Source organism: Cupriavidus taiwanensis (assembly GCF_900250075.1).
Taxonomy (GTDB): domain Bacteria; phylum Pseudomonadota; class Gammaproteobacteria; order Burkholderiales; family Burkholderiaceae; genus Cupriavidus; species Cupriavidus taiwanensis_C.
Map to the genome: position 1 here is coordinate 1623471 of NZ_LT977070.1, position 113410 is coordinate 1736880.

The window sequence follows — 113410 nt, forward strand, 5'->3', positions numbered from 1 at the left end:
TGCAGGCGGTCGGTCACGTATTGCACCGCGCCGAAGTAGATCGCACCCTCCATGCGCAGCAGCTTGAGCTGCGGACATTCCGGCTGCGGACGGCGCAGCTCGTCCAGCGGCGTGAAGCGCCGGCCGGGATCGTCGGCATCCGGCACCAGGCTGCGCACCGCGGGCCGCGAGGTGCGGTACAGGTAAGCCACCAGCGACAGCACGGTGCCGAGCAGCACCGCCATTTCCAGCCGGATCACCAGCGTGGCGGCAAAGGTGCCGATGGCGATCGCGAACTCGGTGCGGCTGAGCGTGAAGATGCGGCGCAGCCGCGCGATGTCGAGCAGGCCCCACGCCACCAGCAGCAGCATCGCCGCGATCGCCGCCATCGGGATCTGCGCCAGCAGCGGCGCGCTGACCGCGACCAGCGCCACCAGCCACAGCGCCGAGAACACGCTCGCCAGCGGCGTGCGCGCGCCGGCCTCGAAGTTGGGCACCGAGCGGTTGAGCGAGCCGCACGAGATATAGCCGGAGAAGAAGCCACCCGCGATATTCGACAGGCCCTGGCCGATGAACTCGCGGTTGGCATCGATATGCTGGCCCGAGCGCAACGCCACCGCCTTGGCGATCGAGATCGACTGGCCCAGCGCGACGATGGTCAGCGCCGCGGCGATGCCCAGCAGGTCGGGCAGCTTGCGCCAGTCGACGTCAGGCACCTCGAAGTGCGGCAGTGCCGACGGAATCGGCCCCACGACGTTGACGTGGTGGCCGCCAGCCTGGTTCAGCCACAGCGCCACGCCATAGCCGGCCAGCAGGCCCAGCAGCATGAACGGCAGGCGCCGCCAGAGCCGCTTGCACAGCAGCGTCACCGCCAGCGTGACGGCGCCGACCATGGCCGCGTCCCAGTTGATGGTGCCGGCATGCTCGAACAGGTGGCGCAACACGCCGAAGGCGCTGGTGCCGGTCGGCACCGACAGGCCGAACAGGTCCTTCAGCGCGTACAGCCCTATCAGCGTCGCCGCGCCGCAGGTAAAGCCGAGCAGCACCGACGGCGAAATGAAGTTGGCGAGCGAGCCCAGCCGCAGCGTGCCCACCGCAAGCTGCATCACGCCGACCACGATGGTCACCGCCAGCGCCAGGCCGATATAGGCCGGGCTGCCCGCGAACGCGAGCGGGCTCAGCATCGCGAACAGCGCCAGCGAGTTGGCGTTGGTCGGCCCCGACATGACGTGCCAGCTGGAACCGAACAGCGCCGCCACGATGCACGGCACCACCGCGCTGTAGATGCCGTACTGCGGCGGCAGGCCGGCGAGCGTGGCGAACGCCACCCCCTGCGGCAACACCAGCACGGCGCCGAGCAGTCCCGCCACCAGGTCGGCGCGCAGCGTGGTCGGGTCGACGCGCTGGCTCCAGGGGAACAGGCGTGGCAGCAGGGGTGCGGTGATGGGCGCGGGCATCGGCGGAAAACGGCGCTGGCTAGCCGGCTTCGCCACCGCGTCCGGAGGGCGGCAAGGCGGCTGGGGCTGGCGCACTGGATTGAGGTGTGGCCGGCTGCGGGCCCAGGCTCGCCAGCATGGCGTCGAGCGCGCGATAGACCTCGGCCAGGCGCTCGGCGCCCAGCTGCTGTGCGAGCTGCTGGTAGCGGGCGTCGATCAGTGGTTCCATCTGCGCGATGACGTCGCGCGCGGCATTGGTCAGGTTGACCAGCTGGCGGCGCTGGTCGGTGGCCGAGCGCGTGCGTGCCACCAGCCCGGCGTCTTCCATGCCCGCCAGCATGCGGGTCAGGCTGGGGCTCAGGATCAGGCAGGCCTCGGCGAGCTGGTTGGGCTCCATCGGCCCGCGCTCGTTGAGCGTGCGCAGCACGCGCCATTGCTGCTCGGTCACGCCGAATTGCCGCAGGACCGGCCGGAAGCCGGCCAGCAACGCTTCGCGCGCTTGCAGCAGCAGGTGGGGGAGATTGCGATGGCGAAACATGGCCTGGCTGGGAGGGCTCATGCCCGCAGTGTAGCGGGCACGGCCGGGCGCGGCGAGCGGGGCTTGCCCGGGCTTGCCTGAACCGGCGCCATGCCCCAGCGCGGCCGGCAGGCGCGCACGCCGCGCAGGGTCAGCCGCAATGCAGCGTCGCCACCACCGGGGTGTGGTCGGATGGCTGCTCCCAGGTGCGCGGCACCCGGTCGATCACGCACGCGCTGCACTGCTCGGTCAGCGCCGGCGACAGCAGGATATGGTCGATGCGCAGGCCGGCATTGCGCCGGAACGCCAGCATGCGGTAGTCCCACCACGAGAAGGCCTTCTCCGGCTGCTCGAACTTGCGGAACGCATCGGCCAGGCCGAGTTCGAGCAGCGCGGCAAAGGCGGCGCGCTCGGGCGGCGAGACCAGGTTCTGGCCTTCCCACTTGGCCGGGTCGTGCACGTCGCGGTCTTCCGGCGCGATATTGAAGTCGCCCAGCAGCGCCAGCCGCGGGTGGCGCGTCATTTCCTCGCGCAGCCACGCGGTCATCGCTTCGAGCCATTGCAGCTTGTAGGCGAACTTGTCCGAATCGGGCGACTGCCCGTTGGGGAAATAGGCGCAGACCAGGCGCAGGTCGCCATACGTCGCGGCGATCACGCGCTGCTGCGCGTCCTCGAAGCCGGGGATGTTGCGCACCACGTCGACGGGGCCGGGCATGCTTGCGTCGCGCGCCAGGATGGCGACGCCGTTGTACGTTTTCTGGCCGGTGTAGACGCTGTGGAAGCCGGCGTTTTCCAGTTCGGCCAGCGGGTACTTGTCGTCGGGCAGCTTCAGTTCCTGCAGGCACAGCGCGTCGATCGGCGCGCCGGCCTGGTCCTGCTCGGCCAGCCACTGCAGCACCTGCGGCAGGCGCACCTTCAGCGAATTGACGTTCCAGCTGGCAATGCGCAGCGGGCCCTGGCCCGGCAGTCCCAGCGCGCTCATGCGGCCATCCCGCCGTGGCGCAGCAGCGCGTCGATCTGCGGCGCGCGGCCGCGGAACGCCACGAACGAGTCCATCGCCGGGCGGCTGCCGCCCACCGACAGGATCTCGCGCTGGTAGCGCGCGCCGGTTTCGCTGTCGAGGACCGTGCCCGACAGCTGCGCGGCCTCTTCGAACGCCGCGTAGACGTCGGCCGACAGCACCTCGGCCCACTTGTAGCTGTAATAGCCCGCCGCATAGCCGCCGGCGAAGATATGGCTGAAGGTGTTAGGCCAGCGCGACAGCGGATGCTGCGGCACCACGTGCACGCGGTCGTTGATCTGGCGCGACAGCTCCAGCACCGAGGTGGCGCCGGCCGGGTCGAAGTCGGTATGCAGGTGCATGTCGAACGACGAGAACACGATCTGGCGCAGCGTCATCATGCCGTTCTGGAAGTTCTTGGCCGCCAGCATGCGGTCGAACAGCGCGCGCGGCAGCGGCTCGCCGGTGTCGACATGCTGCGTCATGCCGGTCAGCACTTCGTACTCCCAGCAGAAGTTCTCCATGAACTGCGACGGCAGTTCCACCGCGTCCCACTCCACGCCGTTGATGCCCGACACGCCGAGTTCGCCCACCTGCGTCAGCATGTGGTGCAGGCCGTGGCCGAACTCGTGGAACAGGGTGATGACCTCATCGTGCGTGAACAGCGCGGGCTTGTCGCCGACCGGCGCCGAGAAGTTGCAGGTCAGGTAGGCCACGGGGGTCTGCACGCCGCCATGCTCGAGCACCTTGCGCCCGCGGGCGTCGTCCATCCACGCGCCGCCGCGCTTGCCTTCGCGCGCGTACAGGTCGATGTAGAACTGGGCCAGCAGCGTGCCATCGGGGGTGCTGACGCGGAAGAAGCGCGCGTCGGGGTGCCAGGTCTGCGCCTGCTCGGGCTGGATGCTCACCGAGAACAGCTTCTGCACCACGCCGAACAGGCCCTCCAGCACCTTGGCTTCCGGGAAATACTGCTTGACCTCGTGTTCGGAGAACGCATAGCGCTGCTGGCGCAGCTTCTCCGAGGCATAGGCCACGTCCCATGGCGCCAGTTCCGGCAGGCCCAGCTCGGCCGCGGCGAAGGCCTTCAGCTCGGCCCAGTCCTGCTCGGCGTAGGGGCGCGCCTTGACCGCCAGTTCGTCGAGGAACTTGAGCACCTCGGCCGGCGACTCGGCCATCTTCGGCACCAGCGAGACTTCGCCATAGCACTGGTAGCCGAGCATCTGCGCCTCTTCGCGGCGCAGGGCCAGCTGCTCGCGCATATTGGCGGTGTTGTCCCAGTCGGGCTGGCCCTGGCCGTGCTGCGGCCCAAGCTCGGATGCGCGCGTGACGTTGGCCTCGTACAGGGTCTGGCGCAGCGCGCGGTCGTCCGCGTACTGCAGCACGGGGAAGTAGGAGGGGAAGTGCAGCGTGAACTTCCAGCCGGCCTTGCCATCCTTTTCCGCGGCGTGGCGGGCGGCTTCACGGGCATCGTCGGGCAGGCCGGACAGGCGCGCCTCGTCCTCGATGACCAGCGCGTAGGCGTTGGTGGCGTCGAGCACGTGGTCGGAGAAGGCCTTGGACAGCTGGGCCTGCTGCTCCTGGATCTCGGCAAAGCGCGGCTTCTTGTCCTCGGGCAGTTCGGCGCCGCCGAGGCGGAAGCCGCGCAGCTCGTTCTCGATCAGCTGGTGGCGCGCCGCGCTCATGCCGGCGAACTCGGGGCTGGCCGCCAGCGCCTTGTATTTCTCATACAGCGCCAGGCTCTGGCCCAGCGACGACCAGAACTCGGTCATGCGCGGCAGGTTCTCGGCATGCGCCTGGCGCAGCTCGGGCGTATCGGCGACGGCGCTGAGGTGGCTGACCACGCCCCAGGCGCGGCCCAGCGGCTCGGTGGCGGCTTCCAGCGCCTGCACGGCGTTGGCCCAGTCGGCGGGCGTGGCGGGATCCTCGGCGCGGGCGACGGCCTGTTGCGCGCGTTCCAGCAGCACGTCGAGGGCGGGGCTGATGTGCTCCGGCCGGATCTCGGCAAAGCGGGGCAGGTCGGAAAAGTCCAGCAGCGGATTGGTAGCGTTGGCGGCGTGGTCCATGGCGTGGTCTCGGTTGGCTGCGCGGTTGGCTGGTCCTGGTCAGGCAATATTCCCGCAGATGGGGCCGGGGCGGTGGATTTTCCAGTGCCCCGGGTGGCGCATCGGGCGCCGGCGGCAAGCCCGGGAGGTCAGCCCGCGGCGCGCTCGGCGGCTTCCAGCGTGTTGATCAGCAGCATGGTGATGGTCATGGGCCCGACCCCGCCCGGTACCGGCGTGATGTAGCCGGCGACTTCGCGCACGCCGGCGAAGTCTACATCGCCGCACAGCTTGCCGTGGTCATCGCGGTTCATGCCGACATCGATCACCACCGCGCCGGGCTTGACCATGTCGGCCGTGATCAGGTTGCGCTTGCCGACCGCGGCCACCACCACGTCGGCGTCACGGGTGTGGGCGCCGATATCGCGGGTCTTGCTGTTGCAGATGGTGACGGTGGCGCCGGCCTGCAGCAGCAGCATCGCCATCGGCTTGCCGACGATATTGGAGGCGCCCACCACCACGGCGCGCGCGCCGCGCAGCGGATACTGGATCGATTCCAGCATCTTCATGCAGCCGTAGGGCGTGCACGGGCGGAACAGCGGGGCGCCGGTCATCAGCGCGCCAGCGTTGGCCACGTGGAAGCCGTCGACGTCCTTTTCCGGGGCGATTGCTTCGAGCACCTTGTGGCTGTCGATGTGCTTCGGCAGCGGCAGCTGCACCAGGATGCCGTGGATGCGGGGATCGCGGTTGAGGGCGTCGATGCGGGCCAGCAGGTCGGCCTCGGACAGGTCGGCCGGATAGCGGTCCAGCGACGAATGGAAGCCGTTGTCCTCGCAGGCCTTGACCTTGTTGCGCACATAGACCTGGCTGGCCGGGTCTTCGCCCACCAGCACCACGGCCAGGCCGGGCTGGTGGCCGCGTTCGGTCAGGCGGGCGGCGCGCTGGGCGGCTTCGGAGCGGATTTGCTTGGCAAGGGCGTTGCCGTCGATCAGTTGGGCAGGCATGGGAGGCAGGACGGGGTGATGGCGAGAAGGTGACGGCGCCGGCCAGCGCAGGCGCGCGGCAGGGCCAAAGGCGGAATTATAAGGGTTGCGCGGGCCCTGTCGCACGGAGCTTGACCGCCGGCAGCCATCGCGCTGGCCAGGTACTGGTAGCATCGGCCGCATGCCTACCGCGCTTGCCTCGACGCTATCCGATCCGCTGCTGGTGCTGCTGTCCGTGTGCGGGCTGCTGTGGGCGCTGACGCGCCGGCCCTGGCGGCTGCTGCGCCGCGATGCGCTGCAGAATGCCTGGCTGGGCGCGATGCTGCTGGTGGCGCTGCTGTGGACGGTGCGCGCGACGCTGGCAGGCGGCATGGTGATCCAGCTGCTCGGCGCCACGCTGATGGTGACGCTGTTCGGGCTGCCGCTGGCGCTGCTGTCGCTGTTCGCCGCGGACGTGGTCTCGCTGCTGGGGCTGGAGTACCTGGCCGGGCACGGCTGGAGCCAGTTCGACTGGGCCGCGCTATGGGTGCGCTATGTGTGGCTGGCGCTGCTGCCGGCGCTGCTCTCGGCGGGCCTGCAGGCGGCGATGCGGCGCCTGCTGCCGCGCCATCCGTTCGTATTCATCCTGGGGCACGGGTATTTCACCGCCGGCCTGGCCGCGCTTGGGGCCGGGACGGCGCAGGCGGCCTGGCGCTACCTGGCCATGCCGGGACAGCCACTGAGCCTTGCCGACACCTTGCTCGGGGCCGTGATCCTCGCCTTCGGCGAAGCCTTCCTCACCGGCATGCTGGTCGCAGTGCTTGTGGTCTATCGGCCACAGTGGGTGGTGACCTTCCGCGACGAGGATTACCTCGGGCGTTGAGCTGTGGGCGGCAGGGCGTGGGGAAGTGGCGTGGGGAAGTGGCGCAGGGGGGCGCAGGTGCGGCCCACGGCCGCACCGTGCAAGCGGGCGCCAGCCGCTCAGCTGTTGCGCGACAGCGCCAGGCGCAGCAGGTCGGCGACGGTGTTGACGTTGAGCTTTTCCATGATGTTGGCGCGGTGCGCCTCCACGGTCTTGATGGAAATGCCCAGGTCGTCGGCGATCTGCTTGTTCAGGCGGCCGGCCACGATGCGCTCCAGCACCTGCTGCTCGCGCGTGGTCAGCTTGCCCAGCAGGTCCTTGGCGGCGCGCTGTTCGCGCGCGGTGGAGTGGTCGGTGCGGGCCTTCTGCAGCATGCGCTCGACCAGCGCGCGCAGCTCGGACTCGTCGAAGGGCTTTTCGATAAAGTCGATGGCGCCGCGCTTCATCGTCGATACCGCCATCGGCACGTCGCCGTGGCCGGTGATGAAGACGATCGGAATGTCGATCTGCTCGGCCAGCATGCGCTCCTGCAGCTCGGGCCCGCTCATGCCGGGCATGCGCACGTCCAGGATCAGGCAGGACACCTGGCTGGCGTCGTAGGCGGCGAGGAACTGCTCGGCGCTGGTAAAGCTGCGCACCTGATAGCCATTGCCCTCCAGCAGCCAGGTCAGCGAGTCGCGCATGGCTTCATCGTCGTCGACGATGAACACGGTCTCGCCGCGGTGGGGCGTGGGGTTTGGCGTTGCGGTCATGTAGTCTCCTCGGGACAACAATTCATTGCTGCGAAGTGTAACCGGCAGCGGCCCCCTGTGGCGAGACAGGCCCCCCACGTCGGAGGGGGAGCGGCGCCGCCGGCGCGAGGCATCCGATGATGCGCAAGGGTGCGCGTGGCCCGCGCGCGCGGGCTCTGCTTATTCGGCCACGGCTTCGGCGGGCGCCGCCTGCAGCGGCAGCATGATCTTGAATGTACAACCGATGCCGTCGACATTGTTCTCGACCCACAGCCGGCCCTGGTGCGACTCGATGATCGAGCGGCAGATGTTCAGCCCCATGCCCATGCCGTCGGACTTGGTGCTGAAGAAGGGCTCGAACAGCCGCTCCTTGGTGGCCTCGTCGACGCCCGGGCCCTGGTCGATCACGTCGATATGGACGTTGTCGCCGATCTCGCCTGGCTCGACCCGCGCGTGCAGCCGCACCACGCCGCCGGCGCGCATCGCCGGCAGCCCGGCCATGGCCTCGACCGCGTTCTTGAGCAGGTTCACCAGCACCTGTTCGATCAGCACCGGATCGACATAGACCGTCAGCGGCGGCGCCGGCAGCCGGGTCAGGATGGTGACGCGGCGGCGCGTGGCTTCCAGGTCGGCCAGGCCCACGGCGTCGGCGACGATGTCGTGCAGCGCGGCCTCGCGCCGCTGCGGTTGGCTGCGCTTCACGAAGCCGCGGATGCGGCTGATGATGGTGCCGGCCCGCACCGCCTGCGCCGAGGTCTTCTCCAGCACCGGGATCAGGTCCTCGGGCGTGCTGCGGCCCGAATGCAGCCTCGCCACCGCGCCCATGCAGTAGTTGTTGATCGCGGCCAGCGGCTGGTTCAGCTCGTGCGCCAGCGACGACGCCATCTCGCCCATGGTGGTCAGGCGGCTGGTGAACTGCAACCGTTCTTCATGCTGGCGCGCCATTTCCTCGGCGGCCTTGCGCACGGTGATGTCGGTGGCGATCTGCATCTGCGCCAGGTGGCCGTCGACCCACTGGATATAGCGGCGGCGCACTTCGAACCATTTCTGCATGTCGGGCACGAACACCTCGCGCGCATCGGAAGCGTATGGCATCAGCTCCGAGGCCGGCAGGCCGGCATAGGCATCGACATAGTCGGTGTTGTCGCTGGAAACCTGGTCCTTGTCGAGCTCGTCGCCGGCCAGCTTGACGTGGCCCTCGGCCTCCCAGCCGAACAGCTGGCGGTAGTAGCGGTTGGCGAACAGCAGTTCGGCCTTGTCGGTGGCCAGCACCGACACCGCGGCGTCCAGGCTTTCCAGCACGGTGGTGAAGCGGTCGTGCGCGGCGGCCAGTTCCTCGCGCGCGCGCTTGGGCTCGGTGATGTCCGTCATCGAGCTCATCCAGCCGGTATGGCGGCCGCGGCTGTCGACCAGCGGCGACACGTACATGCGGGCGTAGAAGCTGCTGCCGTCGCGGCGCATCACGCGCATCTCGTAGCCGCCGGCGGGCGACTTGCCCTGCAGCGTCAGGTCGATCTGCTTCTGCATCTCCTGCTGGTCGTTGGGCGGCCAGTAGGGGAAGGGCGGCAGGCGCCCGACCAGGTCGTTCTCCTGCCAGCCGGTCATGCGGCAGAAGGCCGGATTGACGTAGGTGATGCGGCCGTTCAGGTCGAGCGCGCGCAGGCCGATCAGCATCGAGTTTTCCATCGCGCGCCGGAACGAGGTCTCGGCCAGCAGCGCACGCTGCGCCTCGGAGCGGCGGCTGGTGTGCCGCCACATGCTCCACAGGCTCCACAGCAGGAAGCAGGACAACCCCACCACCAGCCACAGCAGCATGTTGTTGGGCAGGTTCGATGCCGGTGGGTAGGCGTCGGCGCGCAGCGACAGCGAATGGCCCGGCGGGTCGAGCAGCACCTCATACGACAGCGCGTTGCCCGGCACCGGCCGCAGCGAGGTGCTGGCACGGGTCTGGTTGTTCTTGTCGATCAGCGAGAAGCGGTAGCGCTCGGTCAGCTCGGGCGGCAGCAGGTGGGTCAGGATGCCGTTGATCGAATACAGCGCGCCCAGCGTGCCGAGGAACTCGTTGTCGCGCACGATCGGGACTTCCATCAGCATGAAGCTGTCGCCGCGTTCGTTGACCAGCGGTCGCGAGTAGACCACGCGCTGGGTCTCGCGCGCGGCGTCGAAGGTGTCGAGCACTTCGGGCTCGAGCGGCTGGTCCTGGTTTTCGCGCAGGCGGCTGGCGAATTCGGACGTCGACGGCAGCGACCAGCGGCCCCGCTTGGTGGCGTCGAGCCAGTTGATGAAGACGATCTCGGGGTTCTCGCGCAGGATTTCCTGCGCCGCGGTGCGGTAGGCACCCTGCTCCAGCTGCGCGGCGGCGATGTCGCGCGCGAGCGAGGCCAACTGGTCCTGGTTGCTCAGCAGCGACAGGCGCACGCGCTGCTGCGCCCACGCCGCGTCGCGGTACAGCGCGTCGCGCTGCTGCTGGCGTTCGGTCTCGTGCAGCGACCACAGGATCACGCCCATCGCCACGGTGAAGAGCACAATGGCAACCAGCGGGATGAACATGAACCAGCTGGTGGCGACCAGGTTGCGCCAGCGCAGCCACCACAGGCCGCGCGGCGGCGCCACCGGGACGCCGTCGTCCGGTCCCAGCGCTTCGATCGGCCCCAGGCCGGCCGCCGGAGAAGGCGCATGCGGGACCTGCGCGGACTCGCCGCCGGCGGCCTTGGCTGTACCCAACGCATCGGAGGGAAGCATGGCGGCACGCAGGCTGCGGAAAAGACGGTCGAGGCGGTTGAAAAACGGCATGGGAGGGATTGACGGCTGACCGACCAGTGTACCGAGATTATTGCGGTGCGTCGCTTGGGGAAAGCGCCAATGAAATCCCGGCGCCGCGTGCCGGCGCTGGCAGGATGGAGGCACGGGGCATGCGGCTCGGGCTGTGATTCTTGGTGCGCTGCCGCATAATTCCACATTATAAAAAACGATATCGCAATTTGAAAATTTCCCTTGTGCTCGCCATTGGGCTTCCATAGAATCGGTCCGACCCAAGAATGCGGGCGGTAGCCATGCGCCTGCCGCGCGGAGAAACCGGAACAGGTTTCCCGGCGGCGGCCCCGATGCAAGGCGGCAATGGCGCCGATCTCCGCAAGTCGGTGCGAGTCATACGTTGAGTCGTGTCCGGCGCTGCCAGCGCGGACGCGGAAGCCAAGAATTCACCCAGGAGACAGTCATGTCCGCCGTACCAGAGCAGATCCTCGGCGCCTCGAGCGCCAACGACGCCGATCCCCAGGAAACCCATGAATGGCTCGACGCCCTGCAGGGCGTGCTGGCCGCGGAAGGCCCGGCGCGTGCCGCCTTCCTGATCGACAAGCAGATCGAATACGCACGCGTGAACGGCGTGACCCAGCCGTTCCACGCCGAGACGCAATACATCAACACCATCCCGGTCGAGCAGCAGGCCCGCATCCCCGGCGACCAGGACATCGAGCACCGGATCCGCTCGTACACCCGCTGGAACGCCATGGCGATGGTGCTGCGCGCCAACAAGCACACCAATGTCGGCGGCCATATCTCGTCGTTTGCCTCGGCGGCCACGCTGTACGACGTCGGCTACAACCACTTCTGGCGCGCGCCGTCAGAGCAGAGCGGCGGCGACCTGGTCTTCGTGCAGGGCCACTCGGCGCCGGGCGTGTACTCGCGCGCCTTCCTGCTCGGTCGCCTGACGCCCGACCAACTCGATAACTTCCGCCAGGAAGTCGACGGCAAGGGCATCTCGTCGTACCCGCACCCGTGGCTGATGCCGGACTTCTGGCAGTTCCCGACGGTGTCGATGGGCCTGGGCCCGATCATGGCCATCTACCAGGCCCGCTTCATGAAGTACCTGGACAGCCGCGGCCTGGCCAAGGCCGGCGACCGCAAGGTCTGGGCCTTCCTGGGCGACGGCGAGACCGACGAGCCGGAATCGCTGGGCGCGATCGGCATGGCCGGCCGCGAAAAGCTCGACAACCTGGTCTTCGTCATCAACTGCAATCTGCAGCGCCTGGACGGCCCGGTGCGCGGCAACGGCAAGATCATCCAGGAACTGGAGTCCGAGTTCCGCGGCGCCGGCTGGAACGTGATCAAGGTGGTGTGGGGCAGCAAGTGGGACGCGCTGCTGGCGCGCGACACCAAGGGCCTGCTGATGAAGCGCATGATGGAATGCGTGGACGGCGAGTACCAGACCATGAAGGCCAAGGACGGCGCCTACGTGCGCGAGCACTTCTTCAACACGCCCGAGCTCAAGGCCATGGTCGCCGACTGGTCCGACGAGGACATCTGGCGCCTGAACCGCGGTGGCCACGACCCGCACAAGATCTACGCCGCCTACAAGGCCGCCAGCGAGCACAAGGGCCAGCCCACGCTGATCCTGGCCAAGACCATCAAGGGCTATGGCATGGGCGACGCCGGCCAGGCCATGAACGTCGCGCACCAGCAGAAGAAGATGCCGGTCGACGCGATCCGCAAGTTCCGCGACCAGTTCAACATCCCGGTCGCCGACGACAAGCTGGAAGAAGTGCCGTACATCACCTTCGAGGAAGGCTCGAAGGAACTGGAATACATGCGCCAGGCGCGCATGAACCTGGGCGGCTACCTGCCGGCGCGCCGCCAGAAGGCCGAAGCGCTGCAGGTGCCCGAGCTGAAGGCGTTCGAAGCGCTGCTCAAGGCCACCGGCGAAGGCCGCGAAGTGTCCACCACCATGGCCTTCGTGCGGATCCTGAACACGCTGCTGAAGGACAAGCAGATCGGCAAGCACGTGGTGCCCATCGTCCCGGACGAGTCGCGCACCTTCGGCATGGAAGGCCTGTTCCGCCAGGTCGGCATCTGGAACCAGGAAGGCCAGAAATACGTGCCGGAAGACCATGACCAGCTGATGTTCTACAAGGAATCGCAGACTGGCCAGGTGCTGCAGGAAGGCATCAACGAAGCCGGCGCCATGTGCGACTGGATCGCTGCCGCGACGTCGTACTCGACCCACGGCGTGCAGATGATCCCGTTCTACATCTACTACTCGATGTTCGGCATCCAGCGTATCGGCGACCTGTGCTGGGCCGCCGCCGACATGCGCTCGCGCGGCTTCCTGCTGGGCGGCACCGCCGGCCGCACCACGCTGAACGGCGAAGGGCTGCAGCATGAAGACGGCCATTCGCACGTGTTCCACGCCGTCATCCCGAACTGCATCTCGTACGACCCGACCTTCCAGTACGAACTGGCGGTGATCATGCAGGACGGCCTGCGCCGCATGTATGCCGAACAGGAAGACGTCTACTACTACCTGACGGTGATGAACGAGAACTACGAGCACCCGGAAATGCCGGCTGGCGTAGAGCAGGACATCGTCAAGGGCATGTACCAGTTCCGCAAGGGCGTCGAGAACAGCAACGCGCCGCGCGTGCAGCTGCTGGGCTCGGGCACGATCTTCCGCGAGGTGATCGCCGCGGCCGAGCTGCTGAAGAAGGACTGGGGCGTCGAATCCGACCTGTGGGGCTGCCCGAGCTTCACCGAGCTGGCGCGCGACGGCCAGGCCGCCGAGCGCTACAACCTGCTGCATCCGGCCGAGACCCAGCGCGAAGCCTTTGTCACGCAGAAGCTGAAGTCGGCGCGCGGCCCGGTGATTGCCTCGACCGACTACGTGCGCACCTTCGCCGAGCAGATCCGTCCGTACGTGCCGCGCCGCTACGTGGTGCTGGGCACCGACGGCTTCGGCCGCTCGGACACGCGCGAGAAGCTGCGCCACTTCTTCGAAGTGGACCGCTACTGGGTCACGCTGGCCGCGCTCAAGGCGCTGGCCGACGAAGGCGCGATCGGCCGCGACAAGGTCGCCGAGGCCATCAAGAAGTACAACCTCGACCCGAACAAGCCCAACCCGATGTCGGTCTGATCCGGCAGCCTGCACCCACCCCCGCAGTACGGCAACGCCGTGCCGCGGGCGCCCCGGCACAGTCCCGATGGCGCCTTGCGGCATGGCGGCGTGACAGAAGCGGGCGGCGAAGGTAATCTCGCCGCTTGCGGATGTCGCGCGTGCCGGCCTGCTCAGGAGACACTGAATGAGTCAAGCAATTGAAATCAAGGTGCCGGATATCGGCGACTATGACGCCGTCCCCGTCATCGAAGTGCATGTGAAACCCGGCGACAGCATCAACGCGGAAGACGCGCTGGTGACGCTGGAATCGGACAAGGCCACCATGGACGTGCCCTCGCCGCAGGCCGGCGTGGTCAAGGACGTCCGCATCAAGGTGGGCGACAACGTGTCCGAAGGCTCGGTGCTGGTGATGCTCGAAGCGGCGAACGAGGCCTCCGCGGCACCGTCCGCCGCCGCGCCCGCTCCGGCGCCTGCCGCCGCGGCACCTGCGCCCGCTCCCGCGCCGGCAGCTGCTCCCGCGGCTGCGCCTGCTGCCGGCGGTGGCGGCACAGTCGAGGTCAAGGTGCCCGATATCGGCGACTACGATGCCGTGCCGGTCATCGAAGTCCACGTCAAGCCGGGCGACACCATCAACGCGGAAGACGCGCTGGTGACGCTGGAATCCGACAAGGCAACCATGGACGTGCCGTCGCCGCAGGGCGGCGTGGTCAAGGAAGTCAAGGTCAAGGTTGGCGACAATGTGTCCGAAGGCACGCTGCTGCTGATCCTGGAAGGCGCCGCCGGCGCGGCCGCCGCACCGGCTCCGGCTGCCGCGGCGGCCCCGGCCCCGGCCCCGGCCGCAGCCAGCGCGCCCGTCCCGGCCCCCGCGCCCACGGCTGCCCCCGCGCCGGCAGCAGCGCCCGCCGCCGCGCCGGCAGTCGCTGGCGTAAGCGGCAAGGCCGCCCATGCCAGCCCCTCGGTGCGCAAGTTCGCGCGCGAGCTGGGCGTCGACGTGTCGCGCGTGGCCGGCACCGGCCCCAAGGGCCGCATCACCCAGCAGGACGTGCAGAGCTACGTCAAGGGCGTGATGACCGGCCAGGCCGCCGCGCCGGCCCAGGCCGCCGCGGCTGGCGGCGGCGGTGGCGAGCTTGGCCTGCTGCCGTGGCCGAAGGTCGATTTCACCCGCTTCGGCGAGGTCGAAAGCAAGGCCCTGTCGCGCATCAAGAAGATTTCCGGCGCCAACCTGCACCGCAACTGGGTCATGATCCCGCACGTCACCAACCATGACGAAGCGGACATCACCGAGCTGGAAGCCTTCCGCGTGCAGCTGAACAAGGAAAACGAGAAGTCCGGCATCAAGGTGACCATGCTGGCCTTCATGATCAAGGCCACGGTCGCGGCGCTGAAGAAGTTCCCCAACTTCAATGCCTCGCTCGATGGCGACAACCTGGTGCTGAAGAAATACTTCAACATCGGTTTTGCCGCCGACACCCCGAACGGCCTGGTCGTGCCGGTGATCAAGGACGCCGACAAGAAGGGCGTGCTCGAGATCAGCCAGGAAATGAGCGAGCTGGCCAAGCTGGCGCGCGACGGCAAGCTCAAGCCGGACCAGATGCAGGGCGGCTGCTTCTCGATCTCGTCGCTGGGCGGCCTGGGCGGTACGTACTTCACGCCGATCATCAATGCGCCGGAAGTGGCCATCATGGGCGTGTGCAAGTCGTTCCAGAAACCGGTGTGGGACGGCAAGCAGTTCGTGCCGCGCCTGACGCTGCCGCTGTCGCTGTCGTGGGACCACCGCGTCATCGACGGTGCCGAGGCCGCGCGCTTCAACACGTACTTTGCGCAATTGCTGGCGGACTTCCGCCGTATCCTGCTCTAACTCGGCAGCGCGCACCGGCATTGCCGGTGTGCGCCCAAGCCTGACGATAGGAGCGAGCCATGACTACCTGTGTTGTCGTCAAGAAGGGTGCCGAGGTGGCGATCGCGGCGGACGCGCTGGTCACCTTCGGCGATACGCGGCTGTCGCGCGCGTATGAGCGCAACCAGAAGGTCTTCCCGGTCGGCGACGGCTTTATCGCGCTGGCCGGGACGACCGCGCACTTTCCGGTCATGCGCACGCTGCTGGCGGGCCTGGGCGAGGAATGCAGGCTGGGCTCGCGCGACGACGTGTTCCGCACCTTCCTGAAGGTGCACGAGAAGCTGAAGACGGACTACTTCGTCAACACCAAGGAAGACGATGACGATCCCTACGAGTCGTCGCAGATCGTATGCCTGATCGCCAATCCGGCGGGCATCTTCGGCGTCTACTCGTATCGCGAGGTGTTTTCGTTCGACCGCTTCTGGGGCATCGGCTCGGGCCGCAACTACGCGCTGGGCGCGATGCACGCGGTCTATGACCGGCCGGACCTCGGCGCGGGCGAGATCGCGCGCATCGGTGTCGATGCCGGCGTGGAGTTCGACAAGAGTTCGTCGGGACCGATCGAGATGCACACGGTGCGGCTGCACCAGGAAGACGCCGCGGCGGCACTCGCCGACGATGCCGCGGCCGGCGACGCAGCAACCAACAACGACGGCGCGCCCTGAAGCCGAGAGGCCGGCGCGCATAGAGGAGCAAATATGAGTGTGATCGAAGTCAAGGTGCCGGATATCGGCGATTTCGACGCGGTGGAAGTGATCGAGGTGCTGGTCAAGGCCGGCGACACGGTCGAGGTGGAGCAGTCCCTGATCGTGCTGGAATCCGACAAGGCCAGCATGGACGTGCCGTCGTCGGCCGCCGGCAAGGTGGTCGACGTCAAGGTCAAGGTGGGCGACAAGGTGGGCCAGGGCGCGGTGATCTGCACCATCGAGGCCCAGGCTGGAGCAGCCGCCGCGCCTGCCCCGGCCCCGGCCCCGGCACCCGCGCAGGCCCCTGCGCCCGCGCCCGCCGCAGCGCCTGCCCCGGCGGCCGCCAGCCATGCCGGCGGTGCCGATATCCAGTGCGAGATGCTGGTGCTGGGTGCCGGCCCTGGCGGCTACTCGGCCGCCTTCCGCGCCGCCGACCTGGGCATGAACACCGTGCTGGTGGAACGCTACAGCACGCTCGGCGGCGTCTGCCTGAACGTGGGCTGCATCCCGTCCAAGGCGCTGCTGCACAACGCCGCGGTGATCGACGAAGCCAAGGCGCTGGCCGCCCACGGCATCCTGTTCGGCGAAGCCAAGATCGACCTGGACGGCCTGCGCCACTACAAGAACCAGGTGGTGGGCAAGCTGACCGGCGGCCTGGCCGGCATGGCCAAGGCGCGCAAGGTTCAGGTGGTGCGCGGCATCGGCAACTTCCTCGATCCGCACCACATGGAAGTGGAACTGACCGAGGGCGAGGGCAAGCGCAGCACCGGCAAGAAGACCGTGATCCGCTTCGAGAAGGCCATCATCGCCGCAGGCAGCCAGGCGGTGAAGCTGCCCTTCATCCCGGAAGACCCGCGCATCGTCGATTCGACCGGCGCGCTGGAGCTGCCGGAAGTGCCCAACAAGATGCTGGTCATCGGCGGCGGCATTATCGGCCTGGAAATGGCGACGGTGTACAGCACGCTGGGTGCCGACATCGATATCGTAGAAATGCTGCCGGGGCTGATGAACGGCGCCGACCGCGACCTGGTCAAGGTCTGGGAAAAGAAGAACAAGGACCGCTTCGGCAAGGTCATGCTGAACACCAAGACGGTCGCGGTGGAAGCCAAGCCGGACGGCATCTACGTCAGCTTCGAGGGCGAGCAGGCGCCGGCCGAGCCGCAGCGCTATGACCTGGTGCTGGTGTCTGTGGGCCGCTCGCCCAACGGCAAGCGCATCAGCGCCGAGAAGGCCGGCGTTGCCGTGACCGACCGCGGCTTTATCGACGTCGACAAGCAGATGCGCACCAACGTGCCGCACATCTACGCGATCGGCGATATCGTCGGCCAGCCGATGCTGGCGCACAAGGCCGTGCACGAAGCCCACGTGGCGGCCGAGGCCGCGCATGGCGAGAAGGCCTTCTTCGATGCCAAGCAGATCCCGTCGGTGGCCTTTACCGATCCGGAAGTGGCCTGGGCCGGCCTGACCGAGGACGAGTGCAAGGCGCAGGGCATCAAGTACAGCAAGGGCGTATTCCCGTGGGCCGCTTCGGGCCGCGCCATCGCCAACGGCCGCGACGAGGGCTTCACCAAGCTGATCTTCGACGAGGAAACGCACCGCGTGATCGGCGGCGGCATCGTCGGCACGCACGCCGGCGACCTGATCAGCGAAGTGTGCCTGGCGATCGAGATGGGCGCCGACGCGGTGGATATCGGCAAGACCATCCATCCGCACCCGACGCTGGGCGAGTCGATCGGCATGGCGGCCGAGATCTACGAAGGCACTTGCACCGACGTGCCGCCGCCGCGCAAGCGTTGAGGCGCTGTCCGCTGCGATGACAAGGCCCGCCTTGATGGCGGGCTTTGTTTTGCACGGTTTCGCAATTAACCGCCTTAACTTGTCCACGCCAATGCATGGCGGCTTGCAGCGACAGGGGAAAAGGGCGCGGGGAAAGGCTGGCTGAGGCGAGATCAAAAAAAAACCCGACCTGTAGAGGTCGGGTTTAACGATACCTTTGGACAAGGAGACCGCGGTACCGAGGAGACATCGGCAGACAAGGCAGCGCCGGGCCGGTCGGTCATGGCACTCCCTTCATCGTTGGCGAAGCCCACCGCCTGCGCGGGGTCGATGGGCTTTGCCAACGGACCGGCCGGGGCCGGTCCATCTTCAACGCAGGCTATCAGGCAGCAGCGGCCTTCTTCGCCGTGGCCGTGCGGGCCGTGGCGCTGGCTTGCTGGGCAGCCTTGGTGGCAGCAGTGGCGGCGGCCTGGAAGTTGGTTTCAGCGATTTCGACCGCTTGCTTGGTCGCCTTCTGCACCGACTCGTAGGCGTTGTTGGCAGCGGAGATTGCCGACTTCACGATGGCCACGGTCGATTCCGAACCGGCCGGGGCGTTCTTGGCGAAGTTCTCGACCAGAGCCTGGACGTTCTTCGAGCCTTCGGCCAGCTGGGCCTCGGCCACCTTGGCGAATTCGCTCTGGGTTTCCGAAGCGATCTCGTACAGGTGACGGGTGTATGCCAGGGTCTTTTCGGCGACCGGCTGCACGGCCGCGGCCTGGATCGCCAGCAGTTCCTGCGCGTCCTTGGCCGACAGCGCCTTCTTGGCGTTGTCCACGCCTTCGGCGAAGCTGGTCTTGACGACCTGCAGGTTCAGTTCGACGAGCTTTTCGACGCCTTCAAACGCCTTGGTGGTCAGGCCGAACAGCGTTTCGAGGTTAGCCTTTTGTGCTGCTGCGACTTGTTCCGGGGTGAGGATCATTGCTGGTCTCCAGTGGTGAACTTCAAGGTCAAGCAAGTTAAGCCGCCTAGATGTCAGGACCGTGACGGTGTTTCGCCGTTTCGGCCAGCCCAGGCGTGTGGGTGGGTCAGGGCGCCAATCCGTTGGTTCGTTTGTGCGCCGCAACAAGCCGTATTGTAGGGACAGCCAAATCAATGTCAAGGAGTTTTTGTGCGTTGCACAAAATCCGGGTCGACCGAGCTTAAGGCAAGTGGCGTGGTAGCCATCTCGCCCCCCCGGCAATGCCCGGACAGGGGTGCTACCATGCCAGGCTGCCCGCGCCGGTACGGCCGGCCGAGGCTGGAACACCAACAAGATGTGAACAGGATCGCCCAGGCCTCATTCCATGCTCGCTTTCTACGCCGACCACTTCGTGCTGCCGCTGCCGCCAGGACATCGCTTCCCCATGCGCAAGTACAGCATGCTGCGCGACGCGGTGTCGGCCCAGGTGCCGGGGCTGCGCCTGTCCGAGGCGCCGCGTGCCGGCGACGATGCGCTGCTGCTTGCACACACCGCGGAATACGTAGAGGCGGCCTCGGCCGGCACGCTCGACCCGGCGCGCCAGCGCGAGATCGGTTTTCCGTGGTCCGAAGCAATGGTGGAACGCTCGCGCCGGTCGGCCGGCGCCACCATCGAGGCCTGCCGCAGCGCGTTGCGTGAAGGCATAGCCGTGAACCTGGCGGGTGGCACGCATCACGCGTATGCGGACAAGGGCGGCGGCTTCTGCGTCTTCAACGATGCCGCGATCGCTGCACGCGTGCTGCAGCGCGACGGCGCGGTGCGCCGCGTGGCGGTGATCGACCTTGACGTGCATCAGGGCAACGGCACCGCATCGATCCTGCACGGCGACTCATCGGTATTCACGCTATCGCTGCATGGCGAGAAGAACTATCCGTTCCGCAAGGAAGCAAGCGACCTCGACGTCGGCCTGCCGGATGGCTGCGACGACGAGGCCTACGCGCAGGCGTTGCAGACAGCGCTGGACACGCTGTTCCGCCGCTTCGAGCCCGACCTGCTGATTTACCTGGCGGGCGCGGACCCGCACGAGGGCGACCGGCTCGGGCGGTTGAAGCTGACCATGGCTGGCCTGGCACGGCGCGACCGCCTGGTGTTCGACGCCGCGCAAGCACGTCGGCTGCCGGTGGCGGTGACCATGGCCGGCGGCTACGGCAACCAGATCGAAGACACCGTTGCCGTCCATGCGCAGACGGTGCGGCTCGCCGCGCAATATCACGCCCGGTACGCGCAACTTGCCGCGCGGCTTGCCTCATGAGCGAGGCGATCGAGTCGGGCCGCAGCGGTGCGGCCAACCCGCGCGCCACGCTGTGGGTGGCATCGATGCCGTGGCTGTTCGTGCTGATCTGGAGCACCGGCTTTATCGTCGCCAAATACGGCATGCCGTATGCGGAGCCGATGACCTTCCTGTTCCTGCGCTTTGCCGGCGTGCTGGTGTTGATGGTGCCGTTCGTGCTGCTGGCGCGCGTGCCGCTGCCGCGCGTGACGGGATCGACCGCAACCGACTGGCGCGCGGTGGGGCATATCGCGGTGGCCGGCCTGCTGCTGCAGGCGGGCTACCTTGGCGGCGTCTGGGCCGCGATCAAGCTAGGCATGCCGGCAGGCGTATCGGCGCTGATCGTCGGCATGCAGCCGATCCTGACCGCGCTGATCGCCACGCGCATGGGCGAGCGCATCGGCGCACGCCAGTGGCTGGGCCTGCTGCTGGGCATTGCCGGCGTGGCGCTGGTGGTGGCCAACAAGCTCGGTACCAGCGGCTTGACGCCGGCCAGCCTCGCCCTGGCCGGCGGTGCGTTGTTCAGCATCACCGTGGGCACGGTCTACCAGCGGCATTTCTGCCCGGTGTTCGACCTGCGCATGGGTTCGGTGATCCAGTTCGCCGCGGCGGCGCTTGCCTGCGTGCCGTTCATGTTCCTGTTCGAGACGCGGGAGGTGCAGTGGACTGCCGCCATGCTCGGCGCGCTGGCGTGGTCGGTGGTGGCGTTGTCGATCGGCGCGATCTCGCTGCTGTTCATGCTGATCCGCCAGGGTGCGGCGACGAAGGTGTCCAGCCTGATGTACCTGACCCCTCCTGCCACGGCGGTGATGGCCTGGCTCTTGTTCGGCGAGCGCTTCCCGCCGCTGGCTGCCGCTGGCATGGTGCTGGCCGCGCTGGGTGTCGCGCTTGTCATCCGTCGCTAGCGGCCACGCGTTCGTATCGCGTAGGCCGCTGGTTCAGAATATTCGCATTTCGTACTGCCTCGCTTCTGTCCCTCTCTCGCCCCATGAAACCGCAAGCCGAATCGCGCAGTGCCTATCCGTACTTCCAGCCGATCACCACGCGTTGGATGGACAACGATGTCTATGGCCACGTTAACAACGTTGTCTACTACAGTTATTTTGACACCGTGGTGAATACCTACCTGATCCGGCAAGGCGTGCTCGATGTTACGTCGGGCGACACCATCGGGCTGGTGATCGAGACGCAGTGCAACTACTTCTCGTCGCTCAGCTTTCCCGAGACCGTGATAGCGGGTTTACGCGTAGCCAGGCTGGGCACGTCGAGCGTGCGCTATGAGGTCGGCCTGTTCAGCGGCGACAACGAAGTCGCTGCCGCGCAAGGGCATTTCATCCACGTCTATGTCGATCGCGCTACGCGCCGGCCGGTACCGCTGCCGGGCGCCTTGCGCGAAGCGCTGCTGCCGTTGGCGGCGGCGGGCGCGGTGACGGGCGCACGGGAATAGGGCGGGGCAACAGGAGATGAACAAGATGTCCCACGAGAAGCAACTCGGCTCGCAGGATGCCGTGGACTGCGTGGATCGTGCGATCCTGACGCGGCGCTCGGTGCGGGCCTTTCTCGATACGCCCGTGCCGCGCAGCACCGTGGAAGAGATCCTGGCGGTGGCCAGCCGCGCGCCCTCCGGCACCAACACGCAGCCGTGGCGCGTCTATGTGCTGTCGGGCGAGGCCAAGGCCAAGCTGTGCGCCGATGTGCTCGCCGCCTATGAAGATCCCGAGCGTGATAGCAAATACCGGGAGGAGTACCCGTACTATCCGCGCGAATGGGCCGACCCGTATCTGTCGCGGCGGCGCAAGGTGGGCTGGGACCTGTACGGGCTGCTCGAGATCAGCCGCGAGGACAAGGCGCGCATGCACGAACAGCATGCGCGCAACTTCCGTTTCTTCGATGCGCCCGTGGGCATCATCTTCACCATCGACCGCATCATGGAGCAGGGCAGCTGGCTCGACTACGGCATGTTCCTGCAAAGCATCATGGTCGCCGCCCGGGCACGCGGGCTCGATACCTGCCCGCAGGCGGCGTTCACGCAGTTCCACAAGATCATCGCCAGCCACTTGCGGCTGCCACCGGAGGAAATGGTGGTGTGCGGCATGTCGCTGGGTTTTGCCGATCCGGAGGCCGTCGCAAACCGCCTCACCACGGAACGTGAGCCGGTCAGCGGGTTTGCGCGTTTTCTCTCATAGTGAAATTTGTTTCAACATGTAACGATGGACGCCGATATTTCAAGAGACTTTCCGTATTGGCTTCGTCGCTGCAAAGGGGTAGCAAGGGTGAGCCGGACTGCGCTTGGGTCGAGCGCACAGGAGTTCGATGGCGGACGTGACGCATCACGTACTTTTTCCACAATGTGGAAACGTACGTGAATCGAACTTTAAGGAGCGTCTGTAAGTCTTTAATCTTGCTAACAATTTCTTTCTTTCCTACACTAGCGCCATTCCTATGCGCTGAACGAATCATGTTCCGGTCTGATTCCATTTTCTCCAGATTCTTCGGCTCCACACCCTTGTCCGCCGTCGCCGCTGCGGTACTGGTGTCGGTGTCGATGGTCGCGGTGCCTGTGGCCGAAGCGGCCACCAAGGCCTCATCCACGCAAAAAACAAGCAAAAAGCAGGCAAAATCCGCTCAAACGGAGAAAAAGACCGCTTCCAAGCCTGTTGCCAAGAGCGCCCGCAACGCCAGGGTCGCGAAGAGCGAAGCAGGCTCCGCGCGCAAGGTGGTGGTGCTGAAGAAGGGCAAGCGCCACGTCGTGGTGGCGCAGCGCGCGGCCCCGGTGCGGGCTGCGTTTACGCCGTCCAAGCCGTCGCTGGGCGAGGCCATGGGCCTGCGCGACACCGACGATGCGCTGGCCTTGCGCTCCAGCGTCGCCCTGGTGATGGACCAGAACTCCAACGAGGTGCTGTTCCAGAAGAATGCCGGCGCCGTGCTGCCGATTGCATCGATCACCAAGCTGATGACCGCGCTGGTGGTGATGGACTCGCGCCTGCCGATGGACGAGGTGCTGACCATCACCGAGGAAGACCGCGACACCGAGAAGCACAGCAGCTCGCGCCTGCGCTTCGGCACGCAGCTGACGCGTCAGGAACTGCTGCTGCTGGCGCTGATGTCGTCCGAGAACCGTGCCGCTTCGGCGCTGGGCCGCCACTACCCGGGCGGCCTGCCGGCCTTTGTGCAGGCCATGAACCGCAAGGCGCGCGAGCTCGGCATGAACGACAGCCATTTCGTCGATTCCAGCGGCCTGTCGAGCAGCAACGTGTCGAGCGCGACCGACCTGGTGCGCATGGTCAACGCCGCCTACCGCAACCCGACCATCCGCGAGTACTCGACCCAGACCGAGCATGAAGTCAACGTGCTCGGCCGCACCCAGCATTACGTCAGCACCAACCGCCTGGTGCGCGGCGGCAACTGGGAGATCGGCCTGCAGAAGACCGGCTTTATCTCCGAGGCCGGCCAGTGCCTGGTGATGCAGGCACGCGTGCACGGACGCAATGTGGTGATGGTGTTCCTGGATTCGGCCGGCAAGCTGTCGCGCTTTGCCGATGCCAACCGCGTCAAGGACTGGCTCGAGCATTCGCCGTCCTCGCCGCAGCGCGGTTTCCCGTCGTCGCCGAACCTGACGCAGGGTCCGGGCAGCGCCCACGCGGTACTGGCCTCGCAGCAATCGCGCGGCATCTGAGCCCGCAAGCCTGACCGGAAAAAAACGCGCCGCATTGCGGCGCGTTTTGCTTTGGTGCGGCAGCGCTCAGAGCAGCTTGCCGGGGTTCATGATCCCGGCCGGATCGAACACCGACTTGATCTCCCGCATCAGCCGCAATTCCAGCGGATCCTTCACCGCCAGGAAGGCGTGGCGCTTGAGCTGGCCGATGCCATGCTCGGCGCTGATGCTGCCGCCGTAGCGCATCACCTCGTCCAGCACCGCATCGGTCACGGCATCGCCCTGCGTGGCCGCCCAGTCCCTGGCGGCACCGGCCGGACGCGACAGGTTGTAGTGCAGGTTGCCGTCGCCGAAGTGTCCGAACACGAAGGGCCGGATCGCGGCATCGAGCGCGCGCAGCCGGGCTTCCATCGACGCCATGAAGGCCGGGATCTGCTCGATCGGCAGCGACACATCGTGCTTGAGGTGCGGACCGTCGGCGCGCTGCGCTTCGGAGATCTCCTCGCGCAGCTTCCACAGCGCCTGCAGTTGCGCCAGCGACGCGGAGACGGCGGCATCGAGGCACAGCTCGCGCTCCAGCGCCTCGCCGATGACGCGTTCCAGCAGCGCGTTCAGCGCCGCCTCGTCGGTGGTATCGGCCAGTTCCACCAGCACGTAGGCCGGGTAGCGCTGCGCAAACGGCTCCTGCACGCCTTCGGCATGGACGAGCACCAGGTCCAGGCAAGCGCCGGTAAAGAACTCGAAGGCCTGCAGGCGTGCGCCGCATTGCTCGAACAGCAGTTCATAGAGCGCCAGCGACTGCGCCGGCGAGGCCACTGCCGCCAGCACCACGCTGCGTGTATCGGTGCGCGGGAACAGGCGCAGCGCCGCCGCGGTGATCACGCCGAGCGTGCCTTCGGAGCCGATCAGCAGCTGCTTCAGGTCATAGCCGGTATTGTCCTTGCGCAGCGTGCGCAGCCCGTGGAAGACCTCACCGTTGGGCAGCACCGCTTCGACCCCCAGCACCAGTTCGCGCGTCATGCCATAGCGCACCACGTTGACGCCGCCGGCATTGGTCGCCAGGTTGCCGCCGATCTGGCACGAATCCTCGGCGGCCAGCGACAGCGGCAGCAAGCGGTTGGCGTCCTGCGCCGCGCGGCGCAGGTTGCCCAGGATGCAGCCAGCCTCGGCCACCATGGTATTGGCGATGGTGTCGAGCGAGCGCACCGCGTTCATGCGGTCCAGGCTCAGCACCACGTTCTGTGCGCGCGCGTCGGGCGTGGCGCCGCCGCACAGGCCGGTATTGCCGCCGCGCGGCACCACCGGCACCGCGGCCTGCTGGCACAGCGCCAGCGCGCGCGACACTTCGTCGACGCTACGGGGCCGCAGCACCGCCTGGGCCTGGCCGCGGTAGATGCCGCGCCAGTCGGACAGCCACGGCGCGATATCGTCGGGGTGGGTCAGCGCGGTGTCGGGGCCGAGGGCTTCGGTAAGCCGCTGGGCGAAGGATCCGTTTTGCATGATGGTGGTGTGGTCTCAGGAAAGGGATGCGGGGCTGGCGGCGCGCGCCGCCGTCGCTGCGTCGTCGCGCGCGCGTAGCGCAAGCCCGAGGCGGCGCGCGGCGCTTTGCAGGTGCGCCACCGCCGCCGCGCGCGCCGCGCCGGCATCGCCGCGGCGAATGGCCGCGACGATGGCCTCGTGTTCGGCATGCACGGTCTCGGCCAGGCCCGGCTGGCGCAGCGTATTGGCACGCGCGGTGGCGACGGCCTGGTGCAGCTGCAGGTTCAGGTATTGCAGCAGCTGGCGGTAGTACGGATTGTGGGTGGCGGCGGCGATGCCGATATGGAAGGCCGCGTCGAGATCGGCAGCGGGCTGCGGGTCGTAGAGCCGGTCCTGCAGGCGCTGCAGCAGTGCCGCCAGCGCGGCCACGTCGTCATCGGTGCGGCGCACCGCGGCCAGCGCCGCGGCGGCGCCTTCCAGGTCGATGCGCAGGTCGTACAGGTCGGCCAGTTCGCCGGCGTCGAGCTGGGGCTCGCGCGGCAGCTGGAAGCCGGAGGCGCCGGTGCGCGAGCGCACCGTGCAGCCAACCCCCTGGCGCGATTCGACAAAGCCCTGCGAGCGCAGGTGCTCGGTGACTTCACGGATCACGGCGGCGCTGACGCCGTATTGCTCGGCCAGCTGCCGGCCGGTCGGCAGGCGGCTGCCGACCGGGTAGGCGCCGCTTTCGATATCGGCGCGCAGCTGGCGCGTGACCTGTTCGGTAAGGGTGACGGTGCGGGTTCGCATGACCGTCGATTATAAGGTTTGCTGGTTATCTGAAAACAAAGGGTAAACCCTTGTCTTGGACATCGCCAGCCTCCCCAAAGCAAAACGCGCGGACTGCCTTGCCGGCAGCCCGCGCGTTGGCGGTCAATGGCCCGGTAGGCCTCAGGCGGCGGCTTCGGTCACGTACCCCATGCCGCGCGAGATCTGCAGGGCGGTGTCCTTCAGGTTCTGCAGCCAGCTGTCCTGCAGCCGGTCTGCCGGCGCCGACAGCGACAAGCCGGCCACCAGCCGGCGCGAGTCGTCATAGATGCCGGCGGCGATGCAGCGCACGCCGAGTTCCAGTTCCTCGTTGTCACGGGCATAGCCGTTGGTGCGCACCCAGTTCAGTTCGCGTTCCAGCTTGGCCAGGTCGGTGATCGAGGTGCGGGTGTGGCCGGCCAGCCCGGTGCGGGTGGCGTAGTTGCGCACGCGCGCCGACTCGTCGGCCGCCAGGAACAGCTTGCCCACCGAGGTCAGGTGCAGCGGGGCGCGGCCGCCGATGGCGCGCACCACCTGCATGCCCGAGCGCTCGCTGTAGGCGCGCTCGATATAGACGATCTCGTCGCCCTGGCGCACCGACAGGTTGACGGTCTGGCCGGTGACGCGGTGCAGCGCGCGCATCGGTGCCAGTGCCGCGTCGCGCACCGACAGGCGCGCCTTGACCAGGTTGCCCAGTTCCAGCAGCCGCATGCCGAGCCGGTAGCTGCCGGGGTCGGAGCGGTCGACAAAGCGGCAGGCCACCATATCGTTGAGGATGCGGTGCGCGGTGGAAGGATGCAGGCCGGTGGCCAGCGACAGCTCTTTCAGGCTGACCGGGTCGGCATGCTGGGCGAGGGCGTCCAGCAGGGTCATCATGCGCTCGATGACCTGGATGGACGTCTTGCCGGGTGACTTGTCTGCGTCGGACATGGTTGGGAAAAGTAGCAATGTTGCCTTGCGGCATTTTTAAACGTCTGCCTGATTCTATCTCGCATCGTGAAAATTTCAATAGGTGAAATGACATTACGGTAAGAAACCACCGGTGATGTCGCCGCGGGAAGTGCCGTGCATGGCACCGCATTCACGAGGCCGATGAACGCTTTATGCGCCACCCGCGGCGCCAAGCGCGCATAATTACGGGGTTTCAGGGTCTGGGGAGAAGTCAACAATGCGAGTCGGTCTGTTCCACACCTGCCTGGTGGACCTGATGCGCCCGGAGATCGGTTTTTCGGTGCTCAAGCTGCTGGAAGCCGCCGGCTGCGAGGTCATGGTGCCCGAGGCGCAGACCTGTTGCGGCCAGCCGGCCTACAACTCGGGGGAGCGCGCGGTGTCGCGCGACCTGGCCGAGAAATTCCTGCGCGAGTTCGAGATGTTCGACTACATCGTGGTGCCGTCTGGCAGTTGCGGCGGCATGATCCGGCATCACTACGCCGACCTGCTGCGCGACGATCCGGAACTGAACGGCCGCTACGAGCGCCTGCGCGAACGCGTGTACGAGCTGACCGACTTCCTCGCCAACGTGGCCCGGATCGAGACCCTGCCGTCGACCTTCGCGGGCCAGGTAACCTACCACGATTCGTGTTCCGGCCTGCGCGAACTGGGCGTCAAGCAGCAGCCGCGCGCCTTGCTGTCGCGCCTGCCAGGCGTGCAACTGACCGAGATGAAGGACTGCGAGGCCTGCTGCGGTTTCGGCGGCACCTTCTCGGTCAAGTACGGCAATATCTCCACGGCCATCGTCGACGAGAAGTGCACCAACATCCAGGCCACCGGCGCCGATGCGGTGGTGCTGGGCGACCTGGGCTGCATCCTCAATATCGAAGGCCGCCTGCGCCGCACCGGCGACAGCCGCACGCGCGTGCTGCATATCGCGCAGGTGCTGGCGGGCGACGCCTGACCGCGACGACACCATCAGGAATTCGCCACGATGCAAGTCCACAGCATGGAATTCAAGGCGCGCGCCGGGCAGAAGCTGGCCGACCAGCGCCTGCAGCAGAACCTGAAGAAGCTCTCGACCAAGTTTGTCACGGCGCGCGCCGAGGCGATCCGCGATATCGATTTCGATGCCACGCGCGAGGCCCTGAAAGAGCGCCGCAACCGCGCGCTGGAAAACCTCGACGTCTGGCTTGCCACGTTCGAAGAGAACGCGACCCGCCGCGGCGCCACCGTGCTGTTTGCCGAAACCACCGCCGACGCCGCGCGGCTGGTCGCCGAGATCGCGCGCGAGCATGGCGTGAAGAAGGTCATCAAGAGCAAGTCGATGGTGACCGAGGAAATGCGCCTGAACCAGGTGCTGGGCGAGATGGGCGTGCAGAGCATCGAGACCGATCTCGGCGAGTACATCCTGCAGATCAACGACTCGGAGCCGCCCTCGCACATCATTGCGCCGGTGGTACACAAGGACAAGGACGAGATCGCCGACCTGTTCGCCAAAGTCCACCACAAGCCGCGGCTGACCGAGATCCCGGAGATGACGCGCGAAGCGCGTGAAGTGCTGCGCCCGGAATTCCTCAGCGCCGACATGGGCGTCACCGGCGGCAACTTCATCATCGCCGAGACCGGCTCGGTGGCGGTGGTCACCAACGAGGGCAACGAAGGCATGTGCACGGTGATGCCGCGCGTGCACGTGGCCGTGACCGGCATCGAGAAGGTGCTGCCGACGCTGGAAGACCTGGCGACGGTGATGCGGCTGCTGCCGCGCTCGGCCACCGGCCAGGCGATTTCCAACTACTTTTCGCTGCTGACCGGGCCGCGTGCCGAGGGCGAGCGCGACGGTCCCGAGCATATGTATTTCGTGCTGGTCGATGGCGGCCGCAGCGGACTGATCGGCGGCGATTTCCAGGAGATGCTGCGCTGCATCCGCTGCGGCGCCTGCATGAACCACTGCCCGGTGTACCAGAAGATCGGCGGCCATGCCTATGGCTGGGTCTATCCCGGCCCGATGGGCAGCGTGCTGACGCCCAGCTACGTCGGTCTGGCCAACACGGTGGACCTGCCGCAGGCGGCCACCATGTGCGGCGAATGCAATCGCGTCTGCCCGGCATCGATCCCGTTGTCGGACCTGCTGCGCAAGCTGCGCGAAAAGCAGATGGAACGTGGCCTGCGGCCATGGCAGGAGCGCTTTGCGCTGAAGGCCTGGGGCTACGTGGCCAAGCGGCCCGAACTCTATGCGCTGACTGCCCGCATCGGTGCCTGGCTGCTGGGCCGCATGGGCGGCAGCAACGGACTGATTGCCAGCTTGCCGCTGGCGGGCAAGGGCTGGACCGAAACCCGCGACATGCCGGCGCCGTCGGGCCGCACATTCCGCGAACTCTACAAGGAAAGGAGGGCGCGTTCATGAGCGCAGCCAACACGGAAACGCTGGCGCGCATGCGCGTCGCGCTGGACCAGCATGTCTCGGGGTCGATGCCCGCGCAGGAACTCGTGCGCGCATGGCGCGATGCCGGCAGCGCGCTGGCGCTGCCGCCTGTCTACGGGCAGGCGATGGAAGAACTGCTGCGCAGGCTGGAGATGTCCGCGGTGTTTGCGCAGGACAGCTGCTCGTTCTCGAGCAGCGCGGTGACGGACCAGCTGGCGCGGTGGCTGGACAAGGCGGCGACGGCCTGAGGCCTTCACGCTTCGCCGCGGCCGCTTCTTCAATCGCCGCCGCGGCCTAACGCTTCACCCCGTCAGCGTCTCCACGAATTCCAGCGACAGCCGCGACAGCGGCTCCGTCTGCACATGGAAGATCTGCACCGAGGCATTGACCTTCGAGTCCGCGCAGCATCTCACGTAGCCGATCCCAATGGGGGGCTACGTAGTGGACGATATGCTCGAACCGACGAGGTCCGTCGAACCAGCGGGCAGAAATCTCGATTCCCGGGCAGGTTGTCTCGCACGCGCCAACGTGCATTTCGAGTTGACGCCGTTGCGGCAAAGTAGGTCTGCGGGTCGATCGCGTCGACGTAGTTGCCTCCGGTCACGGCTTCAACGCCGGCGATCTGCCGACCGGTCAGCCACTCATACAGAAATCCAGCCCGTCTGGCATACTGCCCGGTGCGCTCGCTATTCAGCCATGCGGCCAACTCCGCCTGCGGGAGGACATCGAAGAGTCGCGCCAGGAATTCGAGATGGATGCCCTCTTGTCGGAGCGCGTAGGTCAGGTGTGCCTGCAGCGTGGGCGCTTGACGAGACCCAGCGGGTTAAGTTTCGAGCGTTCTGCCATCGGTGACCACGGAGCGCCGAGCGGCCCCAATCTCGCTCGTGATCTCGAAGTCCTGTACTGGGGTCACGCGGTAGTGCTCTGCGAGCCACTTATACCCCATCCATTCAGTCGTCACGTTTCGCTCCAGTCGTTTAATTTGGCCGGCAGACGTTTAAAAATCCCACGATTTTTTGATTATCGTTTAAACGACACTTCCTTGCTGCCTGTTCTGCGTACGTCGCGGCAAGATCGAGCGCGCCGTCGCGTACCGAGCAGTTCAGCGCATCGGCTATCGCCGGCATGCAAGCGGGAGCGGGAGCGCACGGTCGGCACAGTTGGGCGTCATGGCGCGCCCCATTGCCGTCGCCCGCTGATCGGCGCTAAACAAAAACGGGGAGCCGAAGCTCCCCGCATTTTTTCTTGCCCGCGCTGTCACCCCAGCAACAACGCATCGTCATCCAGCTGCTCATGCCGCGTCTGCTCGAACATCTTCAGCAGGTCCGGCACGTCCAGGCCCTTGCGCTTGTCGCCCGAGACATCCAGCACCACTTGCCCCTGGTGCAGCATCACCGTGCGCTGGCCGTAGTCGAGCGCCTGGCGCATGCTGTGCGTCACCATCATCGTCGTCAGCTTGCTTTCCTCGACGATGCGCGCGGTCAGCTCCAGCACGAACGCGGCGGTCTTCGGGTCCAGCGCGGCGGTGTGCTCGTCCAGCAGCAGGATGCGCGACGGCTGCAGCGAGGCCATCAGCAGGCTGACCGCCTGGCGCTGGCCGCCGGAGAGCAGGCCGATGCGGTCGGTCAGGCGGTTTTCCAGGCCCAGGTTGAGCAGGCGCAGCTTCTCACGGAACAGCTCGCGCGAGGCGCGGTTCAGCGCCGGGCGGAAGCCGCGGCGGCTGCCACGAGCCATCGCCAGGGCCATGTTCTCCTCGATCGTCAGCGCTTCGCAGGTACCCGCCATGGGGTCCTGGAACACGCGTGCCACCAGGTGGGCGCGGTCCCACGCAGGCTTGCGCGTAACGTCGGTGTCATCGATGGTGATGCGGCCCGAGTCGACCATCTGGTCGCCGCTGATCGCATTCAGGAAGGTCGACTTGCCGGCGCCGTTGGAGCCGATCACGGCCACGAACTGGCCGCTCGGGATTTCCAGGCTGAGGCCACGCAGTGCGCGGGTCTCGATCGGGGTGCCCGGGTTGAAGGTGAGCTTCAGGTCTTGTGCGCGCAGCATCTCAGGCACCTCCGTTCTTGCGGGCAAAGAGCTTCTTGCGCGTCGCCGGCAGCACCAGCGCGATCGTCACCAGCGCGGCGGTGACCAGGTTCAGGTCCTGCGCCTTGAGGCCGATGAAGTCGCTGTTCAGCGCCAGCGCGATGAAGAAGCGGTACAGGATGGCGCCCAGCACCACGGCCAGCGTGGTCCAGATCAGCCGCCGTGCCGGCAGGATGGTTTCGCCGATGATCACCGCGGCCAGCCCGATCACGATGGTGCCGATGCCCATCGAGATATCGGAGCCGCCCTGGGTCTGCGCGAACAGCGCGCCGGCCAGCGCCACCAGCGCGTTGGACAGCGCCATGCCGGCCAGCGTGGCGCGGCCGGTGGGGATGCCCTGGGCGCGGGCCATGCGCGGGTTGGCGCCGGTGGCGCGCATCGCCAGGCCCAGCTGCGAGCTGAAGAACCAGTCCAGGCCGACCTTGGCCACCACCACCACCACGAACAGCACCAGCGGGCGCAGCACGTAGTCGGGCAGCCACTCCGGCTGCAGCACGGTGAACAGCGTGGGCTCGGTGATCAGCGGCACGTTGGGGCGGCCCATGATGCGCAGGTTGACCGAGTACAGCGCGATCATCATCAGGATACTGGCGAGCAGGTCCATGATCTTGAGCCGCACGTTGAGCCAGCCGGTGATCCAGCCGGCCAGCGCGCCGGCGGCGATGGCCACCACGGTCGCCAGGAACGGGTCCTGGCCGGCGGCGATCAGCGTCGCGGCCACGGCGCCGCCCAGCGGGAAGCTGCCGTCGACGGTCAGGTCGGGAAAATTGAGGATGCGGAAGGAAATCAGCACCCCGAGCGCCACCAGGCTGAAGATCAGGCCGATCTCCAGGGCGCCCAGAAGGGAAAAGAGGGACATGGGGGAATCCTGTTGCAGGGTCCGGCGTCTGCCTTGGCGCCGGTTTCGGGGCGGTGCGCCCGGCACGCCCGGTGGGGCCGCCGGCCGCCTCGCCCTGGTCTGTTCCGGCCAGGCCGGGTAGGCCGGGCCAGCGCATCCGCCGCCTCGCGGCGGCGGCATGGCAGGGCGTGGCTGGGCTTACTTGATGACGGTCTTTGCTTCCTTGACCAGCTCCGGCGACAGCGTGACGCCTTGCTTGGCGGCCGCGCCGGTGTTGACGAACAGTTCCAGGTTGTCGCTGGTCTGCGAGGCGATCGCGCCCGGCTTCTCGCCCTTCAGGATGCGCACCACCACCTTGCCGGTCTGGTGGCCCAGGTCGCCGTAGTTGACGCCCAGTGCCGCCACGGCGCCGCGCTTGACGCTGTCGGTATCGGCCGCGACCAGCGGGATCTTCGATTCGTTGGCGACCTTGACCAGGGCCTCGTAGGCCGACACCACGTTGTTGTCGGTGTTGGTGTAGATCACGTCGACCTTGCCGATCAGGCTCTTGGCGGCCGGACCGATGTCGACGGTGCGCGGTGCGGCGGCTTCCTTGAGCGTCAGGCCTTCCTTGGCCAGCAGCGCGCTCAGTTCCTTGACCACCACCACCGAGTTGGCTTCACCCGGGTTGTAGACCATGCCCACGGTCTTGGCCTTGGGCACCACGCGCTTGATCAGGGCCACCTGCTTGTCCAGCGGCAGCTTGTCCGACACGCCGGTGACGTTGGTGCCCGACGCCGACCAGCTCTTGACCAGCTGCGCGGCGACCGGATCGGTCACGCCCGAGTACACCACCGGCACCGTCTTGGTGGCAGCCACCACGGCCTGTGCCGACGGCGTGGCGATGGCGACGATGGCATTGGGGTTGTCGCCGACGAACTTGCGCGCGATCTGCGCGGCGGTGCCGGTGTTGCCCTGGGCGCTCTGGTATTCCCACTTCAGGCTCTTGTCGGCGTCATAGCCGGCCGCCTTCAGCTCTGCGCGCACGCCGTCGCGGATGGCGTCCAGCGCGGGATGGTCGACGATCGACAGCACCTTGACGGTCTGGGCCTGCACGGCGCCGCCGTACAGCAGTGCCAGCGCCACGGCGCCGCCCAGGATGGACTTGGATGCTGCGAGACCCTTGGTGGATTTCATTATGTGTGCTCCCCCGAAACTTGGTTCTGGATTGGATACGGCCGCGGATGGTTCGGTCAGCCGTCCTGGCCCGCGCGCCAGCTGGCGCACGGTGCCGGTCCGGGCGGGCGCGGCGGCTTCCTGCGGCGGGAGGGAGCGTGCGCGGACGCGTCGGATGCGACAGCGATAAGCCTGCGAGGATACCACTTCCCGCGCACGAAATGGATAGTCATCATGCGGAAGTGGGGCATCCGATGCTGTCAGACGCCCGCTATCCGCCATCGAGGCGCATTTTATTGCGCGGGAACCGGGATTTGCTTGTGGATTACCCTGATTGCGGCGGCCGCATCTTCATGCAATTGCGCGCCACCAGGGTGTCGAGGCTTTCCTCGACCCGGGCGGTGCGGGTGGCGCATCGGCCGGGTAGGATCGGGGCCTTGGGCCGGCCCCGTCGGGCTCAGCCGCGCAGCGCGGCGGCGCACTCGCGTACCAGCGCCGGGCCGCGGTAGATCAGGCCGCTGTAGACCTGCACCAGTCGGGCGCCGGCGTCGGTCTTGGCGCGCGCGTCGGCACCGCCGAAGATGCCGCCCACGCCGATGATCGGCACCGCGTCGCCGACCACGCCGTGCAGCGCGCGCACCACGCGGGTCGAGGCTTCGAACACCGGGCGCCCCGACAGGCCGCCGGCTTCGTCGGCATGCGGCAGGCCCTTGACCGCCTCGCGCGAGATGGTGGTGTTGGTGGCGATCACGCCATCGATCTGGTGGCGCACCAGCGCGTCGCCGATATTGCCGATCTGGTCGGCGTCGAGATCCGGCGCGATCTTCAGCGCCAGCGGCACATAGCGCTTGTGCTGGTCGGCCAGGCGCTGCTGCGCGGCCTTCAGCGTCGACAGCAGGCTGTCGAGCTCGCTCGCGCCCTGCAGCTGGCGCAGGTTCTTGGTGTTGGGCGACGAGATGTTGACCGTCACATAGCTGGCGTGCGGATAGACGCGCTCCAGGCAGTACAGGTAGTCGTCGTTGGCGCGCTCGATCGGGGTATCGGCGTTCTTGCCGATATTCAGCCCCAGCACGCCGCCCTCGGCCTTCCAGCGCGACGCCTGCACGTTGGCGACGAAGGCATCGACGCCGCCGTTGTTGAAGCCCATGCGGTTGATCAGCGCATCCGCCTGCGGCAGCCGGAACATGCGCGGGCGCGGGTTGCCCGGCTGCGCGCGCGGCGTGACCGTGCCCACCTCGATAAAGCCGAAGCCGAGCGCGGCGAGGCCGTCGATATAGGCGCCGTCCTTGTCCAGCCCGGCGGCCAGGCCAACCGGGTTGGGAAAGCGCACCCCCATGACCGTGCGCGGATCGTCGGCGATGCGATTGCCGATGCAGCCGCCCAGGCCCATGCGGTGGGCGCGCAGCAGGTTGTTCAGCGTGAAATGGTGGGCGTCCTCGGCATCCATCGAGAACAGGGCGGGGCGAAACAGGGGGTAGAGCGCGTTGAGCACGTGGGCAGGCGGCCGCCGGGGCGGCGCGGAAGTCGGGACCAGGGCGGCATTGTAGCGGCTGGCCCGTCCGCGAGGGCGGCCGTGGCGGTGGCCCGCGGCCTGGCCGGGCTACGGCTGCGTCGCGGGCGGCACCGGCGCGGCGGCTTGCGGGGCTTCGGCGGCGACGTCCTCGAACGCGTGCCAGTGGTTGCCGGTCAGCACCTGCAGCGGCCGGAAGCGCGCCTTGTACGCCATCTTGCGGCTGTCGGCGATCCAGTAGCCCAGGTACAGGTGTGGCAGGCCCAGCGCATGGGTCTGGCGGATCTGCCACAGGATGTTGTAGGTGCCGTAGCTGGCGTTGCGCTCGAGCGGATCGTAGAAGGTGTAGACCGACGACAGCCCGTCGTCGAGCACGTCGATCATGCTGACCATGCGCAGCCGGCCGGCCTCGGGCGAGCCGGGGGGATCGCGGAACTCGACCAGGCGCGAGTTGACGCGGCTTTGCAGCAGGAACTGCTCGTATTGGTCGCGGCTGTCCTGGTCCATGCCGCCGCCGGCATGGCGCATCGACTGGTACAGCAGGTACAGCGAATAGTGCTCTTCGACGTAGGTCAGCGGCGCCACCAGCGCCTGCAGGTGCTGGTGGCGGTTCCATGCGCGGCGCTGCGAGCGGTCCGGGGTGAACTGATCGACCAGCACGCGGCACGGCGTGCAGGCGTGGCAATCGTCGCAATAGGGCCGGTAGGTAAAGATGCCGCTGCGGCGGAAGCCCGCGCGCACCAGGCGCGAATAGACGTCGGCATTGATCAGGTGCGCCGGCGTGGCCACCTGGGAGCGCGCCATGCGGCCGTCGAGATAGCTGCAAGCGTAGGGCGCCGTGGCATAGAACTGCAGCGCGGACAGCGGAAGTTCCTTCAGCTTGCTCATGACTCAGGGGGCTCCGGGGCGGGACGGCGCGGTTTGCACGGTGGTCCGCAGCGTCAGCGTCGGCACCCGTGCCAGGGATTCAGGCTGCCGGCGCGGCGGGTGTCCCGGCCCAGCGCTCCAGCACCGATTTGTCGAACCGCCACGGACTGATCGCCGGCTGTGCCGTTGCCGCGCGCACATGGGCCACGAATTCGGCGCGGGGGATGGGGCGCGCACCCAGCGAAGCCAGGTGGTCGGTTTCCTGCTGGCAGTCTATCATCGCCACGCCGTGGTTGCCGAGGAACGCGCACAGCGCCGCGAGCGCGATCTTGGACGCGTCGGTACGGTGCGCAAACATGGACTCGCCGAAGAACATCCGTCCCAGCGCCACGCCGTACAGGCCGCCGACGCGCTTGCCGCGGTACCAGCTCTCGACCGAGTGGGCCAGGCCGTTGCGGTGCAGCGCGCTGTACGCGGCAATGATGGCGTCGGTGATCCAGGTGCCGTCCTGGCCCTCGCGCGGCGTGGTCGCGCAGGCGCGCATCACGGCCAGGAAATCGTGGTCGACGCGGATTTCCCAGTCGGCATCGCGCAGCACGCGCCGCAGCGTCTTGCGCAGGTTGGCCGAGACGCGCAATGCCGGCGGCGCCAGCACCATGCGCGGATCGGTGCTCCACCACAGCACCGGCTGGCCGCTCGAATACCACGGGAAGATGCCCTGGCGATACGCCAGCAGCAGCCGCTGCGGCGACAGCTCGCGGCTGGCGGCAAGCAGGCCGGGGGCCTCGGAATCCGGACCGAGCGCGTGCTCGACCGGGGGGAACGGATCCTGGGGGTCCAGCCAGGCAATCATGCGGACTGCGCCGGAGGGCGGTGCGCGGCAGGCCCGCCGCTCAGGGCGTGACCGTGGCCCGGCTGGTCAGCGGGCGCATGGGCTTGTCGATGTCCAGACTGTGCAGCCGGAAGCTGCCGTCCTGCAGGCGGCCGGCGGCGCGGTCGGCAAAGAAGCAGCGCAGGGTATGGATCACGGTGGGGAAGGCCAGTTCATCCCACGGCACATCGGCCTCGGCCACCAGCTTCACTTCCAGGCTTTCCTCGCCGGGCGCGATGTCGAGGTCGTCGAGCGTGGCGAGGTAGAACAGGTGCACCTGGTGCACATGCGGCACGTTCAGGATCGAGAACAGCTCGCCCACCTGCACGCGCGCGCCGGCTTCTTCCAGGGTTTCGCGCGAGGCCGCCTGGGCGGTGGTCTCGCCGATCTCCATGAAGCCCGCAGGCAGGGTCCAGAAACCGTAGCGGGGCTCGATCGCGCGCTTGCACAGCAGGATCTTGTCTTCCCAGACCGGGATGGTGCCGACCACGTTGCGGGGATTGACGTAGTGGATGGTGCCGCAGTTGTCGCAAACGCTGCGCGGGCGGTTGTCGCCGTCAGGCACGCGCAACACGACCGCATGGCCACAGTTCGAGCAGAATTTCATGAGGGGCGTCCGGGAGAATGGCGAAAGTGTATCACCCCCGCCGAGCGCTCCGGCGGGCCGTAGGAGCGGTGGTGCACCATCGGTCGGCAGGCCGCAGCGGCACCCGCGCGCCGCGGGCTGGCGGCACCAAACAAAAAACCCGCCGAAGGCGGGTTTGTCTGCGTCGACGGCGTCACAGATAAGCATCTGTGCGGTTGGTTGCGGGGGCAGGACTTGAACCTGCGACCTTCGGGTTATGAGCCCGACGAGCTGCCAACTGCTCCACCCCGCGTCCGTCGAAGAAAAGATTATATGGCATCTGGTTGCGCAATGCAACACCTGTTTAACAAAACTTGTCAGCGATGCGCATTGCCGCGTGCCATAACGATTAGATCGCCGCGGCGTGGCAGAGGTTCAGCGCGCCTCGGGGGTATCGCTTGTGCGCTGCCACAGCGCGGCCTCGAACTCGAAGCTGTCGCGCTGCTGCAGGTCGTCGCGCTGCCAGATCACGCGGTCGCGGCGCACGGTCAGCATCCACGTGGTGGTGTCGAGCGGCATCGGGTGCGAGAACGCGCGCGGCGTCAGCACCGCGCCGCAGGGCCCGTGCTGCGGATCGCGCACCGAGGTGTAGCGGATCATGCCGAGGCCGGCTTCGCGCGCGATGCGGCCGAACGCCTGGCAGGGTTCGTGGTTGTCCGGATCGGTCCAGGCGGCGCGGTCGCGGTCGAACGGCGGCTGGTCGAGCGCCACCCCGGAGGTCTCGACCCGCACTTCGAACAGCGTCTGCGCGCGCGCGTCGATGCGGGGCAGCGCCGGGCTGTCGTTGAGAAAGCGCCAGCGCCAGTAACCGAGCTCGGCGCAGGCGGTGCGGATCTCGTTGGCGCCATAGAACACGCCCGGATCCTGGCTGGCGCGGAAGCGCGAGCCCCACGGGGAGGGCGGGTAGCGGAACGGGGTGAACAGCAGATAGTGCAGATGGCGTGCCTCCAGGGGCACGGCCGGCTTGCCGGCGTCGAGCACCGCTTCCAGCACCGCCTGTTCCTCCAGGCTGTCGACCAGCGGCATGGTGGAGACCACATGCTGGGCTTCCACCGCCCGCCACAGCGTGAGCGCGAACTGCCGGCGCTCAGATGCGACCGCGGGTGGCGTCCAGGTAGTGAACGACACGGACCAGACCTTCGGTTGTGCGGATCAGTTCGAGCGGCTTGCCGCCCAGCGCGAGGTTGTCGTTGGTCAGCCACAGGCGGGCCTGGTCGCCGTGGCCCAGGATGGCGTCGAGCGAGCGGAACAGGCGCACGAACAAGACGCCGAACTCCCACTCCTTGCGGTGCGCGTCGAGCACATAGCCGCCCGAGGCCATGCGCGAGACCGAGGCCGTGCTGATGCCCAGCACGCTTGCCACCATGGCCTGGCTGATGCCCAGGAAGCCCGCGGCGCGCATGACCGCCTTGGTCAGCGTGGTGCCGGGGTCGGGGCCTCCGGCGGGATCGGTTTCCGGAATCCGCCTCGATTGCATCGCCTATGCTCCTGTTTCTTCAGAAAGATTATAGGCGATGAATTTCAGAAGGGAAGGGCTGCCCCAAAAGATCCGACCCGTGTCGCCGCGCGGGCGGTTTGCCCGGGTCGCGGCTAATAGGTTTCGATATGCAGCCGTCCTTCGGCCTTCATGGTGGTTTCCAGCGCCTTCCAGTTAAGACCGGCGCCGGCGCAGACCGTTTCAAATGCCGCCAGCACGCCTTCCTCCATGCCTTTCAGGCCGCAGATATAGACATGGCCGTTGGCGTCGCCCAGCAGCGCGGCAACGCTGTCGGCGGCTTCGCGGATCGCGTCCTGGACATAGCGGCGCGGCGTGGCCGGGTCGCGCGAGAAGGCGAAGTGGATCTCGAGGAAGTCCCTGGGCAGCTTCAGCAGCGGGCCGAAGTAGGGCAGTTCGGCGGCATTGCGCGCGCCGAAGAACAGCAGGCGGCGCCCGCTGAATTGCGCCAGGTTGCGGCGCATGCGCTCGGTCATGGCGCGCATCGGTGCCGACCCGGTGCCGGTGCAGATCATCATCACGCTGGCCTCGGCGTGGTTGGGCATCAGGAAGGTCGAGCCGAACGGGCCCACTACCTGCACCGTGTCGCCCTTGGCCAGGTCGCACAGGTAGTTCGACGCCACGCCGCGCACCGCCTTGCCGTCGTGGTCCTGCTCGACCCGCTTCACCGTCAGCGCGAGGTTGTTATAGCCCGGGCGCTCGCCGTCGCGCGGGCTGGCGACCGAATACATGCGGATGTAGTGCGGCTTGCCGGCGGCATCGGTGCCGGGTGGCACGATGCCGATCGACTGGCCCTCCAGGATCGGGAAAAAGTGGGTGCCGAGATCCAGCACGATATGGTGGATGTCGCTCGAGGCATCCGCGGCGGTGAGCCGGTAGTTGCCGGCCACGGTGGCGGTCACCGGCGCGCGCACGCCGTGCAGGTTCACATAGGGATGGGCGGCCGACCACGGTGCGCGCGGCGAGGTATGGCGGCTGGTCTCGACCGCCTGGATCGCGGCGTCGTCGGCCGTGGTGGTGCCGCTGCCGGCGGTGGCCGGCGCGGCCTGGTCCGCGCTGTCCAGCTCCGGCAACGGCAGCTCGGCCGGCAGCTCGTCCCACAGCAGCTGCGCCTCGATCGGGTAGGCCTGGCCGCGCAGCATGGTGCGCCAGTTGTCGATGGCGCCGGTCGGGCAGGGCGACAGGCAGGCGTTGCAGCCGTTGCAAACGTCGGCCCGGACCACGTAGTTGCGGTCGTCATGGGTGATGGCGTCGATCGGGCAGGTGTCTTCGCAGGTGTTGCAGCGAATGCAGATTTCCGGATCGATCAGGTGCTGCTTGATGATGTCGGGGGCGCCCATGGCGTATCTGGTTTCAGTTGAAGCGCACGTATTCGAAATCCATCGGCTGGCGGTTGATGCCCACCGCCGGCGGGGCGATCCAGTTGGCGTACTTGCCGGGCTCGGCGACGCGGCCCATCAGCGAGGCGACGAAGGCGCGGTCTTCGTCGGTCGCCAGCCAGTCGCGCTCGCTGGCCGTCCATTCGGCGTCCGATATCAGCCTGCCGTCGGGCGAGACATGGACGTTGGCCAGCGTGCCGATCTTGCGATTGAAGGCCTTGTGCGGCACGGTCAGGCGGAACGGGATGCCGGCCTTTTCGATGACCTTGTTCCAGCGCGCCACGCCGCCCATGCTGTCCTTGATGTAGTCGTCGCGCAGCACTTCATTGAGGGCGTTGAGCATCGGCACTTCGCGCTCGCCGAGGCGCCCGTCGCGCACCTCCAGCACGCGGTAGGCCTCGCCCTTGAGCAGATGGTCGTCGGCGCGCTTGCCCTCCTCGAAGCGTCCCTTCAGCCCCGCGCTGTAGAAGGTGGCGGCGTTCGACGACTGGTCGGCGCCGAACAGGTCGATGGTGACGCTGTAGTGGAAGTTCAGGTAGCGCTGGATGGTCGGCAGGTCGATCACGCCGGCGGCGCGCACCTCGGCCGGGTCGTCGATGCCGCGCTCGCGCATGACCTCGCAGGTGCGCTGGATCACGCGCGATACGCCCGATTCGCCGACGAACATGTGGTGCGCTTCCTCGGTCAGCATGAAGCGCGTGGTGCGCGCCAGCGGATCGAAGCCGGACTCGGCCAGCGCGCACAGCTGGAACTTGCCGTCGCGGTCGGTGAAATAGGTGAACATGAAGAACGACAGCCAGTCCGGCGTGCGTTCGTTGAAGGCGCCGAGGATGCGCGGGTTGTCCTGGTCGCCGGAGCGGCGCTCCAGCAGCGCCTCGGCTTCCTCGCGGCCGTCGCGGCCGAAATAGCGGTGCAGCAGGTACACCATCGCCCACAGGTGGCGGCCTTCCTCGACGTTGACCTGGAACAGGTTGCGCAGGTCGTACAAGCTGGGCGCGGTCAGCCCGAGGTGGCGCTGCTGCTCGACCGAGGCGGGCTCGGTGTCGCCCTGGGTCACGATGATGCGGCGCAGGTTGGCGCGGTGCTCGCCCGGCACCTCCTGCCACGCGGCCTCGCCCTTGTGCTCGCCGAAGTGGATGCGGCGCTCGGGATCGGCCGGCTGCAGGAAGATGCCCCAGCGGTAGTCCGGCATCCTGACGTGGTCGAAATGCGCCCAGCCCGATGGATCGACCGACACCGCGGTGCGCAGGTACACCTCGAAGTCGTGCGAGCCATCGGGCCCCATGTCGCGCCACCAGTCGAGGAAGGCGGGTTGCCAGTGCTCGAGCGCGCGCTGCAGCGCGCGGTCGTCGGACAGGTTGACGTTGTTGGGGATCTTCTGGCTGTAGTCGATGCTCACGTCCTGGTCTCCTGTGTCTTGCGGGCGCGCTAGACGCGATCCCAGTCGAAGCGGGCCTTGTTGCCGCTGCCGAAGACCTTCAGCGCGCCGTGCTCGCCGACGGCGTTGGGGCGCTGGAAGATCCAGTTCTGCCAGGCGGTGAGCCGGCCGAAGATGCGGGTCTCCATGGTCTCGGCGCCGCCGAAGCGCAGGTTGGCTTCCATCCCGGTCAGCGCATCCGGCGACAGGCTGGCGCGTTCCTCCAGCGCGATGCGGATCTCGTCTTCCCAGTCGATATCGTCCGGCGCCGCGGTGATCAGGCCTAGCGAATCGGCGCTGAGCGCGTCCAGCGGCGCGCCGATATGGTCGCGCACCGGGCCCAGCGCGGCCTCCTCGCCGTAGAAGCGCGCGGCCAGCCGGGTCTGGCCGTTGGGCATGGGGTAGTGGCCGAAGTTGAGCGGCGAGACGAACACGCGCGGCGCGTCGTCGGGGGCGTCGGGCAGGTGCAGCATGTAGCTGCGGTCGGCGGCCAGCGCCAGTTCCAGCAGCGTGCCGGCAAAGCAGGAATCGGGTTCGATCAGCGCGATCAGGCTGCGCGACGACACATCCAGCCGCGCCAGCGTGCGGCGCAGCATGCCCAGCGTCTCGCGCACGAACCAGTGGCCGGCGTGCGCCTGCAGCAGGCCATCGGCCGCCATCACCGCGGCGGGGTCGCCATCGGTCTTCAGCACCCAGATGCCGAGGTCGAGATGGTTGGTGCGCAACGTCAGGATGGCGTCGTCGAGTTCGCGCGCCATCTTCAGCGGCCACCATTGCGCGCCCGCCGCGACCACGCCGGCCAGGTCGGCGGGCTGGTGCTTGTCGGGGCCGAACACGGTCAGCGTGGCCTTGCGCGCGGCGGCGTCGACGTGCACGCGCACGGTCTCGTAGCGATAGCCGTCCGGCTCGACGGTGCGCGACAACGGCGTCAGGGTGACGCCGTGGTGGCCTTGCGGACGGTCGCTGGTCGCTGCCAGCGCCGCGGCGCGCTCGGCCACGTATTCGGCGAAGCGCGCCGGCTTGACCACCTCGTCGACCAGCTTCCAGTCCCTGGCGCGCTGGCCGCGCACGCCTTCGGTGGTGGTGCAGAAGATGTCGGCGTGGTCGCGGCGCACATGGCGCTTGTCGGTTACGCGCGTAAGCCCGCCGGTGCCGGGCAGCACCCCCAGCAGCGGCACCTCGGGCAGGCTTACCGCGGACGAACGGTCGTCGACCAGCACGATCTCGTCGCATGCCAGCGCCAGCTCATAGCCGCCGCCGGCGGTAGTGCCGTTGCAGGCGGCGATGAACTTCAATCCCGAGTGCCGGCTGGCGTCCTCGATGGCATTGCGGGTCTCGTTGGTGAACTTGCAGAAGTTGACCTTCCACGCGTGCGACGACTGCCCCAGCATGAAGATATTGGCGCCCGAGCAGAAGATGCGCTCGCGTGCGCTGGTGAGCACCACGGTGCGCACCTCGGGGTGCTCGAAGCGGATGCGCTGCAGCGCGTCGTGCAGTTCGATGTCGACGCCGAGGTCGTATGAATTGAGCTTGAGCGCATAGCCAGGACGCAGGCCGCCTTCCTCGTCGACGTCCATCGCCAGCGTGGCGATGGGGCCGTTGAAGCTCAGCTTCCAGTGGCGGTACTGGTCGGGGTGGCGCTCGAACGTGACCGGCGCGGGCGCGTCGGCCGAGCCGGGGTGGTGCGGGGCGATTGCCGGCGTGGACATGGCTGTCTCCAGAGTGCACTATCGTGCCTTGCGGCTTTTGATGAAATATAGTGCATGGAGACGGGTGGTGCAACGTCTTTGTCGGCCTGCGCCGGGGCAGCTTCAGGCGCCCGCGGCCTCCAGCCGGGCGCGCAGTTGCTGCAGCGAGGCGGCGGCGTCCTGGCCGCTGGTGTCGATCGACAGGTCGGCCCGGTCATACAGCGGCGCGCGCGCTTCGAGGATGCGGCGCAGGTCGGCCATGGCCTCGCGGTTGCCTTCCATCGGCCGCATGTCGCCCTGGGCCACCACGCGCGCCATGTGCTCTTCGGGCGAGGTGCGCACCCAGATGGTGTAGCACTGCGCCAGCAGCAGGTTGAAGGTGGCCGGCTCCGACACCAGGCTGCCGGGGGTGGCCAGCACCATGCGGTCGTGCTCGCGCAGGGTCCGCTCCAGTGCGCGCATTTCGTAGCGGCGATAGGCAGCCTGCCCGTACAGCGAGTGGATCTCGGACAGGCTGGCGCCTGCTTCCTGCTCGATCACGGTATTCAGTTCGACGAAGGGCACGTCGCGCACCGCGGCGAGCGCGCGCCCCAGCGTCGACTTGCCGGCGCCGCGCAGACCGATCAGCGCGATGCGGCGGTGGCGCGCATCGCCTGACTGTTCCGGCGCCAGCGCATGGCGGCAGGCTTCGCGTACGCGCGCAAGGTCGCCGGCTGGCAATTGCGCCAGCCACTGCACCATCTGCGCGAATTCGGACGCCTGCTGGCCGTTGAGGGTGTCCACCTCGGCCAGCACCACCGGCAATGGCACATCGAGCGCGCGCGCCACCTGCCGCAGCAGCAGCACCGAGGCATTGCCGGTGCCGGTTTCCAGATTGGCCAGGTAGCGTTCGGACACGGCCGCGCCGCGCGCCAGGTCCTTGCGCGACATGCCGCGCGACGCGCGCAGCGAACGGATGCGCTCGCCCAGCCGGGTCAGGTAGGGGTCGCGTTCGGCGTTGGCAGCGGGCGCGGCATGGGTGTCGGCCTCGGCGGCGCTGGCGGCGGGCAGCGGTGCGGAATCGCGGCGCATGGTGTCGGTCGGGGTTGGAGGCGGCCAATGAAGGCTCGGGCAAAAGCAGGGGCGCATTATACGTTCAGCGGGGTCGCACCAAGTGGTGCCGGAGGCGGCTGCGTCCGCGAACCCTGTCCTATAGTGCATTCCCTTGGTTGCATAATAGTTGATGTGAAATAAAATGCATCAACAAGCGGATTCCGGCTGCATTCCGGCCGGTTCCCATAACAGCGACTGGCCTGGCGCCGGCGCGCACCCGCGGTGGCGGGTCGCGGCGCGCGACCCCGAGGAGTGCAGACATGACGCCCCCCACCCTTGCCGCGGCCGGCACCCCTGGTGCCATTGCGGCGCTGCCGTCACGCTATAACGCCGCCGACGACCTGCTGTCGCGCAACCTCGCGGCCGGCCGCGGGGCCAAGACCGCTTATCGCGACGACACCACCGCGCTGACCTACGCCGAGCTCGACGAGCGGGCCCGCCGCTTCGCCGGCGCGCTGCGCGCGGCCGGCTTGCGCCAGGAAGAGCGCCTGTTGCTGTGCGCGCTGGATACGGTCGATTTTCCCGTGGTGTTCCTCGGCTGCCTGCTGGCCGGCGTGGTGCCGGTGGCGGTCAATACCCTGCTGACGGCCGACGACTACGCCTACATGCTCGAACACAGTGGCGCACGCGCGGTGGTGGTGTCCGAGCCGCTGCTGCAGGTGATGCAGGCCGCGATCGACAAGAGCGGGCTGTCGCCGACCGTGATCCAGGCCGCACCGCACGCCGGCGCCGCACCGTCGTGCAGCGTCGGCGCGATGCTGGCGCGCACGCGCACACCGGCAACGACTGCGCGCACCGGGCCCGACGACATGGCGTTCTGGCTCTACTCGTCCGGCTCGACCGGCCGGCCCAAGGGCACCGTGCATACCCACGCCAACCTGTTCCATACCGCCGACCTCTATGCACGGCAAGTGCTGGGCATTGGCGAGGACGACGTGGTGTTCTCCGCGGCCAAGCTGTTCTTTGCCTACGGGCTGGGCAACGCGCTGACCTTCCCGATGTCGGTCGGCGCCACCACCGTGCTTATGGCCGAGCGGCCCACGCCCGCGGCCGTGTTCAAACGGCTGTGCGAGCACAAGCCGACGCTGTTCTGCGGCGTGCCGACACTGTTCGCCGGCATGCTGGCCGCGCCCGAGCTGCCGGCGCGAGCGCAGGTGGCCTTGCGCGTATGCACCTCGGCCGGCGAGGCGCTGCCGCGCGATATCGGCGAACGCTTCCTGGCGCATTTCGGCTGCGACATCCTCGACGGCATCGGCTCCACCGAGATGCTGCATATCTTCCTGTCGAACCGGCCGGGCGCGGTGCGCTACGGCACCACCGGCGTGCCGGTCCCCGGTTACGAAATCAGGCTGCTCGACGAGCAGGGCCAGCCCTGCGCCGCCGGCGAGATCGGCGAGCTCTACATCAAGGGCCCGAGCGCCGCGCTGATGTACTGGTGCAACCGCGACAAGAGCCGCGAGACCTTTGTCGGCGCCTGGACCCGCAGCGGCGACAAGTACCTGTGCGATGCGGACGGCTACTACACCTACGCCGGCCGCAGCGACGACATGCTCAAGGTCGGCGGCATCTACGTCTCGCCGTTCGAGGTCGAGGCCGCGCTGGCCCAGCATCCGGCCGTGCTGGAAGCAGCGGTGATCGGCGTGACGGACGCCGACGAACTGGTCAAGCCCAAGGCCTTCGTGGTACTGCGCCCCGGCCAGCAATGGCACGACGGCATGGCGGCGGAACTGCAGGCCTTCATCAAGTCGCGCCTGGCGCCGTACAAGTACCCGCGCCAGATCGAATGCGTGCCGGAACTGCCCAAGACTGCGACCGGCAAGATCCAGCGCTTCCGCCTGCGCCAGCGCGAGCAGGCCGTGCGCGGCTGAACTTCCTTAACCGATGCAACCAGACAAGATGTCCATGCCCAGCAGCCTGGTCGAGATTCCGTTCGACAACCGCCGCATCCAGATCGAATATCAGTGGCTGCGCCCGCAGCGCGCGCAGCGCCCGCTGGTGGTGTTTTTGCACGAGGGCCTGGGCTCGGTCAGCATGTGGCGCGACTTTCCGCTGGACTTCTGCGAGGCCGGCGATTACCGCGGGCTGGTGTTTTCCCGCTACGGCTACGGTCGCTCCACGCCGCGGCCGCACGACGAGAAGTGGCGCCCCGATTTCATGCACCGGCAGGCGCGCGAGGCGTTGCCCGCGCTGTTCGATGCGCTCGAAATCGGACCCGGCCGCGCGCACGGCATACCCTGGCTGCTCGGCCACAGCGACGGCGGCTCGATCGCGCTGATCCACGCTGCCAGCTTTGCGCGTGCGGTGGCGGGCATCACCGTGCTGGCGCCCCATATCGTGGTCGAAGACCTGTCGGTGCAAAGCATCGCGGCGACGCGGCAGGCCTATCTCGAAACCGACCTGCGCGAGCGGCTGGCGCGCCACCACGCGGATGTCGATTCGGCGTTCTGGGGCTGGAACGATATCTGGCTCGACCCCGAATTCCGCGCCTGGGACCTGCGGCCGCTGCTGTCCGGCATCCAATGCCCGGTGCTGGCGGTGCAGGGCGAGGACGACGAGTACGGCACCATGGCGCAGATCGAGGGTATCCATCGATATGCCCCCCAGACCACCTTGCTTAAACTCGCGCGATGCGGACATTCGCCCCATCGCGACCAAAAAGATCCGTTGACGCTGGCCGCGGTTAGGCATATAAACGCATATACTTCAAACCTAAAATAATTCGGCTTCCCGCCGATTGCGCAGGGGTTCCCGGTGCCAGATGCGCCGCCGGCGGCCCATGGCAAAGGCAGGGGTGACCGGCAACGGTCCAGCGAGCCAACCGGCTTGACCACCAGGAGACACCATGCGTCGCTTCCCACCGCGCAGGCTTGCGCCTGCCTGCCTTGCCGTCGCCACCGTCTTTGCCATGGCCGGCGCGTCCGCGCAGACCGCGGCCCCCGCGACCGGCGCCCCCGCCGGCGGCAAGATCAAGGTCGGCTTCATGCTGCCGTACACCGGCACCTACGCCGCGCTGGGCAACGCCATCGAAAACGGCTTCCGCATGTACGTGCAGCAGCAGGGCGGCAAGCTGGGCGGGCGCGAGATCGAGTACTTCAAGGTCGACGACGAGTCCGATCCGGCCAAGGCGCCGGAGAATGCCACCAAGCTGGTCAAGCGCGACCAGGTCGACGTGGTGGTCGGCACGGTGCATTCCGGCGTGCAGATGGGCATCGTCAAGGTGGCCAAGGAAAACAACACGCTGCTGATCATTCCCAACGCCGGCGTCGACGAGGCCACCGGACCGCTGTGCGGGCCCAACATCTTCCGCACCTCGTTCTCGAACTGGCAGCCGGGCTATGCCATGGGCCAGGTGCTGGGCGAGCGCGGCCTGAAGAAGGTGGTGACGCTGACCTGGAAATACGCTGCCGGCGAGCAGTCGGTCAAGGGCTTCAAGGAGGCGTTCGAGGCCAAGGGCGGCAAGGTGGTGAAGGAGCTGAGCCTGCCGTTCCCCAATGTCGAGTTCCAGGCGCTGATCACCGAAGTGGCATCGCTCAAGCCCGATGCCGTGTTCGTGTTCTTTGCCGGCGGCGGCGCGGTCAAGTTCGTCAAGGACTGGGCCGCGGCCGGGCTGAAGGACAAGATTCCGCTTTATGGCTCGGGCTTCCTGACCGACGGCACGCTCGAGGCGCAGGGCAACGCCGCGCAGGGCCTGGAGACCACGCTGCATTACGCCGACGGCCTGAGCAACGCGCGCGACAAGAATTTCCGCCTGGACTACGCCAAGACCTACAAGCTGCAGCCCGACGTGTACGCGGTGCAGGGCTACGATGCCGCGCAGCTGCTGGCGGCCGGCGCGACCGCCGTGAAGGGCGACATGACGCGCAAGGCCGACCTGTACAAGGCCATGGGCGGTGCCCGGATCGACAGCCCGCGCGGCACCTTCACGCTGTCCAAGGCGCACAACCCGGTGCAGGACTTCTACCTGCGCAAGGTTGACGGGCGCGAGAACAAGGTCAGTGCGGTGGCGGTGAAGGCGCTGGCCGATCCGGCGCGCGGCTGCCGGCTGTAAGCGCTTCAACACCCGCGTGTTTGCGCCCCTCTCCCAGGCGCGGGAGAGGGAGCTTGCCACCAGCATGCGTGGCGCTATCGGTTCCTTGATGTATTGCCCGCATGGACATCGTCTCCTTCCTCATCCAGTGCCTGAACAGCGTCCAGTACGGCCTGCTGCTATTCCTGGTCGCCAGCGGCCTGACGCTGATCTTCGGCATCATGGGCGTGATCAACCTGGCCCACGGCAGCTTCTACATGCTGGGCGCCTACCTGGCCTTCACGCTGGCCGGGCTGACCGGCAATCTGTTCATCGCCATCCCGCTGGGCATCGTGCTGGCGGTGGCGTTCGGCTATGTGCTGGAGTGGGCCTTCTTCAGCTACCTGTACGAGCGCGACCACCTGCAGCAGGTGCTGATGACCTATGGCCTGATCCTGGTGTTCGAGGAGCTGCGCAGCATCCTGGTCGGCGATGACGTGCACGGGGTGCAGGTGCCGGCGCTGCTCGACGGCGCGCTGCCGATCGGCAATGACATGACGTATCCCGTGTACCGCCTGTTCATCTCCGCCATCTGCCTGGTGGTGGCGCTGGCGATGTACTACGTGATCCGCCGCACGCGCCTGGGCATGATGATCCGCGCCGGCGCCACCAACCGCGAGATGGTGCAGTCGCTTGGCATCAATATCACCGTGCTGTACCGCTTTGTGTTCGCGCTCGGCGTGGCGCTGGCGGTGCTGGCCGGCATGATCGCCGCGCCGGTGTCGTCGGTCTATCCGGGCATGGGCGGGCAGGTGCTGATCGTCTGCTTCGTGGTGGTGGTGATCGGCGGCATCGGCTCGGTCAAGGGCGCGCTGGTGGCGTCGCTGTTGCTGGGCTTTGTCGATACCTTCGGCAAGGTGTTCTGGCAGGAGGCAGCCGGCGTGCTGATCTACCTGCTGATGGCGGTGATCCTGCTGTGGAAGCCGCAGGGGCTGTTCAAGGCGGGGTGACATGAATCCGACGACATTGCCGGCGCGCCGGCACGCTGCGCGCAACGCCACGCTGGCCACCGCGCTGGGCTGGGTGGTGGCTTTCGCGGTGCTGGCCGGGCTGCCGCTGCTGCTGACCGCGGACAGCCACAAGTTCTATATCGAGCTGCTCAGCAAGGTGATGATCATGGCGATCTTCGCGCTCTCGCTGCAGCTGCTGATCGGCTACACCGGGCTGGTCAGCCTGGGCCATGCCGCCTATTTCGCCATGGCCGCCTACGCCACCGCCATGCTGGCGCCGCAGAGCGGCCCTGGCAACGGCTGGGTGCTGCTGGCCGGCGCGCTGGCGGCATCGGCCGCGCTGGCGCTGGTGGTGGGCGCGCTGGTGCTGCGCACGCGCGGCGTGTATTTCATCATGGTGACGCTGGCGTTCGCGCAGATGGTGTACTTCGTGTTCCACGACACCAAGGTCGCGGGCGGCAGCGACGGCACCTATATCTACTTCCGTCCGGAATTCCCCGTGCCCGGCGAGCACCTGCTGACGGTGAACGACCCGATGCACTTCTACTGGCTGGTGTGGCTGGGCCTGGTGGCGACCGTGGCGGTGCTGATGCTGGTGCTGCGCTCGCGCTTCGGCCACGCGCTGGTCGGCATCCGCCACAACGAGCAGCGCATGCGCGCGGCCGGCTATGCCACCTATCGCTACCAGCTTGGTGCCTTTGTCGCGGGCGGGCTGCTGGCGGGCCTGGCCGGGTTTCTCTATGCGATCCAGTTCGGCTTCGTCAATCCGGAAATCGCGTCGTGGCATCAGTCCGGCAACGCCATGCTGATGGTGATCCTGGGCGGCGTCGGCAGCCTCGCCGGCGCGGTGCTGGGCGCGTTCTCGTTCGTGCTGCTGGCCGAGTGGTTCAGTACCCTGACCAAGCACTGGCAGCTGCTGATGGGCGGCTTCATCATTGTCGCGGTGGCGCTGCTGCCGCGCGGGCTGGTGAGCCTGCCGTCGGTGCTGCGGCACGGACGCCGGCGCCGCCGCAATGGCGATGCCGGCTCTGGCACCGACGAAGCCGCCGCCGAGCCGCGCAGCCATACGGAGGCCGCATGAACGCGCCCGCCACCCCTATCCTGGAGGCGCAGCAGCTGACGCGCCGCTTCGGCGGCCTGACCGCCGTGGCGGGGGTCGACCTGACGCTGGCGCTGCATGAGATCCACGCCGTGATCGGCACCAACGGCGCCGGCAAGTCGACCCTGATCAATATGCTGTCCGGCGAATTGCCGCCTTCCTCGGGCCGGCTGCGCCTGAAGGGCGAGGACGTGACCGGCTGGTCGCAGCCGCGCCTGGCGCGCCATGGCGTGGGGCGCAGCTACCAGCGCAACAACATCTTCCTGCCGCTGACGGTGCGCGAGAACTGCCGGCTGGCGGCGCAGTCGCGCGCGCAGCGCGCCTGGCGGCTGTGGGAGAGCGCCCAGGGCTGCCGCACCGCCGCGACGCTGGCCGACGAGGCGATGGAGCGGGCCGGGCTGGAGCACCTGGCGGAGCGGCGCGCCAGCGACCTTGCGCACGGGCAGAAGCGCCAGCTGGAAGTGGCGATGTGCCTGGCCACGCAGCCGGTCGCGCTGCTGCTGGACGAGCCGCTGGCGGGCATGGGCGCGGAAGAGTCGGCGCGGATGCTGGCGCTGCTGCGCGGCCTGCGCGAAGGCCACGCCATCCTGCTGGTGGAGCATGACATGGACGCGGTGTTCTCGGTCGCGGACCGCATCACCGTGATGGTCAACGGCGCCGTGATCGCCACCGGCAGCCCGCAGGCGATCCGCACCAACCACGAAGTCCAGGTGGCCTACCTGGGCGAGGAAGAGGACGAGGCCGCATGAACCTGCCCAAAACTGCTGCGGCACAGCCGGCGCCGATGATCGAGGCCACCGGCATCAACGCCTGGTATGGCTCCAGCCACGTGCTGCGCGACATCGACTTCACCGTCGGCGCGGGCGAGACGGTCGGGCTGCTGGGGCGCAACGGCATGGGCAAGAGCACGCTGTTGCGCACGCTGCTGGGGCATGTGCGCCAGCGCCAGGGCCGGATCCTGGTGGCCGGCCGCGATCTCTCGCGCGCGCAGCCGTTCGAGGTGGCGCGGCTGGGCGTGGCCTACGTGCCGGAGGGTCGCGGCATCTTCCCGAGCCTGTCGGTGCGCGAGAATCTGCTGATGGCGGCGCGCCAGGGCTGCAATGGCCGCAACGACTGGGACGAGGCGCGCGTGCTCGACCTGTTCCCGCGCCTGAAGGAACGCCTGTCCCATGGCGGCCAGCAGCTGTCCGGGGGCGAGCAGCAGATGCTGTCGATCGGCCGCGCGCTGATGACCAATCCTGACTGCCTGGTGCTCGACGAGGCCACCGAAGGGCTGGCGCCGCGCATCGTGCGCGAAATCTGGGCCGTCATCGCCACGGTGCGGGCCACCGGTATCGCCTCGGTGGTGGTCGACCGCAATTTCCGCTCGGTGCTGGCCCACGCCGACCGTGCCGTGGTGCTGGAAAAGGGCCGGGTCGTGCTATCCGGCCCCGCCTCCGACCTGGCCGGCAAGCCCGAAGCGCTGGACCGCTACCTCGGCGTCTGACTCGAGAGAGAAAGAGAGAGCGGCGTATAAGGCACTATTGTTGCCCTGCCGCAACGGCTCTTGCGGGCGCAAGGTATCGCTGTTTTGCTCTCGCAGGGCTTGACCATCCGCCACTTCCCTCCCATCCTTCCGAAGTCACGAAAGCGGCATCCCTGTTTGCCGCAGTGGTCGATAGTCGACAGTTCCACTAGAATTGCGCGCGTTTGTGCAATGCAATAAGAACCGCACCCAGCACCGGCACCGGGCGCAGCAAGCTGTTGCGCCGGATCTGACCGGCCCGCTGCAGAGCCAACAAACCTGCCGGCGCTCCGGTCGGGCAGACCCAACTTCATGACCCAGTCCACAACCAGCCATTATTTTGTCGAGAGCCCCAGCACGCGCGCGCTGGTGCTCGGCGCGGTAGGCGTCGTCTTCGGCGACATCGGCACCAGCCCGCTCTACGCCCTCAAGGAATGCTTCAGCAAGGAGCACGGCATCGCCTTCAGCCCCGACGCGGTGCTGGGCGTCATCTCCATGCTGTTCTGGGCCATGATCATCGTGGTCTCGATCAAGTACGTGGTGTTCGTGATGCGGGCCGACAACGACGGCGAAGGCGGCGTGCTGGCGCTGATGGCGCTGGTGCTGCGCACCGTGGCGCCACGCTCCGGCAAGGCCAGGGTGCTGATGATGCTGGGCATCTTCGGCGCCTGCATGTTCTACGGCGACGCGGTGATCACGCCGGCGATCTCGGTGCTGTCGGCGGTGGAGGGGCTGGAGATTGCCGCGCCGCAACTGTCGCAATTCGTGATACCGATCACGCTGGTGATCCTGGCGGCGCTGTTTCTGATCCAGCGCCATGGCACCGCCGCGGTGGGCAAGCTGTTCGGGCCGGTGATGTTGGCGTGGTTCCTTGCGCTGGGCGCATTGGGCGTCTACAACCTGGTGCAGGCGCCGGAAATCCTGAAGGCGGTGAATCCCTACTACGGCATTACCTTCCTGGTGGAGCACTCGCTGCAGGCGTTCATCGTGCTCGGCTCGGTGTTCCTGGTGCTGACCGGGGCCGAGGCCTTGTATGTCGACATGGGCCACTTCGGCGCGCGCCCGATCCGCCTGGGCTGGTTTATCCTGGTGATGCCGTGCCTGATGCTGAACTACTTCGGCCAAGGCGCGATGCTGCTGAACAATCCGGCCGGCGCCGAGAACCCGTTCTTTCTGATGGTGCCGGAGCTGCTGCGGATCCCGATGGTGCTGCTCGCCACCTGCGCCACCGTGATCGCCTCGCAGGCGGTCATCTCGGGCGCGTACTCGCTGACCAGCCAGGCTATCCAGCTGGGCTTCCTGCCGCGCATGCGGGTGCGCTATACCTCGGCGGCGGAGATCGGCCAGATCTACCTGCCGGTGGTCAACTGGATGCTGCTGGCGCTGGTGTTCGGCGTGGTGATCTCGTTCAAGAAGTCCGAGAACCTGGCGGCGGCCTATGGCATCGCGGTGACCACCACCATGGTCATTACCACCATCCTGGCGACGGTGTGCATGCGCAACGTCTGGAAATGGAACCCGGCGCTGGTCGCGGTGCTGGGCGCGGCCTTCCTGGTGGTCGACCTGTCGTTCTTCGCGGCCAACCTGCTCAAGGTCGCCGAGGGCGGCTGGTTCCCGCTGCTGCTGGGCAGCAGTGCGTTCTTCCTGCTGATGACCTGGTACAGCGGGCGCAAGCTGCTGCGCGCGCGCAGCCTGGAAGACGGCATTCCGCTCGAGCCGTTCATCGCCGGCCTGCTGGCGCACCCGCCGCACCGGGTCGAGGGCACCGCGGTGTTCCTGACCGGCAACACCGACTCGGTGCCGGTCTCGCTGCTGCACAACCTGAAGCACAACCGCGTGCTGCATGAGCGCGTGGTGTTCCTGAACTTCATCACGCGCGACGTGCCGTACGTCGACGACGACCAGCGCCTGAGCTGCAAGGACCTGGGCGGTGGCGTATTTATCCTCAAGTCCGAATACGGCTTCAAGGAAACGCCGGACGTGCAGAAGGTGCTGGACCTGGCCGATCGCAAGCTGGACATGCATTTCGAGCTGATGGAGACCTCGTTCTTCATTGCCCGCGAATCGGTGATCCCGTCCAAGTTGCCGGGCATGCCGATGTGGCGCGAAAGCCTGTTCGCGTGGATGCACCAGAACGGCGCCAAGCCGTCGGACTTCTTCCAGATCCCGGCCAACCGGGTCGTCGAACTGGGCACCAAGGTCGAGATCTGAGCGCGCGCGGGCCGCGCCCGCCGCCCGCGCCGCCAGCCCCCGGGTCTGCGCCGCCAGGCGCCCCGGGGGCTTTTCATTTGTGGGCAATGCCCGCTGCGGGGCACAGGTCCCGGAAAACGGCCATGCGGCAGCCCGAACCGGGACCGTAGCCTCATGCGGCCAACCGGCCCGCGTCCGACAATGCGTCCCTCAGCTTGTCTCAGCCCCGCGCCTTGCGGCAGTTCCCTCATCGGCGCGGCGGCCTCCAGACTGCCCCAGAACCCCCCGGAAACCCGGAGTCCGGCGCCATGCCGCTGCCCTGATGGGATCGCAGCCGGCCGGCGCCAGGCCATGGCTTGCACGGCACGGGCGATCCCGTGCAGCCGCGCCGTTTCGCCGCCGATCGCCTGAATGACGGAGCCGCCGCGGCTGACGCTGCCGCCGGCTACCGCAGTTGGAGATTGCAATGCACAGGAATCTTGCCCACACCCTCGTTGCCGCTGCCGCACTCGCCGCCGGCCTGAGCCAGCCCGCCCGCGCCGGTGCCTATGGCGAAGCGCTGGCCGCTGCCATGCCGCGCCACGCCGCCGCCCAGCGCGATGCATTTACCGAGGGCGCGCGCAGTCCGGACGCTGGGACCGTGCTGCTGCCCGTGGTGGCGCGCGGCAACCTTTCCGTGTGCCGGGTGCGCGGCTTCGACGCGAGCCAGGACGGAATGCGCAAAGCGGATCCCTATACCGACGGCGCGCGCATGGGGCGTTTCGACGTCTTCACCGAGGGCGCGCGCGCAGCTTCTCGCGACCCCTCTCGCGACCCTTCTCGCGACCCGTATACCGACGGCGCGCGCAGCGATGCGCGCGGCAGCGGGGAATGCCTGTCCTGAACCCGCGGCGGCGCTTTTGCGCCGCCCGTCCTTTGCCTAAGCTAGGGGAGTCACGCGGCGCGCCCGCATGGCGGCCGCGGCCCGCGGCCGCCGGCAGGCAGCTCTTGCCCGCGCGGCCCCGACATGCCGATGTTCAAGCAGCAGATCCGCCTGTGCACCAGCCGCGATGGCGTGCGGCTGGCCTATGCCGTTACCGGCAGCGGCGCGCCGCTGGTCAAGGCGGCCAACTGGATGAGCCACCTGGAGTTCGACGTCGGCAGCCCGGTGTGGAGCCACATGATCACGGCGCTGTCCGACACGCATACGCTGATCCGCTATGACGAGCGCGGCTGCGGGCTGTCCGACCGTGACATCGAGGACCTGTCCTTCGATGCCTGGCTGCGCGATCTCGAAACCATCGTCGACGCCACCGGCGTGGACCATTTCCCGCTGCTGGGTATCTCGCAGGGCGCATCGATCGCCGTGGCCTACGCGGTGGCGCATCCGCAGCGCGTCAGCCACCTGGTGCTGCACGGCGGCTACGCGCGCGGGCGCCTCAAGCGCGACCACCTGAGCCAGCGCCTGCTCGAGGAAGCCGAGTTGATGAACAAGCTGGCCGAACTCGGCTGGGGCCAGGAGAACCCCGCCTTCCGCCAGTTCTTCACCACCCAGTTCATTCCCGGCGGCACCGCCGAGCAGCATGCCTGGTTCAATGAACTGGAGCGCGTGTCGACCTCGCCGCTGAACGCCGCGCGCTTCATGCGCGTGTTCAACGAGATCGACGTGGTGGCGCTGCTGCCGCGCGTGTCGTGCCCGACGCTGGTGCTGCACGCGGTGCGCGACGCGCGCGTGCCGTTCGATGAGGGCCGCCTGATGGCCAGCGAGATTCCCGGCGCGCGCTTCGTGCCGCTGGAAAGCGGCAACCACCTGCTGCTGGAAGACGAGCCGGCGTGGCGCCGCTGGCTCGACGAGGTGCGCGGGTTCCTGCCCGCGGCGCAGCCGGCGCGCTCTCCCGCGTTCGCCGCGTTCACCGCGCTCACGCGCCGCGAGCGCGATATCGTCGAACTGATCGCGCAGGGGCGCGACAACGCGCAGATCGCTGCCCACCTCGACCTGTGCGAAAAGACCGTGCGCAACCATATCACCAGCATCTTCGCCAAGCTGGAAGTGGAAAACCGCGGCCAGGCCATCGTGCTGGCGCGCAAGGCCGGCTTCGACCGCGCCGGCGCCTGAGGCGCCGGCCAGCCTGCACCAACCCCTCTTGAAATCCTCCGGCCCGGACACTAATTAAGGATTGCCCAGCCGCTGCAGCAACGCGCTGTGGCTTCCCCGCCAGCCGGCGCGCCGGCGGCCGGGAAACAAGGCGTCCGTGCGCCTCCCCGCTGCACAGAAGGAGGATCCAACCATGAGTGACTTCATTTTCGGGACTGATCTGTTCAGTGAATTCGACCGGATGCAACGGCAGATGGCGAGCCTGTTCGGCGGCTTTCCGTCCAGCCTGCGCTCCGGGCGTTTCGGTGCGTTCCCGCCGCTCAATATCGGCACCACCGACGACTCCATCGAGATCGTGGTGTTTGCCCCGGGCCTGAAGGCGGAGCAGTTCGAGGTGTCGGTGGACAAGGGCCTGCTGACCATCAGCGGCGAGCGCGCCGCGACGCAGCCCGAGGGCGAGGCCGAGGCGCGGCCCTACGCGCAGGAGCGCTTTGCGGGCAGCTTCCGCCGTGTGATCGAGCTGCCGCAGGCGGCAGACCCCGACAAGGTGCAGGCACGCTACGCCAACGGCTGCCTGTCGATCAGCGTCGGCAAGCGCGAGGCCTCGCGCCCGCGTGCCATCACCGTCAGCTAATGTGAGGAGGTAGCCATGACCGATTCGAATCAAGTCGTCCAGCGCGACCAGGCCAATGCGGCCGGGCAGGGCGGTGCCGTGGCGCAGCGCCGCGACGAGGCCCCGGCCATGACGCTGATCCCCGCCGTCGACATCTTCGAAACCGCCGCGGGCGTTACGCTGTGGGCGGACCTGCCGGGGGTGCCGCGCGAGAAGCTGGAGGTCAACGTGCACGACAGCAGCCTGCGCATCGAGGGCGAGGCGGTGCTGCCAATGCCGACGGGCCTGCGCGTGCAGCATGCCGAGGTACGGCAGCCGCGCTATGCGCGCACCTTCACGCTCAGCCCGGACCTTGACGCGTCCGGAATCGAGGCCAACCTGCAGGATGGCGTGCTGAAGCTGACCATCCCGCGCCGCGATGAAGCGCGGCCGCGCCGGATCGAGGTCTCGGTGGGCTAAGCATGCCCGGATGCAGAACGGCGGTGCCTGGGCACCGCCGTTCTGCTTTGCATGGGCCGCGAGCGCTCAGCCGTGGTTGACCAGCACGCGGGCATCGCTCACGTGGCTGCGGTACGCCTCGAAGATGCGCCGCAGCGACGCTTCCATGCCGATCTCGGGGCGCCAGCCCAGCTCCTCGATGGTGTTGTCGATCTTCGGCACGCGGTGCTGCACGTCCTGGTAGCCCTTGCCGTAGAACTCGCCCGACGAGGTCTCGACGATTTGGGTGAGGCGCGCCTGCTGCGCGTATTCCGGGTAGTCGGCGGCCATCTTCAGCATCATCTCGGCCAGCTCGCGCACCGAGTGGATATTGCCCGGGTTGCCGATGTTGTAGATCTTGCCGCTGGCCACGCCGCCGGGATTCTCGATGATGCGCATCAGCGCGCTGATGCCGTCGGCGATGTCGGCGAAGGCGCGTTGCTGCGCGCCGCCGTCGACCAGCCTGATCGGTTCGCCGCGCACGATATGGCCCAGGAACTGCGTCACCACGCGCGACGAGCCTTCCTTCGATTCGAAGATCGAGTCCAGCCCCGCGCCGATCCAGTTGAAGGGGCGGAACAGCGTGTAATTGAGCCCTTGCTCCATGCCGTAGGCATGGATCACGCGGTCCATCAGCTGCTTGGAGCAGGCGTAGATCCAGCGCGGCTTGTTGATCGGGCCGTAGACCAGCGGCGAGGCGTCGGGGTCGAATTCCTCGTCGCCGCACATGCCGTAGACTTCGGAGGTCGACGGGAACACCAGGTGCTTGCGGTACTTGACCGCGGCGCGCACGATCGGCAGGTTGGCCTCGAAGTCCAGCTCGAACACGCGCAGCGGCTGGCGCACGTAGGTGGCCGGGGTGGCGATGGCGACCAGCGGCAGCACCACGTCGCACTTGCGGATGTTGTACTCGATCCACTCCTTGTTGATGGTGATGTCGCCCTCGAAGAAGTGCATGCGCGGGTGGTCGACGAGGTCGCCCAGGCGGTCCGTGTTCATGTCCATGCCGTAGACCTCCCACGGCGTTGTTTCCAGGATGCGGCGCGTCAGGTGGTGGCCGATGAAGCCGTTGACGCCGAGAATCAGTACTTTCTTGACTTGCATGCGTTAAGGAATGGCAGGGGGAGTGGCAGGGGGAGTGGCAGGGAAACCGGAAACCAGCCGGCGCGTCTGGCGCTCGCCGGCCAGGGCAAAGTTGGCCACCGCAACGCGGCGCCAGTCGCGCGCGATGACATGCATCGGCACGCGCGCGCTCAGTTCGGCAAATGTTGCCGGCGACAGCAGCGCGACGGCGCGCGGGCCATGCTGCCAGGCGTCGACGAAGGCATCGACGGTCGGCAGCCATTTCTGCGGCTCCTGCGCGGTGCCGAAGGCCAGCTCGTCGGCCTGCGCCACCATGGTCAGCGGATGGCGCAGGTAGAACGGCAGCGTGTGATCGAGCATGCCGACACCGTACAGCGGCATGCCGGGCCGCAGCACGCGCCCGATCGGCGCAACCAGGTCGATGCCGGAGGCGGCCCGGCCGATGGCTTCGTGGCCGAGCAACGCGACCGAAAACGCCAGCAGCATGCCGAACGCATAGCCCGTGACGCTGGCCATGCGCCCGTGGCGCCGAAGCAGCCACAAGGCCGCGGCGGCACTGGCCATCACCAGCGCGCAAGCCAGCGCCGCCCAGATCGCGTAGTGGCGGTACAGCGCATTGGGCGTGTTGTTGGCATCGAGGGTGGCCACCACCGGGCTGGCCAGCAGGCCGATGGCACCGAGGGCCAGCATGGCGCGCACTTGCCGGGTCCAGGCACGCTCGCCGGCGTGCGCCAGCGCCACGCCGCCGAGGATGCCGAGCGCGGGGAACATCGGCACGATGTAGCCCGGCAGCTTCGAACCCGACAGGCTGAAGAAGCCGAAGATGGCCAGCGCCCACAGGGCCGCCAGCAGCGCGGGCTGGAACGGCAGGTGATTGCCGGCTGTGTGCGCCACGCCGGCGCGCTGCGTGACCGCGCGCACCATGCCTGGCAGCAGGCCCAGCCATGGCAGGAAGCCGCCGGCCAGCAGCGGCACGAAGTACCACGGTGCGCCGGTGCGCGCGTGCGCCGTCGAGGTATAGCGCTGCCAGTGCTCGTGGATGAAGAAGAAGCGCAGGAATTCCGGATTGCGCCGTGCTACCAGCCAGTACCACGGCACCGCCACCAGCAGCATCAGCGCGATCCCGGTAGGCGCATGCAGGCGTCGCCACAGGGCCAGGTCGCGCGTCACGGCGGTGTAGAGCACCAGCACCAGGCCCGGCAGCGCCACGCCGACCAGCCCCTTGGTCAGCACCGCCACGCCCATGGCCACCCAGCACGCCAGCATCCAGCGGCAGCGCGCGGCTGGCGTCGCCGCCGGATGCTGCGCCAGCAGCAGGCTGGCCAGCACGCAGGCCATGGCGCCGGACAGCGTCATGTCGAGCGTGTTGAAATGCGCCGCGATATTCCACATCGGCGCACTGGCCAGCACCAGCCCGGCCATCAGCCCGGCGCGCGCGCCGAACCAGCGCGCGGCCGCGAGCATCGATACCCCAAGCCCCGCGGCCCCGGCCAGCGCCACGCACAGCCGCGCCTGCCAGTCGCCGATGCCGAACAGCGCATACGACACCGCTGTCATCCACATGTGGAACGGCGGCTTTTCAAAGTACTTCAGGCCGTCGTAGCGGATCGTGACCCAGTCGCCGCTGCGCAGCATCTCGCGCGCGATCTCGGCATAGCGGCCTTCGTCGGGACCCAGCAGGTGGCGCATGCCGAGCGTGCCGAACCACAGCAGCGCGAAGGCCAGCACCACCAGCATCGGCACCACTGGCATCGCGGCAGCGCGCGCGGCACGTCCGGGCATGGCGGCCCGGACAGGGATCAGCCCGGGTGCGGCGGCAAGGGGGTCGTGACGGTGCGGCATGCGGGAGCGGGACGGCATCGACGGAGCAGGGTGGCGCGGCACGGGGGACGCGGCAGGGGGCGGCCGGGCCGGTGCGGGCGCAGACACCATGTCCACGCCGGCGCGGCGCGCCGCGTTGTACGGGGGCAAAGGCAATTGAAAGGTGAGCGGAGCATAATCCGCCAACCTTAATGGCACATTAAGCGGCGCGCGCACCGGGCCGTGATACCTCCGGGCCACTCCAGAGCATGAAACTCCTGATCGTTGAAGACGACCCGATGCTGGGCGACGGCCTGCGGCGCGGCCTGCAGCTGCTCGACTACGCGGTCGACTGGTTCCGCAACGGCACCGATGCCGACCATGCGCTCGGCCTGGCCCACTACGATGCCGTGGTGCTGGACCTGGGCCTGCCGGGCGACGACGGCATGACGCTGCTGGCGCGCTGGCGCGCGCGCGGCAGCCGCATCCCGGTGATCGTGCTGACCGCGCGCGACGCCGTCGACAGCCGCATCGGCGGGCTCGATGCCGGTGCCGACGACTACCTGGTCAAGCCGGTCGCGCTCGACGAGCTGGCGGCGCGGCTGCGCGCGGTCACGCGCCGCGCGGCGGGCATGTCGGCTCCGGTGTGGCAGCACGGCGCGCTGGCCTTCCACCCTGCCGCGCGCCAGGCGTACTGGCAGGGCAAGCCGGTCGAACTGACCAGCCGCGAAGCCATGCTGCTGGAACTGCTGCTGGCGCATCCCAACCGGCTGCTGACGCGCGAGGTGCTGCGCGACAAGCTCTACGACTGGCAGGGCGGCATCGAGAGCAACGCGCTCGAAGTCCATATCCACCACCTGCGCCGCAAGATCCATCCGAAGATCGTGCGCACCTTCCGCGGCGCCGGCTACACGCTGGGCGCGGCCGAGGACTGCGCATGACGTTGCAGCGCAGGCTGGTGCTGGCGGTGCTGGTGGCCGCGCCGGTGGTATGGCTGTTGACGCTGGGCATGACCTATGTGCGCGCGCGGCACGAGATCAACGAGCTCTATGACACCGACATGGTGCGCATGGCACTGCAGATGCAGTCGGTGGTGCCGCTGGTCGACATCGCCGCCGGCATGTCGCGCGCGCGCGTGCCGCGGCTCGACGAAGGCGACCTGGGCGACGCCGGCCTGGGCGACCTCGCCATCGCCGCCTGGCTGCCCGACGGCAAGCCGCTGCATATCGATCCCGACGGCGACAAGCTGCCGCGCGCCGAAGGCGTCAAGGGCTTTACCGACGTCACGCTGGATCAGCAGCGCTGGCGGCTCTATTACCTCGACGATCCCGACACCGGCTGGCGCGTGTGCGTGGGCCAGCAGCTGGGCGAACGCGATGAGCTGATCCTGTCCTACATTGCCGCGCAGGTGCTGCCATGGGCGGTGGGCCTGCCGCTGCTGATCGGCCTGCTGATCGGCTTCATGCGGCGCGCGATGGCGCCGGTGCGCACGCTGTCCGCGGATATCGAGGCACGTGCCGCGGACGATCGCCGTCCGCTCAGCCTCGCTGCCGTTCCCGGCGAACTGGTGCCGCTGGTGCATGCGATGAACCGGCTGCTGGCGCGCGTTTCCGATTCGATCGAACATGAGCGGCGCCTGACCGCCGATGCCGCGCACGAGATGCGCACGCCGCTGGCGGCGCTCAAGGCGCAGTGGGAAATCGCCGAGCGCTCGCCCGACCGCGACGAACGCGCGCTGGCGCGGGCCAATGTCGCCGCCGGCATCGACCGTATCGGCCGGCTGGTGTCGCAGCTGCTGACGCTGAGCCGGCTCGAGGATGCCGCCGGGCTGCCGGCGCGCCAGCCGGTCAACTGGGTGCCGGTGGCACAGCAGGCGCTGTCCGACTGCCTGGCGCTGGCGCAGCAGAAGCAGGTCGACGTGGAGCTGGCCTGGCCGCCGCCGGACCAGGCCGCGTTGCCGGTGGCGGGCGATCCCGCGCTGCTGTCGCTGCTGCTGCGCAACCTGCTCGACAATGCGATCCGCTACAGCCCGCCGGGCGCGCTGGTGCTGGTCGATTTCCGGCCCGACAGCATCACCGTGCGCGACCAGGGGCCCGGCGTCGCGCCGGCGTTGCTGGCGCGCCTCGGTGACCGCTTTTTCCGCGGTGGCGCCGGGCAGCACGAGCAGGGCCACGGCCTGGGCATTTCCATCGCGCGACGCGTGGCACGGCTGCATGGGCTGGAGCTGGCGTTTGCCAACCGGGCCGGCAGTGGCGACGGTACAGACAGGGGCCTGTCCGTGCGCATCGCCCGCGGCGCCTGAAACGAAAACGCCCCGCACGGCAAACCGTGCGGGGCGTTGTAGCCGGGGCAGGCGCGCTCAGCGCTTGAGCTTGGCGAACGCGGCGGCCATGGCGCCGGCCGGCTCCGGCTCGCGACGGCCGCCGCCGAAGCCCTTGCCGCCGCCATTGCGCTGGCCGCCACGGTCGTTGCGGTCGCCGCCCCCTGCGCGCGCCGCGGCCTGGCCGGGCTCGTCGTCGAGCCGCATCGACAGGCCGATGCGATTGCGCTTGACGTCCACCTCCATCACCTTGACCTTGACGATCTGCCCGGCCTTGACCACTTCGTGCGCGTCCTTGACGAACTTGTTCGACAGCGCCGAGATATGGACCAGGCCGTCCTGGTGCACGCCGATATCGACAAACGCGCCGAACGCGGCCACGTTGGTGACCACGCCTTCGAGCACCATGCCGGGCTGCAGGTCCTTCACGTCCTCCACGCCATCCTGGAAGGTCGCGGTCTTGAACTCGGGACGCGGGTCGCGGCCGGGCTTTTCCAGCTCGGACAGGATGTCGCGCACCGTCGGCAGGCCGAACGATTCGTCGGTGAACTTCTCCGGCGCCAGGCCGCGCAGCGCCTCGCGGTTGCCCATCACGTCGCGCAGGCACTTCTTGACGTGGTCCAGGATGCGCTGCACCACCGGGTACGCTTCCGGGTGCACCGAGGAGCGGTCGAGCGGATTGTCGCCGTCGTTGATGCGCAGGAAGCCCGCGGCCTGCTCGAAGGTCTTGTCGCCCAGGCGCGGCACCTGCTTCAGCGCATTGCGGTTGGCGAAGGCGCCGTTGGCGTCGCGGAACTCGACGATATTGCGCGCCAGCACCGAATTCAGGCCCGACACGCGCGCCAGCAGCGGCGCCGAGGCGGTGTTGACGTCGACCCCCACGGCATTGACGCAGTCCTCGACCACCGCGTCGAGCGCGCGCGCCAGCTCGCGCTGGTTGACGTCGTGCTGGTACTGGCCCACGCCGATCGACTTCGGATCGATCTTGACCAGCTCGGCCAGCGGATCCTGCAGCCGGCGCGCGATCGACACCGCCCCGCGCAGCGACACGTCCAGGTCCGGGAATTCCTTGGCGGCCAGCTCCGACGCCGAATAGACCGAGGCGCCGGCTTCGCTGACCACGATCTTGGTCAGCTTCAGCTCGGGCATCTGCTTCATCAGGTCCTGCACCAGCTTGTCGGTCTCGCGGCTGGCGGTGCCGTTGCCGATCGAGACCAGCGCCACGTTGTGCTGCTTGGCCAGGCGCGCCAGCGCGGCGAGCGAGCCGTTCCAGTCGCGGCGCGGCTCGTGCGGATAGATGGTGGCTGTCTCCAGCAGCTTGCCGGTGCTGTCCACCACGGCCACCTTGCAGCCGGTGCGGATGCCCGGATCGATGCCCATCACCGACTTGGGACCGGCCGGCGCCGCCAGCAGCAGCTCATGCAGGTTGCGGCCGAACACCTTGATGGCCTCGCTCTCGGCGGTTTCGCGCAGCTGCGTCAGCAACTCGGTCTCCAGGTGCGGCTGCACCTTGACGCGCCAGCACCAGCGGCACACGTCGCCCAGCCACTTGTCGGCGGGGCGGCCCAGCTGCTGGATGCCGACATGGCGCGCAATCATGCCTTCGCACGGGTGCGGCACCAGCGCGTCCTGCTCTTCGCCCAGGCCCAGCTTGACCATCAGCACGCCGGCATTGCGGCCGCGGAACAGCGCCAGCGCGCGATGCGACGGCACCGTGCGCAGGGTCTCGCTGTAGTTGTAGTAGTCGCGGAATTTCTCTTCTTCCGCGGTTTCCTTGCCTTCCATCACCGACGAGGCCACCACGCCGTGGTTCCACAGGTGCTCGCGCAGCTTGCCCAGCAGTTCGGCGGTCTCGCCGAACTGTTCCGACAGGATGTCGCGCGCGCCGTCCAGCGCCGCCTTGACGTCGGGCACGCCGCCGTCGGCGGTGGGGTTGCCGTTGACGTACTTCGCCGCTTCGGCCTGCGGGTCGAGCGTGGGATCTGCCAGCAAGGCCAGCGCCAGCGGCTCCAGCCCGCATTCGCGCGCGATCTGGGCGCGGGTGCGGCGCTTGGGCTTGTAGGGCAGGTAGAGGTCTTCCAGCGCCTGCTTGGTCTGCGCGGCTTCGATCGCGGCCTGCAGCTCGGGCGTGAGCTTGCCTTGCTCCTCGATCGACGCCAGGATCGCGGCGCGGCGGTCTTCCATGTCGCGCAGGTACAGCAGGCGCTCTTCCAGGTTGCGCAGCTGCGTGTCGTCGAGGTTGCCGGTCACTTCCTTGCGGTAGCGGGCGATGAAGGGGACGGTGGCGCCTTCATCGAGCAGCGCCACGGCCGCGGCCACCTGGCGGGGCTGCACGGACAGTTCGGCCGCGATGAGCGCGACGATCTTTTGCGAGACGGATGCGGGCAGGTTGGACATCTTGGAACGCAGCGTGAGACGCAGTCAGTCGAAAGCGGGGCATTTTGCCACAAGCGCGCGGGCCTCCGGCGGGGCCCGTGCCGCGGGTCGGGCGGGCGGCGTTGCGCGCACGTGCGCGGGCGCCCGGGGGCGGGCCGCGGTCCGGCCCGGATGCTAGAATCCGGACATGATCGTCAAGTCCCGCCCGGCCGTCGCCAAGGCCACCCTCCCGGCCATGCCAACCTTCGCCAACGTGCCCGATGTCTTCCTGATCCGCCGCGGCGCCCTGGCCGCCGTGGCCGTGGCGGCGTGCGCCGCGCTGATGCCGCTGCGCGCGGCGCAGGCGCAGGCCTCGGCGCCCGGCGCCGCACCCGCTGCCGCGCGCGATTTTGCCGCCGAGCGCAAGGCCATCGGCGATTCGCGCGCCTGGACCAACTACCGCTTTGCCGCCGCCGAGCGCGAGTGCTACAGCAAGTTCTTCGTCACCCGCTGCATCGACAACGCCAAGGAAATCCAGCGCGAGGAGCTGCAGGTGCTGCGCAAGCGCGAGCTGGAAGTGGGCGAGGCCGAGCGTGCCCACCGCGCCGCCGAGCGCGACCGCGAGCAGGCCCTGCGCCGCGCCGAGTTCGAGGCCAGCCAGCCGCGGCGCGCCGCCAGCGAGCAGTCCAGCCGCGAGGCGTACGACAAAAAGCAGCAGGAACAGCAGCTGCGCGACGCGCAGCGCCAGGCCGAGGCGCCGCAGCGTGCCGCCAATGCCGAGGCCTATCAGAAGAAGCAGTCCGACTTCGATGCCCGCATGCGCGAGGCGCAGCAGAAGGGTGCCGAACAGGCCCGCCAGCGCGAGGAGAACGTGAAGGCATACGAAGCCAAGCAGCGCGACCTCGAGCAGCGCCAGAAGGCGCTGGAAGAGCGGCGCGCCAAGGCTCAGCAACAGGGCGCGGCGTCGGCGCCGCGCCCGTTCGGTTTCTGAGCCCCGGCACGGCAATGGCAGCGGAGGCGTAGATGGACAGCAACCTGAATACCCTGGAGCGGCGCATCATGGAGTTGCAGATCGAGCACCGCGATCTCGACTACCTGATCGACCGGCTGGCCGGCGATGCGGTCCATGACGAATTGCAGTTGCGGCGGCTGAAGAAGCGCCGGCTCAAGCTGAAGGACGCCATCACGCTGCTGCAGCTGCAGCTCGAACCCGACGTGCCGGCCTGAGCGCCGCCGCCCCCGGGCGCGGCGATGGCCGGCAATCGCTGCCGGTATGCCGCAGCCCATACAACATTCCCCCACCCTTGTCCGATCTTCCCGATTCCCGCCAGTTGTCCCTGGATAGCGACCCGAGCGACCCGAGCGACCCGAGCGACCTCAGCGAGGCCGCGGCGCCTGCCCATGCCGTGCAGGCCGATGCCGCTGCCCGCCGCGGCGCCGAGCTTGCCACCATCTTTGCCGATACCGGCACGCTGGCCCAGGCCATTCCCGGCTACCGGCCGCGTGCCTCGCAGCACAAGATGGCCGAGGCCGTCGCCGGCGCGATCGCGCAGAACGATTCCGTGATCGTCGAGGCCGGCACCGGCACCGGCAAGACCTACGCCTACCTGGTGCCCGCGATGCTGTGGGGCGGCAAGGTGATCCTGTCCACCGGCACCAAGAACCTGCAGGACCAGCTGTTCCTGCGCGACATCCCGACCGTGCGCCACGCGCTCAACGTGCCGGTCTCGGTGGCGCTGCTCAAGGGCCGGGCCAACTACGTCTGCCACTACCACCTGGAACGCGCGCAGGCCGGCGGGCGCCTGGCCTCGCGCCAGGATGCGGCGTGGCTGCGCGAGATCGGGCGCTTCATCAAGGAAACCGCTACCGGCGACAAGGCGGAACTGGCGTCGGTGCCGGAGAACGCCCCCGTGTGGCAGATGGTGACCTCCACGCGCGACAACTGCCTCGGCTCGGAATGCCCGCATTACAAGGACTGCTTCGTGATGCGCGCGCGCAAGGAAGCGCAGCAGGCCGACGTGGTGGTGGTCAACCACCACCTGTTCTTTGCCGACGTGGTGCTGCGCGACACTGGCATGGCCGAGCTGCTGCCCGCGGCCAACACCGTGATCTTCGACGAAGCGCACCAGCTGCCCGAGACCGCCACGCTGTTCTTCGGCGAGACGCTGTCGACCAGCCAGCTGCTGGAGATCGCGCGCGATACCGTGGCCGAGGGCCTGTCGCATGCGCGCGATGCGGTCGACTGGGTGGCGCTGGGCGCGCCGCTGGAACGCGCCGCGCGCGACCTGCGCCTGGCCTTCGGCAAGGACAACGCGCGCCTGGCGCTGGGCCAGATCGAGGCCGACCGCCGCATCGCCGAACCCTTCAACGAGACCCTCGATGCGCTCGACGCGGCGCTGTCCGACTTCGTCGAGATGCTCGAAAGCCAGGCCGAGCGCGCCGAATCGCTGCAGCAATGCCACCGCCGCGCGCTCGAGCTGGCCAACAAGCTGGCCGCCTGGCGCACCGATGCCCCGGCCGCGCCGGCACCGCAGCCAGCCGACGGCGAGGAGCAGGGGCAGGAGCAGGGCGGGGCCGCGCCATCCGCCGGCCCGGAAACCGTGCGCTGGGTCGAGGTGTTCTCGCACACTGTGCAGCTGCACCGTACGCCGCTGTCGATCGCGCCGATCTTCACGCGGCAGCGCGGGGGGCAGCCGCGCGCGTGGGTCTTTACCTCGGCGACGCTGTCGGTGAAGGGCAATTTCACCCACTACGCCGCGCAGCTGGGGCTCGACAAGGAGCGCTCGCTGACGTTGCCCAGCCCGTTCGACTACGCGAAGCAGGGCCTGCTGTACGTGCCGCGCGACATGCCTGCGCCGCAGTCGCCGCAGTTCACCGATGCAGTGGTGCAGGCCGCGCTGCCGCTGATCGAGGCCGCCGGCGGGCGCACCTTCCTGCTGTGCACCACGCTGCGCGCGGTGCAGCGGGCCTCGGACCTGCTCTACGATGCCTTTGCCGAACGCGGCCTGAACCTGCCGCTGCTGGTGCAGGGCCAGGCCAGCCGCACCGAGCTGCTGGACCGCTTCCGCGAGCTTGGCAATGCGGTGCTGGTCGGCAGCCAGAGCTTCTGGGAGGGCGTGGACGTGCGCGGCGAGGCGCTGTCCCTGGTGATCATCGACAAGCTGCCGTTCGCGCCGCCCGACGATCCGGTGCTGGCCGCGCGCATGGAAGTGCTGCAGAAGAAGGGCCTGAGCCCGTTTGCCGTGCACCAGCTGCCGCATGCGGTGATCACGCTCAAGCAGGGGGCGGGGCGGCTGATCCGTTCCGAATCGGACCGCGGCGTGCTGGCGATCTTCGACACGCGCCTGGTCGAGAAGCCCTATGGGCGCCAGATCTGGCAGAGCCTGCCGCCGTTCACGCGCACGCGCGAGGCGGCCACGGTGGTGCGCTTCCTGGAGTCGCTGCGCGGATCGCCCGCCGGGCAGCAGGACGAAACCGACGCCGGGGATGCGGCCGCCGACTGACCACGACAGAGCGCGCCAAAAGAAAAACGGGACGGTCATCCGACACGTCCCGTTTTTTTATCGCTGCCGGCGCGGCGGCATCAGATCACTTCCCGTCAGAACACTTCCCACCAGGACTTGTCCTTGCGGCGTGCGCCGTACTTGATGAAGTCGCTCTCGGGGAAGTTTTTCTCCATCACGCGCGCGGTGTCGTCGCGCAGGTCCTTCATGCCCATCGCGTCGTACGAGCGGATCATGATGTACAGCGCCTCTTCGTTGGCCGGTGCGCCGTCGTAGTCCTTCAGCGACTGCTGGGCGCGGTTGACCGCGGCCAGGTAGGCGCCGCGCCGGTAGTAGTAGCGCGCGGCGTGCACTTCATGCTGGGCCAGCGAGTTGACGATGTACTGCATGCGCAGCGTGGCGTCCGGCGTGTACTTGCTTTCCGGGTAGCGCGTGATCAGCGTATGGAAGGCATCGTAGGCTGCGCGCGCGGCCTTGGGATCGCGCTCGCTCAGGTCCTGCCCCGAGAAGCGGCCCAGCCAGCCGAGGTTGTCGTTGAAGTTGATCAGCCCCTTCAGGTAGTAGGCGTAATCGATGGTGGGATGGTTCGGGTGCAGCTGGATGAAGCGGTCGACCGCCGCCAGCGCGGCCGCGGTCTCGCCGTCCTTGTAGTTGGCGTAGGCGGTGTCGATCTGCGCCTGCTGCGCATAGCGCCCGAACGGATAGCGGCCCTCGAGCTTTTCATACAGCTTGACGGCGCGGGTGTAGTCGCCGCCATCCAGGGCATCCTTGGCTTCCGAATATAATTTGTTGGCCGACCAGCCGGCGGTCTCGTCGGGCTGGTCCGCTAGCAGGCCGCATGCCGACAGCATGACGCAGCCGCCTGCGAGCAGAACCGCTCCAATTGTCGTGCGCCAGCGCGCGCGTTTCATGCTCTGCAATTGCATGGGCAATCGTATCCCGGATGAAGAAAAATAGCGTCAAGCATTATAGCCCAAGCCCCCAGCCCAACCCGCAAGCAGGAGATGGCGTGGGAGGACTGCCACCCGAACGGGTGCGCGCCGCCGCGGTGGTGGCCGATTTCGAGGCCAGCGCGGAAGCATTCGACGATGCCGCCGACGCGCCGGCTGTCGCGGCCGACCCGGCCGTGACCCTGTCGCTGGAGGTGGACAGCGCCTCGCATGGCGAGCGTCTCGACAAATTGCTGGCGCGTCACTTCAGCGAGTTTTCGCGCAGCCGCCTGCAGCAATGGATCGAAAGCGGCGCGGTGCGCGTCGACGGGCAGGTGCGCCGTCCGCGCGACGCGGTGCAGATGGGCAACCGGATCGAGGTCCGGCCGCAGGCCGCGCCGGAATCGTCGGCGTTCGCCCCCGAGGACGTGCCGCTCGAGGTGGTCTACGAGGACGACACCCTGCTGGTGATCAACAAGCCCGCCGGGCTGGTGGTGCATCCTGCCGCCGGCAACTGGAGCGGCACCGTGCTCAATGGCCTGCTGCATCGCGACCCGGGCGCCGCGTCGTTGCCGCGCGCGGGCATCGTGCACCGGCTCGACAAGGAGACCTCGGGGCTGATGGTGGTGGCGCGCACGCTGACCGCGCAGACCGACCTGGTGCGGCAGCTGCAGGCGCGCACGGTCAAGCGCACCTATATCGCGCTGGTGTGGGGCCGCACCTATGACGAGGGCACCATCGACGCGCCCATCGGCCGCGACCCGCGCGAGCGCACGCGCATGGCGATCGTGCAGACCGCCAGCGGCAAGCCGTCGCGCACGCATTTCCGCACGCTGGCGACGGTGCCGCTGGGGCGGGGTTTCGTGTCGATGGTGATGTGCAAGCTCGAGACCGGCCGCACCCACCAGATCCGCGTGCATTTCGAATCGATCGGCCATCCGCTGGTGGGCGACCCGGTCTATTTCCGCGCCACCCAGCGCGGCCAGCGTCCCGCCATCCGCGTGCCGCTGCCGGTGCCGTACGAGCGCCAGGCGCTGCATGCGTACAAGCTCGGCCTGGTGCATCCGGCCACCGGCAAGCACATGTCGTGGACCGCGCAGCCGCCCGAGGACCTGCAGGCACTGATCGATGCGCTCGACTTTGAAAGCGCGCAGGCCGACGACGAAGACGACGCCTGGGACGAAGTGTGGGAAGGCGGCGAAGCCCACTGGGAATACGCCGGCGATGATGACGATGACGACGACGGTGACGGCGATGAGCGCGACGCCTGATCCCGCCTGGCTGGTGCCGGACTGGCCGGCGCCGGCGCGCGTGCGCGCGCTGTCGACCACGCGCCAGGGCGGGGTCAGCCAGGGTCCGTACGGACTCGCCGGCGGCATGCCCGGCGGCCTGAACCTGGGCACCCACGTCGGCGACGATCCGGCCGACGTCGCGCGCAACCGCGCGCGGCTGGCCGCGTGCCTGCCGTCGATGCCGCAATGGCTGGAACAGGTGCATGGCTGCGCGGTCGCCACCGTCGACCATGTGGGCGCGCCGGGCGATCCCGTGCCGCGGGCCGATGCGAGCCTGGCGCTGGCGCCGGGCCACGTCTGCGCCGTGATGACGGCCGACTGCCTGCCGGTGCTGCTGTGCGATACGCAGGGGACGGTGGTGGGCGCCGCGCATGCGGGCTGGCGCGGCCTGTGCCATGGCGTGATCGAGGCCACGCTGGCGCGGATGCAGGCGGCCGCCGGCGGCGCTGCCACGCGCTGGCTGGCATGGCTGGGTCCGGCGATCGGCCCCAACGCCTTCGAGGTCGGCGCCGAGGTGCGCGAGGCCTTCCTCGCGCAGGCACGCCCGGACGAACAGGCCGCGGTGGCCGCGGCGTTCCGCGCCGGCGCTCCGGGCAAGTACTTCGCCGACATCTATGCCCTGGCGCGCACGCGCCTGGCCCGCGCCGGCTGCGTCGACATCCACGGCGGCGCTGCCTGCACCGTTGCCGATGCCGAACGCTTCTACTCCTACCGGCGCGACGGCGTGACCGGGCGCATGGCCAGCCTGGTCTGGCTGGCCGACTGAGCGCGGCGCTGCCTTAATCGTCCGCGCGCTTCACCGCCTCGCTCGCCGGGGCGCTTTGCTCCAGCGCGCGTTCGGCCTCGGCCTTGCGCCGGCGCCGGCCGGGCGTGCCCAGGATGTAGAGCACCAGCGCCACCGGCGCGACCCCATACATCAGGAAGGTGGCGACCCCCGCCACCACGTTGTGCTCGGTGATCGCCATCATCAGCGCCACGTAGAGCCAGCCAATGGCCACGATGTACATCAGAATTTCATCCTTCTCGACTATGCTCGATGGCCTCGGCAGGTGCGTGTGCTGCATTACCGTCCGGTAGGTCGGGCAGCGCGCGGCGCCGGGGCGGATTTCCGCATTGACAGCGCGCGCGTTGCAAGGCAACAATGGCCTCGAATGTCTCGGAATCGCTGACGATTCCCAGGTTTTTCCGGCAAGCATAACGCATGGCGCTGGCAACCAAGGCGCCGCGCCCGCCGGATAAAAGGGAGCCGCTATCGGAATGGATGCAAGCCCTGGCCGCAGCTTGTGCGAGCCTGGGTTCCAGGCCAGTTCCAGGGCAGATGTGCCGGCTGACCCTCCCGCTTGGGAAGGGCTGGAGCCGGATCCAATCGGATAGCATCTCCCCATGCATAGTGCCGGCCAGGGCAATGCCCGGAGCCGGTTCGAATAGTGACGGCAGAGAGACAAAACTGATCATGGCGACCGGCAAAGGTGCGGCAGCTTCCACGCAGGAAGGCAAGTCCCAACCACCCAAGTTCACGCCGGGGCCATTCGATCCAGCCACCTGGCTGGAATGGTCCCGCCAGTGGCAGGGCACTGAAGGCAACGGCCACGCGGCCGCATCCGGCATGATGGCCGGCATCCCGGGCCTCGATTCGCTGGCAGGCGTCAAGATCGCGCCGGCCCAGCTGGCCGACATCCAGCAGCGCTACATGAAGGACTTCGCCGCGCTGTGGCAGGCGCTGGCCGAGGGCAAGCCCGACGGCACCGGGCCGCTGCACGATCGCCGCTTTGCCGGCGACGCGTGGCGCAACAATGTGCCGTACCGTTACGCCGCCGCTTTCTACCTGCTCAACGCCCGCGCGCTGACCGAACTCGCCGACGCGGTCGAGGCCGATGCCAAGACGCGCCAGCGCATCCGCTTCGCGATCTCGCAGTGGGTCGATGCGATGTCGCCCGCCAACTTCCTCGCCACCAATCCCGAAGCGCAGCGCCTGCTGATCGAATCGGGCGGTGAATCGCTGCGCGCCGGCGTGCGCAACATGATGGAGGACCTGACGCGGGGCAAGATCTCGCAGACCGACGAGACCGCGTTCGAGGTGGGCCGCAATGTTGCGGTGACCGAAGGCGCGGTGGTCTACGAGAACGAATACTTCCAGCTGCTGCAGTACAAGCCGCTCACCGCCAAGGTCCATGCGCGCCCGCTGCTGATGGTGCCGCCCTGCATCAACAAGTACTACATCCTTGACCTGCAGCCGGAAAGCTCGCTGGTGCGGCATACGGTGGAGCAGGGCCATACGGTATTCCTGGTGTCGTGGCGCAATCCCGATGCCAGCATGGCGTCGCGCACCTGGGACGACTACATCGAGCACGCCGCCATCCGCGCCATCGAAGTCGCGCGCGACATCAGCGGCGAGGACCAGATCAACGTGCTGGGCTTCTGCGTCGGCGGCACCATCATTTCAACCGCGCTCGCGGTGCTGGCCGCGCGCGGCGAGCATCCGGCCGCAAGCCTGACGCTGCTGACCACGCTGCTGGACTTTGCCGACACCGGCATCCTCGACGTCTTCGTCGACGAGGGCCACGTGCAGCTGCGCGAAGCCACGCTGGGCGGCGGTGCCGGCGCGCCGTGCGCGCTGCTGCGCGGGCTGGAGCTGGCCAACACCTTCTCGTTCCTGCGCCCGAACGATTTGGTGTGGAACTACGTGGTCGACAACTACCTGAAGGGCAATACCCCGGTGCCGTTCGACCTGCTGTTCTGGAACGGCGACGCGACCAACCTGCCGGGGCCGTGGTACTGCTGGTACCTGCGCCACACCTACCTGCAGAACGAGTTGAAGGTGCCCGGCAAGCTGACCGTATGCGATGCGCCGGTGGACCTGGGCAGCATCGACGTGCCGACTTATCTCTACGGCTCGCGCGAGGACCATATCGTGCCGTGGACCGCGGCCTATGCCTCGACCGCGCTGCTGAAGAACAAGCTGCGCTTCGTGCTGGGCGCCTCCGGCCATATCGCCGGCGTGATCAATCCGCCGGCAAAGAAAAAGCGCAGCCACTGGACCAATGACGCCTTGCCGGCGTCGCCGCAGCAATGGCTCGCCGGCGCCACCGAGCATCCCGGCAGCTGGTGGCCGGACTGGTCGGCATGGCTGGCCAGCCATGCCGGAGCCAAGCGCGCCGCGCCTGCGCAGTACGGCAACGCGCGCTTCCCTGCGATCGAACCCGCGCCTGGGCGCTACGTCAAGGCCAAGGCATGATGCCCGCGCGTCCGCCGGCGTGCGCCCCGCGCGCGCCGGCGGGCTGCGGGTCCCTGTTTCCATTGAGAGGACTACACCATGACTGACGTTGTCATCGTATCCGCGGCCCGTACCGCGGTTGGCAAATTTGGCGGCTCGCTGGCGAAGATTCCGGCGCCGGAACTGGGTGCGATCGTGATCAAGGCCGCGCTGGAGCGTGCCGGCATCCAGCCGGACCAGGTCAGCGAAGTGATCATGGGCCAGGTGCTCACCGCCGGCTCGGGCCAGAACCCGGCGCGCCAGGCTTCGATCAAGGCCGGCCTGCCGGCGATGGTGCCGGCCATGACCATCAACAAGGTATGCGGCTCGGGCCTGAAGGCTGTGATGCTGGCCGCCAACGCGATCATGGCGGGCGACGCCGAGATCGTGGTGGCCGGCGGCCAGGAAAACATGAGCGCCGCGCCGCACGTGCTGCCGGGCTCGCGCGACGGCTTCCGCATGGGTGACACCAAGCTGGTCGACACCATGATCGTCGACGGCCTGTGGGACGTGTACAACCAGTACCACATGGGCATCACCGCCGAGAACGTGGCCAAGGAATACGGCATCACGCGCGAAGCGCAGGACGAATTCGCGGTGGGCTCGCAGAACAAGGCCGAAGCCGCGCAGAAGGCCGGCAAGTTCGACGAAGAGATCGTGCCGGTGCTGATCCCGCAGCGCAAGGGCGACCCGGTGGCGTTCAAGACCGACGAGTTCGTGCGCCACGGCGCCACGCTCGACAGCATGGCCGGCCTCAAGCCCGCCTTCGACAAGGCCGGCTCGGTGACCGCGGCCAACGCCTCGGGCCTGAACGACGGCGCCGCCGCCGTGGTGGTGATGTCGGCCGCCAAGGCCAAGGAACTGGGCCTGACCCCGCTCGCCACCATCAAGAGCTACGCCAACGCCGGCGTGGACCCGAAGGTGATGGGCATGGGCCCGGTGCCGGCGTCCAAGCGCGCGCTGTCGCGCGCGGGTTGGACCCCGCAGGACCTGGACCTGATGGAAATCAACGAGGCCTTCGCCGCGCAGGCGCTGGCGGTGCACCAGCAGATGGGCTGGGACACCTCCAAGGTCAACGTCAACGGCGGCGCCATTGCCATCGGCCACCCGATCGGCGCGTCTGGCTGCCGTATCCTGGTGACGCTGCTGCACGAAATGAAGCGCCGCGATGCCAGGAAGGGCCTGGCGTCGCTGTGCATCGGCGGCGGCATGGGCGTGGCGCTGGCGGTCGAGCGCAATTAAGAAGGGGTGCGCCGGGCGCGCGCATGGCGCGGCCCGGCGGCAAATAACGAAAAGCCAATCAAGGAGTGGACATGACTCAGCGCATTGCGTATGTGACCGGCGGCATGGGTGGTATCGGGACCGCCATTTGCCAGCGGCTGGCCAGGGATGGCTTTCGCGTGGTGGCCGGCTGCGGCCCCAACTCGCCGCGCCGTGAAAAGTGGCTGGAGCAGCAGAAGGCCCTGGGCTTCGACTTCGTCGCCTCCGAAGGCAACGTGGCGGACTGGGACTCGACCAAGGCGGCCTTCGACAAGGTCAAGGCCGAGGTCGGCGAAGTCGATGTGCTGATCAACAATGCCGGCATCACGCGCGACGTGGTGTTCCGCAAGATGACCCGCGCCGACTGGGATGCGGTGATCGACACCAACCTGACCTCGCTGTTCAACGTCACCAAGCAGGTGATCGACGGCATGGCCGATCGCGGCTGGGGCCGCATCGTCAATATCTCGTCGGTGAACGGGCAGAAGGGCCAGTTCGGCCAGACCAACTACTCCACCGCCAAGGCCGGCCTGCATGGCTTCACCATGGCGCTGGCGCAGGAAGTGGCGACCAAGGGCGTGACGGTGAACACGGTGTCGCCGGGCTATATCGCCACCGACATGGTCAAGGCCATCCGCCAGGACGTGCTCGACAAGATCGTCGCCACGATCCCGGTGAAGCGCCTGGGCGAGCCCGAAGAGATCGCCTCGATCTGCGCCTGGCTGTCCTCGGATGAGTCCGGGTTCTCGACCGGCGCCGACTTCTCGCTCAACGGCGGCCTGCACATGGGCTGACCTGGCGCCCAGCCAGCCGCGCCGGCGACCGCGTTTTGCGGTGCAGCCAGCGCGGCGCACAAGGCGGCGGAGCTTGTATTTGGCCGCCGGTTTCGCGGGCCGTCATGGCCCGCGAATCATTTCCGGGGGTGCAGCATCGGCTTCGCGGCGCACCGGTCTACCGGGTTTTCCTTAAGCCTCGTCGCTTTTCTTAGTGCTTTGTTGGGCATAGAATCAGGGCAGCGGCGCAGCCAGCACCATAGTCGTGCAGCATCGCCCTCGCGGGGGCGAGACGGCGGGCCGCGGCGCGCAGCCATGCGCGAACAGCCGCAACACGGCCGACACGACTACAGCAGATGGCGCGGGCGGTACCGATTTGCGCACTGCACCCCATGCGGTGCAGCAGCGCGCAATCAGCGACGACACAAGGACAGAGCACCGATGGCCACGACCAAAAAAGGCGCAGAGCGACTGATCAAAAAGTATCCCAATCGCAGGCTCTACGATACCCAGACCAGCACCTACATCACCCTGGCCGACGTCAAACAGCTGGTGATGGATTCCGAGGAGTTCAAGGTCGTCGACGCCAAGTCCGGTGACGAACTGACGCGCAGCATCCTGCTGCAGATCATCCTGGAAGAAGAGACCGGCGGCGTGCCGATGTTCTCCAGCGCGATGCTGTCGCAGATCATCCGCTTCTACGGCCATGCCATGCAGGGCATGATGGGCACCTACCTGGAAAAGAACATCCAGGCCTTCATCGACATCCAGAACAAGCTGGCCGAGAACTCCAAGGGCTTGTATTCCGGCGAAGCGTTCAGCCCCGACATGTGGTCGCAGTTCATGAACATGCAGGGCCCGATGATGCAGGGCATGATGAGCAACTACATCGAGCAGAGCAAGAACCTGTTCGTGCAGATGCAGGAGCAGATGCAGAACCAGGCCAAGAACATGTTCGGCACGTTCCCGTTCAACCAGCCGGACAAGAAGTAGCAACAAGCGGCGGCGGGCCGGGTGCCCGCCACGCATCCGCACCCGGGCCGGCGCTCAGCCGGCGCTTGCGCGCAGGCGAATCCCCAGCGCCCGCATCACCTTCCAGATCGTCCCGAATTCCGGATTGCCTTCGCCCGACAGCGAACGGTAGAGGCTTTCGCGCGACAGGCCGGTTTCGCGGGCCAGCCGCGTCATGCCGCGGGCGCGTGCGACCACGCCGAGCGCGTAAGCAATGAAGCGATCGTCGTCGCCGGCCTCGGCCAGGCAGGCGTCCAGGTAGGCGGCGATTTCTTTTTCGTTGCGCAGTTGTGCGGCCGAGTCCCAAGGGCGGGTTGGTTCTTTCATGGCTCACTCCAGGTCAAGATTCACCGCGAGGTGGCGTGCCCGTTCGATAACAGCGCGCTGGGTCGACTTGTTGCCGCCGCAGAGAAGAACGACAAGAACTTCGCCGCGTCGCTGAATATAGATGCGGTAGCCGGGACCATGATCCACCCGCATTTCGAAGATGCCACCGCCACGGGCTTTCACGTCGCCTGGATTTCCGTTCAGCATGCGGTCGATTCGGACCTGGATGCGAATCCTGGCGGCGTTGTCGCGCAAGGCGGAGTACCAGCGGTCGAACGTTTGGGTTGTGCGGATGCTGAGCATACCACACCGTAGCCTTTAGGCTACAGGTGTGGAATCACCGATTCCCGAAAAACCGCCCCATCCCAAAGCAGGTAGAATGCGCGCTTTGCCCCATCCGGGGCCACGGTATCGCATCTTTCGGCGGCTCAGTCTGGGACTCGCCTTGTTTGCGCGGCGTCCCATGTCCCACCTTCTCCAATCTTCCTGTCCGGCGCCGGTGCCCGCGGCGCGGTGCCTGCCATGAGCCGGCTGTTCCTGGCCCCGATGGAAGGGCTTGCCGACTATGTGCTGCGCGATGTGCTGACAGATACCGGCGGTTACGACGGCTGCGTGTCGGAATTCGTGCGGGTGACGGGATCGCTGCTGCCGGCGCGGGTCTATGAGCGCGACACGCCCGAGATCCTGTCCGGCGGCTATACCCGCAGCGGCACGCCGATGGTGATCCAGCTGCTCGGCAGCGATCCCGAGTGGCTGGCGCGCAATGCCGCCTATGCCGCGACCCTGTCGCCGCACGGCATCGACCTGAACTTCGGTTGTCCCGCCAAGGTGGTCAACCGTCATGGCGGCGGGGCGATGCTGCTGGCCGATCCGCCGCTGCTTAACCGGATCGTCGCGTCGGTGCGCGCCGCGGTGCCGGCCAACATCCCCGTGACCGCCAAGATGCGGCTGGGCGTGTCGGATACCGCGCTGGCCATCGATTGCGCCACCGCGCTGGCCGAAGGCGGCGCGGCCTCGCTGGTGGTGCATGCCCGCACGCGCGACCACGGCTACCGGCCGCCGGCCCACTGGGACTGGATCGCACGCATTGCGGCGGCCGTCGACATACCCGTGATAGCGAATGGCGACGTCTGGACCGTCGCGGACTGGGCGCGCTGCCGCGAAGTCAGCGGCTGCGACGACGTCATGATCGGCCGCGGCGCGGTCTCGGACCCGTTCCTGGCTCTGCGCATTCGCGGCCAGATGGCCAGCACGCCGTGCGCCGAGGAATGGCCGCTGGTGCTGGGCCAGATCGCGACGTACCTGAACAAGCTGCATGCGCGCATTGCCTCGTGCCACGAGCATGGACGCGTCAAGCTCTGGCTCAGCTACCTGAAGCGGACCTGGCCGCAGGCGGGCGAACTGCATGCGGCGATCCGGCGGATGCAGGACTCGCTGCAGATCGCGCAGGTCCTGCAAGCCCAGCAACGCGCGGAGTGACTTCGCCGTAACCGTGGCCCGGCAGCATGTCGTGCGTCAGGCGCCGGCAAATTCCGGCAAACGGTTAAAATGCGCGATTGCCTGTTTCGCGCCTGGCGGCCTTGTCTCAGTGATCGACGGTCCGGCCGCCGCGCCTTGCCCCACATTCGGATTCCAACGTGAAAAACCCCTCAGAAGCAACGAACCAGAAAGACCATAGTCCGCGTGTGGGATTCGTTTCCCTTGGCTGCCCGAAAGCGCTGGTCGACTCGGAGCAGATCATCACCCAGCTGCGCGCCGAGGGCTACGCCATCAGCGGCACCTATGACGGCGCCGACCTGGTCGTGGTCAACACCTGCGGCTTTATCGACGAAGCGGTGCAGGAAAGCCTGGACGCGATCGGTGAAGCGCTGACCGAGAATGGCAAGGTCATCGTCACCGGCTGCCTGGGCGCGAAGAAGGACGCGGCGGGCCACGACATCGTGTCGTCGGTGCATCCCAAGGTGCTGGCCGTGACCGGCCCGCACGCGCTGGGCGAGGTGATGCAGGCGGTGCACACGCACCTGCCCAAGCCGCACGACCCGTTCACCGACCTGGTGCCGGCCGCGGGCATCAAGCTCACGCCCAAGCACTACGCCTACCTGAAGATCTCCGAGGGCTGCAACCACCGCTGCTCGTTCTGCATCATCCCGTCGATGCGCGGCGACCTGGTCTCGCGCCCGGTGGCCGAGGTCATGCTGGAGGCCGAGAACCTGTTCAAGGCCGGGGTCAAGGAACTGCTGGTGATCTCGCAGGACACCAGCGCCTACGGCGTCGACGTCAAGTACCGGACCGGTTTCTGGAACGGCCGTCCGCTCAAGAGCCGCATGACCGAACTGGTGGCGGCGCTGGGCGAACTGGCGGCGCAGTACGGCGCCTGGGTGCGCCTGCACTATGTGTACCCATACCCGCACGTCGACGAGATCATCCCGCTGATGAACAATGGCCACGTGCTTCCGTACCTCGACGTGCCGCTGCAGCATGCTCATCCGGACGTGCTCAAGCGCATGAAGCGCCCGGCCAACGCCGAGAAGACCATGGACCGCATCCGCGCCTGGCGCGAGATCTGTCCGGAACTGACCATCCGCAGCACCTTTATCGCCGGCTTCCCGGGCGAGACCGAGGCCGAGTTCCAGACCTTGCTGGATTTCATTGCCGAGGCCGAACTGGACCGCGTCGGCTGCTTCGCGTATTCGCCGGTGGAAGGCGCCACGGCCAACGACCTGCCGGGCGCGCTGCCCGACGAAGTGCGCGAGGAACGCCGCGCCCGCTTCATGGAAGTGGCCGAGGCGGTGTCCGCCCGTCGCCTGCAGCGCAAGGTCGGCCAGACCCTGCGCGTGCTGGTCGACGAGGTCAACCAGGATGGCGGCATCGGCCGCTCGTCGGCGGATGCGCCGGAAATCGACGGTCTGGTCTATATCGCGCCGCCGCAACGGACTTCGCAACGCTACCGCGCCGGCGAGTTCGTCGATGTGAAGATCACCGGCGCCGACGGCCACGACCTGTGGGGCGAGGTCTGAGCTAGTCCCGGCAGACGATGCCGGCACGGCTGCCATTAGGTAAAAGTACGACCGTTCGCTTTGGCTGCGCTGCGGCTATACTGTGCGGTGCAACATAACCTGGATGGAGACAGTCATGACGCGTGAAGTGGTAGTAGTGAGCGGTGTCCGCACCGCGATCGGAACCTTTGGCGGCAGCCTGAAGGACGTGGCCCCGGCCGAGCTGGGCGCGCTGGTGGTGCGCGAGGCGCTGGCCCGCGCGCAGGTATCGGGCGACGACGTCGGCCATGTGGTGTTCGGCAACGTGATCCAGACTGAGCCGCGCGACATGTACCTCGGCCGCGTCGCCGCCGTCAACGGCGGCGTGTCGGTCAACGCCCCGGCGCTGACCGTCAACCGCCTGTGCGGTTCGGGCCTGCAGGCCATCGTCAGCGCCGCGCAGACCATCCTGCTGGGCGATGCCGACGTCGCCATCGGCGGCGGTGCCGAAAGCATGAGCCGCGCCCCCTACCTGGCCCCGGCGGCACGCTGGGGCGCGCGCATGGGCGATGCCGGCTTGGTCGACATGATGCTGGGCGCGCTGCACGACCCGTTCCACCGCATCCACATGGGCGTGACCGCCGAAAACGTCGCCAAGGAATACGAGATCTCGCGCGCGCAGCAGGACGAAGCCGCGCTGGAATCGCACCGCCGCGCCTCCGCCGCGATCAAGGCCGGCTACTTCAAGGACCAGATCGTCCCGGTGGTGACCAAGGGCCGCAAGGGCGAGGTCAGCTTCGACACCGACGAGCATGTGCGCCATGACGCCACCATGGACGACATGACCAAGCTCAAGCCGGTCTTCGTCAAGGAAAACGGCACCGTCACCGCCGGCAATGCCTCGGGCCTGAACGACGCCGCCGCCGCGGTGGTGATGATGGAGCGCGCCGAGGCCGAGCGCCGCGGCCTGAAGCCGCTGGCGCGCCTGGTGTCCTACGGCCATGCCGGCGTCGACCCCAGGACCATGGGCATCGGCCCGGTGCCGGCGACCAGGATCGCGCTGGAGCGTGCCGGCCTGCAGGTGTCGGACCTGGACGTGATCGAAGCCAACGAGGCCTTTGCCGCGCAGGCCTGTGCGGTCAGCAAGGCGCTTGGCCTGGACCCGGCCAAGGTCAACCCGAATGGCTCGGGCATCTCGCTGGGCCACCCGATCGGCGCCACCGGCGCGCTGATCACGGTCAAGGCGCTGCATGAGCTGAACCGCGTGCAAGGCCGCTACGCGCTGGTGACGATGTGCATCGGCGGCGGGCAGGGCATTGCCGCCATCTTCGAACGGATCTGAGGATTGCCTTGCGCGTGGCCCGGCTGACCGACCTTTGCACGACCCTTGGCGCCGCCGCCGTGCTCGCCCTGGCGGGCGCGGCGCAGGCGGCGCCGGCCACCGAGCTGTCGACCGGCCCGGTGAGCGGCGCCACCGCTGGCGGTGAAGCGCTGGGCCTGAACCAGGCCATCCGCGACGGCGAGGCCCGCCGCGGCGCGGCGCTGTCGACCGGCGCCGCCCGGCCGCTGGCACCGCGGCCGGAATACGCGTCGCTGCCGGTCTATGTCGGCAAGGTCGGCGACCAGCCGGTGCGCCTGCGCCTGGGCCCCAAGCCCGACGAACGCGACAGCGTGCGCGGCGAATACAGCGGCCGCGGCGCCGGCGTGCGGCTGCTGGCCGGCGAGTGGGAAGACGGCGCCTTCCTGATGGAGGAGTCCGACGACGGCACCAGGGTGTCGGGCAACTGGGAAGGCACCATCGACGCCAGCGGCGCCGTGCGCGGCACCTGGACCGATGCCTTCAACCCGGCCATCGTGCTGCCGTTCTTTATCCGCCCGCTCGGCATGCTGGTGATTCCCCCGTTCGACATGAGGCCCAACAGCGGCGTCACCTACGCGCCGCCGCCACCGAAGTCGTCGATTTCCGGCTGGTAGGCCTTTTCCGGCGCCACGCGCTGAAGCCTCCCGGTGGCGCGGGCGGCATTTGCTGGTAAGCTCGGAGGCTCATCGCGTCTCATGCCTGACCGTGCCGCACTCTAAAGCACTCCGCCCCATTGGCCGAGTGACGCGGCCGCCCGGCAGCCAGCAAGGAAACCGCCGTGTCCGATTCCCCATCCGACAAGCCCGCATCCCATTACCTGCAGACCGTCGCGGTCCAGCCCGAGCTGGACATCGCCCCCGGCTTTGCCTCGTTCTCCCCGGCCACGCACCGCGGCTCGACCGTGGTGTTCCGCAACCTCGCCGAACTGCGCGCGCATGGCGACGGCGCCACCACCTACTGGCGCTACGGCCTGCATGCCACGCCGACCAGCGAGGCGCTGTGCCAGCACCTGGCGCTGCTCGAGGGCGCGCGCCACACGCTGCTGCAGCCGTCGGGCCTGGCGGCGATCTCGCTGGTGTATTTCGCGCTGCTCAAGAGCGGCGACGACGTGCTGGTGCCGCATAACGTCTACGGCCCCAACCGCGACCATGGCGAGTGGCTGGCGCGCGACTTCGGCGTGACCGTGCGCTACTACGATCCCATGGACGCCGCCGCGCTGCCCGCGCTGATCCAGCCCAACACGCGCCTGATCTGGATGGAGTCGCCCGGCTCGGTGACGATGGAAGTGCCCGACTGCGGCGCCATCGTCGCCGCGGCGCGCGCGCGCGGCGTGCTGACCGCGATCGACAATACCTGGTCGGCCGGCGTCTACTTCCGCCCGTTCGAACTGGGCATCGATATCTCGGTGCAGGCGCTGACCAAGTACCAGTCGGGCGGCAGCGACGTGCTGATGGGCGCGGTGCTGACCTGCGACGATGGCCTGCACGGCCGGCTCAAGCGCGCCCGCATGCTGATGGGCTGGGGCGTGTCCGCCGATGACTGCCATCTGGTGCTGCGCGCGCTGCCGAGCCTGCCGGTGCGCCTGGCCGCGCACGACCGCGCCGCCCGCGAGGTGGCCGAATGGCTGCGCCAGCGGCCGGAGGTGGCCCGCGTGCTGCATCCCGCGCTGCCGGACTGTCCCGGCCATGCCAACTGGCGCCGCGAATTCACCGGCGCCAGCGGGCTGTTTGCCATCGTGCTGCGCGAGCGCCATACGCGCCAGCAGGTCGATGCCTTCGTCGAAGCCCTGCAGCTGTTTGCCATCGGCTGGTCGTGGGGCGGCGCGCACAGCCTGGCGGTGCCGTACCACGTGCAGGGCATGCGCCCGGCCGGCACCTGGCCGCCGGCGGGCTGGGACGATACCGGCGAGCTGGTGCGGCTCTATATCGGCCTGGAAGACACGCGCGACCTGATCGCCGATCTGCGCCAGGCGATCGAGGGCACGCTGTCCGCCTGAGCGGGCGGCAACGTCAGGCTGGCTGCCTCAGCGCCAGGTTGAGCTGGTCGACGACTTCGGCCCAGTCGGCGTCGTCGAGCAGCTCGTCGCGCAGCAGGGCGGCCTGGGCGGGCGTCCAGAACGGGGCTTCGGCCAGGTCGAGGGTCTCGGGCAGCGGCGCATGCTTGCCGATGAAGTTGCGGATGCTGGCTTCGTCGGACGCCAGGCCAAGCTGGTCGAACAGTTCTGAAAACTGGTGGAAGGTCGGTTCCATGATGGTTGGGCTCGCGGTGGTTGAACTCAGGTAGTGTAGGGCAGTCCCGACAACAAAAAACGGACGCCGCGGCGTCCGTTTTTTTATTGCGGCAGCGCTTCAGCGCGTCTCGGTGCCGGACATCGCCTTGGCCCCGGCAGCGGCGCTGGCGGCCGGTTGCGCCAGCCCTGCCCGCGGCATGGCCCAGACCGACTCCGCCGGCCCGCTGCGGGCCCGCCGCGCGGTGGCGCGGGCGAGGGCGACAAAACCCGCGGCCAGTGCGATCGCGCCGAGGTCGAAGCCGGCGATGATCCAGTGCCCGCTGGGGATGCTGTGCAGCAGGTGGTCGCCGGTCAGGATCGCGTTCGACAGCGGCACCGTCAGCGCGGCCAGCGCGGCGGCATAGAGCAACTCCACCGCGGCGCGCACGGGCGCGCGCAGCAGCGCCCAGGCGCAGGCCAGGCCGAACACGATGAAATAGGTCTGGCTGACGGCGCGCTCGGGCCACAGCAGCGCCGCCGGGAAGCACAGCGCCACGCCGATGCAGCAGCCGATGCAGACGCCCACGGTGGCCTGCGCCAGCAGGCGATGCACGCGCGGCTGCTCGGCCTGGCGCAGCTTGCGCCGCGATTCGATCCACAGCAGGTTGCCGGAATAGAACAGGAAGGCGCCGGCCAGGCCGGCCAGCAGGTAGACCAGCCGCACCGGCAGCTCGCCGAAGGTGCCGAAATGCAGCGCGTACAGCGCGCTGTAGAGCCCGTGGTTGCCGTCGCGCGCGCCGGCGGTCTGGTTCGCCGTCAACTGGCCGGCATTGGGTTCGCCGCTGGCGGCGTGGATGCCGACCGAGCCCAGGTTGCCGAGCGCGCGCGTGCTGGTGCCGCGCACTTCGACCACGGCGTTGGCGTCGCCGTAGCGCTGGAAGCGGAACGATTCCGGGGTGAAGCGCTCGCCGCCATGTTCGCGCGCGATCTGCATCAGCGTCGCGGTGGGCAGCGTCGGCACCGCGCGGCCTGCCGCGGCCACTTCCGGCACCGCGGTGGTGGCGGTCGGCACCGCCTCGAACAGGCGGCCGTTGAAGGTCAGCGTGTTGAACACCATCATCAGCACCAGCGACAGGCAGAACAGCGCCCCGGTGATGGCAAAGACCAGGTGGAAGGGCAGGCTGAACAGGCCCAGCACGTTGTGCGTGTCCATCCAGAAGCGCTTGAGGTTGCGACCGGGGCGCACCGCGAACAGGTCCTTCTTCAGCCGCGGCAGGTGCAGCAGCACGCCGGACACCAGCGCCAGCCCGTACAGCACCGAGATCGCGCCCATGAAATAGATGCCGCCGACCGGGATGCCGAGCGAATAGTGCAGGCTGTTCAGGAACGCCGACAGCTCGCCCATGACGTGGTCGCGCGAGGTGTCGCGCTGCATCGCCGCGTTGCCGGCCAGGCGCGCATCGGTGGTCATCTGCCACTCGCCGGCCTTGTCCTGCCAGTAGGCAGAGATACTGGGCTCGCCCTCCGACGGCATGATCACGTAGGCACTGGCCGCGGCGTCGGGGTGGATCGCGACCAGCTTCTGCATGAAGCGGTCGACTGCAGCCGGGTCCGCCTTGGCCTCGACCGGCGCGCTGCCCTTGAGCCGTGACGGCGACTGCCAGACATGCAGCTCGTGGTGGAATACGGTGATCGCCCCGGCAAAGAAGGCGATAAACAGGGCCCAGCCGGCCATCAGGCCGACCCAGGTGTGCAGCGTCTGGTACAGGCGCAGGGTTGCGGTTTTCATGATGGCAATCTCAGGGAGTGGGCAGGGCGGCCAGTGCGGCCGGCGCCAGGCCGGCCAGGCGCAGCGCCCACAGCGCGCCGAAGCCGAGCAGGTTGGCGCCGCCCAGCCATAGCCACGCACTGCGGCTGGAACGGAACAGCAGGCTGGCGCTGATGATCGCTACCCACACCGGCAGGCAGGCCGTCACGGCCGCGACGATGCCGGTCTGCCATCCGCCCGGCAGGGCCAGGATCGCCAGCGTGCACAGCACCATCGCCAGCGGCAGGCCGAGCAGCGTGCCGGCCAGCCACTTGGTACCCATGCCGGAGGTGTCCGCGCTCATGCTTGCTGCCCCCGCGCGCCGTGGCGCTTGCGTGCCGCCCAGGTGCCGATGAATGGCCATACCGACAGCGCGCACGGCACCGTGACGAGGCTGGCGGCGATGGCGACCGGCCAGCCATCGCTGAGGCTCCACAGCCAGGTGCTGACGCACGTCAGCGCCAGCCCCAGCCAGCCGGCCAGCCACCGGCGGGTCAGGATGCCAGGCGGCAGCAACACCTGGTTGGGCGCGGCCAGGTACAGGCACGCGGCCGCAGCCAGGCCAAGAAGGACGGCCAGAACTTGCATGGGGCAATGTCAGATCAACGAAACATTAATAATAATGATTCGCATTTGTACGCGCAAGCACCGGCTCGGGGGGTGTTCAGTTTGCCACTGTCGTTCTCGCGCCGGCGGGAACCCCGTGACAGCAAAAGACGCTGGATTGCCGCCTGCGCGGGAATGACGGCGGTGCCTGATACCTTTTCGGGGAGTTCACTGCACCGCGAACGTCTTGCGCGGCGACGGCGCGCGAGCGGCGTCCGCGCGCGGCGGACGCTTAAGAAGGCGGGGCGCCTGGCGGGGGATCAGTGCGGGAACAGCGCCAGCAGGCCGTCGAGGCCGACGTGGTTGAAGGCGACGCTGGCCTGTGCGCGTACCACCGGCTTGGCGCGGAACGCCACCGACAGCCCGGCCACGGCCATCATCTTCAGGTCGTTCGAGCCATCGCCCATGACGATGGCCTGGTCCGGCGTGGCGCCGATCTGCGCGCAGATTTCCTGCACGGTGCGGGCCTTGACGTCGGCGTTGACGATCTCGCCGACGACGTTGCCGGTCAGCTTGCCGTCGACGATCTCGAGCGTGTTGGCGCGGGTGAAATCGAGCTGCAGGCGCGGCTTGAGCTGGTCGGTAAAGTGCACGAAGCCGCCGGATACCAGCAGCGTCTTCAGGCCCAGCGCGCGCACCGTTTCCAGCATGCGCTCCGCGCCCGGCGACAGCCGCAGGCGCTCGGCATAGACGCGCTCCAGCACGGTGGCGTCCAGCCCCTTGAGCAGCGCCACGCGGCGGCGCAGGCTCTCGTTGAAGTCGGTGATCTCGCCGCGCATGGCGGCTTCGGTGATGGCGGAAACCTCGGCCTTGAGGCCGCAGAAGTCGGCGATCTCGTCGATGCACTCGATCGTGATCAGGGTCGAGTCCATGTCCATCGCCACCAGGCGGAAGTCGGACAGTTTGCGCCCGGCCGGGACCACCGCCCAGTCGATCGCGCGCGGGCCGCAGAAATCATCGAGCGCGTCGCGCAGCGCCGGCGTAAGCGGCGCGCAGTCCTCGGCCACGGCCACGGTGTCGCTGCGCGGCACCAGCGCGGAAGCGCGGGCCAGGGTGCGGGCGGTGTCGAGGTCGGCGGGGGACAGCGGGGCGAGGCTCTGCAGGATCAGGGGCATGACGGGCGAAAATCGGGCGCTTGCGCGGTCGTCGGCAAGGCGGGGGGCTGCTACGCGGCAAAAGCGCTATTGTAGCCCCCCGCGCGGCGCCCGGGCGAATCAGCGCTGCGCCATCACCATGTAGTCCACGGTCAGGCTGGACAGCGCGCGCACGCCGTTGATCAGCGCCGGCTCATCCACATAGAACTCCGGCGAGTGATTCGATGGCGCCTTGGTCACGTCCTGGCCCTTGGGCGTCACGCCGAGATTGAAGAACAGGCCCGGCACCTTCTCCTGGTAGAACGAGAAGTCCTCCGACGCGGTGGCCTTGGGCGTGATCATCCAGTTGCCCTCGCCGGCCACGCGCTGCAGCGTGGGCGCCATCTTCTCGGTCAGCGCCGGCTGGTTGATGGTGGCGTTGTACAGCTCGACCACGCGGAAATTCGCCTCGGCCCCGGCGCTCGAGGCAATGGCCTCGGTGGTGCGCTTCATGCGGGCGTGGATGTCCTTCTTCATGCCTTCGTCATAGGTGCGGATGGTGCCCATCATCTCGACCTTCTCCGGCACGATATTCATGCGGTTGCCGCCGTGGAAGGTGCCCACGGTGATCACCGACGGTTCCAGCATGGCATTGACCTGGCGGCTCTGGATGGTCTGCAGGCCCATCACGATCTGCGACGCCACCACGATCGGGTCGATCCCGCCCCACGGCCGCGCGCCGTGCGTCTGGCGGCCCTTGACGTCGATCCAGAACTGGTCGGCCGCCGCCATCGAGGCGCCGCTGCGCCAGCCCAGCTTGCCCGATTCGATGCCGCTGGTGACGTGCAGGCCGAAGATCGCGTCGACCTTCGGGTTGTCCAGCACGCCCTCGGCCACCATCTGCTTGGCACCCCACATGTTCGAGCCGTTGGGCTCGAAGTCGGCGGGGCTTTCCTCGGCCGGCTGGAAGATGAACTTGACCGAGCCGGGCAGCTGGTCCTTCATGCCGGCCAGCACCTCGGCCGTGGCCATGAGGATTGCCACGTGCGTGTCATGGCCGCAGGCGTGCATCACGTCGACTTCCTTGCCCAGGTACTGGCCCTTGGCCTTGGACGCGAACGGCACGTCGACGCGCTCTTTCACCGGCAGCGCGTCCATGTCGGCGCGCAGCGCCACCACCGGTCCGGGCTTGCCGCCCCTGAGCACGCCGACCACGCCGGTCTTGGCCACGCCGGTCTTTACCTCCATGCCGAGCTTGCGCAGGTGGTCCGCCACCAGCTTTGCGGTGCGGGTTTCGTAGTTGCCCAGTTCGGGATGCTGGTGGATATCGCGGCGCCAGGCGATCAGCTGCTTTTCCACCGCCCTGGCGCGGGTTTCGATCTGGGCATGCAGCGCATCGGCGCCGGCGGGTGCGGCAGGCGTCTGCGCCTGCGCGCTGTGGCACAGCAGGCCGGCGGCCAGGGCCAGGCCGGCGAGGGCGAAACGGGTGGTGGAACGGGATGCGGTGCGACGTGCGGCCATGCAGGATCTCCTTCGTTGTTGTTGGTCTGATGCTGGCGGTGTGGTTGGCGCTCTGCAAAATGCAATGCACCGTGGAATGCAAAGTGGTTTCTCCCCTCTCCCAAAGGGAGAGGGGAGCAAGGGTTCGATACGCCGGCAGTCAGCTCACGCGCAGGCTGTCCACCACCTTGTGCAGGAACGCCTCGCACGCGACCAGCTGTTCCAGCGCAACGAACTCGTCCGGCTTGTGCGCCTGCTGGATATCGCCGGGCCCGCATACCACCGCCGGAATGCCCGCGCGCTGGAACAGCCCGGCCTCGGTGCCGTAGGCCACCTTGTTGGTGTCGCGGTCCGCGGTCAGCGCGCGTACCAGTTGCGTGATCGCTTCCTGCTCGGCCACGTCGAGCGACGGCGCGGCGGCGATCTTGCTCAGCGTCAGGTCGGCATCGGCATGTTCGGCGCGCATCTTCGGCAGCAGCACGTCGTTGGCATAGGCCTGGATGCGCGCGTAGATCGCTTCCGGATCGACGCCTGGCAGGTTGCGGAACTCGAACACGAACTCGCACAGCGCCGGGATCGTGTTGAGCGCAATGCCGCCCTGGATGGTGCCGGTCTGCGCGGTGGTGTAGGGCACGTCGAAGGCCTGGTCGTAGGGGCCGTTGGCCTTGAACTCGTCGGCGATGTCGCGGATGAAGCAGATCAGCCGCGCCGCGTATTCGATGGCGTTGACGCCGCGCGGCGTCAGCGACGAATGCGCGGCCTGGCCGCGCACGCAGCAGCGGTAGGCGTTGATGCCCTTGTGCGCGACGATCACGCGCATGCTGGTGGGTTCGCCGACGATGCAGCCGCCGGGAGTCACGCCGCGCTCGCGCAGTTCGGCCAGCAGGTAGGGCGCGCCCATGCAGCCGATCTCTTCGTCGAACGACAGCGCGTAGTGCACCGGCTCGCGCAGGCGGGCCTCGAGGATGGCGGGCAGCAGCGACAGGCTGGTGCCGATAAAGCCCTTCATGTCGCAGGTGCCGCGGCCGTACAGCTTGCCGTCGCGCACCACCGGCTTGAACGGGTCGGTGGTCCAGGCCTGGCCGTCCACCGGCACCACGTCGGTATGGCCCGACAGCACGATGCCGCCGTTGGTTTCGCCATTGGCCGCGGGCACGGTGACGAACAGGTTGGCCTTGTCCTGTTGCGGGTTGTAGCTCAGATGCGGCTTCAACCCCTTGGCCAGGAAATGGTCGCGCACCGACTCGATCAGTCCCAGGTTGGAATTGCGGCTGGTGGTGTCGTACGCGACCAGACGCTGAGTCCATTCCAGCGCGCTGCCGCGCGCGGCGGTTTCAGGGACGGGCTGGCGGGAATGGGCTGGAGCGGCTTGGGCTGGGGCGGCTTGGGTCGGCATGGGGCGTTATCGCTAACTTGTTAAGGAATCGATGCTACACCCGGCCGCGCGCCGCGTCCATGCACGCCCGGCATCGGCGCTACGCCAGTTGCCGCAGCGTATGCTTGATGGTCTGCGCGCGCACCGCCACGTCCGGCATCTTGGCCTCGATGCGCAGCTTGTCCTGTCCCGCCAGCTTGATATGGCGGTTCTTCTGCACCAGGTCGATGATGCGCATCGCGTCGATCGGCGGGTTGGGCACGAACTGCACGCTGATGGTGGCTTCGCCGGCATCGATCTTGCGCACGCCCAGCGGCGCCGCGGCGATGCGCAGCCGGTGCGTTTCCACCAGCGCCTGCGCCTGCGCCGGCAGCCGGCCGAAGCGGTCGACCAGCTCTTCCTGGATATCGTCGACGCGCTCGGGGGTCTCGCAGTTGGCCAGCCGCTTGTACAGCGACAGGCGCTCGTGCACGTCGGCGCAGTAGTCGTTGGGCAGCAGCGCCGGCGTGCCCAGGTTGATCTCGGTGGTGGCGGCCAGCGGCGCCATCAGGTCGGGCTCCTTGCCGGCCTTGAGCGCCTTGACCGCGTGGTTGAGCATGTCGGTGTATAGCTGGAAGCCGATCTCGTGGATTTCGCCCGACTGCTTGTCGCCCAGCACCTCGCCAGCGCCGCGGATTTCCAGGTCGTGCATGGCCAGGTAGAAGCCCGAGCCCAGTTCCTCCATCTGCTGGATTGCCTCGAGCCGGCGCTGCGCCTGCTTGGTCAGGCCGTCGACATCATGCACCAGCAGGTAGGCATAGGCCTGGTGGTGCGAACGCCCGACGCGGCCGCGCAGCTGGTGCAGCTGGGCCAGCCCGAACTTGTCGGCGCGGTGGATCAGGATGGTGTTGGCGGTCGGCACGTCGATGCCGGTCTCGATGATGGTGGTGCACAGCAGGATGTTGTCGCGGCGCGAGACGAAGTCGCGCATCACGCGCTCCAGCTCGCGCTCGTGCATCTGGCCGTGCGCCACCGCGATGCGCGCCTCGGGCACCAGCTCGGCGAGCTTCGCGCGCTTGTTCTCGATGGTCTCGACCTCGTTGTGCAGGAAGTAGACCTGCCCGCCGCGCTTGAGCTCGCGCAGGATGGCCTCGCGGATCACGCCGTCTTCCTCGCGCCGCACGAAGGTCTTGATCGCGAGCCGCTTCTGCGGCGCGGTGGCGATCACCGAGAAGTCGCGCAGCCCTTCCAGCGCCATGCCCAGCGTGCGCGGGATCGGCGTGGCGGTCAGCGTCAGCACGTCGACCTCGGCGCGCAGCGACTTCAGCGCTTCCTTCTGGCGCACGCCGAAGCGGTGTTCCTCGTCGATGATGACCAGGCCCAGGCGCTGGAATTTTACCTGGTCGGACAGGATCTTGTGGGTGCCGATGACGATGTCGACGCTGCCCTCGTTGATCTGCTTGATGGCCGCGTCGATCTCTTTCTTGGTCTTGAAGCGCGACAGCTCGACGATGCGCACCGGCCATTCGGCGAAGCGGTCGGACAGCGTCTGGAAATGCTGTTCGGCCAGCAGCGTGGTCGGCGCCAGCATCGCCACCTGCTTGCCGCCGAGCACGGCGACAAAGGCCGCGCGCAGCGCCACCTCGGTCTTGCCGAAGCCGACGTCGCCGCACACCAGCCGGTCCATCGGCTTGCCCGAGGTCATGTCGGCGATCACCGCGGCGATCGCGGCGGCCTGGTCGGGGGTTTCCTCGAAGCCGAAGCTCTCGGCGAAGGTCTCGTAGTCCTTGGGCGAGAGCGGGAAGGCGAAGCCCTCGCGCGCGGCGCGGCGCGCGTACAGGTTGAGCAGTTCGGCGGCGGTGTCGCGGATCTGCTGCGCGGCCTTACGCTTGGCCTTGTCCCACTGGCCGGAGCCGAGGTGGTGCAGCGGCGCGGTATCGGGATCGGCGCCCGAATAGCGCGAGATCACGTGCAGCTGGTGCACCGGCACGTAGAGCTTGCTGCCCTTGTCGTAGTCCAGGTGCAGGAATTCCTCGTCGCCCTGGCCCATGTCGAGCGTCACCAGGCCCTGGTAGCGGCCGATGCCGTGCTCGCTGTGCACCACCGGATCGCCGATCTTCAGCTCGGCCAGGTCGCGTACCATCGAATCGACGGCCGAGGCCTGCTCCTGCTTGCGGCGGCCGGTGCGTCGCGCGGTGCCGGCGTACAGCTCGGCTTCGGTGACGAAGGCCAGTTGCGCCTGCGGCAGCGCAAAGCCGCTCTGCAGCGGCGCCACCGCGATCGAGAAATGCGCGTCGCCGGCCAGAAACGCGGCAAAGTCTTCGACCGGATGCGGGCGCAGGCCGCTTTCGGCAAAGAGTTGCAGCAGCGTCTCGCGCCGCCCGGCGGAGTCGGCGCACATCAGCACGCGGGTCTGCTTGTCGAGCAGCAGCGACTCCAGGTTGACCAGCGGGTCTTCGGCGCGGCGGTTGACCGCGACGTCTGGCAGGATGCCCGAGAATGCCGGCTGCTCCGCGCCGGCTTCCACCTGCAGCACCAGCCGCGCCATCGGCTTGGCGGCGACGAAGAACTGCTCCTCGGACAGGAACAGGTCCGCGGGCGGCAGCAGCGGGCGCTCGCGGTCGTGGCGCATGAAGTTGTAGCGCTGGGTGGTATCGGCCCAGAAGCGGCGGATGGCCTCGTCGATGTTGCCGGCGAATACGAGCTGGGTGTCGGCGGGCAGGTAGTCGAACACGGTGGCGCTGTGCTCGAAGAACAGCGGCAGGTAGTATTCGATGCCGGCCGACGGCACGCCGTTGCCGATGTCCTTGTAGATCGGCGACTTGGTCGGGTCGCCTTCGAACACCTCGCGCCAGCGGCCGCGGAAGGCGGTGCGCGCGACTTCGTCGAGCGGGAACTCGCGCCCGGGCAGCAGCCGCACTTCCCTGACCGGATACAGGCTGCGCTGCGTGTCCGGATCGAAGGCGCGGATGGTCTCGATCTCGTCGCCGAACAGGTCGATGCGGTATGGCAGCGCCGAGCCCATCGGGTACAGGTCGATCAGGCCGCCGCGCACGCTGTATTCTCCGGGCCGCATCACCGCGCTGACATGCTCGTAGCCCGCCAGCGTGAACTGCGCCTTGAGCGCGGCCTCGTCGAGCCGCTCGCCCTGCTTGAAGAAGAAGGTGTAGGCGGCCAGGAAGGCCGGCGGCGCCAGCCGGTACAGCGCGGTGGTGGCGGGCACCAGCATCACGTCGCACTGGCCGCTCTGGATGTCGTGCAGCGTCGCCAGTCGTTCCGAGACCAGGTCCTGGTGCGGCGAAAAGCTGTCGTAGGGCAGGGTTTCCCAGTCGGGCAGCAGGCGCACGCGCAACTCCGGCGCGAACCACGGGATTTCCTCGGCCAGGCGCTGCGCATCGACCGCATGCGAGCACACCACCGCCAGCATCGGCGCGCGCGCGCGGTGCTGGCGCGCATAAGCGGCCACCGCGAGCGCATCGGCCGAGCCGCGCAGGCCGGCCACGCTGTGGCGCAGCCCCGGCTTGACCAGCGGCAGGTTGACAAAGGGAAAGGCGGGCGTGGCGTCAGGCATGTCGGCAGGGGGCGTTCAAAAACGACGACGCCCCGCCGGCATTGCGGGCGGGGGTCGGAACCGGGGACATCAGGTGCCGGTGGCGCCCTGCCGGTTACGGCGAAGCGGCATGGCGACGGGCAAGGGCCGTATTATAGAATGCGCACCGGTTGTCCCGCTGCCGGCCGATTGCCGTCCGTTTGCCGCCCCGCTTGCCGGGCCGGCCTGCAGCCCGCGCTTCTTTCACTCCACGCCGATCCTGTGTCCGCTCGCCGCTTTGCCCTGATTCCCTGTGCCGGTACCGGCAGCCGCGCCGGCGGTGCCGTGCCCAAGCAATACCAGACCGTGGCCGGCCGGCCGATGATCTGGTACGCGCTGGCGGCGTTCTCGGCGTGCGACGCCATCAGCGCCACCGCGCTGGTACTGGCACCCGACGACATGCCGCTGGAATCGCGCTTCGGCGCTGCCGCCTTTGCCGGGCTGCGCTTCGATACCGCCTTTGTCGGCGGCGACAGCCGCCATGCCTCGGTGCTGGCGGGCCTGCACCACCTGGCGCAGCTGGGCGCGAGCGACGCCGACTGGGTGCTGGTGCACGATGCCGCGCGCCCGGGCCTGACCCCGGCGATGGTCCACGCGCTGGTGCGCGCGGTGGAAAGCGACGGCGACGACGATCCGGACGCCGCCATCGGCGGCATCCTGGCGGTGCCGGTGCCGGATACGCTGAAGCGGGCCCAGGATGACGCCCGCATCGGCACCACCGTGCCGCGCGAAGGGTTGTGGCAGGCCCAGACGCCGCAGATGTTCCGCCTGGGCGTGCTGCGCCAGGCGCTGCAGGACGCCATGGCGGCCGGCGCGGTGGTGACCGACGAGGCCAGCGCGATCGAGCGCCTGGGCCTGCATCCGCGGCTGGTGAACGGCTCGCTGCGCAATTTCAAGGTGACTTACCCGGAGGACTTCGCGCTGGCCGAAGTGCTGCTGGGCAGCCACGCCAAAGGAGCATGACCGCATGATGCCTTTCGATATCCGGGTGGGGCAGGGCTATGACGTCCACGCGCTGGTGCCCGGCCGCAAGCTGATCCTGGGCGGGGTCGAGATCCCGCACGACCGTGGCCTGCTGGGCCATTCCGATGCCGATGCGCTGCTGCACGCGGTCACCGACGCGCTCTTCGGCGCGGCCGCGCTGGGCGATATCGGCCGTCATTTCCCCGACACCGACGCACGCTTTGCTGGCGCCGACAGCCGCGCGCTGCTGCGCGAGGCGGCACGCCGCGTGCGCGAGGCCGGCTATGAGATCGGCAATGTCGACGTCACGGTGATCGCGCAGGCGCCCAAGCTGGCGCCGCATATCGGCGCCATGGTGGCCAACCTGGCCGAAGACCTGGCGATTGCGCGCGGGCGCTGCAACGTCAAGGCCAAGACCAACGAGAAGCTGGGCTTCGAAGGCCGCCAGGAAGGCATCGTGGCGCAGGCCGCGGTGTTGCTCTGGCGCGCCTCGGTGGCGGACGCGCAGGACTGAACTCAGGCGCGCGGCGTGTCTGCCGCGGTGTCTTCGGGCGGGATGGCGTAGGTGTAGTCAATCAGCCGCGCCATCGCGCCGCTGCGTGCGCCGGCCTCGGTGCGCTTGGTGAATCCCATTTGCTGGCACAGGCGGTTGGCCGACGCCATTTCGGGCATGGTGCGCACCACCAGCGTCGACGCGCCGATATCGCGCGCGCGCTGGATGCAGATCTGCATCAGCGTGCGGCCCAGCCCCAGGCCGCGCGCCTGCGGGCTGACCGACAGCAGCCGTGCTTCGGGCTGGGTCAGGGTGATGGTGCTGCCGTCCAGCGCCGGCAGTGTCGCGCCCGGGTGGCAGAACAGCACCGCGCCCATGATGCCGTGATCGGTCTCCGCCACCCACCATTCCATGTCCGGGTGGCTGGTCGCCAGCACGGCCTGCATGCCGCGCTGGAACGAGGCGCGGCAATCTTCCATGATGGCGAGCTCGTATTGCCCGTAGGCCTGTTGCGTGACGGCGGCGATATCGCCCCAGTCATGCACCGCCGCCAGGCGGTAATGGAAGCGGGGGGAAGTCGGCGAAGGCAGGGTCATGGCAGGCTGAAAGTGCGGATCCTGCCTGGATTGTAGGCGGATCGCCGCGCCCGCGCAGGATGCGGCCATGACGGTTGCAGGATGGGGACAGCCGGCAAGTTCCGATGGGAAGCTGCCGGCTGTTGTGCTACGGCGCCCGTTGCCGGGCCGCCAGGGAGGGCGCGGGGGCGCGCGGATGCCTTGCTGGGTCGCTTACTGCGCCGCGATCACGTTGGCCGCGGCCACGATCACTGCGGCAATGCGGCCGACGTCGCGCAGCTGCTGCGCGGTCATGCCCTGTTCATTCTTCAGCAGCTGGTAGTGCGACTTCACGCAGAAGTGGCACTTGCCCACGATCGATGCGGCCAGCGCGTACATCTCGAAACGGCGCTTGTCCACGCCGCCATGGGTGGCGTAGGCGTTCATGCGCAGCCCGGCCGGCTGGCTGGCCAGGTCCGGATCGTCGGCCATCTCGACATACGGATACCAGGTGTTGTTCATGCCCATCAGCGCCGCCGCGGTCAGCGCGCCGTTGGTTTCCTCGGGCGACAGCACGCCGGCATTGCGGATGGCGTCCACCAGCACCTTGCTCTGCGCCGCGAATGCCGCCGCCAGCGCCACGCCGACCGCATCGTTGCCTTCCAGCGAGGAACGGGCGATGGTGCCGTCCACGTTCAGGCGGATGTCCTTGGCGTAGTCGGGGATAAGATTCTTAATCGTGCTGAGGAATTCCATTTATTTCTCCTATCGGTCAGAGCTCAAAAAACCCGCGCAAGCGGGTTTCGATGCGGAGGGCGGGGCCCTCCGCGGATCGCCACGGCGTCTGGCGACGGTCAGAAATTACAGCGTGGCGCCACCAACCGCACGGTTGCACGGGCACAGCTCGTCCGTTTGCAGGCCGTCCAGGATACGCAGGACTTCGTCCGGGTTGCGGCCGACGTTCAGGTTGTTCACCGAAACGTGCTGGATGGTGTTTTCCGGGTCGACGATGAAGGTCGCGCGCAGGGCAACGCCGGCGGCGTGGTCACGCACGCCCAGCTGGTCGATCAGCGAACCGGTCACGTCGGCGAATTGCCACTGGTTCAGCTTGTTCAGGTCCTTGTGTTCGCGGCGCCATGCCAGCTTGACGAACTCGTTGTCGGTCGAGCCGCCCAGCACGATCGCATCGCGGTCGGCGAAGTCGCCATTCAGCTTGGCGAAGGCCACGATTTCCGTCGGGCACACGAAGGTGAAGTCCTTCGGGTAGAAGTAGATGATCTTCCACTTGCCTTCGAACGACTTCTCAGTGATGTCTTCGAAAGCCGACTGGCCGTTCTCTTCGTGATTGTTGAAACCCGGCTTGACACCGACGACGTGGAAGGCTTCGAGCTTGTCACCAACGGTCTTCATAGACTTCTCCTGATACGGTTGCAATGAGAGCGGTGCCGCTGCCGCGTGCCCCGGCGTGGGACCGGTGAGTCGGCTGCTGCGGCGGCGTACCGCGACAAAACGTGATTATGCGTCATCATCCGGGCCCGGGCTAATTGATATTCTCAAACGGCCCGATAGGCAAACCATGTGGCGCGTCGTCGCGCCAGCCCCGCCGATCCGATGGGGCAGTATGCCATGCACGATGACACCGCACATGGCAACTTGGTGACGGTTACGGGGAAATCAAGCCGCCTGCATCGCCGCCTCGCTGCCGCGGCGCGCGCGGAAGATCACCAGCGTGGCAACCAGCCCGCACAGCGCGGCGAACATCAGCCACAGCCCGGGCGCGGCCTTGTTGCCGGTGGCGTGGATCAGGTAGGTCGAGATCGCCGGCGTGAAGCCGCCGAACAGCGCGGTCGCAAGGCTGTAGGCCAGCGAGAAGCCGGTGGTGCGCACCGCGGGCGGCATGATCTCGGTCAGCGCCACCACCATCGCGCCGTTATAGCTGCCATACAGGAACGACAGCCACAGCTCCACCATCAGCAGCCGCGCGAACGACGGCTCGGCCACCAGCCACGACACCGCCGGATACGCGCTCAGCAGCGTCGCCACCGTGAAGCCCAGCAGCAGCGGCTTGCGCCCGACCCGGTCCGACAGCGCGCCCATCAGCGGCAGCCAGATGAAGTTGGACAGGCCCACGCACATGGTGACGATCAGGTTGTCGGTGTCGTCCAGCTTCAGCACGGTCTTGCCGAAGGTCGGCGTGTACGCGGTGATCATGTAGAACGACACCGTGGTCATCACCACCATCATGCAGCCGGCCAGGATGATGCGCCAGTTCTGCAGCATCGAGCGGTAGATCTCGCCGATCGCCGGGCGGTGCTTGCGCGCCTTGAAGGCCTCGGTCTCTTCGAGCGAACGGCGGATCAGGAACAGGAACGGCACGATCAGGCAGCCGACCAGGAACGGGATGCGCCAGCCCCATTCGTCCATCTGCGCCGGCGCCAGCGTGGCGTGCAGGATCACGCCGAGCAAGCCGGCGAAGATCACCGCCACCTGCTGGCTACCCGATTGCCATGCGACATAGAAGCCCTTGCGCCCGGGCTTGGCGATCTCGGACAGGTAGACCGAGACCCCGCCCAGCTCCACGCCCGCGGAAAAGCCCTGCAGCAGCCGGCCGGCCAGCACCAGCAGCGGCGCGGCCACGCCGATGGTGGCATAGCCCGGCACGCAGGCGATCAGCAGCGTGCCCATGGCCATCAGCACCAGCGTCATGATCAGCCCCTTGCGGCGGCCGTGGTGGTCGATATACGCGCCCAGCACGATCGCGCCCAGCGGCCGCATCAGGAAGCCCGCGCCAAAGGTGGCGAGCGAAAGCATCAGCGAGGCAAACTCGTTGCCGCTCGGGAAGAACGTCCTGGCAATGGCGGCGGCGTAGAAGCCGTACACCATGAAGTCGTACATTTCCAGGAAGTTGCCGCTGACGACGCGAAACACGGTGCGGAACCCGTGCTGCGAGCCGGCGGACGCTGCGGTGGTCTCTGACATGGCTGTCTCTCAGTCACCGCCGGTGCGATCCGGCGGCATGATTCTCGGGAGGTATCAGCCAGGCGCGCGCGGGCCGCGCCATGTGGGAGGGGAGTTGCCGCGGGCCTGACGGGCGCCAGTGTGCGCCGCGCCCCTGTCATTGCCCTGTCAAATGCCTTTCAGGAAGCTATCAGTGGCTGTCGAAAACCTGTCAGTGCGCCGCTCAGGCGCGCCGGAAGCATGCGCTGACCACCAGGCCGGTGGCCGGCGCGGCGCGGTTGGCCAGCAGCAGCCGGCCGCCGTTGCGCTGCATGATGCGGTTGACGATGGACATGCCCAGCCCGGCGCCCTTGGCCTCGCTGCGCGCCGCGTCGAGCCGGTAGAACGGCCGCGTCAGCAGCGACAGCTGGCCGTCGGGCACGCCCTTGCCGTGGTCGGCCACGGTCAGCACGGCTTCCTTGTCGTCCACGCGCGTGGAGATTTCCACCACCGCCATGCCGGTCTGTTCGTCCTTGGCATAGCGGCGTGCGTTCTCGACCAGGTTGTCGAGGATGCGCTGCACTTCCATGCGGTTGGCCACCGCCATCACCGGCTCCTTCGCGCGCACATGCACGCGCACGTCGTCGTGCGCGGCATAGACGCCGACGGCATCGTGCACCAGCGCCGACAGGTCCACCGGCTCGACCGTCTCCAGCGGCGGGCGGGCGTAATTGAGGAACTGCCCGATGATGGCGTCCATCTGCTCGATGTCGGCGATCATGGCGTCGCGCGTGGTGCCGTCCATCGGCGACATCTCGGTTTCCAGACGCAGCCGCGTCAGCGGCGTGCGCAGGTCATGCGAGATGCCGGCCAGCATCACCACGCGGTCGTCGTCGAGCTGGCGCAGGTCGCGCACCATCTGGTTGAAGCTGTGGTTGGCCAGCGCCACTTCGCTGGCGCCATGCTCGGGCAGCGGCGGCGGATCGCCGCCGGCGCCGATGGCGCGCGCGGCGTTGGCCAGCCGCTTGAGCGGGTAGTTGACGCGCGCGGTGATAAAGGCCGCGCCGATGATCGACAGCAGCAGCGCGGCGATACTCCACCACAGCCACTGGATGCCGGGCACGCGCTCGAAGCGTTCCGGGCTGATCGCGACCCAGTAGTCGTCGCCCTCGATCTCGAAGCTGACCCACACGCCGGGGATGTCGTTGACGGTGGTGGCCAGCACGGTGTCCTCGCCCAGGCGGCTGCGGATCTCCTGCTGCACCAGCGAGGTCAGGAACGGGTTGGCGGTGGGCGCGGCGAAGTCGTCGTCCTTCTCGCGCGGATAGACCTTGATGCCTTCGTTCTGCACCAGGTCCAGCAACAGGAAGCGACGCCGCGCGGGATCGGAATAGAGCAGCGCGGCGCGCGTGAGCTTGACCACGCTGACCACCTGCATGGCGATCTGCTGCGCGCGCGGGGCGCGTTCGAACAGCCGGTAGCTCTGGAACCAGATGCCCAGCGAGATGGCCAGCAGCAGGGCGATCAGCATGAAGGTCCGCCAGAACAGCGAACCAAAGAACCGCGTTGCGGTACGGCCGATTACGGTCGCCACGATAGGAACAGCGGCCGCAATCGGTTATTTCACGCCATCGGGAATGAAGACGTAGCCCAGGCCCCACACCGTCTGGATGAAACGGGGGTTGCTGGGGTCCGGCTCGATCAGCTTGCGCAGGCGCGAGATCTGCACGTCCAGGCTGCGATCGAACACTTCATATTCGCGGCCGCGCGCCATTTCCATCAGCTTTTCGCGCGACAGCGGCTGGCGCGGATGGCGCGCGAACACCTTCAGCACCGAGAACTCGCCGGTGGTCAGCGTGATCTCTTCGTCGTTCTTGGTCAGCGTGCGCGTGGCCAGGTTCAGCACGAAGTCGCCGAAGGCAAAGGTCTCGGGCGTTTCCGACGGGGCGCCGGGCACTTCGGCCGGGCCCTTGCGGCGCAGCACCGCATGGATGCGCGCGATCAGCTCGCGCGGGTTGAACGGCTTGGGCAGGTAATCGTCCGCGCCCATCTCCAGGCCGACGATGCGGTCCACGTCCTCGCCCTTGGCGGTGAGCATGATGATCGGGGTCTGGTCATTGGCGCCGCGCAGCCGGCGGCAGATCGACAGGCCGTCTTCGCCGGGCATCATCAGGTCCAGCACCAGCAGGTCGAAACGCTCGCGCAGCCAGAGCTTGTTCATCGCGGTGGCGTTCTCCGCCACCAGCACGGTAAAACCCTGTTCGCCCAGATAGCGGCGCAGCAGATCGCGCAGACGCGGGTCATCGTCGACGACAAGAATCTTGTGGCTGGTATTTTCCATGGCGGTATCTTAGCGACTATCGCTTTCGCTCAAAATGGCTTAACAAAACGTTACATACTTTACCCCGTGGTATGGCAGTGTGCATCAATCGTGCGATTACACTGCGCAATCCGTCCATTTCGGCGCCGTGCGCGGCGGTTTTCCGCGCATTTTCGCCGGACGCTCCACGGCTTCCGCCAGCCCGTCCAGCGCCAGCTGGCGCAATGCTTGCAGAGGGCGCGGTGCCGGACGGGGTACCGGAATTCCCGGCTTCAGGGCAGTCCAACAGGCAGTCCAACCACTGCCTTTTCGCGAAGCCAAGACCGCCATTATCAATGAAAGTGAACCGAACCCGGCACGGGCATCCGCAGCATGGTATCGCCGGCGCATGCCTTGCGCTGGCGCTGGCCGTGCTGGCGCTGTGCATGCCGGGCGGGACGGCACTGGCGCAATCGGCGGGTATGGCCAACCTGCTCAAGCGCTATCCGTCGGCGCAGGCGAGCGACCCGGGCAACAGCCAGCGCGAAGCGCGCGCCCGTGCCGAGCGCCATCGCACCGAACAGCGCGAGGCCGAGCGCCGGCGCGGCGAGGAACGCGGCGGCTCGCGGCTGTCGCCGGACGAACGCCGCCGGCTGCGCAAGAATCTCTACGACTTCGGACGCGACATCTACCAGGGCGGCTAGCCGCGCGGCTGGAAGTGGCGCAGGAAATCCACGAAAACCTCCGCGGCCAGCTGCGCATCTTCGGCGGTGATGGTCTCCAGCGGGTTGTGGCTGATGCCGCCGTTGCCGCAGCGCACGAACAACATCGCCACGTCGGTGACCCGCTGCATCATCATGGCGTCATGGCCGGCCCCTGACGGCAGCTCGAACGCCTGCAGCCCGCGCTTTTTCAGCACCGCCCCGAACTGATCCATCAGCCAGCGCGCGCACGGCGCGTTGTTGACCGGCGGCACGCGCTCCACCTGCGCGCTCAGGCCGCGGCGTTCGGCAATCTGCGCGATGCCGGCGACGATGTCGGCGATGGCGGCCTCGCGGATGGCATCCTCGCCGGCGCGAATATCCATCGAGAAGGTGCAGGCCGCGGGGATGACATTGCTCGAGCCGTTCGGCACCTGCAACTGGCCCACGGTGCCGACCAGCGTCGGCGCCGCCGCGCAGCGCTGCTCCACCAGCAGGATCATTTCGGCCGCGCCCGCCGCGGCGTCCCGGCGCATGCCCATCGGCGTGGTGCCGGCATGGCTGGCCAGGCCTTCGACGCGCACCGAGAAACGGCTGCTGCCGGCAATCTGCGTGACCACGCCCAGCGGCAGCTCATGGTGCAGCAGCACCGGACCCTGTTCGATATGCACTTCGACAAAGCCCAGCAGCGACGCCGGATCGAGCGCCGCGTCGCGCAGCGCCTGCAGCTCGCCGGCGCCGGGCAGGCCGGATGCGGCCAGCGCCTCGCGCAGGGTTACGCCGTCGGCGTCCTGGCGTTCGAGCAGCGCGGCGTCGAAGCGGCCGGCCAGCACGCTGCTGGCCAGGAAGCTGGTCTTGAAGCGCAGTCCTTCTTCCTCGGCGAAGGCCACCACGTCGACGTGATAGGGCAGGCGGACGCCGGCCCGGTTGAGCGCGCCGAGCACGGCGATCGGCAGCAGGATGCCAAGCCGGCCGTCATAGCGCCCGCCATTGCGCACGGTGTCGAAATGCGAGCCGGTCAGCAGCACGCGCGCGTCACGCACTGCGGGATCGGCGGCATAGCGGCCGATGACATTGCCGATGGCATCGATGCGCACCTGCATGCCGGCGGCTTCCATCCACTGCGCCAGCAGGGCCTGCGCAGAGCGGTGGGCGGGCGTCAGGTAGGCGCAGGTCAGGCCGCCCTCCATGTCGGAGAAACGGGCGAGTTCGTCGGCATGGGCGAGGATGGTGTCGCCGAGGGCGGCGGAGGTCTGCGTCATGGCGGTACGGCTTGGAACAGGTGGTCGGAAAAGGCGGCGTAGTCCGCGCGCTAGCTGTTGCGCACCCAGGTCTTCCAGGCGATCCACAGCTTGCGCAGCGGCGTCAGCGCGATGCGCTGGTTCAGCACCTGGAACTGGCTGGCTTCGAGTTCGTCGAGCAGCGCGTGGTAGATCGCCCCCATCAGCAGGCCGGCGCGCTGGGCGCGACGGTCCTGCCGCGGCAGCAGCGCGAGCGCCTCATGGTACAGCGCGCGGGCCCGGCCGGCGTGGTACTGCATCAGCGCGACAAAGCGCCCGGAATGCTCGCCCTTCAGGATCTCGGAAGCCGGCACCTGGAACTGCTGCAAGGTATTGACCGGCAGGTAGATGCGCCCGCGCCGGGCGTCCTCGCCGACATCGCGCAGGATATTGACCAGCTGCAGCGACTGGCCCAGCTTTTCGGCAAAGACCAGCGTCTGCGGATCGGTGTAGCCGAACAGGCGCGCGCTCAGCGTGCCGACCACGCCGGCCACGCAGTGGCAGTAGCGCGCCAGGCCGGCCTCGTCCAGGTAGCGGGTCTGGGTCAGGTCCATTTCCATGCCCTCCAGCACCTCGGCCATCTCGGCCTGGCTCAGGCCGGCGCTGGCGACATGCGGCTGCAGGGCCTGGGTAGTGGGGTGGGTCGGCGCGCCGTCGAACAGGCGGCGCAGCTCGGCACGCCACCAGTCGAGCTGCTGGTGCGCCAGGCCGGCGTCATGGGTGTCGTCGACCACGTCGTCGACTTCGCGGCACCACGCGTACAGCGCGGTGATCGCGCGGCGGCGCTCGGCCGGCAGGAACAGGAAGCTGTAATAGAAGCTCGAGCCGCTCTGGGCGACTTTCTCTTGGCAATACTGATCGGGCGTCACGCCGGTCTCGGGTCGAAGAAGTGGGCAAACCGCTGGGGAACCGCTGGGGAACCGCGCCGGATAAGCGGGGTGCCAGGCCGATGGGGGCAGCCGCGTCGCGGTGCGCCGCCGGCGCGCCGGATTGTAGCATCGCGGCCGGGCTGGACCGCGTGCGTCCGGCGCGGTTCGCCGCCCTGTAGCGCCGCTTGAAGCTTCATTCCAGGCGTTTCGTCGCCTGCCGTTTGACGCACCCCGGGGCGGTCGTTATATTACTGACCGGCAAGTTATTTAGTGCCCGTGCCGGCGTCCGGACACCCGCCGGCTGCCCGCCGGCCCCGTCAGGCTGCCACCTCGGCCCGCTCGATCAGGCGGCGTGATCCATCGTGGAGCGCGGCCCGCCCAGCAGTTGACCCATTCCGACTCGTTGCCTACCGATGCCAGTGCTTTGCCAAGTGCCGGAAGTTGCGGCTCCAGATTCCTCTGCCACCTCCGTCGTCACCACGCCGCGGCGACAGGCCAGGCGCCCCGGCCCGGCCGTGGCGGCGCTGTCGCTGGCCGGCGCGCTGGTCCTGGCCGGCTGCGGCAAGGCGCCCGAGCCCGCACCGGAGATCCGCCCCGTGCGCATGATGCAGCTCAGTCCGCACAGTGGCAAGACCGCCTTCGAATTTTCCGGTGACGTGCGCCCGCGCGTGGAGTCGCGGCTTGGCTTTCGCGTCGGCGGCAAGATCGCGGCGCGGCTGGTGGACGTCGGCGCCGTGGTCAGCAAGGGGCAGCCGCTGGCCCGGCTCGATCCCGCCGACCTGTCGCTGGCCGAAGCCGGCTCGCGCGCGCAGGTCGAGGCCGCCCGCACCGACCGCGACCTCGCCGCGGCCGACCTGAAGCGCTACAACGACCTGTTCGCCAAGGGCTTTATCAGCGCCGCCGAGCAGCAACGGCGCCAGGCCAGCTTCGACGCCGCCGAAGCGCGGCTGCGCCAGGCGCAGGCCGGGCTGCGCAGCCAGTCCAACCAGACCGCCTATGCCGTGCTGCATGCCGACGCCGACGGCGTGGTCACCGCCATCGACGCCGAGGTGGGCCAGGTGGTCACCCCTGGCCAGCCGGTGGTGCGGGTGGCGCAGACCGCCGAGAAGGAAGTCGCGATCGGCCTGCCCGAGGACCAGGTCGGCCTGCTGCGCGGCCTGACCGAGGTGACCGTCCATACCTGGGCCGAGCCGCAGCGCGCGCTGCCCGGCCGCGTGCGCGAGATCGCCGCCGCGGCCGACCCGGTCACGCGCACCTACGCCACCCGCGTAAGCGTGCCCACTCCGCCCGCCGACCTCAAGCTGGGCATGACCGCGGTGGTGACCTTCGTGCGCAACGGCGCCGCGCCGGCGCTGCGCGTGCCGCTGACCGCGCTGCTGCAGGAGCAGGGCCGCGACATGGTCTGGACCTACGATGCCGCGTCGGGCACGGTCAAGCCGGTGGCCGTGACGTTGGGCGAAGCCTTTGGCAATGAGATCGAAGTGCGCCAGGGCCTGGCGCCGGGCCAGACCATCGTCACCGCGGGCGTGCATCTGCTGCGCCCGGGCCAGAAGGTGCGACCGCTGCAGACGGTCGCGCCGGCGTCGGCGGCGGCCGCCACCCCGAAGCAGGGGTGAGCGGATGGACCATTCCCGCTTCAACCTGTCGCGCTGGGCGCTCGAACACCAGCCGCTGACCCGTTACCTGCTGGTGGTGCTGCTGCTCGGCGGCCTGCTGGCATTCTTTCAGCTCGGCCAGGACGAGGACCCGCCGTTTACCTTCCGCGTGATGGTGGTGCAGGCCTTCTGGCCCGGCGCCACCGCCGAGCAGATCGCAATCCAGGTCACGGACAAGATCGAGCGCCAGCTGCAGGAAGTGCCCTATGCGGACAAGATCCGCAGCTTCTCCAAGCCCGGCGAGACCACGGTGATCTTCCAGCTCAAGGACACCTCGCCCGCGAAGGAGACCGCGCAGGTCTGGTACACCGTGCGCAAGAAGATCGGGGACATCCAGCAGACCCTGCCGGCCGGCGTGCGCGGGCCGTTCTTCAACGACGAGTTCGGCGACGTCTACGGCACCATCTACGCGCTCTCGGCCGATGGCTTCAATTACAAGGAGCTGCGCGAATATGCCGACCTGGTGCGCCAGGAACTGCTGCGCGTGCCGTCGGTGGCCAAGGTCTCGCTGATCGGCCTGCAGGACGAGAAGGTCTACATCGAGTTCAACCAGGCGCGCTTTGCCCAGCTGGGGCTGGACATCAACGCCATCGCCGACCAGATCTCGCAGCAGAACAACCTGACCGGCAGCGGCGTGCTGGTGACCCCGAGCGACAACCTGCAGGTGCGCCTGTCGGGTCAGTTCGCCAGCGTGGCAGACCTGGAGAACCTGGTGCTGCGCGGGCCCAACGGCATCGCCAATATCCGCCTGGGCGACATCGCCCACGTCTACCGCGGCTATGTCGACCCCACCCAGCAGCGCCTGCGCTTCAACGGCAAGGACGTGATCGGGCTCGGTATCTCGATGCAGAAGGGCGGCGACATCATCGAGCTGGGCAAGAACCTGCGCAGCGCCTTCGAGCGGCTGCGCGGCCAGTTGCCGGTGGGCATCGAGATGGACCAGGTGCAGGACCAGCCCGAGGCGGTGCAGCGCTCGGTCGGCGAGTTCGTGCGGGTGCTGATCGAGGCAGTGGTGATCGTGCTGGCGGTGAGCTTTGTCTCGCTCGGGCTGCACACGCGGCCGCTGCGGCTCGATGTGCGCCCCGGGCTGGTGGTGGCGCTGACCATCCCGCTGGTGCTGGCGGTGACGTTCCTGTTCATGAACATCTTCGGCATCGGCCTGCACAAGATCTCGCTGGGCGCGCTGATCGTGGCGCTGGGGTTGCTGGTCGACGACGCCATCATCGCGGTCGAGATGATGGTGCGCAAGCTGGAAGAGGGCTTCTCCAAGATGGAGGCCGCCACCTTTGCCTATACCTCGACCGCGATGCCGATGCTGACCGGCACGCTGATCACCGCGGCCGGCTTCCTGCCGGTGGGACTGGCGCGTTCGACGGTGGGCGAGTACACCTTCGCCATCTTCGCGGTGACGGCGCTGGCGCTGGTGCTGTCGTGGCTGGCGGCGGTCTACTTCACACCTTACCTGGGCTACCTGCTGCTCAAGACCCGCGGCCCGGGCGCGGGCGAGGCCCACGAGGTCTTCGACACGCCGTTCTACGCGCGCTTCCGCCGGCTGGTGGACTGGTGCGTCACCTGGCGCAAGCTGGTGATCGCGATCACGCTGGTGGCGTTCGCGCTGGGCATCTACGCCTTCAAGTTCGTCGAGAAGCAGTTCTTCCCGGATTCCAGCCGCCCGGAACTGATGGTGGAGCTGTGGATGCCGGAGGGCACCAGCTTCGCCCAGATGGAGACCGAAGCCAAGCGCTTCGAGCAACGGATCGGCAAGGACCGCGACGTCGCCAGCCTGACCACTTTCGTCGGCACCGGCGCGCCGCGCTTCTACCTGCCGCTGGACCAGATCTTCCCGCAGTCCAACGTGGCGCAGGTGATCGTGATGCCGGCCAGCACCGAAGTGCGCGACGCGCTGCGCCGCCGCGTCATCCAGCTGCTCGATGCCGAGTTCCCGTACCTGCGCGGGCGCGTCAAGCTGCTGCCCAACGGGCCGCCGGTGGCCTATCCGGTGCAGTTCCGCGTGATCGGCCCGGACGCCGCCGCCGTGCGCCGGCTGGCTGACCAGGTCAAGGCCGAGATGCGCGCCAACCCCAACACCGTCGGCGTCAACGACAACTGGAACGAGAACGTCAAGATGCTGCGCCTGGAGATCGACCAGGACAAGGCGCGCGCGCTGGGCGTTACCACCCAGGCCATCGCCCGCGTCACGCAGACGGTGCTGAGCGGCGTGCCGGTGGGGCAATACCGCGACGGCGACAAGCTGATCGACATCCTGATGCGCACGCCGCGCAACGAGCGCGACGCAATCTCGGACCTGAACAACATGCTGGTGCCGACCAACACCGGCCGCGTGGTGCCGCTGACCCAGGTAGCACGCGTGACGCTGCGCGCCGAGCCCGGCGTGGTCTGGCGCGAAAACCGCGACTTCGGCGTGACCGTGCAGGCCGACGTGGTCGACGGCATCCAGGGCCCGACCGTCACCGCGCAGGTCAACCCGAAGCTGGACGCGCTGCGCGCGCAGCTGCCGCCGGGCTACCGCATCACCGTGGCGGGGGCGGAAGAAGAGAGCGGCAAGGCCGGGGCCTCGATCGCGGCGCAGCTGCCGTTGTGCATCTTCATCATCTTCACGCTGCTGATGCTGCAGCTCCACAGCTTCTCGCGCGCGGCGATGGTGTTCCTGACCGGCCCGCTCGGGCTGATCGGCGCCGCGGCCACGCTATTGCTGCTGCGGGCGCCGATGGGCTTCGTGGCGCAGCTGGGCATCACCGCGCTGCTTGGCATGATCATCCGAAACTCGGTGATTCTGGTCGATCAGATCGAGCAGGACATCCGCGCCGGCGTGCCGCAATGGACTGCGATCGTCGAAGCCGCAGTGCGCCGCTTCCGCCCGATCATCCTGACGGCGGCCGCAGCCGTGCTGGCGATGATCCCGCTGTCGCGGTCGATGTTCTGGGGGCCGATGGCGGTGGCCATCATGGGCGGGCTGATCATCGCCACGGTGCTGACGCTGCTGTTTCTGCCGGCGCTGTACGCGGCCTGGTTCCGCGTGCGGCGGCCCGAAGACGGACCGGGCGCCGTGGCCGTGTGACGGCCGGCGCCAGGGTCCTGCGCTACGTCACCAGGCCTGCGCCTAGTTGCAGATCGTGCCGGGAACCGGCTTGCCGGAGGCGGTCAGCCCCTGGCATGCGTCGCCGCTGGCCAGGCTGGTATCCGACGCCGAGGCCGGCGACAGCTTCAGCTTGCCGGCCACGGTGCAGCAGCCGCGCGGCGGTGGCGGGTAGGGGCTGCGTTTGATAGTGGTCCCGGTTATCGTGGCTGGGGCGCTCGGGGTTACCGAAGTGGTCGGTACCGGAGTCACCTCCGCCGCCGGCGCGGCAGCCGCTGCGGCAGCGCCCGACTTTGGCGGGCCGCCCGCTTCGGCGGACTCTTCCACTTCGGGATAGACGCATTGCCCGTGGTGGCAGATCCGCTCACCTTTGCACTGCATGTCGTACTGGCATCCGGCGGCCTGTGCGAACGATGTCCAGCCAGCGGCCATCGACGCTGCCAACAGCAAGGCAGGGAATTTCATATGCCCTCCGCGGGGCTGAGGTGATCATGCCGGGCACCACCTGCGCAGTGCGCACGGCGGCTCCGACATCTTCAGCATAGATCGCCGCAAGGGTCCGCGAAAGGCGCTGCCACTCAGGTGTTCTACCACCTGCGCCAAGCGCCGCGAATCGGCGCAAACGCGCGCGTCGTCGCTTCGACACGCAGCGGTTGCCGCATGGCCGATCGAAGTCAATCGAACTCTTTTTGGGGGGAGGTTGTCAGCCCGCCACTTGACGGGCGGGTGGTGCGAGGGAGGGGACTCGAACCCCTACACCATTGCTGGCGTCAGGACCTAAACCTGGTGCGTCTACCAATTTCGCCACCCTCGCGGTCCTTGCGGCGCTGCCCGGGCGGGCGGCCGCGATGCTCGTTGCCGGAGACGAAAGCAAAAAAGGCGGCTGGAAGTGCCCGCCTTTGCCGTCTTCTTGCCGGATCTGCCGCAGGCAGCCCGCAGTGCAACGAGGTTGCGGATTGTAGCGCAAGGCGCGGGGGGAATCCAGCCCCGTGGCGACTGCGCGCCCCGGCGGGCCCGTGCGGCTATATTGTCGGCTTTCCAGACCTTGGTCCCCGCCCATGATTGCCGTTCCGACCCTGACCCCGCTGCGCTGGCGCCTGCTGTTCTGGGCCTGCGCCGCCGCCGTGCTGGCGCTGTCGCTGATGCCGCCGACGCAGCCGCTGCCGACCACCGGCTGGGACAAGGCCAACCACGCGCTCGGGTTTGCGCTGCTGGGCCTGCTGGGCGTGCGCGCCTACGCCGCGCGCGGCTGGCCGCTATGGCTGGGCCTGGTCGCGTATGGCGGCGTGATCGAGCTGTTGCAAGGGCAGACCGGCTACCGCGAGGCCGACTGGCTCGACCTGCTCGCCGACACGGTCGGCGTGGCCGCGGCCATGGCGCTGGACTGGCTGGTGCGCCGGCTCAGCGCTCCTCGGCTTCGAGCGTAAAGCCGGCGCCGTCGTCCTGGCCGAGCAGGTCGACCAGCACGGGCATGGCCTGGCGCAGCGATTCCTGCAGCCGCCACGGCGGGTTGACGATGAACATGCCGCTGCCATGCAGGCCCAGGCCGCCCTCGACCGGGCGCTTGACCGTCAGGGTCACGTGCAGCCAGCTCTTGAGCGGCAGGCCCTGCAGCTGCACCGGCAACTGCACCGCCTCACGCCGCTGCACCTGCGGGTACCAGACCGCGTAGACGCCGGTGGCAAAGCGCTCCAGCCCGTCGCGCACGGTCTGCACGGTGCGCGCGTAGTCCTGCTTGTCTTCGTACGACGGATCGACCAGCACCAGCGCGCGCCGCGGCGGCGGCGGCAGGATCGCCTTGATGCCGCCGAAGCCGTCGCCGTCGTACAGCATCACGCGGCGGCCGGCGCCACGGAAGTTGTCGCGCAGCACCTGGATCTCGGTGCTGTGCAGCTCGAACAGCCGCAGGCGGTCGTGCTCGCGCAGCATTTGCCAGGCCAGCCAGGGCGAGCCCGGGTAGTGGCGCAGGTTGCCGTCCGGGTTGAGCGCGCGCACCTGGTCCAGGTATTCGTCCAGCATCGGCGGCAGCGGGGTGCCGCTTGCCGCGGCGCGCCACAGCGGCGCGATGCCGGTCTCGAATTCGGCCTTCTTCTGCGCGTAGGCGTGGTCCAGCGCATAGAGGCCGGCGCCGGCATGGGTGTCGATGTACCAGAACGCCTTGTCCTTCTGCGTCAGGTGCTCCAGCAGTTGCACCACGACGGCGTGCTTGAGGACATCGGCGTGATTGCCGGCATGGAAGGCGTGACGATAGCTGAGCATGTGGAGCAGGGCGCCCTGGCGGCGCAAGATTCGGGGCAGACGGCGGCGTCCGCGGAAAGGCCGCTATGCTACCATCCGCCGCGAGTCGCCCCTGCCACGCTCCCGACGCTGCGTCCGGGGCATTCCGCTTTCGAATTTCCTGTCCCATGCCGCGCGCACTCGAGCCCGCCGAGCCCATCCTGTCCGCCCAGGGCACCCCGTATTCGCCCCGCTACGACGACGTCTACCACAGCACCGAAGGCGGCCTGGCGCAGGCCGCCCATGTCTTCCTCGGCGGCAATGGCTTGCCGGATGCGTGGGCCGGGCAACGGCAGTTCGTCATCGTCGAGACCGGCTTCGGCCAGGGGTTGAATTTCCTCGCGACCTGGCAGGCGTGGCGCGACCATCCGCAGCGCTGCGGCACGCTGCATTTCGTCTCGATCGAAAAGCATCCGTTTACACGCGAGGGGCTGGCGCAACTGCATGCCAGCCTGGACGAGTTGCAGCCCCTGGCACAGGCGCTGCAGGCGCAATGGCCGCTGGCGCTGCCGGGCCTGCACCGGCTCGCGTTCGACCAGGGCCGCGTGGTGCTGACGCTGGCGCTGGGCGATGCCGAAGCGATGCTGCCGCGGCTGGCCGCCGGGGCCGATGCCTTCTACCTGGACGGCTTCTCGCCGGCGCGCAATGCCGAGATGTGGTCGGCGCCGGTGTTCCGCGGCCTGGCGCGGCTGGCGCGTCCCGGTGCCACGCTGGCGACGTATACCGCCGCGGGCTTTGTGCGGCGCGGGCTGAAGGAGGTCGGCTTCGAGGTCGCCAAGGTCCCCGGTTTTGGCGGCAAGCGCGACATGACCGTCGCGCGCTTTCGCCCGCAATGGAAATCGCGTCGCCACGCGCCGCCGCTGCCGGCGCAATGGGCCGAGCGCCATGCCATCGTGATCGGTGCCGGACTGGCCGGCTGCGCCGTGACCGAGCGCCTGGCCGCGCGCGGCTGGCGCGTGACCCTGTTCGACGCCCACGACGGGCCGGCGCGGCAGACCTCGGCGCATCGCGCCGCGGCCATGCATGCGCATGTGTCGGCCGACGACAGCCTGCTGTCGCGGCTGTCGCGCGCCGGCAACCAGTACGCGCTGCGCGCCTGGGCGGCGCTGGCCGAAGCCGGGCACGCGGTCGGCTGGCACGGCTGCGGCGTGCTGCAGATCGGCGCGGACGAGGCCGAGGGCGAGGCCCAGCGCGCCGCGCTGGATGCCATGGGCCTGCCGCAGGATTTCGTGCGCTGGATGAGCGCTGATGAGGCGGCCTCGGCGCACCACGCTGGCGTGCCGCGCGGCGGCCTGTGGTTCCCGCAGGGCGGATGGGTGGCGCCGCCGGACATCTGCGCGGCGCAGCTGGCGCGCGCCGGCGAGGCGGTGACGGCGCGCTTTGGCTGCCGGGTCGGCGCGATCGCGCGCGTCGACGGGCAATGGCGGGCGCTGGCGCCGGACGGCGCCGTGCTGGCGTCGGCACCGGTACTGGTGTTGGCCAACGCACACGAGGCCCAGCAACTGCTGCCGCAGCAACACTGGACCCTGCGGCGCGTGCGCGGACAGCTGACGACGCTGGCAGCCGCGCAGGTCGACGCGCTCGGCGACTGGCCCGACTGCGTGGTGACCGGTGCCGGCTACCTGCTGCCGCGTGCCGCCGACGGCAGTGGCCGCGTCGGCTCGAGCTATGACGAAGATGTCGGTCCGCTGGCGGCGCAGCCGGCGGTCCACGCCGCCAACCTGACCCGGCTGGCCGGGCTGCTGCCGGGCCAGGCCGACGCGGTGGCCGCGATCGATCCCGCCAACGTGTCGGGCTATGTCGGCGTGCGCACGGTCACGCACAACCGGCTGCCGCTGATCGGGCAAGTGCCGGACGAGGCCGCCGCGGTGGCGCAGGCCGCGTCGCTGCGCGGCGCGCACCTGCGCGACCTGCCGCGCCAGCCCGGGCTCTATGCGGCGCTGGCCTATGCCTCGCGCGGCCTTACCTGGGCCGCGCTGGGCGCGGAACTGCTGGCCAGCCAGATCGAAGGCGAGCCGCTGCCGCTGGAGTCGGACCTGGCCGATGCGGTGGATCCGGCACGCCTGCTGCTGCGCGCGCTGCGCCATGGGCAGGCGGCGTAGCGCGGCGCGGCCAGGCAGCGGGGGCGGGGCGCGTTCCGGGCAAAATCTGCCGGAAGCGAATCAAAACCGTGCGATAATCCCCGTTTTCCGTTTGCGCGGAGCTTTCCGTTCGCCGGTGCGCTGCCCTGGCCGTCCTGTGGTGACGGCGCCGTGGCGGTAAAGCGGGCGGTACGCGTACAAGACGGCAGCACCTACGAACACAACTACATTTCTGGATTGGATCTACGACCATGTCGAACGTGATTGAGAACCTCGGCAAGCTGGACCGCAAGGTGACCCTGGCCATCCCCAAGGCCGAAGTGGAGAAGGAAAAGCAGGAGCGCCTGGTTCGCCTGTCGAAGACCGTGAAGATGTCGGGCTTCCGTCCGGGCAAGGTGCCGATGAAGATGGTCGAGAAGCAGTACGGCCAGCAGGTCGAGTTCGAAGTGCGCTTCGACAAGGCCGCACGCAAGTTCTTCGACATCACCAAGGAACAGGACGTCAAGGTTG

General features: G+C 68.2%; 98 protein-coding genes and 2 tRNA genes (2 of these 100 only partly in view). 49 read left to right on the plus strand and 51 right to left on the minus strand.

What is annotated here, in order from left to right; translation table 11 throughout:
- The 5 genes from CBM2588_RS07580 to folD form a co-directional block, all read right to left on the minus strand.
- On the minus strand, positions 1–1436 hold the 5' portion of the coding sequence (locus tag CBM2588_RS07580) for a SulP family inorganic anion transporter (RefSeq protein ID WP_172583569.1). It extends 358 nt beyond the left edge of the window; 1436 of the gene's 1794 nt are visible here — the first part of the coding sequence; it begins with the start codon at positions 1434–1436; the stop codon falls past the left edge of the window.
- A gap of 19 nt (positions 1437–1455) precedes the next feature.
- Complete coding sequence (gene hpaR / locus CBM2588_RS07585; protein ID WP_231942116.1) at positions 1456–1953, minus strand: homoprotocatechuate degradation operon regulator HpaR; 498 nt, start codon at positions 1951–1953, stop codon at positions 1456–1458.
- 130 nt (positions 1954–2083) lie between these two features.
- A complete protein-coding gene (xth, locus tag CBM2588_RS07590; RefSeq protein ID WP_172583570.1) occupies positions 2084–2914 on the minus strand; it encodes an exodeoxyribonuclease III in 831 nt (276 codons plus the stop codon).
- Positions 2911–4995: a M3 family metallopeptidase gene (locus tag CBM2588_RS07595; protein WP_115680007.1), complete on the minus strand. Its 2085-nt coding sequence runs from the start codon at positions 4993–4995 to the stop codon at positions 2911–2913. The genes xth and CBM2588_RS07595 overlap by 4 nt, the downstream gene beginning before the upstream one ends.
- A gap of 128 nt (positions 4996–5123) precedes the next feature.
- A complete protein-coding gene (gene folD, locus CBM2588_RS07600) occupies positions 5124–5975 on the minus strand; it encodes a bifunctional methylenetetrahydrofolate dehydrogenase/methenyltetrahydrofolate cyclohydrolase FolD (protein WP_115680008.1) in 852 nt (283 codons plus the stop codon).
- 160 nt (positions 5976–6135) lie between these two features.
- On the opposite strand from folD, the gene CBM2588_RS07605 reads away from it, so the two are divergent.
- Complete coding sequence (locus CBM2588_RS07605; protein WP_115680009.1) at positions 6136–6816, plus strand: hypothetical protein; 681 nt, start codon at positions 6136–6138, stop codon at positions 6814–6816.
- 98 nt (positions 6817–6914) lie between these two features.
- On the opposite strand, the gene CBM2588_RS07610 is transcribed toward CBM2588_RS07605, so the two are convergent.
- Entirely contained in the window at positions 6915–7547 is a 633-nt protein-coding gene (locus CBM2588_RS07610) for a response regulator transcription factor (RefSeq protein WP_012352577.1), read from the minus strand.
- A 159-nt stretch (positions 7548–7706) separates the two neighbouring features.
- Positions 7707–10319, minus strand: coding sequence for a PAS domain S-box protein (locus tag CBM2588_RS07615; protein WP_115680010.1), 2613 nt, complete (start codon positions 10317–10319; stop codon positions 7707–7709).
- A gap of 424 nt (positions 10320–10743) precedes the next feature.
- Here CBM2588_RS07615 and aceE point away from each other — a divergent pair, with 424 nt between their 5' ends.
- The 4 genes from aceE (at position 10744) to lpdA (ending at position 17793) form a co-directional block, all read left to right on the plus strand.
- Entirely contained in the window at positions 10744–13431 is a 2688-nt protein-coding gene (gene aceE / locus CBM2588_RS07620; protein WP_111519763.1) for a pyruvate dehydrogenase (acetyl-transferring), homodimeric type, read from the plus strand.
- Between the two features lie 166 nt (positions 13432–13597).
- Complete coding sequence (gene aceF / locus CBM2588_RS07625) at positions 13598–15271, plus strand: dihydrolipoyllysine-residue acetyltransferase (RefSeq protein WP_115680011.1); 1674 nt, start codon at positions 13598–13600, stop codon at positions 15269–15271.
- A gap of 59 nt (positions 15272–15330) precedes the next feature.
- A complete protein-coding gene (locus tag CBM2588_RS07630) occupies positions 15331–15975 on the plus strand; it encodes an MFS transporter (protein ID WP_115680012.1) in 645 nt (214 codons plus the stop codon).
- Positions 15976–16008: 33 nt separating this feature from the next.
- On the plus strand, positions 16009–17793 hold the full coding sequence (lpdA, locus tag CBM2588_RS07635; RefSeq protein WP_115680013.1) for a dihydrolipoyl dehydrogenase: 1785 nt from the start codon (positions 16009–16011) through the stop codon (positions 17791–17793).
- A gap of 361 nt (positions 17794–18154) precedes the next feature.
- Here the strand turns inward: lpdA and phaP1 are convergent, their stop codons facing one another.
- Positions 18155–18733: a TIGR01841 family phasin PhaP1 gene (gene phaP1, locus CBM2588_RS07640; protein WP_115680014.1), complete on the minus strand. Its 579-nt coding sequence runs from the start codon at positions 18731–18733 to the stop codon at positions 18155–18157.
- 364 nt (positions 18734–19097) lie between these two features.
- Between phaP1 and CBM2588_RS07645 the strand changes: the two genes are divergently transcribed.
- The 5 genes from CBM2588_RS07645 to pbpG all read left to right on the plus strand — a co-directional run bounded on the left by CBM2588_RS07645 (position 19098) and on the right by pbpG (position 23718).
- The gene (locus CBM2588_RS07645) at positions 19098–20024 is read left to right on the plus strand and encodes a histone deacetylase family protein (RefSeq protein WP_115680015.1); all 927 of its coding nucleotides are present in this window, start codon (positions 19098–19100) and stop codon (positions 20022–20024) included.
- Complete coding sequence (locus tag CBM2588_RS07650; protein ID WP_115680016.1) at positions 20021–20947, plus strand: DMT family transporter; 927 nt, start codon at positions 20021–20023, stop codon at positions 20945–20947. The genes CBM2588_RS07645 and CBM2588_RS07650 overlap by 4 nt, the downstream gene beginning before the upstream one ends.
- Positions 20948–21030: 83 nt before the next feature.
- Positions 21031–21489, plus strand: a complete 459-nt coding sequence (locus CBM2588_RS07655) for an acyl-CoA thioesterase (protein ID WP_111519769.1) — start codon at positions 21031–21033, stop codon at positions 21487–21489.
- Between the two features lie 16 nt (positions 21490–21505).
- Positions 21506–22228 (plus strand): nitroreductase, encoded by a 723-nt coding sequence (locus CBM2588_RS07660; protein WP_115680017.1) that lies wholly within the window; start codon positions 21506–21508, stop codon positions 22226–22228.
- Between the two features lie 272 nt (positions 22229–22500).
- The gene (gene pbpG, locus CBM2588_RS07665) at positions 22501–23718 is read left to right on the plus strand and encodes a D-alanyl-D-alanine endopeptidase (protein ID WP_147298399.1); all 1218 of its coding nucleotides are present in this window, start codon (positions 22501–22503) and stop codon (positions 23716–23718) included.
- A gap of 66 nt (positions 23719–23784) precedes the next feature.
- Here the strand turns inward: pbpG and CBM2588_RS07670 are convergent, their stop codons facing one another.
- From CBM2588_RS07670 to CBM2588_RS07680, 3 genes are all read right to left on the minus strand, one after another.
- Positions 23785–25197, minus strand: coding sequence for an FAD-binding oxidoreductase (locus CBM2588_RS07670; protein WP_115680018.1), 1413 nt, complete (start codon positions 25195–25197; stop codon positions 23785–23787).
- Positions 25198–25212: 15 nt separating this feature from the next.
- Entirely contained in the window at positions 25213–25962 is a 750-nt protein-coding gene (locus CBM2588_RS07675) for a FadR/GntR family transcriptional regulator (protein WP_115680019.1), read from the minus strand.
- 141 nt (positions 25963–26103) lie between these two features.
- Entirely contained in the window at positions 26104–26889 is a 786-nt protein-coding gene (locus tag CBM2588_RS07680; RefSeq protein WP_012352591.1) for an IclR family transcriptional regulator, read from the minus strand.
- 238 nt (positions 26890–27127) lie between these two features.
- Here CBM2588_RS07680 and CBM2588_RS07685 point away from each other — a divergent pair, with 238 nt between their 5' ends.
- The 3 genes from CBM2588_RS07685 to CBM2588_RS07695 are packed head-to-tail and all read left to right on the plus strand — an operon-like array spanning position 27128 to position 29562.
- Positions 27128–27853, plus strand: coding sequence for a (Fe-S)-binding protein (locus tag CBM2588_RS07685; protein WP_115680020.1), 726 nt, complete (start codon positions 27128–27130; stop codon positions 27851–27853).
- Between the two features lie 30 nt (positions 27854–27883).
- Positions 27884–29296: a LutB/LldF family L-lactate oxidation iron-sulfur protein gene (locus tag CBM2588_RS07690; RefSeq protein WP_115680021.1), complete on the plus strand. Its 1413-nt coding sequence runs from the start codon at positions 27884–27886 to the stop codon at positions 29294–29296.
- A complete protein-coding gene (locus tag CBM2588_RS07695; RefSeq protein WP_115680022.1) occupies positions 29293–29562 on the plus strand; it encodes a hypothetical protein in 270 nt (89 codons plus the stop codon). The genes CBM2588_RS07690 and CBM2588_RS07695 overlap by 4 nt, the downstream gene beginning before the upstream one ends.
- A gap of 1009 nt (positions 29563–30571) precedes the next feature.
- On the opposite strand, the gene CBM2588_RS07705 is transcribed toward CBM2588_RS07695, so the two are convergent.
- The 14 genes from CBM2588_RS07705 to CBM2588_RS07770 all read right to left on the minus strand — a co-directional run bounded on the left by CBM2588_RS07705 (position 30572) and on the right by CBM2588_RS07770 (position 44321).
- Positions 30572–31366 (minus strand): ABC transporter ATP-binding protein, encoded by a 795-nt coding sequence (locus tag CBM2588_RS07705; protein ID WP_012352596.1) that lies wholly within the window; start codon positions 31364–31366, stop codon positions 30572–30574.
- A gap of 1 nt (position 31367) precedes the next feature.
- Positions 31368–32264: an ABC transporter permease gene (locus CBM2588_RS07710; protein WP_012352597.1), complete on the minus strand. Its 897-nt coding sequence runs from the start codon at positions 32262–32264 to the stop codon at positions 31368–31370.
- Between the two features lie 177 nt (positions 32265–32441).
- A complete protein-coding gene (locus tag CBM2588_RS07715; protein WP_092313453.1) occupies positions 32442–33419 on the minus strand; it encodes an ABC transporter substrate-binding protein in 978 nt (325 codons plus the stop codon).
- 436 nt (positions 33420–33855) lie between these two features.
- Entirely contained in the window at positions 33856–34890 is a 1035-nt protein-coding gene (locus tag CBM2588_RS07720; protein WP_115680023.1) for a quinone-dependent dihydroorotate dehydrogenase, read from the minus strand.
- Between the two features lie 108 nt (positions 34891–34998).
- Positions 34999–35796, minus strand: a complete 798-nt coding sequence (locus tag CBM2588_RS07725; protein WP_115680024.1) for an arginyltransferase — start codon at positions 35794–35796, stop codon at positions 34999–35001.
- A gap of 79 nt (positions 35797–35875) precedes the next feature.
- A complete protein-coding gene (aat, locus tag CBM2588_RS07730) occupies positions 35876–36628 on the minus strand; it encodes a leucyl/phenylalanyl-tRNA--protein transferase (protein WP_115680025.1) in 753 nt (250 codons plus the stop codon).
- A 40-nt stretch (positions 36629–36668) separates the two neighbouring features.
- Positions 36669–37253 carry an NUDIX hydrolase gene (locus tag CBM2588_RS07735; protein WP_062798246.1) on the minus strand — a complete coding sequence of 195 codons (585 nt, stop codon included), beginning with the start codon at positions 37251–37253 and terminating at the stop codon, positions 36669–36671.
- A gap of 195 nt (positions 37254–37448) precedes the next feature.
- A tRNA-Met gene (locus CBM2588_RS07740) sits at positions 37449–37524 on the minus strand.
- A 122-nt stretch (positions 37525–37646) separates the two neighbouring features.
- Complete coding sequence (locus CBM2588_RS07745) at positions 37647–38399, minus strand: RES family NAD+ phosphorylase (protein WP_115680026.1); 753 nt, start codon at positions 38397–38399, stop codon at positions 37647–37649.
- Positions 38359–38748, minus strand: coding sequence for an MbcA/ParS/Xre antitoxin family protein (locus tag CBM2588_RS07750; protein WP_012352603.1), 390 nt, complete (start codon positions 38746–38748; stop codon positions 38359–38361). The genes CBM2588_RS07745 and CBM2588_RS07750 overlap by 41 nt, the downstream gene beginning before the upstream one ends.
- Positions 38749–38861: 113 nt before the next feature.
- Complete coding sequence (gene boxA, locus CBM2588_RS07755; RefSeq protein ID WP_115680027.1) at positions 38862–40106, minus strand: benzoyl-CoA 2,3-epoxidase subunit BoxA; 1245 nt, start codon at positions 40104–40106, stop codon at positions 38862–38864.
- A 13-nt stretch (positions 40107–40119) separates the two neighbouring features.
- Positions 40120–41544, minus strand: coding sequence for a benzoyl-CoA 2,3-epoxidase subunit BoxB (gene boxB, locus CBM2588_RS07760; protein WP_115680028.1), 1425 nt, complete (start codon positions 41542–41544; stop codon positions 40120–40122).
- A gap of 29 nt (positions 41545–41573) precedes the next feature.
- On the minus strand, positions 41574–43271 hold the full coding sequence (gene boxC, locus CBM2588_RS07765) for a 2,3-epoxybenzoyl-CoA dihydrolase (protein WP_115680029.1): 1698 nt from the start codon (positions 43269–43271) through the stop codon (positions 41574–41576).
- Positions 43272–43373: 102 nt separating this feature from the next.
- Positions 43374–44321: a helix-turn-helix transcriptional regulator gene (locus CBM2588_RS07770; RefSeq protein ID WP_115680030.1), complete on the minus strand. Its 948-nt coding sequence runs from the start codon at positions 44319–44321 to the stop codon at positions 43374–43376.
- Positions 44322–44602: 281 nt separating this feature from the next.
- Here CBM2588_RS07770 and CBM2588_RS07775 point away from each other — a divergent pair, with 281 nt between their 5' ends.
- The 12 genes from CBM2588_RS07775 (at position 44603) to CBM2588_RS07830 (ending at position 57297) form a co-directional block, all read left to right on the plus strand.
- Entirely contained in the window at positions 44603–46210 is a 1608-nt protein-coding gene (locus tag CBM2588_RS07775) for a benzoate-CoA ligase family protein (protein WP_115680031.1), read from the plus strand.
- A gap of 34 nt (positions 46211–46244) precedes the next feature.
- Positions 46245–47060 carry an alpha/beta fold hydrolase gene (locus CBM2588_RS07780; protein WP_231942165.1) on the plus strand — a complete coding sequence of 272 codons (816 nt, stop codon included), beginning with the start codon at positions 46245–46247 and terminating at the stop codon, positions 47058–47060.
- A 124-nt stretch (positions 47061–47184) separates the two neighbouring features.
- A complete protein-coding gene (locus CBM2588_RS07785) occupies positions 47185–48390 on the plus strand; it encodes an ABC transporter substrate-binding protein (protein WP_115680033.1) in 1206 nt (401 codons plus the stop codon).
- 101 nt (positions 48391–48491) lie between these two features.
- Positions 48492–49358 carry a branched-chain amino acid ABC transporter permease gene (locus CBM2588_RS07790; protein ID WP_115680034.1) on the plus strand — a complete coding sequence of 289 codons (867 nt, stop codon included), beginning with the start codon at positions 48492–48494 and terminating at the stop codon, positions 49356–49358.
- Position 49359: 1 nt separating this feature from the next.
- Complete coding sequence (locus tag CBM2588_RS07795; RefSeq protein ID WP_012352612.1) at positions 49360–50439, plus strand: branched-chain amino acid ABC transporter permease; 1080 nt, start codon at positions 49360–49362, stop codon at positions 50437–50439.
- A complete protein-coding gene (locus tag CBM2588_RS07800; RefSeq protein WP_115680035.1) occupies positions 50436–51206 on the plus strand; it encodes an ABC transporter ATP-binding protein in 771 nt (256 codons plus the stop codon). Before CBM2588_RS07795 ends, CBM2588_RS07800 begins: the two co-directional genes overlap by 4 nt.
- Positions 51203–51943, plus strand: a complete 741-nt coding sequence (locus CBM2588_RS07805; RefSeq protein WP_115680036.1) for an ABC transporter ATP-binding protein — start codon at positions 51203–51205, stop codon at positions 51941–51943. The genes CBM2588_RS07800 and CBM2588_RS07805 overlap by 4 nt, the downstream gene beginning before the upstream one ends.
- 330 nt (positions 51944–52273) lie before the next feature.
- On the plus strand, positions 52274–54172 hold the full coding sequence (locus CBM2588_RS07810; RefSeq protein ID WP_115680037.1) for a potassium transporter Kup: 1899 nt from the start codon (positions 52274–52276) through the stop codon (positions 54170–54172).
- A 445-nt stretch (positions 54173–54617) separates the two neighbouring features.
- Positions 54618–55034, plus strand: coding sequence for a hypothetical protein (locus tag CBM2588_RS07815; RefSeq protein ID WP_115680038.1), 417 nt, complete (start codon positions 54618–54620; stop codon positions 55032–55034).
- Between the two features lie 123 nt (positions 55035–55157).
- Positions 55158–56246, plus strand: a complete 1089-nt coding sequence (locus CBM2588_RS07820; RefSeq protein WP_115680039.1) for an alpha/beta fold hydrolase — start codon at positions 55158–55160, stop codon at positions 56244–56246.
- 172 nt (positions 56247–56418) lie between these two features.
- A complete protein-coding gene (locus tag CBM2588_RS07825) occupies positions 56419–56859 on the plus strand; it encodes an Hsp20/alpha crystallin family protein (RefSeq protein WP_115680040.1) in 441 nt (146 codons plus the stop codon).
- A 15-nt stretch (positions 56860–56874) separates the two neighbouring features.
- Positions 56875–57297 (plus strand): Hsp20/alpha crystallin family protein, encoded by a 423-nt coding sequence (locus CBM2588_RS07830; protein ID WP_115680041.1) that lies wholly within the window; start codon positions 56875–56877, stop codon positions 57295–57297.
- A 66-nt stretch (positions 57298–57363) separates the two neighbouring features.
- Here the strand turns inward: CBM2588_RS07830 and CBM2588_RS07835 are convergent, their stop codons facing one another.
- Positions 57364–58419, minus strand: a complete 1056-nt coding sequence (locus tag CBM2588_RS07835; protein WP_115680042.1) for a bifunctional UDP-4-keto-pentose/UDP-xylose synthase — start codon at positions 58417–58419, stop codon at positions 57364–57366.
- A gap of 3 nt (positions 58420–58422) precedes the next feature.
- A complete protein-coding gene (locus CBM2588_RS07840) occupies positions 58423–60240 on the minus strand; it encodes a glycosyltransferase family 39 protein (RefSeq protein ID WP_115680043.1) in 1818 nt (605 codons plus the stop codon).
- Between the two features lie 227 nt (positions 60241–60467).
- Between CBM2588_RS07840 and CBM2588_RS07845 the strand changes: the two genes are divergently transcribed.
- Positions 60468–61139 carry a response regulator gene (locus CBM2588_RS07845; protein ID WP_115680044.1) on the plus strand — a complete coding sequence of 224 codons (672 nt, stop codon included), beginning with the start codon at positions 60468–60470 and terminating at the stop codon, positions 61137–61139.
- Complete coding sequence (locus CBM2588_RS07850) at positions 61136–62500, plus strand: ATP-binding protein (RefSeq protein WP_115680045.1); 1365 nt, start codon at positions 61136–61138, stop codon at positions 62498–62500. Before CBM2588_RS07845 ends, CBM2588_RS07850 begins: the two co-directional genes overlap by 4 nt.
- A gap of 57 nt (positions 62501–62557) precedes the next feature.
- Here the strand turns inward: CBM2588_RS07850 and CBM2588_RS07855 are convergent, their stop codons facing one another.
- A complete protein-coding gene (locus CBM2588_RS07855) occupies positions 62558–64915 on the minus strand; it encodes a Tex family protein (RefSeq protein WP_115680046.1) in 2358 nt (785 codons plus the stop codon).
- A gap of 166 nt (positions 64916–65081) precedes the next feature.
- Here CBM2588_RS07855 and CBM2588_RS07860 point away from each other — a divergent pair, with 166 nt between their 5' ends.
- The 3 genes from CBM2588_RS07860 to CBM2588_RS07870 all read left to right on the plus strand — a co-directional run bounded on the left by CBM2588_RS07860 (position 65082) and on the right by CBM2588_RS07870 (position 68376).
- Positions 65082–65864, plus strand: a complete 783-nt coding sequence (locus tag CBM2588_RS07860) for a hypothetical protein (protein WP_115680047.1) — start codon at positions 65082–65084, stop codon at positions 65862–65864.
- 32 nt (positions 65865–65896) lie between these two features.
- Entirely contained in the window at positions 65897–66100 is a 204-nt protein-coding gene (locus CBM2588_RS07865) for a DUF465 domain-containing protein (protein ID WP_115680048.1), read from the plus strand.
- Between the two features lie 77 nt (positions 66101–66177).
- Positions 66178–68376, plus strand: coding sequence for an ATP-dependent DNA helicase (locus tag CBM2588_RS07870; RefSeq protein ID WP_115680049.1), 2199 nt, complete (start codon positions 66178–66180; stop codon positions 68374–68376).
- Positions 68377–68471: 95 nt separating this feature from the next.
- Here CBM2588_RS07870 and CBM2588_RS07875 read toward each other — a convergent pair whose 3' ends face one another.
- Positions 68472–69302 carry an outer membrane protein assembly factor BamD gene (locus CBM2588_RS07875; RefSeq protein ID WP_115680050.1) on the minus strand — a complete coding sequence of 277 codons (831 nt, stop codon included), beginning with the start codon at positions 69300–69302 and terminating at the stop codon, positions 68472–68474.
- Positions 69303–69319: 17 nt separating this feature from the next.
- Between CBM2588_RS07875 and CBM2588_RS07880 the strand changes: the two genes are divergently transcribed.
- Both CBM2588_RS07880 and pgeF read left to right on the plus strand, forming a co-directional pair.
- Positions 69320–70576 carry an RluA family pseudouridine synthase gene (locus CBM2588_RS07880; RefSeq protein ID WP_115680051.1) on the plus strand — a complete coding sequence of 419 codons (1257 nt, stop codon included), beginning with the start codon at positions 69320–69322 and terminating at the stop codon, positions 70574–70576.
- Entirely contained in the window at positions 70560–71363 is an 804-nt protein-coding gene (pgeF, locus tag CBM2588_RS07885) for a peptidoglycan editing factor PgeF (RefSeq protein ID WP_115680052.1), read from the plus strand. Before CBM2588_RS07880 ends, pgeF begins: the two co-directional genes overlap by 17 nt.
- Positions 71364–71376: 13 nt before the next feature.
- Here pgeF and CBM2588_RS07890 read toward each other — a convergent pair whose 3' ends face one another.
- On the minus strand, positions 71377–71604 hold the full coding sequence (locus CBM2588_RS07890) for a hypothetical protein (RefSeq protein ID WP_115680053.1): 228 nt from the start codon (positions 71602–71604) through the stop codon (positions 71377–71379).
- Positions 71605–72050: 446 nt separating this feature from the next.
- On the opposite strand from CBM2588_RS07890, the gene phaC reads away from it, so the two are divergent.
- The 4 genes from phaC (at position 72051) to phaR (ending at position 76876) form a co-directional block, all read left to right on the plus strand.
- Positions 72051–73832, plus strand: coding sequence for a class I poly(R)-hydroxyalkanoic acid synthase (gene phaC / locus CBM2588_RS07895; RefSeq protein WP_115680054.1), 1782 nt, complete (start codon positions 72051–72053; stop codon positions 73830–73832).
- A 78-nt stretch (positions 73833–73910) separates the two neighbouring features.
- On the plus strand, positions 73911–75092 hold the full coding sequence (locus CBM2588_RS07900; protein WP_115680055.1) for an acetyl-CoA C-acetyltransferase: 1182 nt from the start codon (positions 73911–73913) through the stop codon (positions 75090–75092).
- Positions 75093–75163: 71 nt separating this feature from the next.
- The gene (locus CBM2588_RS07905) at positions 75164–75904 is read left to right on the plus strand and encodes a 3-ketoacyl-ACP reductase (RefSeq protein ID WP_115680056.1); all 741 of its coding nucleotides are present in this window, start codon (positions 75164–75166) and stop codon (positions 75902–75904) included.
- A 420-nt stretch (positions 75905–76324) separates the two neighbouring features.
- On the plus strand, positions 76325–76876 hold the full coding sequence (gene phaR, locus CBM2588_RS07910) for a polyhydroxyalkanoate synthesis repressor PhaR (protein ID WP_018004481.1): 552 nt from the start codon (positions 76325–76327) through the stop codon (positions 76874–76876).
- A 54-nt stretch (positions 76877–76930) separates the two neighbouring features.
- Here phaR and CBM2588_RS07915 read toward each other — a convergent pair whose 3' ends face one another.
- Both CBM2588_RS07915 and CBM2588_RS07920 read right to left on the minus strand, forming a co-directional pair.
- Positions 76931–77221 carry an addiction module antidote protein gene (locus CBM2588_RS07915; protein ID WP_115680057.1) on the minus strand — a complete coding sequence of 97 codons (291 nt, stop codon included), beginning with the start codon at positions 77219–77221 and terminating at the stop codon, positions 76931–76933.
- A gap of 3 nt (positions 77222–77224) precedes the next feature.
- Positions 77225–77524: a type II toxin-antitoxin system RelE/ParE family toxin gene (locus CBM2588_RS07920; RefSeq protein ID WP_115680058.1), complete on the minus strand. Its 300-nt coding sequence runs from the start codon at positions 77522–77524 to the stop codon at positions 77225–77227.
- A gap of 219 nt (positions 77525–77743) precedes the next feature.
- Here CBM2588_RS07920 and CBM2588_RS07925 point away from each other — a divergent pair, with 219 nt between their 5' ends.
- The 5 genes from CBM2588_RS07925 (at position 77744) to CBM2588_RS07945 (ending at position 83552) form a co-directional block, all read left to right on the plus strand.
- Positions 77744–78700, plus strand: a complete 957-nt coding sequence (locus CBM2588_RS07925; RefSeq protein ID WP_115680059.1) for a tRNA dihydrouridine synthase — start codon at positions 77744–77746, stop codon at positions 78698–78700.
- 158 nt (positions 78701–78858) lie between these two features.
- A complete protein-coding gene (gene rimO / locus CBM2588_RS07930) occupies positions 78859–80238 on the plus strand; it encodes a 30S ribosomal protein S12 methylthiotransferase RimO (protein WP_115680060.1) in 1380 nt (459 codons plus the stop codon).
- Positions 80239–80353: 115 nt separating this feature from the next.
- Positions 80354–81538 carry a beta-ketothiolase BktB gene (gene bktB / locus CBM2588_RS07935; RefSeq protein WP_115680061.1) on the plus strand — a complete coding sequence of 395 codons (1185 nt, stop codon included), beginning with the start codon at positions 80354–80356 and terminating at the stop codon, positions 81536–81538.
- A gap of 8 nt (positions 81539–81546) precedes the next feature.
- Entirely contained in the window at positions 81547–82170 is a 624-nt protein-coding gene (locus CBM2588_RS07940) for a hypothetical protein (RefSeq protein ID WP_115680062.1), read from the plus strand.
- Positions 82171–82334: 164 nt separating this feature from the next.
- Entirely contained in the window at positions 82335–83552 is a 1218-nt protein-coding gene (locus CBM2588_RS07945) for a cystathionine beta-lyase (RefSeq protein WP_115680063.1), read from the plus strand.
- Between the two features lie 13 nt (positions 83553–83565).
- On the opposite strand, the gene CBM2588_RS07950 is transcribed toward CBM2588_RS07945, so the two are convergent.
- From CBM2588_RS07950 to mfd, 8 genes are all read right to left on the minus strand, one after another.
- The gene (locus CBM2588_RS07950) at positions 83566–83805 is read right to left on the minus strand and encodes a DUF2789 domain-containing protein (protein WP_115680064.1); all 240 of its coding nucleotides are present in this window, start codon (positions 83803–83805) and stop codon (positions 83566–83568) included.
- Between the two features lie 99 nt (positions 83806–83904).
- Positions 83905–85554: a PepSY-associated TM helix domain-containing protein gene (locus tag CBM2588_RS07955; RefSeq protein WP_115680065.1), complete on the minus strand. Its 1650-nt coding sequence runs from the start codon at positions 85552–85554 to the stop codon at positions 83905–83907.
- A gap of 10 nt (positions 85555–85564) precedes the next feature.
- The gene (locus CBM2588_RS07960) at positions 85565–85876 is read right to left on the minus strand and encodes a hypothetical protein (protein ID WP_115680066.1); all 312 of its coding nucleotides are present in this window, start codon (positions 85874–85876) and stop codon (positions 85565–85567) included.
- The gene (locus CBM2588_RS07965; protein WP_115680067.1) at positions 85873–86160 is read right to left on the minus strand and encodes a hypothetical protein; all 288 of its coding nucleotides are present in this window, start codon (positions 86158–86160) and stop codon (positions 85873–85875) included. The genes CBM2588_RS07960 and CBM2588_RS07965 overlap by 4 nt, the downstream gene beginning before the upstream one ends.
- 278 nt (positions 86161–86438) lie before the next feature.
- Positions 86439–87293 (minus strand): phosphoserine phosphatase SerB, encoded by an 855-nt coding sequence (gene serB, locus CBM2588_RS07970; protein ID WP_115680068.1) that lies wholly within the window; start codon positions 87291–87293, stop codon positions 86439–86441.
- Positions 87294–87392: 99 nt separating this feature from the next.
- Positions 87393–88772, minus strand: a complete 1380-nt coding sequence (locus CBM2588_RS07975) for an amidohydrolase (RefSeq protein ID WP_115680069.1) — start codon at positions 88770–88772, stop codon at positions 87393–87395.
- Between the two features lie 139 nt (positions 88773–88911).
- On the minus strand, positions 88912–90147 hold the full coding sequence (argE, locus tag CBM2588_RS07980; protein WP_115680070.1) for an acetylornithine deacetylase: 1236 nt from the start codon (positions 90145–90147) through the stop codon (positions 88912–88914).
- Positions 90148–90226: 79 nt separating this feature from the next.
- The gene (gene mfd, locus CBM2588_RS07985; protein ID WP_115680071.1) at positions 90227–93676 is read right to left on the minus strand and encodes a transcription-repair coupling factor; all 3450 of its coding nucleotides are present in this window, start codon (positions 93674–93676) and stop codon (positions 90227–90229) included.
- Positions 93677–93916: 240 nt separating this feature from the next.
- Here mfd and ispD point away from each other — a divergent pair, with 240 nt between their 5' ends.
- Positions 93917–94657, plus strand: coding sequence for a 2-C-methyl-D-erythritol 4-phosphate cytidylyltransferase (gene ispD, locus CBM2588_RS07990; protein ID WP_115680072.1), 741 nt, complete (start codon positions 93917–93919; stop codon positions 94655–94657).
- Positions 94658–94661: 4 nt separating this feature from the next.
- Positions 94662–95171: a 2-C-methyl-D-erythritol 2,4-cyclodiphosphate synthase gene (gene ispF, locus CBM2588_RS07995; RefSeq protein WP_115680073.1), complete on the plus strand. Its 510-nt coding sequence runs from the start codon at positions 94662–94664 to the stop codon at positions 95169–95171.
- Positions 95172–95173: 2 nt separating this feature from the next.
- Here the strand turns inward: ispF and CBM2588_RS08000 are convergent, their stop codons facing one another.
- From CBM2588_RS08000 to ompR, 6 genes are all read right to left on the minus strand, one after another.
- Complete coding sequence (locus CBM2588_RS08000; RefSeq protein WP_115680074.1) at positions 95174–95746, minus strand: GNAT family N-acetyltransferase; 573 nt, start codon at positions 95744–95746, stop codon at positions 95174–95176.
- A 192-nt stretch (positions 95747–95938) separates the two neighbouring features.
- Positions 95939–96460: a carboxymuconolactone decarboxylase family protein gene (locus CBM2588_RS08005; RefSeq protein ID WP_010810111.1), complete on the minus strand. Its 522-nt coding sequence runs from the start codon at positions 96458–96460 to the stop codon at positions 95939–95941.
- A gap of 105 nt (positions 96461–96565) precedes the next feature.
- Entirely contained in the window at positions 96566–97114 is a 549-nt protein-coding gene (locus CBM2588_RS08010) for a peroxiredoxin (RefSeq protein WP_092317241.1), read from the minus strand.
- Positions 97115–97378: 264 nt separating this feature from the next.
- Complete coding sequence (locus CBM2588_RS08015; RefSeq protein WP_115680075.1) at positions 97379–98683, minus strand: MFS transporter; 1305 nt, start codon at positions 98681–98683, stop codon at positions 97379–97381.
- A gap of 202 nt (positions 98684–98885) precedes the next feature.
- On the minus strand, positions 98886–100235 hold the full coding sequence (locus CBM2588_RS08020) for an ATP-binding protein (protein WP_115680076.1): 1350 nt from the start codon (positions 100233–100235) through the stop codon (positions 98886–98888).
- Between the two features lie 24 nt (positions 100236–100259).
- The gene (gene ompR, locus CBM2588_RS08025) at positions 100260–100982 is read right to left on the minus strand and encodes an osmolarity response regulator transcription factor OmpR (protein ID WP_010810107.1); all 723 of its coding nucleotides are present in this window, start codon (positions 100980–100982) and stop codon (positions 100260–100262) included.
- A gap of 314 nt (positions 100983–101296) precedes the next feature.
- Between ompR and CBM2588_RS08030 the strand changes: the two genes are divergently transcribed.
- Positions 101297–101644, plus strand: coding sequence for a hypothetical protein (locus tag CBM2588_RS08030; protein ID WP_115680077.1), 348 nt, complete (start codon positions 101297–101299; stop codon positions 101642–101644).
- On the opposite strand, the gene CBM2588_RS08035 is transcribed toward CBM2588_RS08030, so the two are convergent.
- Positions 101641–102903 carry a Zn-dependent hydrolase gene (locus CBM2588_RS08035; RefSeq protein ID WP_115680078.1) on the minus strand — a complete coding sequence of 421 codons (1263 nt, stop codon included), beginning with the start codon at positions 102901–102903 and terminating at the stop codon, positions 101641–101643. The two genes, CBM2588_RS08030 and CBM2588_RS08035, sit on opposite strands and share 4 nt — an antisense overlap.
- 50 nt (positions 102904–102953) lie before the next feature.
- The gene (gene hpnD / locus CBM2588_RS08040; protein WP_111519829.1) at positions 102954–103790 is read right to left on the minus strand and encodes a presqualene diphosphate synthase HpnD; all 837 of its coding nucleotides are present in this window, start codon (positions 103788–103790) and stop codon (positions 102954–102956) included.
- Positions 103791–104203: 413 nt separating this feature from the next.
- Here hpnD and CBM2588_RS08045 point away from each other — a divergent pair, with 413 nt between their 5' ends.
- Both CBM2588_RS08045 and CBM2588_RS08050 read left to right on the plus strand, forming a co-directional pair.
- Entirely contained in the window at positions 104204–105406 is a 1203-nt protein-coding gene (locus CBM2588_RS08045; RefSeq protein ID WP_115680079.1) for an efflux RND transporter periplasmic adaptor subunit, read from the plus strand.
- Positions 105407–105410: 4 nt separating this feature from the next.
- Positions 105411–108524, plus strand: a complete 3114-nt coding sequence (locus tag CBM2588_RS08050; RefSeq protein WP_115680080.1) for an efflux RND transporter permease subunit — start codon at positions 105411–105413, stop codon at positions 108522–108524.
- 42 nt (positions 108525–108566) lie between these two features.
- Here CBM2588_RS08050 and CBM2588_RS08055 read toward each other — a convergent pair whose 3' ends face one another.
- Together CBM2588_RS08055 and CBM2588_RS08060 are read right to left on the minus strand one after the other, a co-directional pair.
- Positions 108567–109007 carry a hypothetical protein gene (locus tag CBM2588_RS08055; protein WP_115680081.1) on the minus strand — a complete coding sequence of 147 codons (441 nt, stop codon included), beginning with the start codon at positions 109005–109007 and terminating at the stop codon, positions 108567–108569.
- Positions 109008–109269: 262 nt separating this feature from the next.
- Positions 109270–109356: transfer RNA gene (locus CBM2588_RS08060), tRNA-Leu, on the minus strand.
- Between the two features lie 244 nt (positions 109357–109600).
- Between CBM2588_RS08060 and CBM2588_RS08065 the strand changes: the two genes are divergently transcribed.
- Positions 109601–109969, plus strand: coding sequence for a VanZ family protein (locus CBM2588_RS08065; protein WP_115680082.1), 369 nt, complete (start codon positions 109601–109603; stop codon positions 109967–109969).
- On the opposite strand, the gene CBM2588_RS08070 is transcribed toward CBM2588_RS08065, so the two are convergent.
- Positions 109944–110801 (minus strand): 23S rRNA (adenine(2030)-N(6))-methyltransferase RlmJ, encoded by an 858-nt coding sequence (locus CBM2588_RS08070; RefSeq protein WP_115680083.1) that lies wholly within the window; start codon positions 110799–110801, stop codon positions 109944–109946. The genes CBM2588_RS08065 and CBM2588_RS08070 overlap by 26 nt on opposite strands.
- A gap of 146 nt (positions 110802–110947) precedes the next feature.
- On the opposite strand from CBM2588_RS08070, the gene mnmC reads away from it, so the two are divergent.
- Positions 110948–112921, plus strand: a complete 1974-nt coding sequence (mnmC, locus tag CBM2588_RS08075) for a bifunctional tRNA (5-methylaminomethyl-2-thiouridine)(34)-methyltransferase MnmD/FAD-dependent 5-carboxymethylaminomethyl-2-thiouridine(34) oxidoreductase MnmC (protein ID WP_115680084.1) — start codon at positions 110948–110950, stop codon at positions 112919–112921.
- A 230-nt stretch (positions 112922–113151) separates the two neighbouring features.
- Positions 113152–113410: the start of a trigger factor gene (tig, locus tag CBM2588_RS08080; protein ID WP_115680085.1), read on the plus strand. The gene runs 1097 nt beyond the window's last position; 259 of the gene's 1356 nt are visible here — the first part of the coding sequence; the start codon lies at positions 113152–113154; its stop codon lies beyond the right edge, outside the window.

Bases quoted from the DNA above. Each gene is read 5' to 3' on its own strand.
- CBM2588_RS07825 (WP_115680040.1), top strand. From the start codon at position 56,419: ATGAGTGACTTCATTTTCGGGACTGATCTGTTCAGTGAATTCGACCGG.
- CBM2588_RS07880 (WP_115680051.1), top strand. From the start codon at position 69,320: ATGAAGAAAAATAGCGTCAAGCATTATAGCCCAAGCCCCCAGCCCAAC.
- CBM2588_RS07610 (WP_012352577.1), bottom strand. From the start codon at position 7,547: ATGACCGCAACGCCAAACCCCACGCCCCACCGCGGCGAGACCGTGTTC.
- phaR (WP_018004481.1), top strand. From the start codon at position 76,325: ATGGCCACGACCAAAAAAGGCGCAGAGCGACTGATCAAAAAGTATCCC.
- folD (WP_115680008.1), bottom strand. From the start codon at position 5,975: ATGCCTGCCCAACTGATCGACGGCAACGCCCTTGCCAAGCAAATCCGC.
- CBM2588_RS07780 (WP_231942165.1), top strand. From the start codon at position 46,245: ATGCCCAGCAGCCTGGTCGAGATTCCGTTCGACAACCGCCGCATCCAG.
- CBM2588_RS07735 (WP_062798246.1), bottom strand. From the start codon at position 37,253: ATGAAATTCTGCTCGAACTGTGGCCATGCGGTCGTGTTGCGCGTGCCT.
- mfd (WP_115680071.1), bottom strand. From the start codon at position 93,676: ATGCCTGACGCCACGCCCGCCTTTCCCTTTGTCAACCTGCCGCTGGTC.
- argE (WP_115680070.1), bottom strand. From the start codon at position 90,147: ATGCCGACCCAAGCCGCCCCAGCCCAAGCCGCTCCAGCCCATTCCCGC.
- CBM2588_RS08005 (WP_010810111.1), bottom strand. From the start codon at position 96,460: ATGGAATTCCTCAGCACGATTAAGAATCTTATCCCCGACTACGCCAAG.
- CBM2588_RS08055 (WP_115680081.1), bottom strand. From the start codon at position 109,007: ATGAAATTCCCTGCCTTGCTGTTGGCAGCGTCGATGGCCGCTGGCTGG.
- CBM2588_RS07925 (WP_115680059.1), top strand. From the start codon at position 77,744: ATGAGCCGGCTGTTCCTGGCCCCGATGGAAGGGCTTGCCGACTATGTG.
- CBM2588_RS07805 (WP_115680036.1), top strand. From the start codon at position 51,203: ATGAACCTGCCCAAAACTGCTGCGGCACAGCCGGCGCCGATGATCGAG.
- CBM2588_RS07725 (WP_115680024.1), bottom strand. From the start codon at position 35,796: ATGAGCAAGCTGAAGGAACTTCCGCTGTCCGCGCTGCAGTTCTATGCC.
- CBM2588_RS07975 (WP_115680069.1), bottom strand. From the start codon at position 88,772: ATGGCCGCACGTCGCACCGCATCCCGTTCCACCACCCGTTTCGCCCTC.
- CBM2588_RS07680 (WP_012352591.1), bottom strand. From the start codon at position 26,889: ATGTCCGACGCAGACAAGTCACCCGGCAAGACGTCCATCCAGGTCATC.
- aat (WP_115680025.1), bottom strand. From the start codon at position 36,628: ATGATTGCCTGGCTGGACCCCCAGGATCCGTTCCCCCCGGTCGAGCAC.
- pgeF (WP_115680052.1), top strand. From the start codon at position 70,560: ATGAGCGCGACGCCTGATCCCGCCTGGCTGGTGCCGGACTGGCCGGCG.
- CBM2588_RS07715 (WP_092313453.1), bottom strand. From the start codon at position 33,419: ATGAAATCCACCAAGGGTCTCGCAGCATCCAAGTCCATCCTGGGCGGC.
- CBM2588_RS07890 (WP_115680053.1), bottom strand. From the start codon at position 71,604: ATGTACATCGTGGCCATTGGCTGGCTCTACGTGGCGCTGATGATGGCG.
- CBM2588_RS08050 (WP_115680080.1), top strand. From the start codon at position 105,411: ATGGACCATTCCCGCTTCAACCTGTCGCGCTGGGCGCTCGAACACCAG.
- CBM2588_RS07875 (WP_115680050.1), bottom strand. From the start codon at position 69,302: ATGCAATTGCAGAGCATGAAACGCGCGCGCTGGCGCACGACAATTGGA.
- CBM2588_RS07655 (WP_111519769.1), top strand. From the start codon at position 21,031: ATGAAACCGCAAGCCGAATCGCGCAGTGCCTATCCGTACTTCCAGCCG.
- CBM2588_RS07815 (WP_115680038.1), top strand. From the start codon at position 54,618: ATGCACAGGAATCTTGCCCACACCCTCGTTGCCGCTGCCGCACTCGCC.
- CBM2588_RS07675 (WP_115680019.1), bottom strand. From the start codon at position 25,962: ATGCGAACCCGCACCGTCACCCTTACCGAACAGGTCACGCGCCAGCTG.
- CBM2588_RS07785 (WP_115680033.1), top strand. From the start codon at position 47,185: ATGCGTCGCTTCCCACCGCGCAGGCTTGCGCCTGCCTGCCTTGCCGTC.
- boxC (WP_115680029.1), bottom strand. From the start codon at position 43,271: ATGTCCACGCCGGCAATCGCCCCGCACCACCCCGGCTCGGCCGACGCG.
- ompR (WP_010810107.1), bottom strand. From the start codon at position 100,982: ATGGAAAATACCAGCCACAAGATTCTTGTCGTCGACGATGACCCGCGT.
- boxA (WP_115680027.1), bottom strand. From the start codon at position 40,106: ATGGGCGCCCCCGACATCATCAAGCAGCACCTGATCGATCCGGAAATC.
- CBM2588_RS07845 (WP_115680044.1), top strand. From the start codon at position 60,468: ATGAAACTCCTGATCGTTGAAGACGACCCGATGCTGGGCGACGGCCTG.
- xth (WP_172583570.1), bottom strand. From the start codon at position 2,914: ATGAGCGCGCTGGGACTGCCGGGCCAGGGCCCGCTGCGCATTGCCAGC.
- lpdA (WP_115680013.1), top strand. From the start codon at position 16,009: ATGAGTGTGATCGAAGTCAAGGTGCCGGATATCGGCGATTTCGACGCG.
- CBM2588_RS07840 (WP_115680043.1), bottom strand. From the start codon at position 60,240: ATGCCGCACCGTCACGACCCCCTTGCCGCCGCACCCGGGCTGATCCCT.
- CBM2588_RS07770 (WP_115680030.1), bottom strand. From the start codon at position 44,321: ATGCGCCGCGATTCCGCACCGCTGCCCGCCGCCAGCGCCGCCGAGGCC.
- phaP1 (WP_115680014.1), bottom strand. From the start codon at position 18,733: ATGATCCTCACCCCGGAACAAGTCGCAGCAGCACAAAAGGCTAACCTC.
- CBM2588_RS07965 (WP_115680067.1), bottom strand. From the start codon at position 86,160: ATGCAAGTTCTGGCCGTCCTTCTTGGCCTGGCTGCGGCCGCGTGCCTG.
- CBM2588_RS07685 (WP_115680020.1), top strand. From the start codon at position 27,128: ATGCGAGTCGGTCTGTTCCACACCTGCCTGGTGGACCTGATGCGCCCG.
- CBM2588_RS07920 (WP_115680058.1), bottom strand. From the start codon at position 77,524: ATGCTCAGCATCCGCACAACCCAAACGTTCGACCGCTGGTACTCCGCC.
- CBM2588_RS07850 (WP_115680045.1), top strand. From the start codon at position 61,136: ATGACGTTGCAGCGCAGGCTGGTGCTGGCGGTGCTGGTGGCCGCGCCG.
- CBM2588_RS07775 (WP_115680031.1), top strand. From the start codon at position 44,603: ATGACGCCCCCCACCCTTGCCGCGGCCGGCACCCCTGGTGCCATTGCG.
- CBM2588_RS07615 (WP_115680010.1), bottom strand. From the start codon at position 10,319: ATGCCGTTTTTCAACCGCCTCGACCGTCTTTTCCGCAGCCTGCGTGCC.
- CBM2588_RS07820 (WP_115680039.1), top strand. From the start codon at position 55,158: ATGCCGATGTTCAAGCAGCAGATCCGCCTGTGCACCAGCCGCGATGGC.
- CBM2588_RS07795 (WP_012352612.1), top strand. From the start codon at position 49,360: ATGAATCCGACGACATTGCCGGCGCGCCGGCACGCTGCGCGCAACGCC.
- hpaR (WP_231942116.1), bottom strand. From the start codon at position 1,953: ATGTTTCGCCATCGCAATCTCCCCCACCTGCTGCTGCAAGCGCGCGAA.
- CBM2588_RS07630 (WP_115680012.1), top strand. From the start codon at position 15,331: ATGACTACCTGTGTTGTCGTCAAGAAGGGTGCCGAGGTGGCGATCGCG.
- CBM2588_RS08070 (WP_115680083.1), bottom strand. From the start codon at position 110,801: ATGCTCAGCTATCGTCACGCCTTCCATGCCGGCAATCACGCCGATGTC.
- CBM2588_RS07865 (WP_115680048.1), top strand. From the start codon at position 65,897: ATGGACAGCAACCTGAATACCCTGGAGCGGCGCATCATGGAGTTGCAG.
- CBM2588_RS07710 (WP_012352597.1), bottom strand. From the start codon at position 32,264: ATGTCCCTCTTTTCCCTTCTGGGCGCCCTGGAGATCGGCCTGATCTTC.
- CBM2588_RS07595 (WP_115680007.1), bottom strand. From the start codon at position 4,995: ATGGACCACGCCGCCAACGCTACCAATCCGCTGCTGGACTTTTCCGAC.
- CBM2588_RS08065 (WP_115680082.1), top strand. From the start codon at position 109,601: ATGATTGCCGTTCCGACCCTGACCCCGCTGCGCTGGCGCCTGCTGTTC.
- CBM2588_RS08030 (WP_115680077.1), top strand. From the start codon at position 101,297: ATGAAAGTGAACCGAACCCGGCACGGGCATCCGCAGCATGGTATCGCC.
- CBM2588_RS07860 (WP_115680047.1), top strand. From the start codon at position 65,082: ATGATCGTCAAGTCCCGCCCGGCCGTCGCCAAGGCCACCCTCCCGGCC.
- CBM2588_RS07900 (WP_115680055.1), top strand. From the start codon at position 73,911: ATGACTGACGTTGTCATCGTATCCGCGGCCCGTACCGCGGTTGGCAAA.
- CBM2588_RS07605 (WP_115680009.1), top strand. From the start codon at position 6,136: ATGCCTACCGCGCTTGCCTCGACGCTATCCGATCCGCTGCTGGTGCTG.
- CBM2588_RS07955 (WP_115680065.1), bottom strand. From the start codon at position 85,554: ATGAAAACCGCAACCCTGCGCCTGTACCAGACGCTGCACACCTGGGTC.
- CBM2588_RS08045 (WP_115680079.1), top strand. From the start codon at position 104,204: ATGCCAGTGCTTTGCCAAGTGCCGGAAGTTGCGGCTCCAGATTCCTCT.
- mnmC (WP_115680084.1), top strand. From the start codon at position 110,948: ATGCCGCGCGCACTCGAGCCCGCCGAGCCCATCCTGTCCGCCCAGGGC.
- CBM2588_RS07790 (WP_115680034.1), top strand. From the start codon at position 48,492: ATGGACATCGTCTCCTTCCTCATCCAGTGCCTGAACAGCGTCCAGTAC.
- CBM2588_RS08000 (WP_115680074.1), bottom strand. From the start codon at position 95,746: ATGACCCTGCCTTCGCCGACTTCCCCCCGCTTCCATTACCGCCTGGCG.
- CBM2588_RS07750 (WP_012352603.1), bottom strand. From the start codon at position 38,748: ATGCAATCGAGGCGGATTCCGGAAACCGATCCCGCCGGAGGCCCCGAC.
- CBM2588_RS07855 (WP_115680046.1), bottom strand. From the start codon at position 64,915: ATGTCCAACCTGCCCGCATCCGTCTCGCAAAAGATCGTCGCGCTCATC.
- CBM2588_RS07950 (WP_115680064.1), bottom strand. From the start codon at position 83,805: ATGGAACCGACCTTCCACCAGTTTTCAGAACTGTTCGACCAGCTTGGC.
- CBM2588_RS07650 (WP_115680016.1), top strand. From the start codon at position 20,021: ATGAGCGAGGCGATCGAGTCGGGCCGCAGCGGTGCGGCCAACCCGCGC.
- CBM2588_RS08035 (WP_115680078.1), bottom strand. From the start codon at position 102,903: ATGACGCAGACCTCCGCCGCCCTCGGCGACACCATCCTCGCCCATGCC.
- CBM2588_RS07705 (WP_012352596.1), bottom strand. From the start codon at position 31,366: ATGCTGCGCGCACAAGACCTGAAGCTCACCTTCAACCCGGGCACCCCG.
- CBM2588_RS07670 (WP_115680018.1), bottom strand. From the start codon at position 25,197: ATGCAAAACGGATCCTTCGCCCAGCGGCTTACCGAAGCCCTCGGCCCC.
- serB (WP_115680068.1), bottom strand. From the start codon at position 87,293: ATGCCCCTGATCCTGCAGAGCCTCGCCCCGCTGTCCCCCGCCGACCTC.
- CBM2588_RS07905 (WP_115680056.1), top strand. From the start codon at position 75,164: ATGACTCAGCGCATTGCGTATGTGACCGGCGGCATGGGTGGTATCGGG.
- pbpG (WP_147298399.1), top strand. From the start codon at position 22,501: ATGTTCCGGTCTGATTCCATTTTCTCCAGATTCTTCGGCTCCACACCC.
- CBM2588_RS07800 (WP_115680035.1), top strand. From the start codon at position 50,436: ATGAACGCGCCCGCCACCCCTATCCTGGAGGCGCAGCAGCTGACGCGC.
- CBM2588_RS07695 (WP_115680022.1), top strand. From the start codon at position 29,293: ATGAGCGCAGCCAACACGGAAACGCTGGCGCGCATGCGCGTCGCGCTG.
- CBM2588_RS07960 (WP_115680066.1), bottom strand. From the start codon at position 85,876: ATGAGCGCGGACACCTCCGGCATGGGTACCAAGTGGCTGGCCGGCACG.
- CBM2588_RS07660 (WP_115680017.1), top strand. From the start codon at position 21,506: ATGAACAAGATGTCCCACGAGAAGCAACTCGGCTCGCAGGATGCCGTG.
- aceE (WP_111519763.1), top strand. From the start codon at position 10,744: ATGTCCGCCGTACCAGAGCAGATCCTCGGCGCCTCGAGCGCCAACGAC.
- CBM2588_RS07835 (WP_115680042.1), bottom strand. From the start codon at position 58,419: ATGCAAGTCAAGAAAGTACTGATTCTCGGCGTCAACGGCTTCATCGGC.
- CBM2588_RS07810 (WP_115680037.1), top strand. From the start codon at position 52,274: ATGACCCAGTCCACAACCAGCCATTATTTTGTCGAGAGCCCCAGCACG.
- phaC (WP_115680054.1), top strand. From the start codon at position 72,051: ATGGCGACCGGCAAAGGTGCGGCAGCTTCCACGCAGGAAGGCAAGTCC.
- ispF (WP_115680073.1), top strand. From the start codon at position 94,662: ATGATGCCTTTCGATATCCGGGTGGGGCAGGGCTATGACGTCCACGCG.
- aceF (WP_115680011.1), top strand. From the start codon at position 13,598: ATGAGTCAAGCAATTGAAATCAAGGTGCCGGATATCGGCGACTATGAC.
- CBM2588_RS07915 (WP_115680057.1), bottom strand. From the start codon at position 77,221: ATGAAAGAACCAACCCGCCCTTGGGACTCGGCCGCACAACTGCGCAAC.
- bktB (WP_115680061.1), top strand. From the start codon at position 80,354: ATGACGCGTGAAGTGGTAGTAGTGAGCGGTGTCCGCACCGCGATCGGA.
- CBM2588_RS08010 (WP_092317241.1), bottom strand. From the start codon at position 97,114: ATGAAGACCGTTGGTGACAAGCTCGAAGCCTTCCACGTCGTCGGTGTC.
- CBM2588_RS07830 (WP_115680041.1), top strand. From the start codon at position 56,875: ATGACCGATTCGAATCAAGTCGTCCAGCGCGACCAGGCCAATGCGGCC.
- CBM2588_RS07690 (WP_115680021.1), top strand. From the start codon at position 27,884: ATGCAAGTCCACAGCATGGAATTCAAGGCGCGCGCCGGGCAGAAGCTG.
- CBM2588_RS08015 (WP_115680075.1), bottom strand. From the start codon at position 98,683: ATGTCAGAGACCACCGCAGCGTCCGCCGGCTCGCAGCACGGGTTCCGC.
- CBM2588_RS07645 (WP_115680015.1), top strand. From the start codon at position 19,098: ATGCTCGCTTTCTACGCCGACCACTTCGTGCTGCCGCTGCCGCCAGGA.